At 67.4% G+C, this 85,277-nt stretch carries 80 protein-coding genes and 1 tRNA gene; 24 read left to right on the top strand and 57 right to left on the bottom strand.

Features of this window, described 5'->3' with window-relative positions:
* Positions 1-64: 64 nt before the first annotated feature.
* The 5 genes from LH400_RS14470 to LH400_RS14490 form a co-directional block, all read right to left on the bottom strand.
* Positions 65-141, bottom strand: a tRNA-Arg gene (locus LH400_RS14470).
* Between the two features lie 346 nt (positions 142-487).
* Positions 488-1,030, bottom strand: coding sequence for a winged helix DNA-binding protein (locus tag LH400_RS14475; protein ID WP_229153450.1), 543 nt, complete (start codon positions 1,028-1,030; stop codon positions 488-490).
* A 1-nt stretch (position 1,031) separates the two neighbouring features.
* On the bottom strand, positions 1,032-2,339 hold the full coding sequence (locus tag LH400_RS14480) for a TRAP transporter large permease (RefSeq protein ID WP_229153451.1): 1,308 nt from the start codon (positions 2,337-2,339) through the stop codon (positions 1,032-1,034).
* Complete coding sequence (locus LH400_RS14485; protein WP_229153452.1) at positions 2,339-2,875, bottom strand: TRAP transporter small permease; 537 nt, start codon at positions 2,873-2,875, stop codon at positions 2,339-2,341. Before LH400_RS14485 ends, LH400_RS14480 begins: the two co-directional genes overlap by 1 nt.
* Positions 2,876-3,222: 347 nt before the next feature.
* Positions 3,223-4,191, bottom strand: a complete 969-nt coding sequence (locus LH400_RS14490) for a TRAP transporter substrate-binding protein (protein WP_229153453.1) — start codon at positions 4,189-4,191, stop codon at positions 3,223-3,225.
* A gap of 128 nt (positions 4,192-4,319) precedes the next feature.
* Here LH400_RS14490 and LH400_RS14495 point away from each other — a divergent pair, with 128 nt between their 5' ends.
* Entirely contained in the window at positions 4,320-8,075 is a 3,756-nt protein-coding gene (locus LH400_RS14495; protein ID WP_229153454.1) for a hydantoinase B/oxoprolinase family protein, read from the top strand.
* Positions 8,076-8,510: 435 nt separating this feature from the next.
* Complete coding sequence (locus tag LH400_RS14500; protein ID WP_370638395.1) at positions 8,511-10,457, top strand: methyl-accepting chemotaxis protein; 1,947 nt, start codon at positions 8,511-8,513, stop codon at positions 10,455-10,457.
* 201 nt (positions 10,458-10,658) lie between these two features.
* Here the strand turns inward: LH400_RS14500 and LH400_RS14505 are convergent, their stop codons facing one another.
* On the bottom strand, positions 10,659-12,158 hold the full coding sequence (locus tag LH400_RS14505; protein WP_229153455.1) for a CoA-acylating methylmalonate-semialdehyde dehydrogenase: 1,500 nt from the start codon (positions 12,156-12,158) through the stop codon (positions 10,659-10,661).
* 126 nt (positions 12,159-12,284) lie between these two features.
* On the opposite strand from LH400_RS14505, the gene LH400_RS14510 reads away from it, so the two are divergent.
* On the top strand, positions 12,285-13,166 hold the full coding sequence (locus LH400_RS14510; RefSeq protein WP_229153456.1) for a LysR family transcriptional regulator: 882 nt from the start codon (positions 12,285-12,287) through the stop codon (positions 13,164-13,166).
* An 11-nt stretch (positions 13,167-13,177) separates the two neighbouring features.
* On the opposite strand, the gene LH400_RS14515 is transcribed toward LH400_RS14510, so the two are convergent.
* A complete protein-coding gene (locus LH400_RS14515) occupies positions 13,178-13,672 on the bottom strand; it encodes a PRC-barrel domain-containing protein (protein ID WP_229153457.1) in 495 nt (164 codons plus the stop codon).
* 293 nt (positions 13,673-13,965) lie between these two features.
* On the opposite strand from LH400_RS14515, the gene LH400_RS14520 reads away from it, so the two are divergent.
* A complete protein-coding gene (locus tag LH400_RS14520) occupies positions 13,966-14,379 on the top strand; it encodes a universal stress protein (protein ID WP_229153458.1) in 414 nt (137 codons plus the stop codon).
* Between the two features lie 30 nt (positions 14,380-14,409).
* On the opposite strand, the gene LH400_RS14525 is transcribed toward LH400_RS14520, so the two are convergent.
* Together LH400_RS14525 and cobT are read right to left on the bottom strand one after the other, a co-directional pair.
* Positions 14,410-15,306 (bottom strand): 2-dehydropantoate 2-reductase, encoded by an 897-nt coding sequence (locus LH400_RS14525; protein WP_229153459.1) that lies wholly within the window; start codon positions 15,304-15,306, stop codon positions 14,410-14,412.
* Between the two features lie 85 nt (positions 15,307-15,391).
* Entirely contained in the window at positions 15,392-16,408 is a 1,017-nt protein-coding gene (gene cobT, locus LH400_RS14530; protein ID WP_229153460.1) for a nicotinate-nucleotide--dimethylbenzimidazole phosphoribosyltransferase, read from the bottom strand.
* Positions 16,409-16,510: 102 nt separating this feature from the next.
* On the opposite strand from cobT, the gene cobS reads away from it, so the two are divergent.
* A complete protein-coding gene (cobS, locus tag LH400_RS14535; protein ID WP_229153461.1) occupies positions 16,511-17,281 on the top strand; it encodes an adenosylcobinamide-GDP ribazoletransferase in 771 nt (256 codons plus the stop codon).
* A 12-nt stretch (positions 17,282-17,293) separates the two neighbouring features.
* Here cobS and cbiB read toward each other — a convergent pair whose 3' ends face one another.
* Both cbiB and LH400_RS14545 read right to left on the bottom strand, forming a co-directional pair.
* The gene (gene cbiB, locus LH400_RS14540; protein WP_229153462.1) at positions 17,294-18,274 is read right to left on the bottom strand and encodes an adenosylcobinamide-phosphate synthase CbiB; all 981 of its coding nucleotides are present in this window, start codon (positions 18,272-18,274) and stop codon (positions 17,294-17,296) included.
* Positions 18,275-18,320: 46 nt separating this feature from the next.
* The gene (locus LH400_RS14545) at positions 18,321-19,628 is read right to left on the bottom strand and encodes a cobyrinic acid a,c-diamide synthase CobB (RefSeq protein ID WP_229153463.1); all 1,308 of its coding nucleotides are present in this window, start codon (positions 19,626-19,628) and stop codon (positions 18,321-18,323) included.
* 254 nt (positions 19,629-19,882) lie between these two features.
* Here LH400_RS14545 and LH400_RS14550 point away from each other — a divergent pair, with 254 nt between their 5' ends.
* Positions 19,883-21,007 (top strand): cobalt-precorrin-5B (C(1))-methyltransferase, encoded by a 1,125-nt coding sequence (locus LH400_RS14550; protein ID WP_229153464.1) that lies wholly within the window; start codon positions 19,883-19,885, stop codon positions 21,005-21,007.
* Positions 20,991-21,749: a cobalt-precorrin-6A reductase gene (locus LH400_RS14555; RefSeq protein WP_229153465.1), complete on the top strand. Its 759-nt coding sequence runs from the start codon at positions 20,991-20,993 to the stop codon at positions 21,747-21,749. Before LH400_RS14550 ends, LH400_RS14555 begins: the two co-directional genes overlap by 17 nt.
* Before the next feature lie 21 nt (positions 21,750-21,770).
* Here the strand turns inward: LH400_RS14555 and cobM are convergent, their stop codons facing one another.
* From cobM to LH400_RS14605, 10 genes are all read right to left on the bottom strand, one after another.
* On the bottom strand, positions 21,771-22,550 hold the full coding sequence (gene cobM / locus LH400_RS14560; RefSeq protein ID WP_229153466.1) for a precorrin-4 C(11)-methyltransferase: 780 nt from the start codon (positions 22,548-22,550) through the stop codon (positions 21,771-21,773).
* A gap of 21 nt (positions 22,551-22,571) precedes the next feature.
* Positions 22,572-22,934, bottom strand: a complete 363-nt coding sequence (locus LH400_RS14565) for an HVO_A0114 family putative DNA-binding protein (protein ID WP_229153467.1) — start codon at positions 22,932-22,934, stop codon at positions 22,572-22,574.
* Positions 22,927-23,217, bottom strand: coding sequence for a toxin-antitoxin system TumE family protein (locus LH400_RS14570; RefSeq protein ID WP_229153468.1), 291 nt, complete (start codon positions 23,215-23,217; stop codon positions 22,927-22,929). The genes LH400_RS14565 and LH400_RS14570 overlap by 8 nt, the downstream gene beginning before the upstream one ends.
* Complete coding sequence (cobJ, locus tag LH400_RS14575) at positions 23,214-25,007, bottom strand: precorrin-3B C(17)-methyltransferase (protein ID WP_229153469.1); 1,794 nt, start codon at positions 25,005-25,007, stop codon at positions 23,214-23,216. The genes LH400_RS14570 and cobJ overlap by 4 nt, the downstream gene beginning before the upstream one ends.
* A gap of 71 nt (positions 25,008-25,078) precedes the next feature.
* Positions 25,079-25,837, bottom strand: a complete 759-nt coding sequence (gene cobI / locus LH400_RS14580; protein ID WP_229153470.1) for a precorrin-2 C(20)-methyltransferase — start codon at positions 25,835-25,837, stop codon at positions 25,079-25,081.
* 2 nt (positions 25,838-25,839) lie between these two features.
* Entirely contained in the window at positions 25,840-27,117 is a 1,278-nt protein-coding gene (gene cbiE / locus LH400_RS14585; protein ID WP_229153471.1) for a precorrin-6y C5,15-methyltransferase (decarboxylating) subunit CbiE, read from the bottom strand.
* Between the two features lies 1 nt (position 27,118).
* On the bottom strand, positions 27,119-27,754 hold the full coding sequence (locus tag LH400_RS14590; protein WP_229154397.1) for a precorrin-8X methylmutase: 636 nt from the start codon (positions 27,752-27,754) through the stop codon (positions 27,119-27,121).
* A gap of 917 nt (positions 27,755-28,671) precedes the next feature.
* Positions 28,672-29,805, bottom strand: a complete 1,134-nt coding sequence (locus LH400_RS14595; protein WP_229153472.1) for a sirohydrochlorin chelatase — start codon at positions 29,803-29,805, stop codon at positions 28,672-28,674.
* Between the two features lie 279 nt (positions 29,806-30,084).
* On the bottom strand, positions 30,085-32,037 hold the full coding sequence (locus LH400_RS14600) for a putative bifunctional diguanylate cyclase/phosphodiesterase (RefSeq protein WP_229153473.1): 1,953 nt from the start codon (positions 32,035-32,037) through the stop codon (positions 30,085-30,087).
* Between the two features lie 169 nt (positions 32,038-32,206).
* Entirely contained in the window at positions 32,207-33,217 is a 1,011-nt protein-coding gene (locus LH400_RS14605) for a 1-aminocyclopropane-1-carboxylate deaminase (protein WP_229153474.1), read from the bottom strand.
* Between the two features lie 130 nt (positions 33,218-33,347).
* Between LH400_RS14605 and LH400_RS14610 the strand changes: the two genes are divergently transcribed.
* The 4 genes from LH400_RS14610 (at position 33,348) to LH400_RS14625 (ending at position 36,497) form a co-directional block, all read left to right on the top strand.
* On the top strand, positions 33,348-33,833 hold the full coding sequence (locus LH400_RS14610; RefSeq protein WP_229153475.1) for an Lrp/AsnC family transcriptional regulator: 486 nt from the start codon (positions 33,348-33,350) through the stop codon (positions 33,831-33,833).
* Positions 33,834-33,952: 119 nt separating this feature from the next.
* Positions 33,953-35,431: a cobyric acid synthase gene (locus LH400_RS14615; RefSeq protein WP_229153476.1), complete on the top strand. Its 1,479-nt coding sequence runs from the start codon at positions 33,953-33,955 to the stop codon at positions 35,429-35,431.
* Between the two features lie 5 nt (positions 35,432-35,436).
* A complete protein-coding gene (locus tag LH400_RS14620; protein WP_229153477.1) occupies positions 35,437-35,859 on the top strand; it encodes a RusA family crossover junction endodeoxyribonuclease in 423 nt (140 codons plus the stop codon).
* Entirely contained in the window at positions 35,856-36,497 is a 642-nt protein-coding gene (locus LH400_RS14625) for a hypothetical protein (RefSeq protein ID WP_229153478.1), read from the top strand. The genes LH400_RS14620 and LH400_RS14625 overlap by 4 nt, the downstream gene beginning before the upstream one ends.
* Positions 36,498-36,507: 10 nt before the next feature.
* Here the strand turns inward: LH400_RS14625 and LH400_RS14630 are convergent, their stop codons facing one another.
* The 14 genes from LH400_RS14630 to LH400_RS14690 all read right to left on the bottom strand — a co-directional run bounded on the left by LH400_RS14630 (position 36,508) and on the right by LH400_RS14690 (position 49,915).
* Positions 36,508-37,350 (bottom strand): SDR family NAD(P)-dependent oxidoreductase, encoded by an 843-nt coding sequence (locus tag LH400_RS14630; protein WP_229153479.1) that lies wholly within the window; start codon positions 37,348-37,350, stop codon positions 36,508-36,510.
* 54 nt (positions 37,351-37,404) lie between these two features.
* Complete coding sequence (locus LH400_RS14635) at positions 37,405-37,650, bottom strand: hypothetical protein (RefSeq protein ID WP_229153480.1); 246 nt, start codon at positions 37,648-37,650, stop codon at positions 37,405-37,407.
* Positions 37,647-38,450 carry a sulfotransferase domain-containing protein gene (locus tag LH400_RS14640; protein ID WP_229153481.1) on the bottom strand — a complete coding sequence of 268 codons (804 nt, stop codon included), beginning with the start codon at positions 38,448-38,450 and terminating at the stop codon, positions 37,647-37,649. Before LH400_RS14640 ends, LH400_RS14635 begins: the two co-directional genes overlap by 4 nt.
* A gap of 450 nt (positions 38,451-38,900) precedes the next feature.
* A complete protein-coding gene (locus LH400_RS14645) occupies positions 38,901-40,190 on the bottom strand; it encodes an NAD(P)/FAD-dependent oxidoreductase (protein ID WP_229153482.1) in 1,290 nt (429 codons plus the stop codon).
* Between the two features lie 5 nt (positions 40,191-40,195).
* Positions 40,196-40,360 (bottom strand): DUF3096 domain-containing protein, encoded by a 165-nt coding sequence (locus tag LH400_RS14650; protein ID WP_229153483.1) that lies wholly within the window; start codon positions 40,358-40,360, stop codon positions 40,196-40,198.
* Positions 40,361-40,409: 49 nt separating this feature from the next.
* On the bottom strand, positions 40,410-41,189 hold the full coding sequence (locus LH400_RS14655; RefSeq protein ID WP_229153484.1) for a 3-hydroxybutyrate dehydrogenase: 780 nt from the start codon (positions 41,187-41,189) through the stop codon (positions 40,410-40,412).
* Positions 41,190-41,392: 203 nt separating this feature from the next.
* Positions 41,393-41,515 carry an MFS transporter small subunit gene (locus LH400_RS26050; protein WP_255617461.1) on the bottom strand — a complete coding sequence of 41 codons (123 nt, stop codon included), beginning with the start codon at positions 41,513-41,515 and terminating at the stop codon, positions 41,393-41,395.
* 13 nt (positions 41,516-41,528) lie between these two features.
* The gene (locus LH400_RS14660) at positions 41,529-42,926 is read right to left on the bottom strand and encodes an L-lactate MFS transporter (RefSeq protein WP_229153485.1); all 1,398 of its coding nucleotides are present in this window, start codon (positions 42,924-42,926) and stop codon (positions 41,529-41,531) included.
* A gap of 206 nt (positions 42,927-43,132) precedes the next feature.
* Positions 43,133-44,329, bottom strand: coding sequence for an OpgC family protein (locus LH400_RS14665; protein WP_229153486.1), 1,197 nt, complete (start codon positions 44,327-44,329; stop codon positions 43,133-43,135).
* 17 nt (positions 44,330-44,346) lie between these two features.
* On the bottom strand, positions 44,347-46,143 hold the full coding sequence (gene mdoH, locus LH400_RS14670) for a glucans biosynthesis glucosyltransferase MdoH (RefSeq protein WP_229153487.1): 1,797 nt from the start codon (positions 46,141-46,143) through the stop codon (positions 44,347-44,349).
* Positions 46,144-46,203: 60 nt separating this feature from the next.
* Positions 46,204-46,527, bottom strand: coding sequence for a hypothetical protein (locus tag LH400_RS14675; RefSeq protein ID WP_229153488.1), 324 nt, complete (start codon positions 46,525-46,527; stop codon positions 46,204-46,206).
* The gene (locus tag LH400_RS14680) at positions 46,524-48,128 is read right to left on the bottom strand and encodes an OpgD/OpgG family glucan biosynthesis protein (RefSeq protein WP_229153489.1); all 1,605 of its coding nucleotides are present in this window, start codon (positions 48,126-48,128) and stop codon (positions 46,524-46,526) included. The genes LH400_RS14675 and LH400_RS14680 overlap by 4 nt, the downstream gene beginning before the upstream one ends.
* Positions 48,129-48,300: 172 nt before the next feature.
* The gene (locus LH400_RS14685; RefSeq protein ID WP_229153490.1) at positions 48,301-49,260 is read right to left on the bottom strand and encodes an aldose epimerase family protein; all 960 of its coding nucleotides are present in this window, start codon (positions 49,258-49,260) and stop codon (positions 48,301-48,303) included.
* Between the two features lie 172 nt (positions 49,261-49,432).
* Positions 49,433-49,915 (bottom strand): MarR family winged helix-turn-helix transcriptional regulator, encoded by a 483-nt coding sequence (locus LH400_RS14690; protein ID WP_229153491.1) that lies wholly within the window; start codon positions 49,913-49,915, stop codon positions 49,433-49,435.
* A gap of 251 nt (positions 49,916-50,166) precedes the next feature.
* Here LH400_RS14690 and LH400_RS14695 point away from each other — a divergent pair, with 251 nt between their 5' ends.
* Entirely contained in the window at positions 50,167-50,580 is a 414-nt protein-coding gene (locus LH400_RS14695; RefSeq protein WP_229153492.1) for a dihydrofolate reductase, read from the top strand.
* Positions 50,581-50,587: 7 nt separating this feature from the next.
* Here LH400_RS14695 and LH400_RS14700 read toward each other — a convergent pair whose 3' ends face one another.
* From LH400_RS14700 to pabB, 3 genes are read right to left on the bottom strand one after another with little or no spacing between them, the layout of a single operon-like run.
* The gene (locus tag LH400_RS14700; RefSeq protein WP_229153493.1) at positions 50,588-51,448 is read right to left on the bottom strand and encodes an aminotransferase class IV; all 861 of its coding nucleotides are present in this window, start codon (positions 51,446-51,448) and stop codon (positions 50,588-50,590) included.
* Positions 51,429-52,028, bottom strand: coding sequence for an anthranilate synthase component II (locus LH400_RS14705; RefSeq protein ID WP_229153494.1), 600 nt, complete (start codon positions 52,026-52,028; stop codon positions 51,429-51,431). Before LH400_RS14705 ends, LH400_RS14700 begins: the two co-directional genes overlap by 20 nt.
* Positions 52,025-53,464, bottom strand: a complete 1,440-nt coding sequence (gene pabB, locus LH400_RS14710) for an aminodeoxychorismate synthase component I (RefSeq protein WP_229153495.1) — start codon at positions 53,462-53,464, stop codon at positions 52,025-52,027. Before pabB ends, LH400_RS14705 begins: the two co-directional genes overlap by 4 nt.
* A gap of 221 nt (positions 53,465-53,685) precedes the next feature.
* Between pabB and LH400_RS14715 the strand changes: the two genes are divergently transcribed.
* The gene (locus LH400_RS14715; RefSeq protein WP_229153496.1) at positions 53,686-53,970 is read left to right on the top strand and encodes a hypothetical protein; all 285 of its coding nucleotides are present in this window, start codon (positions 53,686-53,688) and stop codon (positions 53,968-53,970) included.
* A gap of 30 nt (positions 53,971-54,000) precedes the next feature.
* Here LH400_RS14715 and LH400_RS14720 read toward each other — a convergent pair whose 3' ends face one another.
* The 4 genes from LH400_RS14720 to LH400_RS14735 are packed head-to-tail and all read right to left on the bottom strand — an operon-like array spanning position 54,001 to position 58,643.
* A complete protein-coding gene (locus tag LH400_RS14720; protein WP_229153497.1) occupies positions 54,001-54,711 on the bottom strand; it encodes an ABC transporter ATP-binding protein in 711 nt (236 codons plus the stop codon).
* On the bottom strand, positions 54,708-55,493 hold the full coding sequence (locus tag LH400_RS14725) for an ABC transporter ATP-binding protein (RefSeq protein WP_229153498.1): 786 nt from the start codon (positions 55,491-55,493) through the stop codon (positions 54,708-54,710). Before LH400_RS14725 ends, LH400_RS14720 begins: the two co-directional genes overlap by 4 nt.
* The gene (locus LH400_RS14730) at positions 55,490-57,388 is read right to left on the bottom strand and encodes an ABC transporter permease (RefSeq protein ID WP_229153499.1); all 1,899 of its coding nucleotides are present in this window, start codon (positions 57,386-57,388) and stop codon (positions 55,490-55,492) included. The genes LH400_RS14725 and LH400_RS14730 overlap by 4 nt, the downstream gene beginning before the upstream one ends.
* 34 nt (positions 57,389-57,422) lie before the next feature.
* A complete protein-coding gene (locus LH400_RS14735) occupies positions 57,423-58,643 on the bottom strand; it encodes an ABC transporter substrate-binding protein (protein WP_370638417.1) in 1,221 nt (406 codons plus the stop codon).
* Positions 58,644-58,911: 268 nt separating this feature from the next.
* On the opposite strand from LH400_RS14735, the gene LH400_RS14740 reads away from it, so the two are divergent.
* A complete protein-coding gene (locus LH400_RS14740) occupies positions 58,912-60,774 on the top strand; it encodes an SH3 domain-containing protein (RefSeq protein WP_229153500.1) in 1,863 nt (620 codons plus the stop codon).
* Positions 60,775-60,949: 175 nt separating this feature from the next.
* On the top strand, positions 60,950-61,855 hold the full coding sequence (locus LH400_RS14745) for a sugar kinase (protein ID WP_229153501.1): 906 nt from the start codon (positions 60,950-60,952) through the stop codon (positions 61,853-61,855).
* Positions 61,856-61,922: 67 nt separating this feature from the next.
* On the opposite strand, the gene leuC is transcribed toward LH400_RS14745, so the two are convergent.
* The 3 genes from leuC to LH400_RS14760 all read right to left on the bottom strand — a co-directional run bounded on the left by leuC (position 61,923) and on the right by LH400_RS14760 (position 64,147).
* The gene (leuC, locus tag LH400_RS14750; protein WP_229153502.1) at positions 61,923-63,371 is read right to left on the bottom strand and encodes a 3-isopropylmalate dehydratase large subunit; all 1,449 of its coding nucleotides are present in this window, start codon (positions 63,369-63,371) and stop codon (positions 61,923-61,925) included.
* Positions 63,372-63,478: 107 nt separating this feature from the next.
* The gene (locus LH400_RS14755; protein ID WP_229153503.1) at positions 63,479-63,742 is read right to left on the bottom strand and encodes a hypothetical protein; all 264 of its coding nucleotides are present in this window, start codon (positions 63,740-63,742) and stop codon (positions 63,479-63,481) included.
* 147 nt (positions 63,743-63,889) lie between these two features.
* Complete coding sequence (locus LH400_RS14760) at positions 63,890-64,147, bottom strand: LysR substrate-binding domain-containing protein (protein ID WP_229153504.1); 258 nt, start codon at positions 64,145-64,147, stop codon at positions 63,890-63,892.
* Positions 64,148-64,203: 56 nt separating this feature from the next.
* On the opposite strand from LH400_RS14760, the gene LH400_RS14765 reads away from it, so the two are divergent.
* On the top strand, positions 64,204-64,365 hold the full coding sequence (locus LH400_RS14765; RefSeq protein ID WP_229153505.1) for a hypothetical protein: 162 nt from the start codon (positions 64,204-64,206) through the stop codon (positions 64,363-64,365).
* A 359-nt stretch (positions 64,366-64,724) separates the two neighbouring features.
* Positions 64,725-65,732, top strand: coding sequence for an SDR family oxidoreductase (locus LH400_RS14770; RefSeq protein WP_370638396.1), 1,008 nt, complete (start codon positions 64,725-64,727; stop codon positions 65,730-65,732).
* A gap of 49 nt (positions 65,733-65,781) precedes the next feature.
* On the opposite strand, the gene hisH is transcribed toward LH400_RS14770, so the two are convergent.
* From hisH to hisB, 3 genes are read right to left on the bottom strand one after another with little or no spacing between them, the layout of a single operon-like run.
* Positions 65,782-66,435, bottom strand: a complete 654-nt coding sequence (gene hisH / locus LH400_RS14775; protein ID WP_229153506.1) for an imidazole glycerol phosphate synthase subunit HisH — start codon at positions 66,433-66,435, stop codon at positions 65,782-65,784.
* A gap of 3 nt (positions 66,436-66,438) precedes the next feature.
* Complete coding sequence (locus tag LH400_RS14780; protein WP_229153507.1) at positions 66,439-66,936, bottom strand: DUF2628 domain-containing protein; 498 nt, start codon at positions 66,934-66,936, stop codon at positions 66,439-66,441.
* A 31-nt stretch (positions 66,937-66,967) separates the two neighbouring features.
* Positions 66,968-67,576 (bottom strand): imidazoleglycerol-phosphate dehydratase HisB, encoded by a 609-nt coding sequence (gene hisB, locus LH400_RS14785; RefSeq protein ID WP_229153508.1) that lies wholly within the window; start codon positions 67,574-67,576, stop codon positions 66,968-66,970.
* Positions 67,577-67,888: 312 nt separating this feature from the next.
* On the opposite strand from hisB, the gene LH400_RS14790 reads away from it, so the two are divergent.
* Complete coding sequence (locus LH400_RS14790) at positions 67,889-68,674, top strand: Crp/Fnr family transcriptional regulator (RefSeq protein WP_229153509.1); 786 nt, start codon at positions 67,889-67,891, stop codon at positions 68,672-68,674.
* A gap of 24 nt (positions 68,675-68,698) precedes the next feature.
* Here the strand turns inward: LH400_RS14790 and LH400_RS14795 are convergent, their stop codons facing one another.
* The 8 genes from LH400_RS14795 to odc2 all read right to left on the bottom strand — a co-directional run bounded on the left by LH400_RS14795 (position 68,699) and on the right by odc2 (position 76,561).
* Positions 68,699-69,286 (bottom strand): DUF4142 domain-containing protein, encoded by a 588-nt coding sequence (locus LH400_RS14795; RefSeq protein WP_229153510.1) that lies wholly within the window; start codon positions 69,284-69,286, stop codon positions 68,699-68,701.
* A 252-nt stretch (positions 69,287-69,538) separates the two neighbouring features.
* Entirely contained in the window at positions 69,539-70,279 is a 741-nt protein-coding gene (locus LH400_RS14800) for an aspartate/glutamate racemase family protein (RefSeq protein ID WP_229153511.1), read from the bottom strand.
* Between the two features lie 13 nt (positions 70,280-70,292).
* Positions 70,293-71,186, bottom strand: a complete 894-nt coding sequence (locus tag LH400_RS14805) for an ABC transporter permease (protein WP_229153512.1) — start codon at positions 71,184-71,186, stop codon at positions 70,293-70,295.
* A gap of 3 nt (positions 71,187-71,189) precedes the next feature.
* A complete protein-coding gene (locus tag LH400_RS14810; protein WP_370638397.1) occupies positions 71,190-72,152 on the bottom strand; it encodes an ABC transporter permease in 963 nt (320 codons plus the stop codon).
* A gap of 4 nt (positions 72,153-72,156) precedes the next feature.
* The gene (locus LH400_RS14815; protein WP_229153513.1) at positions 72,157-73,449 is read right to left on the bottom strand and encodes an ABC transporter substrate-binding protein; all 1,293 of its coding nucleotides are present in this window, start codon (positions 73,447-73,449) and stop codon (positions 72,157-72,159) included.
* 46 nt (positions 73,450-73,495) lie between these two features.
* Positions 73,496-74,488 carry an ABC transporter ATP-binding protein gene (locus LH400_RS14820; protein WP_229153514.1) on the bottom strand — a complete coding sequence of 331 codons (993 nt, stop codon included), beginning with the start codon at positions 74,486-74,488 and terminating at the stop codon, positions 73,496-73,498.
* Positions 74,489-74,684: 196 nt separating this feature from the next.
* Positions 74,685-75,284: a GNAT family N-acetyltransferase gene (locus LH400_RS14825; protein WP_229153515.1), complete on the bottom strand. Its 600-nt coding sequence runs from the start codon at positions 75,282-75,284 to the stop codon at positions 74,685-74,687.
* 143 nt (positions 75,285-75,427) lie between these two features.
* Entirely contained in the window at positions 75,428-76,561 is a 1,134-nt protein-coding gene (gene odc2, locus LH400_RS14830; protein WP_229153516.1) for an ornithine/lysine decarboxylase, read from the bottom strand.
* Between the two features lie 544 nt (positions 76,562-77,105).
* Between odc2 and LH400_RS14835 the strand changes: the two genes are divergently transcribed.
* From LH400_RS14835 to LH400_RS14845, 3 genes are all read left to right on the top strand, one after another.
* Positions 77,106-78,047, top strand: a complete 942-nt coding sequence (locus LH400_RS14835; RefSeq protein WP_229153517.1) for a LysR family transcriptional regulator — start codon at positions 77,106-77,108, stop codon at positions 78,045-78,047.
* A 118-nt stretch (positions 78,048-78,165) separates the two neighbouring features.
* A complete protein-coding gene (locus LH400_RS14840) occupies positions 78,166-78,702 on the top strand; it encodes a L,D-transpeptidase (RefSeq protein WP_229153518.1) in 537 nt (178 codons plus the stop codon).
* A gap of 524 nt (positions 78,703-79,226) precedes the next feature.
* Positions 79,227-80,534 (top strand): ATP-binding protein, encoded by a 1,308-nt coding sequence (locus LH400_RS14845; RefSeq protein ID WP_229153519.1) that lies wholly within the window; start codon positions 79,227-79,229, stop codon positions 80,532-80,534.
* A 6-nt stretch (positions 80,535-80,540) separates the two neighbouring features.
* On the opposite strand, the gene LH400_RS14850 is transcribed toward LH400_RS14845, so the two are convergent.
* Positions 80,541-80,717, bottom strand: coding sequence for a hypothetical protein (locus tag LH400_RS14850; protein ID WP_229153520.1), 177 nt, complete (start codon positions 80,715-80,717; stop codon positions 80,541-80,543).
* Between the two features lie 736 nt (positions 80,718-81,453).
* Here LH400_RS14850 and rpsO point away from each other — a divergent pair.
* From rpsO to LH400_RS14865, 3 genes are all read left to right on the top strand, one after another.
* Positions 81,454-81,723, top strand: coding sequence for a 30S ribosomal protein S15 (gene rpsO / locus LH400_RS14855; RefSeq protein ID WP_229153521.1), 270 nt, complete (start codon positions 81,454-81,456; stop codon positions 81,721-81,723).
* A 474-nt stretch (positions 81,724-82,197) separates the two neighbouring features.
* Positions 82,198-84,339: a polyribonucleotide nucleotidyltransferase gene (gene pnp, locus LH400_RS14860; RefSeq protein ID WP_229154401.1), complete on the top strand. Its 2,142-nt coding sequence runs from the start codon at positions 82,198-82,200 to the stop codon at positions 84,337-84,339.
* 284 nt (positions 84,340-84,623) lie between these two features.
* Positions 84,624-85,190: a DUF2937 family protein gene (locus tag LH400_RS14865; RefSeq protein WP_229153522.1), complete on the top strand. Its 567-nt coding sequence runs from the start codon at positions 84,624-84,626 to the stop codon at positions 85,188-85,190.
* The last annotated feature ends 87 nt before the right edge of the window (positions 85,191-85,277 follow it).

Here is an 85,277-nt window from a genome sequence, read left to right on the forward strand (position 1 = left end):
AGATTGTCACCCATGTCTTAGGAACGTTCTGTTACCCATGTCTCCGGGGCGGACAGCCGGGTTTTGGCGCGCCCGAAAGGATTCGAACCTCTGACCCCCAGATTCGTAGTCTGGTGCTCTATCCAGCTGAGCTACGGGCGCGCTTGGGGCAGCGCCGGAGGCGCATCACCACTGGCGGGTAGGTAGCGGGTCGCGGCGCAGAATGCAAGCCGTCAGAACCGGCATTTTGCCAATGTCATTGTGACGAATTCGCATGACGATCGCACGACGCCGCCGGGATCGGTGTGTGAGGTGGTCCGGATTTGCGGCGAAGGACCGGAGTCCCCTGGCGCCACGGCGGCTGGGATTCCTGCAGGCGCAGCATCGAGGGGCTTTGACGAGCGGGCTTGCGCGTCCGCTCTGGGGGCGTCCGAGCCCGCGCGTTCCGCTGCCGTCATGCGCGGCGCGGAGGCCTTCACAAAGGGTGCATCCGGTAAGGCGTTCCGGTTCACAGGCTCGCCGCAGTGCGGGCGGCCTGGTCGTAATGGCCGGACAGGACCCTCAGGAGATGGGCGATCTTCGACATCGCCTCGGGCGAAATCCCGGTCTCGCTCGCGCCGGCGACGAGGATCTTCTCGCGCAGGTCCCGGTAGCGCCGGCAGGCGGCTTCGCCGGCATCGGTGATCGTCACCAGCCGCTCTTTGCCGGCCTTCTCGCGGGAGACGAGGCCCTTCGCCTCGAGCTTCTTGATCGCATAGGTCGCCAGATGCGTGTCCTCGATTCCGAGGACGAGGCAGATGTCGGCGAGCCGCTTGGCCTTGCCGCGATGGGTCACGGTGTGGAGGACGAGGATCTCCGTCGCCGTCAGGCCCGGCTGGCCGGCCGCCGTCATGCAGCGCTCCATCCAGCGCTCGAAGGCGTGGCCGGCGAGAATCATGCCGAATTCGACCTCCGACAGCGCCGGCATCGCCCCGTCGGCAAGATGGGCGGAGGAAACGATCGGGCCGATCGATTCGCCCGCCGTGTCGTCGCTCCGGTCGGATTGGGACATGTCAGCCTCCCGAGAACATGGTCCGCGGCAGAAACAGCGCGAGGTCGGGGAAGAGGGCAAGGAGCAGGACCATCAGCGCCAGCAGGCCGAAGAAGGGCGCCGTCGCCGCCGCGATCTGGAAGATGTCGCGCCCCGTCAGGCCCTGGATGACGAAGAGGTTGAATCCGACCGGCGGGGTGATCTGCGCCATCTCGACGACGATGACGAGGTAGATGCCGAACCAGACGAGGTCGAAGCCGGCCTGGTTGACCAGAGGCATGATCACCGAAGTGGTCAGCACCACCATGGAAATGCCGTCCAGGAAGCAGCCGAGCACCATGAAGAACAGGGTGAGGGCGAAGAGCAGCGCGTAGGGCGAAAGGCCGAGCGAGCCGATCCAGGTCGCGAGCTCGCGCGGCAGGCCGGTAAAGCCCATAGCCGTCGTGACGATCGCCGCGCCGGCGAGGATGAAGGCGATCATCGCGGAGACGCGGGTCGCCGCCATCAGGCCCTGGCTGAAATCGCTCCAGGAAAGCGCCCCTTGCGCCCTCGCGATGGCGAGCGCGATGACCACCCCGATCACCGCGGCCTCGGTCGGCGAGGCGATGCCGCCATAGATCGAGCCGATGACCCCGGCGATGAGGAGGACGGCGGGCAGGACGCGCTTCAGCGCCGACAGCTTGCTCTCCTTGGCGAGGACGTCGGCATTGTCCGGCATCAGCGAGGGTTTCAGCGTCGCGGCGAGGGCGACATAGCCCATGAAGAGAACGGCGAGGACGAGGCCCGGCAGGATGCCGGCGATGAACAGCCGCGCGATCGATTCCTCCACGGCGGCGCCGTAGACGATGAGGATGATCGAGGGCGGTATCAGGAGGCCCAGCGTTCCGGAGCCGGCGAGCGAGCCCATGGCGAGGCGCTCGTCATAGCCGCGGGCCTTCAGCTCGGGCAGCGAGATCTTGCCGATCGTCTGGGTGGTGGCGGCGGAGGAGCCGGAGATTGCGGCGAAGATCGCGCAGCCGACGATGTTGACATGGACGAGGCGTCCGGGAAGCCGGCGCATCAAGGGGGCAAGCCCGGCAAAGAGGTCGTCGGAGAGCTTGGACCGGAACAGGATCTCGCCCATCCAGATGAACATCGGCAGCGCGGTGAGGTCCCAGGAGGTCGAGGCCGACCAGAAGGAGGTCGCGAGGATCTGCGCGTCGGGCAGGGCCGGGCGGGCGAGCAGCGCGGCGAGCGCCGTCAGCGTCAGGGCGAGCGCCACCCAAAGACCGAGGGCAAGGGCGCCGAACAGGACGACGACGAGGAGGAGGGAAAGCTCGAAAACGCCCATCAGATCGCGCTCCCCGAGCCGCTAATCCGGTCCTGTCCGCTAAAGGCGAGGACCGCCTCGTCGATCAGCGCGATCGTCAGGATGAGAAGGCCGAGGGCGAGCACGGCCTGGGGCAAAGCCAGGGGGACGGCGACCATGCCGTAGGAGACGTCGCCATAGCTGAGGCTCTTCAGCGCCAGCGCGGCGAGCGCATAAGTCGCGAAGGCCGAGATCGCCGCGCTGCAGAGCGCCACGCCGCCGTCGACGATCCGCCGGGAACGCTCCGGAAGGCGCGTCGTCAGGAGGTCGACGCGGATGTGGACGTTCTTCGCCAGCGTGTCGGCCAGCGCCAGAAAGGTCGCCGCGGCGAGCAGGAAGCCCGAGATCTCGGCGAGCGAGGGTACGATGAAGCGGGTGGGGGACACGCCGAGAGCGACGAGGGCGAAGTCGAGGATGCGCGCCGCGATCTGCAGGGAGACGAGGACGAGGATCGCGACGAGGCAGAGCGCGGCGGCGCCGGCTGCGATCGTATAGAGCATGTCGAGAGCGCGTCGCATGGGGCGGGGCTAGGCCTCTGGGGTTAAGACGGTGGGGCCGCGCGCGGGCGTGCGGCAGTTCGGCGTGGAGCGGCCGCCGCGTTGAGGCGCTGCGCCCCGGGCGCTGCCGCGAGGTGGAGACCGCGGGCGCCGTGCCCCGATGCGCCCCTCTGTCCTGCCGGACATCTCCCCCACACTGGGGAGATCGATCTTGCGCAAACGCTTGCGCCATCTGGGCACGCCATGTTCGGCCTTCGGTCGGGGAACGAGGAGCCGCCCGCCGAGCTGCCGATCTCCCCCCTTGCGGGGGAGATGGGCGGCAGCCCAGAGGGGGTGCGCAGGCCTCCCCTTGCGGAGGTATATCCGCCCTACTTGCGATACGCGTCCAGCAGCGTCTCGCCGTCTTCGCCGGCCGACTGCTTCCAGGCTTCGGTCATCTTTTCGCCGATCTTCTGGAAGCCCTGCTTCAGCTCGGCCGACGGTTCGACCACCTCGATGCCGTTCTCCTTCAGGAGATCGGTGGTGCGCTGCGTCTCCTCCTTGGAGGCGTCCCAGCCGCGCTTTTCGGCGGCGGCCGCGGCATCCATGATCGCCGTCTGCGCGCCTTCGGGCAGGGCGTCGAAAGCCGACTGGTTGACGATCACCATGTTGCGGGGCAGCCAAGCGTTCAGTGGATAGTAATATTGGAGGAAGTCCCAGACCTTGGAATCGACGCCGGTGGACGGCGAGGTCATCATCACCGCGACGCGGCCGGTCGAAAAAGCGGTCGGGATGTCGGCCGCCTCGATCTGGGTGGGCACCATGCCGGCATCGCTGGCGAGCTGTTCGGTGGACTTGTTGTAGGCGCGGAAGCTCTTGCCCGACAGGTCCGGGATCGTCTCGACCTTCTCCTTGGTGTAGAGGCCCTGCGGCGGCCAGGGCACCGAGAAGAGAAGCTTCAGCCCGTCCTTTTCGAGCGCCTTCTCCATCAAGGGCTTCTGCGCCTGGTAGAGCTTGAAGGCCTCGTCGTAGCTCGTCGCCAGGAAGGGCACGGAGTCGACGCCGAAGATCGGGCTCTCGTTTTCGAGGCGCGAGACGAGGAGTTCGCCGATCGGCACGATGCCGTCGCGGACCGAGTTCTTGATGTCGGCATGCTTGATCAGCGACTGGTTGGGATGAAGCGTGATCTTCACCGCATCGCCGGCCTTGTCGTTCACCTGTGAGATGAATTGGGCGATGTTCTTTTCGTGGAAGTTCCCGTCCGGATAGGGCGTCGGCATATCCCAGGCGGTCTGGGCGAATGCCGCGCCGGGAAGGGCGAGAGCGGCAGCGAGGAAGGCGGTCGGCAGATGTTTCATCCGGGGTCTCCGTGCTCCTGTCGTAAGGGACGGGCAAAGACTTCCACGAAATTTGCATGAGGTCAAACACGCTGATAATCTGTCGATAAATTATCGACGTAGATGAAATTGTAGGCGGAGTGCCGACGATGCAGGCAGGCGAAGCGGGTCAGGCAAGGGATGCGGGCGGGACTGCCCGCCCGGGAAAATGGGATTTCTGGATCGACCGGGGCGGCACATTCACCGACATTATCGGCCGCGATCCGGACGGCGCGCTGCATCCGAAGAAGCTCCTGTCGGAAAATCCCGGCGTCTATGACGACGCCGCGCTCGAAGGCATCCGCCAGCTTCTCGGGCTTGAAACCGGGGCGGCGATCCCGTCCGCGCGGATCGGCACGGTGCGCATGGGCACGACGGTCGCCACCAACGCGCTTCTGGAGCGGAAGGGCGACCGCACGCTCCTCCTGATCACGCAGGGCTTCCGCGATGCGCTGCGGATCGCCTATCAGGCGCGCCCGGACATCTTCGCCAAAGAGATCGTCCTGCCCGAACAGCTCTATGAGCGCGTCGAGGAAGTGCCGGAGCGGGTGCTGGCCGACGGCACGGTGGAGCGCGATCTCGACGCGGCGGCGGCGCGCGCGGCGCTGCAGCGGGCGAAGGCGGACGGGATCGACGCGGTCGCCGTCGTCTTCATGCATTCCTGGCACTACCCCGAGCACGAGAAGGCCGTGCGGCGCCTGGCCGAAGAGGCCGGCTTCTCGCAGATCTCGGTCAGCCACGAGGTCTCGCCGCTGATCAAGATCGTGGGGCGCGGCGACACCACCGTCGTCGACGCCTACCTCACGCCGATCCTGTCGCGCTACGTCTCGCGCGTCGCCAAGGCGCTCGGTGCCGACATGAGCGACGGTTCGGCCCCCTCGCTGCAGTTCATGATGAGCTCCGGCGGGCTGACCGCGGCGGAGATGTTCCAGGGCAAGGACGCGATCCTGTCCGGCCCGGCCGGCGGCGTCGTCGGCATGGCCGAGACGGCCCGCGCGGCGAAGTTCGACAAGGTCATCGGCTTCGACATGGGCGGCACCTCGACGGACGTCACCCATTATGCCGGCGCCTATGAGCGGGCGCTGGATTCGGAGGTTGCGGGCGTCAGAATCCGCGCGCCGATGCTGCGGATCCACACGGTCGCGGCCGGCGGCGGTTCGATCCTCTCGCTCGACCAGGGCCGCTTCCAGGTCGGTCCGGGCTCGGCCGGCGCCAATCCCGGCCCCGCCGCCTATGGCAAGGGCGGCCCGCTGACGGTGACTGACGCAAACGTCATGGTCGGCAAGCTGAAGCCGGATCTCTTCCCGGCGGTGTTCGGGCCGAAGCAGGACGAGCCCCTGAACGCGGACGTCGTTGCCGAGAAGTTCGCGGCCCTCGCCGCGGCGATCGGCGACGGGCGCTCGCCCGAACAGGTTGCAGAGGGCTTCCTCACCATCGCCGTCGAGAACATGGCGAATGCGGTGAAGAAGATCTCGGTCCAGCGCGGCTACGACGTCTCGCGCTACCTCCTCAATTCCTTCGGTGGGGCGGGCGGCCAGCACGCCTGTCTCGTCGCCGACGCGCTGTCGATGGAGACAGTCCTCGTCCATCCGATGTCGGGGCTCCTGTCGGCCTATGGCATCGGCCTGTCCTCGCTGTTCGCCTCGCGCAGCCAGGCGCTGGTCGCGCCGCTGGAAGAGAGTGCCAAGGCCGAGATCGAGGCGCTCGCGGCCGAGCTGACGCAGGCGGTGACGGCGGAGCTGACGAAACAGGGCCTCGGCGCCGACGCGATCGGCCACACCGTCCTGTTGCAGCTGCGCTATGACGGGACCGACACGACGCTGCCCGTCGACTATGAGGGCGACCTTGCGGCGGCTCGGCAGCGATTCGAGGCGGCCCACCGCGCGCAGTTCGGCTTCGTCTACGAGAACCGGCCGATCGTCGTCGAGACCGTCTCGGTGGAAGCCGCCGAACGCCGCGCGGAGAGCGAGGCGGCCGCGGCAGGCGAAGCAGAGCGCTACGAACCGGAACCGGGAGAGACCGGCCGCTTCTTTTCCGGAGGAGAAATGCGCGAGGCCGCGATCTTCCGACGCGAGGCGCTGAAGGCGGGCGCCCGGATCAAGGGCCCGGCGCTGATCGTCGAACCCAACCAGACCGTGGTCGTCGAGCCCGGCTGGACGGCCGAGCTGACGGCGCGCGACGACATCCTCCTCACCCGCACCGAGAAGAAGCCGCGCCACGCCGCGCTCGGCACCGCCAAGGCGGGTTCGGCAAGCGCGGCAGGCGGCGAGGCGGCCGATGCCGGGGCCGACCCGGTCCTGCTGGAGGTCTTCAACAATCTCTTCATGTCGATCGCCGAACAGATGGGCGTGACGCTGCAGAACACGGCGTCCTCGGTGAACATCAAGGAGCGGCTCGATTTTTCCTGCGCCGTCTTCGACCATACCGGCGCCCTCGTCGCCAATGCGCCGCACATGCCGGTGCATCTCGGCTCGATGGACCGGTCCGTCGAGACCGTGATCGCGCTCAACGAGGGCAGGATCCGCCCCGGGGACGTCTTCGCGCTCAACGCTCCCTACAATGGCGGCACGCATCTGCCGGACATCACCGTGGTGACGCCGGTCTTCGAACAAGAGGCGGCGAGTGCCGGAGGCGCGAGGGGGAAGGCGGAAAATCCCCGCATCCTCTTCTACGTCGCCTCGCGCGGCCATCACGCCGATGTCGGCGGCATCGCGCCGGGCTCGATGACGCCGCGGGCGACGAAGGTCGACGAGGAGGGCGTGCTGATCGACAACCTGCAGCTCGTCGAGGGCGGCCTGTTCCAGGAGGAGGAGCTTCGCCGCGTCCTGACCGACCATCCCTATCCCGCCCGCAATCCCGAACAGAACATCGCCGACCTCAAGGCGCAGATCGCGGCGAACGAAAAGGGCGTGGCCGAGCTTCGCCGGATGGTCGAGACCTTCGGGCTCGCGACCGTCGAAGCCTATATGGGCTATGTCCAGGACAATGCGGCCGAGGCCGTGCGCCAGCTGATCGACGGCCTGGAGGATTGTACCTACGACTATCCGACCGATTCCGGCCAGGTGATCCGGGTGAAGATCACCGTCGACAAGGCGGCCCGCATGGCGACCGTCGACTTCACCGGCACGTCGGACTCCATGGCGAACAACTTCAATGCGCCGGAGCCGGTGACCCGTGCGGCGGTGCTCTACGCGTTCCGGGTGATGGTCGAAAAGCCGATCCCGATGAATGCGGGGTGCCTTCGGCCGGTGACGATCCTCGTGCCGGAAGGCTCGATGCTGAAGCCGCGCTATCCGGCCGCCGTCGTCGCCGGCAATGTCGAAACCTCGCAGCACGTCACCAACGCGCTCTTCGGCGCCTTCGGGGCACTGTCGAACTCGGAGGGGACGATGAACAACCTCACCTTCGGCGACGACCGCTACCAGTATTACGAGACGATCTGCTCGGGCTCCCCGGCGGGACGCATGAACGACGGCCGCAGCTTTGCCGGAACCGCCGGCGTCCATGTCCACATGACGAACAGCCGGCTGACCGATCCCGAGATCCTGGAGATGCGCTACCCTGTGGTGCTGGAGGACTTTCACATCCGGCGCGGTTCCGGCGGCGGTGGCGCGCGTCGCGGCGGCGACGGGACGAAGCGTACGATCCGCTTCCTCCAGGAGATGGACTGCGCGATCCTCTCATCGCATCGCACCCTGCCGCCGAAGGGGATCGCGGGCGGCGAGGACGGAGAGATGGGCGTCACCGAGGTGCGGCGGCTGGACGGTTCGCTGGAGCGGCTCGAAGGCTGCGATCAGACGGTTCTGAAGGCCGGCGAAGCGGTGATCGTCACCACCCCGACCCCGGGCGGCTTCGGCAGGGCCTGACGGGCCCGGCCGGCCGGCGACGCCTCTGTGATCCCGTCTTGGGGGTCCTATGGGGTCGGCGATGCGGGCTTCCATGGCTATGGCTTGCCTCGCCGGCCCTGACCGGCGGGCGCCGTGTCGCGTTGTGCGAAAATGCTGGGACGAATTCGTGCGGAGAACCTGCGTCGTGCGCCTCATGCGCGGCTCTACCAGCCTGCCGGCAAATAGCACGGCGTCGATAATATCAGCCTGCGATACCAAAAGTTAAGATTGCTCAGCCGCAGGTAGAAACGAAATATTCACCTGCGTTAATTCTACTGGCGGGGCAATCTGTCGCAGCCCGCGGCGGGTCGCACGAGGCGGCCGCTTGCGTGGCACGGCCTTCCATCTCTGGCCGGCGGTCCCTCCGTGGTGGACCGAGCGGCCATGGCATAGCGTGTCGAGGGGATCAAACGCGTGTTTCTGAAGACTTCACTTTCGGCCAAAGTCTCCGCGATGGTGGTCGCTTCGCTGGCGATCCTGACCGTCTTGTTCGGCATCGCCGGCATGGTCGTGCTCCAGGCGGACGGGCTCGATCGGGCGAACGAGCGCCAGGAAGCCAACATGCGCGTCGCATGGGACGTGCTCGAGCGCTACGGCGATCGCTTCCATCTCGAGAACGGGACCCTTTACGCCGGCTTCCAGCCGCTCAACGATTTCTTCACGCCGGTCGACCGGATCAAGCAGCTGGTCGGAGGCACCGCAACCGTCTTCATGGGCGACAAGCGCGTCTCGACCAATGTGATGAAGCCGGACGGCGGTCGCGCCGTCGGCACCGTGCTCGCCAAGGGCCCGGTCTACGATGCGGTCCTGAGGGACGGTAAGCCCTATCGCGGCGAGGCGGACATCCTCGGCACGTCGTATTTCACCGCCTACGACCCGATCAAGAACAGCAAGGGGGAGACGATCGGCGTCCTCTACGTCGGCATCCCGAAGGCGGAGTTCGTTTCCTCGATCACAACGCTGGAATACCAGCTCGCCGCCATCTCGATTGTCGCCGCGATCCTCATCGGGCTCGGCGCGCTTTGGCTGTCGCGGCGCATGTTCCGGCCGCTCGGCGAACTGCAGAAGACGATCGCGGAAGTCGCGGAGGGCAGGACCGATCGCGCCGTCGTCGGGCTCGGCCGCCACGACGAGATCGGCCAGATGGCGAATTCCGTGGAGAAACTGCGCCACGCGGTCATCGAGCAGCAGCGTCTGAAGGGGGATGCGGCGACCGCCCGCGAGGCCGAGGAGCTGCAGCGGATCGAGAACGAAAAGGCCTCGGAAGGCTATGTCCGGGCGCACGAGTTCTTCATGGCGGAGGTCACCAACGGCTTCAAGAAGCTGTCGGACGGCGACCTGACAGTTCGGCTGGGCCGGCCGTTCAGCCAGGATTACGAGGGCGTGCGCGCCCTGTTCAACGAAAGCGTCGCGGCGCTCGAAGACGCCATGGGTCATGTGCTGGGGACCATCGGCTCCATCCGCACCGGTCTTGCCGAGATCAACTCCGCTTCCAACGATCTCGCCCAGCGCACCGAGCAGCAGGCGGCGAGCCTGGAAGAGACGGTCGCCGCTCTCGGCGAGGTGACGCGGGCGGTGAACGAGACCGCGGACGGCGCCGCCGGAGCGCAGAAGGTCACCATGGTCGCGCGCCAGAAAGCCCAGCGGGGCGGCGATGTCGTCCGCCAGGCGGTCGAGGCGATGAGCCAGATCGAAGCCTCGTCGAACCAGATCAATCAGATTATCGGGGTGATCGACGAGATCGCCTTCCAGACCAACCTCCTGGCGCTCAACGCGGGCGTCGAGGCGGCACGCGCCGGCGAGGCGGGCAAGGGCTTCGCCGTCGTCGCCCAGGAAGTGCGCGGGCTCGCCCAGCGCTCGGCCGAAGCGGCCAAGGAGATCAAGGGCCTCATCTCCGCTTCGCGCGGGCAGGTGGAAACCGGCGTCGAACTCGTCACCGCGTCCGGCAAGTCGCTGGAGGAGATCGTTACGGAGGTCGCCTCGATGTCGGAGGTGATCGACAAGATCGCCGCCTCCGCTCGGGAGCAGGCGACGAGCCTCCGCGAAGTCTCGACCGCCGCCGATCAGATGGACAAGGTCACCCAGCAGAACGCGGCCATGGTCGAGGAGGCGACCGCCGCCAGCCAGACGCTCGCCACCGAGACCGACGAACTGGCCAATGCGATGAGCCGCTTCCGCACCGCGACCAAGACGGCGGATATCTCCGCGACCGGCAAGCCGGCGCGCAAGGCCGCCCCGGCCGCGCGCGCTCCGGCCAAGCCTGCCGCAAAGCCGGTGACGCAGATGCGTCAGGTCGGCCACGGCGGGGCGGCACCTGCGGCGTCTCACGAGGTCGCGGCCGACAATTGGGAAGAGTTCTGATCGTCTCACGCGCCTGACCGCCCAGACCGCCGGGAAAGCCGAAAGCTTGCCGGCGGTCTTCGCCCTGACGGGCGTGGCGCAAGGCGATCCGCGCCGCAGCCGGCGCCGTGATCACAGCTGGACAAAGCAAAGGGCCGCACGGTTTGGCGGCCCTTTTTCGTGAGCGGTCTTAATGTCCGGTCGCGGCTGAAGCCGCCGGTTCTACCGCATCGTCGGGATCGAGAACTCCGCGCCGTCCTTGATGCCGGACGGCCAGCGGCTCGTGACCGTCTTCGTCCTGGTGTAGAAGCGGAAGCCGTCGGCGCCGTGCTGGTTGAGGTCGCCGAAGCCCGACGCCTTCCAGCCGCCGAAGGTGTAATAGGCGAGCGGCACCGGGATCGGCACGTTGACGCCGACCATGCCGATGTTGATGCGGGACGCGAAGTCGCGCGCAGCGTCGCCGTCGCGGGTGAAGATCGCGACGCCGTTGCCGTATTCGTGGCTCATCGGCAGGTCGAGCGCATCCTCGTAGTCCTTGGCGCGGGCGACCGAGAGGACCGGACCGAAGATCTCGGTCTTGTGGATGTCCATGTCCTTCTTGACGTGGTCGAACAGGCAGGCGCCGACGAAGAAGCCGTCTTCATAGCCCTGCATCTTGAAGTTCCGCCCGTCGACGACGAGCTTGGCCCCTTCCTCGATGCCGCGGTCGACGAGGCCGAGAACGCGCTTCTGTGCCTCGCGGGTCACCAGCGGGCCGAAGTCGACGTCGTCACCGGCCGTATAGGGTCCGATCTTCAGCGCCTCGACCTTCGGGATCAGCTTCTCGACCAGGCGGTCCGCCGTCTCCTCGCCGACGGGAACCGCGACCGAGACCGCCATGCAGCGCTCGCCCGCCGCGCCGTAGCCGGCGCCGATCAGCGCATCGACCGCCTTGTCCATGTCGGCGTCGGGCATGATGATCATGTGGTTCTTGGCGCCGCCGAAGCACTGGACGCGCTTGCCGTTCGAACAGCCGCGGCCGTAGATGTACTTGGCGATCGCCGTCGAGCCGACGAAGCCGATCGCCTGGATGTCCGGATCGTCGAGGATCGCGTCGACCGCGCCCTTGTCTCCGTTGACGACGTTGAGGATCCCGGCGGGCAGGCCCGCTTCCATCATCAGCTCGGCGAGCATCAGCGGCACGGACGGGTCGCGCTCCGATGGCTTCAGGATGAAGGCGTTGCCGGCCGCGATCGCCGGGCAGAACTTCCACATCGGGATCATCGCCGGGAAGTTGAACGGCGTGATGCCGGCGACGACGCCGAGGGGCTGGCGGATCGAATAGATGTCGATGCCCGGCCCTGCGCCTTCCGAGAACTCGCCCTTCAGCATCTGCGGCGCGCCGATGCAGAACTCGGCGACCTCGAGCCCGCGCTGCACGTCGCCCTTGGCGTCCGGGAACGTCTTACCGTGCTCGCGGGAGAGAGCCTCGGCGAGCTTGTCCATGTCGCGGTTGAGGAGGTCGACGAACTTCATCATGACGCGGGCGCGGCGCTGGGGATTGGTCGCCGCCCAGGCCGGCTGGGCGTCCCGCGCGTTCTCGACGGCTGCGCGCAACTCCTCCGCGGAGGCGAGCGCCACCTTGGCCTGGACCTCGCCCGTTGCCGGATTGAACACGTCGGCCGTGCGTCCGCTGGTGCCGGCGACGTGCCTGCCGCCGATAAAGTGTCCGATGTCCTGCATGTCCATTCCTCCTCGATGATCGTGTGAGATCGTTGTGACGCGAATTGCCGCAGAATCCAACGGGTTGAAACGCGCATCCATTGTGCGAAAATTGAAGCCCCGTACTCTGGAGGCCGGCTCCTCGTCATGAATTGGGACGACGTCCGCATTTTTCTCGCGGTCGCCCGGGCCGGCCAGATCCTGGGCGCGGCGCGGCGGCTGGATCTGAACCACGCGACCGTCGGCCGGCGGCTGACGGCCCTCGAGACCGCACTCGGCACGCATCTCCTCTTCCGGCGTCCGGGCGGCTGCGAGCTGACGGCGACCGGCCGCGCCTTTCTCGACCACGCCGAGAGGATGGAGGCAGCGATGCTGGCGGCGAGGGCCGAGATCGGCGGCGCCGATGTACGCCTGTCCGGCACAGTCCGCGTCGGCGCGCCGGACGGCTTCGGCACGGTGTTCCTCGCCCCGCGCCTCTGGCGCCTTCAGGAGCGACACCCGGACCTCGTCGTGCAGCTCGTCCCGGTGCCGCGCGCCTTTTCCATCTCGCGGCGCGAGGCGGACATCGCCATCACGATCGAGCGGCCGGAGGCGGGACGCCTGGTCGCGGCCAAGCTCGTCGACTATGCGCTCGGCCTTTACGCCGCCCGGACCTATCTGGGTGAGCGGGGGCGCCCCGAAACCCTCGCCGATCTGAAGGCACACCGCCTCGTCGGGGCGGTGGAGGATCTCCTCTACAGCCCGCGCCTTGCCTATTTCGCCGATCTCACCGAGGAATGGCCCTCGGCCACGGAAATCTCCAGCGCCCTCGGCCAGACGGAGGCGGTGGCCGCCGGCGCCGGGATCGGCATCCTCCACCGCTTCATGGCCGACCGCCGCCCCGAACTCTCGCGCGTGCTGCCGCAGGAGACCGTGCGGCGGAGCTATTGGCTCGTGTTCCACGAGAGCGCCCGCGACATTCGCCGCATCGCGGCGGTCGCTGACTTCATCCGGGAGCTGGTGGAGGCCGAGCGCGCGGCGTTCGGTTGAGGGGGGCGGCCTCAGCCGTTGAAGTCCGGCATCTTCTCGATCTGCTCCTTGGTGAGCGTCGTCCGCAGCTTGCCGAGATCGAGCGTCACGTCCTGGAGCATCAGGATGACCGTCTTCTGGCCGACGCCGAGGAAGCCGCCGACCTCCACGGTCACCGCCTTCGGCTGGCCGGTCTGGTCGCCGAGGACGTTCGACACCTCGCCGAGGTCGGAGCCGTCGGCCCCGACGACGTCGAGTTCCTCGACCTGGTCCACCATCAGGTTGAGGCTCGGGACAGGCGCGTCATCCTTGCCGATCGGCACGAGGATCGAGGAGGCGCCGGTGGCGGTGTCGGCCGAAGCAGGATCCTTCGCCGGCGCGGTGGTCGAGCTGTCCGCGGGGGCGGGGGAGGCGTCGCCGTTAGAGGTCTGGGCTGGACTGTCCGTCACGATCCCCGGCTGCGCGTCCTGGGCAAGGGCGGGTCCGGCCAGAAGGGCGAGGACGACGGCGGGGAGGATGGGCTTCAAGACGGTTCTCCTTGTTGGGTGCCGGCCCGGCAGGAGGCTTGCGAGGCGCCCGTCGCCTGCGAGGCGGCGAGCGGCCATGCACGAGCCGATTGCGCAATGAACTAGGGTAGGACGGCGCCTCTGGAACTTCCGCTTCGGCATCAAGGTTCCCGGAGAGACGATTGGTCCGGCACGGGGTGCTGCAGACCTGAGGCTGTCGAGCCCGCATTCATGAACCCGGTTGACCGGGATCAACGACCGGCTGCGGCCAATCTGCCAGACTGTCGCCGAACTCCAGCCGAGAAAGGATGAGGATGTACGAGAGGATCATGGTGCCCGTCGACCTCGCCCATGCCGAAACGCTCGAGAAAGCGCTGAGGACCGTGGCGGATCTCGCGCGGATCTACGATGCCGAGGTCTGCTATGTCGGCGTCACGACGTCGAGCCCCGGTCCGGTCGCCCCTACGCCGGAAGCCTTTGCCGGCAAGCTGGCCGCGTTCGCCTCGGCCGAGGCCGAACGGCATGGATTGAAGGCGACCTCGAAGTCGATCCTGACGCACGACCCGTCGATCGATCTCAACCGCACGCTGGTGCACGCCGTCGAAGAGACCGGCGCGGATCTCGTGGTCATGGCCTCGCACCGGCCGGGCTTTCCGGATCATTTCTTCGCGGCCCATGCGAGCCATGTCGCCATGCATGCCGAGGTCAGCGTCTTCGTGGTGCGCTGAGCCGCGGCCCCTAGCGGTCGGAGTTGTTGGTCAGGATCGCCGTTCGGCCGAGCGGTCGAGCGCATCCACCAGGGCGAAGATCGCGCGGTTGAGCGGCACGTCGACGCCGTGGCGCTCGGCCGCGCGCACCACCGCGCCGGTCAGGTGCTCGTGTTCCAGCGACCGCCCCGAGAGCCGGTCGTAGAGCATGGACGAGCCGCTGCCGGGATTGACGCCCTCGTAGGACCGAAGGACGCGCTCGGCTTCCTCGTCGCCGAGCTTCGCCCCTTCGGCCCGGCCGGCGGCGATGGCCTCCCGCATCAGGCCGAGGGCGAGGGACCGGACGTTCGGCTCGGAGAAGACATCGATCCGGCGCATGGTGAGACAGGTGATCGGGTTGGCGACGATGTTCGACAGGAGCTTCCGCCAGGCGATCGTCAGGAAGTCGTCGGCCATCTCGATCGTCAGGTCGGCCCCGGCAAAGCACTGCGCTGCGGTCTCGCCGGTCGCGTCCCCTGGCAGCACCAGCTGGCTGTTGGAATGGTGGACGATGTGGCCGGGGGCCTTGCGCTCGGCGGCGATGTAGACGATCGCCGGGACGATGGTCGCGCCGTTGGCGAAGGGCTGGGTGCCCGTCACCTGTTCGATGCCGTTCTGGGCGACGAGGATCGTCGTGTCCGGCCCTGCCAGCCTCTCCAGCCAAGGCGCCGCGCTCTCGGTATCCTGTGCCTTGGTGGCGAGGACGATGAAATCGGCGGCGCCGACCTCCTCCGGCCGGCTGGCGATGGTCACGGGCACCGTCCTGGTCTCGCCGCCTGGCTCCCCGACGACCAGCCGCTCGAAGGGCGTTCTCACGCAGAGCGTCACGTCCTGCCCGGCATCATGGAGCATCGTCGCCAGATAGCCCCCGATCGCGCCGCCGCCGATCACCGCTGCCTTCATCGTCATACCTCGCAGAATTCGTCATGGGTGGGCGTTTGCCGGCCCGCGGACGAGACAATCGCCCGATCCGCCGAGCCGAGCGACCCGAAAATCAGCTCCGGTTCGACACCGCCGCCTGTTCGAAGGTCGCCATGCCGGTATGGCACTCCGCCGCGGCCTTGACGATGCCGGCCGCGAGCGCCGCCCCGGTGCCCTCGCCGAGACGCATGCCGAGCGCCAGCAGCGGTATCTTGGCCATTTCCTCCAGAGCGCGGATATGGCCGGGCTCGGCCGAGACATGGCCGAACAGGCAATGGTCGAGCGCGCGCCGGTCCATCGCATGGAGGACGGCCGCGGCCGCTGTCGTGACGAAGCCGTCGACGATCACCGGCACCTGCCGCATCCGGGCGGCGAGGATCGCGCCCGCCATCGCCGCGATCTCGCGCCCGCCGAGGCGGCGCAGGACCTCCAGCGGATCGCCGAGATGTCCCTCGTTCAGTGCCAGGGCCTTTTCGACGATCGCGGCCTTGTGCGCGACGCCGGCGGCATCATGGCCGGCGCCGGGCCCGACCCAGTCGGCACCGGTGCCGCCGAAGAGGCCTGCGAAAACGGCGGCTGCGACGGTTGTGTTGCCGATACCCATTTCGCCGATGCACAGGAGATCCGGCTCGCCGGCCAGAACCTCCATGCCGAAGGCCATGGTCGCCGCGCAGGTGCGCTCGTCCATCGCCGCCTCCTCACTGATGTCGCCGGTCGGCATTTCCAGTGCGAGGTCGAAGACCTTGAGGCCGAGATCGTAGGCCGCGCAGATCTGGTTGATCGCCGCGCCGCCGGCGGCGAAGTTCGAGACCATCTGCTGGGTGACCTCGGCCGGAAAGGGCGAAATCCCCTGTTTCGTCACGCCGTGATTGCCGGCGAAGACCGCGACCAGCGGCCGGCGCACCGCCGGCGCACGGCCCTGCCAGGCGGCGAGCCATTCGGAAATCTCCTCCAGCCGTCCGAGCGCGCCCGCGGGCTTGGTCAAAAGCGCCTCGCGCTCGCGCTTGGCCCGGACCGCCGCGGCATCGGGGCCGGGCATGCGCTTCACGAGGTCGCGGATGTCGTCGAAGGGCAGGCCGGTGATGGACATGGAGGATACTCCGAGGCTTTGGACTTTCGGTGGGCGCTCTGTATGGCGGAAGCGATGTCATGCGCCGGCTGGGCGAGTCGGGCAAGGGTTGGGAGTGGGCAGATGCGGACGATCCTGGGCGCGACGCTGAGAAGCCTCGCCTTCCTGACGCGCCTGCCTGCGCCGAAATGGGCCTTTTCCGGCACGCATTCCCTTGGCGCAGACGCCGTCGCCTTTCCCCTCGCCGGAGTGCTCGCGGCGCTGCCTGCGGCGCTCGTTCTGGTCCTCGCAAATGCCGCGGGGCTCTCGCCCCTCGTCCCCGCGCTCCTCGCGGTCGCGATCCTGATCGCGGTCACCGGTGCGCTGCACGAGGACGGGCTCGCCGATGTCGCCGACGGGCTCGGCGGCCATCATCCGCCGGAGCGCACGCTTCAGATCATGAAGGACAGCCGCATCGGCAGCTACGGCACGCTGGCGCTGATCCTGTCGGTGGGGCTGAGGGTCGGGCTCGTCGCGCACCTCCTCCTGTCCGGAGCGGAAGCGGCGGCACTCGCGCTTGTCGCCACCGCCGCCGCCAGCCGCGGCGCCATGGTCTGGCTCTGGTCGTCTCTGCCATCGGCCAATCCCGGCGGCGTCGCCGGCCGGGCCGGGCAGCCGGATCCGCGGACCGGCCTCCTCGCCCTCCTTCTCGGCCTCGCGGTCTTCCTTGTCCTCGCCATGGCGAGCTTCGGCCTGTGGAAACCTTTCGCCGGCCTTGGTCTCGGCGCGGTGGTGCTCCTCTGGTTCCGCGGCTTCGTCCGGCGGCGGCTGGGCGGCCAGACCGGGGACTGTCTCGGCGCCGCCCAGCAATTGACCGAGATCGCGGTGCTGATCGGCCTTGCGCTCGGCGGCTGAACCGCGCCGCGCTCAGGGCAGGGACAGCAGGATCAGCAGCGCGGTCAGGCCCATGACGAGCAGCGAGGTCCGGTCGAACAGGGCGATCGCCCGGCCGATGTCTTGCGGCGTCGCGGCCCGGCGGCCGTCGCGGTGGATCGGCGGCGCGTCGACGATCAGCGCGCCGTAGCGGCGCGGACCGCCCAGCGCGACGTCGATGGCGGCGGCGACCGCCGCTTCCGGCCAGCCGGCATTGGGCGAGCGGTGGCTCGGCGCGTCGCGGCGCACGATCTTCCAGACGAGGCCGATCGCTCGGAAATCGAAGCGGGAAAGCCCGTGGGCGACCGCGATCAGCAGCGCGGCGAGGCGCGAGGCGGGCCAGTTCACCCAATCGTCGAGCCGAGCCGCCGCAAAGCCGAAGGCGCGGTGGCGCTCGCTCATATGGCCGATCATCGAATCCGCGGTGTTGATCGTCTTGTAGGCGAGAAGTCCCGGCAGGCCGAGGAGGAGATACCACAGAAAGGGCGCGACGAAGCCGTCCGAGGCGTTCTCGGCGAGGCTCTCGATCGCCGCGCGGCAGACTCCGGCCTCGTCGAGCTGGTCCGGATCGCGCCCGACGATCATCGACACCGCGCGGCGCCCGGCGACGAGGCCGCCGTCTGCGAGGGCGGTCTCCACCGCGCGGACATGGTCGATCAGGCTCTTCTGGGCGAGGAAGATGGCGACGATCAGCGCCTCGACGCACCAGCCGAGCGGCCCGAGGGCGCGCGAGACGGCGGAGATCAGCCCGCCCGCGACGAGCGCCGCGGCGACGAGAAAGCCGATGGCGAGGAAGCCGTTGCGCCGGCGTCCCGCCTCGGGAATGTCCGGTCGGTTGAGGCCGCGGTCCAGGATGTCGATGAAGCGGCCGATCAGCACGATCGGATGCGTGGTGCGCCGCCACAGCCAGTCCGGGTCACCGACGAGGCGGTCGATCAGCGTGCCGGCGAGAAGGATCGCGAGGCGCAGGGTCATCGACGGTTCCGCCGGATGCTGCTGCGGGCGGCTCGGGCAAGGCCGGTCATGCATCCTCCCCGTCGATCACATGCAGGAAGGACCCGCAGACCCGGCCGTTGACGAGCCCGAATGTCCCGAGATCGGCGCCGCGGGCGTCCGTGGCGCGAAACAGCGGTTCGCCCGGCCCCTCGCGGAGGATCGAAGCGTAGTGGAACTCATGCGCCCGCAGTCGCCGGGGAAAGGGAGTCTCGGCCAGCGTTTCCAGCCGGCGATATCCGAGATGCAGCCTGCGCTTCTCAAAGCTCGTGCGAAGCGGCAGCAGGCCGAGCATGGCATGGGTTTCGCCTTCAGCATCCGCCAGCGTCTCGCCCAGTACCATGTAGCCGCCGCACTCGCCGTAGACCGCTGCGCCGCGCATCGCCGCGGCGTGCATGCCCGCCTTGAAGCGGCCGGCGGCGGCGATCTTGCCGCCATGCAGCTCGGGATAGCCGCCGGGAAGATAGACGGCGTCGACGCCCTCCGGCGGCGCCTCGTCGGCGAGCGGCGAGAAGACCGAGATCTCCGCGCCGCGCCGCCGCCAGCCCTCGACGAGATGCGGATAGGCGAAGGCGAAGGCCTCGTCGCGGGCCATCGCGATCCGCTGCCCGAGCGGCGGCAGCGGCATGTCGGAGAGCGAGGCGGCGCCGCCTTGTCCATCCCGTCCCTCCGCCAGGCGCGCAAGCGCGGCAAGGTCGGCACCGTCCGCCAGCCAGTCCGCGGCGCGCTCCAGGAACGCGTCGAGATCGTTATGCTCGCCAGCCTGGACGAGGCCGAGATGGCGCTCCGGCAGGACGAGCTCGGCCCGGCGCGGCAGGATGGCGAGGACGGGGATGCCGAGCGGGGCCAGCGCGTCCTTCAGGAGCCCTGCATGGCGCTCCGAGCCGACCCGGTTGAGGATCAGCCCGGCGAGCGGAACGTCGGGTCTGTGGGTCGCGAACCCCCGAACCAGCGCGGCGACCGAATGCGACTGCTTCGCGCAATCGACGACGAGCACGACGGAGAGGCCGAGCATCGCCGCAAGATCGGCGGCCGAGCCGCTGCCGTCCGCCGCGCCATCGAACAGGCCCATCATCGCCTCGACGACGAAGGCCTGCGCCTGCGCCCGCGCTTCCGCCGCGAGGCCGGCGAGAAGCTCCGGCCGCATCGCCCATGGGTCGAGATTGACGCAAGGGCTGCCGGACGCTGCGGCGTGGAAGGCCGGGTCGATGTAGTCCGGCCCCGCCTTGGCCGAGCGCACCGCGACGCCGCTTCGCCCGAGCGCGCGCAGGAGCGCCAGCGTGACCGTCGTCTTGCCGGCGCCGGAGGAAGGGGCTGCGATGAGGAGCCCGGTCATGGGGCCAGTCTCCAGCAGGCAAAGCGGTCCGGCCGCGTTCTTCTCCCCCGCGGAGAGAAGTGCCCAGCAGGGCGATGAGAGGACCTGGGCCGGCCATCAGGCCAGTGGCCGCTGCGCGTCACGCCCTCATCCGCATCGCTTGCCTTGCCACCTTCTCCTCGTCGAGGCGAACGAAGGCGCCTGCCTCGGCTTCGTCTCGGCAGGCCGGGAAAGGTCCCGATTTCTTCCACGGCGAACTCGGCTATAAGCCGGCCATGGGATTCAACCGCAGCGAGGACAGGGCCGACGGGCCGCGGGAGGACAGGCCGCTCCGGCGCGGCTGGACGACCGGCGCCTGCGCCACGGCCGCGACCAAGGCGGCGCTGACGGCGCTCCTGACCGGCGCCTTTCCCGATCCCGTCGCAATCAGGCTGCCGAAGGGCGAGACGCCGAGCTTCGCGCTCAATCGCCATGGGTTGAATGAGGACCGGGCCATGGCCGCGATCGTCAAGGATGCCGGCGACGATCCGGACGTCACCCATCTGGCCGAGATTGTCGCGGAGGTGCGCTTCGGTGGGCCGGGAACGGGTCTTCTGTTCGAGGCGGGCGAGGGCGTCGGCACCGTCACCCGCGCCGGGCTGCCGATCCCGCCCGGCGAGCCGGCGATCAATCCGGTGCCGCGGCAGATGATGCGCGCGGTGGTCGAGGCAATCTGCGCCGAACATGGCCGGCCGGCCGACATCACGGTCACCATCGGCGTTACCGGCGGCACGGCGCTCGCCGCCAAGACCTGGAACCCGCGGCTCGGCATCGTCGGCGGTCTGTCGATCCTCGGCACGACCGGTATCGTCCATCCCTTCTCCTGCTCGGCGTGGATCCATTCCATCCACCGCGGCATCGACGTCGCCCGTGCCGCCGGCCTCGCCCATGTCGTGGGATCGACCGGCTCGGCGAGCGAATCGGCCGCCCATGCGCTCTACCCCGATCTGCCCGAGATCTCCTATCTCGACATGGGCGACTTTGCCGGCGGATTGATGAAATATCTGCGAGCCCATCCGGTGGAGAGGCTCACCATCGCCGGCGGCTTCGCCAAGCTGACCAAGCTGGCGCAAGGCGCGATGGACCTTCATTCCGGCCGCAGCCAAGTGGATCTTTCCTTCCTTTCCGACCTCGTCCGGACGATCGCCCCGGAAGCCGGGAAACGTCTGGAGCCTCAGATCCTCGCCGCCAACACTGCCAAGGAGGTGCTCGACCTCTGCCGGGGCGAGGGCCTCGACCTTGCCGGTTGCGTCGCCGAGCAGGCGCGGGCGGCCGCGACGACGATCCTCCGCGGCGCGCCGGTCGCGGTGGAGATCGTCGTCACCGATCGAAATGGAGCCATTCTTGCCCGAGCCGGCTGAAGCGATCCTGATCCTCGGCGGCACCGCCGAGGCGAACGATCTCGCCCGGCGGCTGCGGGCGGCGCGGCCGGGGACGCGGATCGTCCTGTCGCTGGCGGGCCGAACTCGCGCGCCGGTCCTGCCCGAAAACGTCGAGGTCCGGATCGGCGGCTTCGGCGGCGCGGGCGGCCTCGCTTCCTTCCTCGCGGCAGAGAGAGTCGGTCGAATGATCGACGCGACCCACCCCTTCGCCGCCGGCATCAGCCGCAATGCAGCGGAGGCAGCGGATCGCGCCGGCGTCGCCCGCCTCGTCGTGATGCGTCCGCCCTGGGACGCGGCACCCGGCGACCGCTGGCACGTTGTGGATTGCCTCGCCGCGGCGCGCGATGCTTTGCCGGCAAAGTCGCGTGTCTTCCTGGCGCTCGGGCGCCAGCATCTTGCGCCCTTCCGCCACCTGTCCGACATCGCCTTCGTCACTCGCATGATCGAGCCGCCGGATCCGCCGCTGCCCTTTCCGGCGGAGATCCTGCTCGGCCGCCCGGAGCCGGATGTGGAGGCCGAGGCCGCGTTGCTTGCCCGCCTCGTCGTCACCCATCTCGTCTGCCGCAATTCCGGCGGCGCGGCCTCATACGCCAAGGTCGCAGCGGCCCGAAAGCTCGGCCTGCCGGTGATCATGATCGGCCGGCCGCCGGCACCGCCGGGGCCGCTCGTGGCGAGCGTGGGAGAGGCGCTGGCATATCTCGGCATCGATCCCTCCGGCTGATCGAACGGGCGGGACCGCTCGTCAGGACGCCGCCGCTTTGCGCTTCGGTCTGAGCACATGGACATGGGACGCATCGTAGAGGCGGGAATCGATGAAATCCGTCGCGCCGAGCGCCCGTCCGACGAAGATCAGCGCCGTGCGCGTCAGCTTGGCTGCGCGGATCTTCTGGTGGATGTCCGACAGCGTCCCCTTGATAAACGCCTCGTCCGGCCAGCCGACCCGGTAGGCGACGATCGCCGGACAGTCCGGGCCATAGGCCGGAAGCGGCGTCAGCTCGCGCTGGATATGGCCGATATTGCGGACCGACAGGTGGATCGCCAGCGTCGCACCGCTCTTGCCGAGCGTTGCGAGCTCCTCGCCCTCCGGCATCTTCGATGACTTCATCGCGGTGCGCGTGAGGATCACCGTCTGGCAGAGTTCCGGCACGGTGAGCTCGGTCTTCAGAGCGGCGGCGGCCGCGGCGAAGGCCGGCACGCCCGGCGTGATCTCGTAGGGAATGGCGAGCGCATCCAGCCGGCGCATCTGTTCGGCGATCGCGCCGTAGAGCGAGGGATCGCCCGAATGCACCCGCGCGACGTCCTCGCCTCGCTCATGCGCGGCCGCGATCTCCGCGACGATCTCGTCGAGCGTCATCGGCGCGGTGTCGAGGACCCGCGCGCCCTCGGGCGCCGCCTTCACGACCTCTTCCGGAACCAGCGAGCTGGCATAGAGGCAGACGGGGCAACGCTCGATCAGCCGCAGGCCCCGCACGGTAATGAGGTCGGGCGCGCCGGGGCCGGCGCCGATGAAATGGACGGTCATGATTTCCTGTGATGTGCGATGTCAGGCGGCGTTGGCGATCGAGACTTCGGCGGTGATCTTCGACCAGGGAACGAAGACGCGGCCCTCCTCGTCGGTCTCGATCAGGCCGAGCTGCTTCAGATTTTCCACGTCCTGCGCGACCGGCGCGGCCTCGCGGCCGACTAGACCCGGCAGGGCATCCGGCTGGATGGCTCCGCTCTCCTGCAGCGACCGCAACATGGCCCAGCGCTCCGGCGTCATGGTCCGCCAGAGGTTCTCGATCGAATGAAATATGATCTGCGGGGTGTTCGGCGTCATGTCGCCGGCATCGATGCGGCGCGCTGCTGCCATGATCTCGTCGTGAAAGGCCTCGTGCGTTCTGACGGCCAGAATGACTTCATCCATTGCCAGTCTCCCGTTTCACATCCGCGTCGAAGTCCGCCATCAGGCGATGAAGCGAGACGAAGAGATAAGGCTCCTCCCGGTCTCTGTAGTGCCGGTGATCGCCTTTGCCGGTTTCGTTATCATAGCCGATAATTCGCTCGCCGGGGCGCCCGAAGAACAGGGAATATTTCAGCCCGCGGCGACGTTCCGGCGTCGGTTCGGGAAGGAGCCAGATCTTTCCTTCGCTGATGAAGCCTTCCGGCCAGACCTCTTTCCAGGAAAGCAGCAGACGCGTGCGGGTCACCGTCGACCGGCCTCCTCGTCCACGGTACCGGGTGCCATACCCGTCCCCGCCTTCCCGGCATATCCCCGCGGCGTATAGGCCCAGTGCCTGCCGTCGCCGGTCGCAACGATCCGCGTTTCCGACGAGCCGACGATCACGACCGTCAGCATGTCGACGTCGTCCACCTGAAGCTCCGCCAGCGGCACGATCCGCACCGTCTCCCCTTCGCGGCCGAGATTGGTGGCGAGGATCACGGGCGTGTCAGTCGGCCGGTGCTTCAGAAGCTCGTCGCGGGCGAAGGCGAGCTGCGTGCGGCGCTTCTGCGAGACCGGATTGTAGAAGGCGATGACGAAGTCCGCCTCGGCGGCCGCCCTGACGCGCCGCTGGATGTCCTCCCAGGGCGTCAGGAGGTCAGACAGCGAGATCGTGCAGAAGTCGTGGCCAAGCGGCGCGCCGGCTCTCGCCGCGGCCGCCTGCAGTGCGGAGATACCCGGCGCGCATTGAATGGCGATGCGGCGTGCGGCGTTTGAGACGTTCCCCTTGTCGATCAGCTCGAAGACCAGCGTCGCCATCGCATAGATGCCGGCGTCGCCCGAACAGACGAGCGCGACGGTCCTGCCCTCGCCGGCAAGTTCCATCGCGTGGCGCACCCGCGCCTCCTCCTTGCCGAGAGCGAAGTCGTGCCGCGTCTTGCCCTCCGAGAGGGGGCCGAGGAGATCGAGATAGAGCGAATAGCCGACGAGATCGCTCGCCTCGGTGATCATCCGGCTCACCTCGGGTGAGCGCCATGCGTCCTGGCCGGGCCCGATGCCGACGACGAAGAGCGTGCCGCGCACGCGGCCGAAGGAGGTGGCATCGAGCGGCGCTGGGGCCTCGCCCAGCGCTGCGGTGATGCGGCGGCCCTTGCGCTTGGCGATCCGCAGGCGCCCGTCGGCGCCGACGGCCGCGAGCGCAGCACCTTCGGCGACGCCATGGCAGCCGATCTCGGCAAAGACGATGTCGGAGGGATTCGCGAGCCGCGGCGTCTCCGCCTCCAGCCGCTCCACCGGAAAGAACCGGGCGGGAACGCCGAACCGGTCGGCGACGGCGTGCACGGCCGCCTCGTCTGCCTTGATGTCGACGGAGACCACGGCGGCGAGCGACAACGGGCTGACACCGGCCTCGGCTAGCACAGACTTCGCCAGTTCGATCGCCGCTTCCGGCGGTGCATGACGCTCCGCGCCGATGCCGAGGACGAGCGTCTTCGGCCGGAAGAGAAGCTCGCCGCCGCGGGGCGCGCGCGCCTCGTCCGAGACCGCCAGCAGAATCGATCCGTCCGCGGCGAAGGGGATGCGTCCGGCCTGGAGCCAGGGCGCCGGCCCCGCGACGCGCGCGCTGGCTCCGGCGAGAAGATCGGCCGTCACGTCCTTGGCGTCCTCCGGGTTTTCCAGCACCCAGCCGGGCGGCGGTGCGTCCAGCGCAATGCCGAGGGCGAGATCGCCGGCGGTCGTCACGGCGGCGAATCCGTCGGTTACGCCCGCGACCGTTCGCGCCAGCGCGTTGGCGCCGTGATGGCCGCCGAGAAGCGGCACCACGGCCGAGCCGTCCTCGGCGACCGCCACGACCGGCGGCTCCGCGCGCTTGTCGGCGAGGAGCGGTGCGAGGATGCGGATCAAGGCGCCCGTCGCCATGACCGCGACGATCGGCCGTCCCTGACGGAAGAGTTCGCGCAGATGTGTTGCCGCGCTGTCGAAGGTGACGGCCGCGCCGGCGACGCGCTTGGCCGCACCATGAACCTCGCCTCGGATCGCCTGCGCGATGCCGCTGGCCATCGGCAGCGCCGTCTCGCCCAGAATGACGACGGCCGGCCGTCGGGCCGCGGAACGGGGATCCGCCGAGCCCATCAGACGGCCTCGCTTTCGACCCCGAAGACGAGCGCGGCGCCCGTTCGGCGCAGGATCGCCGGTTCGGTTCCGCGATAGCCGAGGATCATCGAGAAATAGGGGGCATCGCCGGTGACCTCGCGAAGCGGCACGACGCGCTCTTCGGGCAGCGAGATGCGTTCGCAATAGGTGCAGGCGCCTAAGAGGCCGAGCCGGCCGAGCAGCGCTCTGACCCGTTCGAGATGCCGGCCGAGCTTCATGATCGCGAAGGCCTCGCATGCGGCGATCTGCGCCTCGAGCGCTGCGTCGTCGAGCGGGCCGGGGATCACCGTCAGGACGTCGTTGCGGGCGCTGAGCGGACGCCTGGACGCGGCGGCCGCGGCCGTCACCGAGGCGACGCCCGGCACGATCTCGGTCGGGTAGCGGTCCGCCAGCCGTTCGAAGAGATACATGAAGGAGCCGTAGAAGAACGGATCGCCCTCGCAGAGGACGGCGACGTTTCGGCCTTCGTCCAGATGGCCGGCGATCCTCTCCGCCGCGCGGTCGTAGATTTCGGCGGCGGGGAAGCGCTCGATGCGCATCGGCACGGCAATCGCGATCTCTTCCTGGCTCGGCGAGAGATAGCCGGCGACGATCGACCGCGCGAAGCTCTCGCCGCCCTCAGGCGCCGGATAGGCCACCACCGGCGCCGCCTTCAGGAGCCGCAGCGCCTTCAGCGTCACGAGTTCCGGATCGCCCGGCCCGACGCCGAGCCCGACAAGCCTCCCGGTTGCCGTCATGCTCATCGTGCCTTGGTCAGGTGCCAGTGGAGAACCGGCATGGCCGGCTTGAAGCCGCGATAGGGTCCGACCTTTTCGGCCCGCTCCACCCCGATCCGCATCAGTTCGCCGCCGAGCCGGGCGTGCAGGTCGAGCAGGATCGCCTCCGATTCCAGCGTCACGGCATGGGCGACGATCCGTCCGCCGGGCTTGAGCGCATCAAAGGCGCCGTCGAAGACGCCGTCGGTGAGGCCGCCGCCGATGAAGACCGCATCCGGCGCGGGAAGGCCGGCATAGGCCGCCGGCGCCGCGCCTTCGAGCATTCGCAGGTCCGGCACGCCCAGCGTCGCGGCGTTCTCCGCGATCATTGCGAGGCGTTCCGGCTTGGGCTCGATGGCGATCGCGGCCATGCGCGGACCCGCGCGCAGCCATTCCACGGCGATCGAGCCGGAGCCCGCCCCGACGTCCCAGAGGAGCGCGCCGGGCAGGGGCTCCAGCGCCGCTATGGCAAGCGCGCGCAGCACCCGCTTGGTCATCTTGCCGTCGTGGACGAAGGCGTCGTCGGGAAGACCCGGCACCTGTGCGCGCGGCGTCGCGGCGCGGCCGGCGCTGCATTCGATCGCGACCGTGTTCAGCGATGCGCCGTCCTCGAGGTCGAAGCCGGCCGCCGTCGTCGTCAAAAGCCGCTCGCGCTCGCCGCCGAGATGTTCGCAGATTGTGATCCGGCTCGGTCCGTATCCTCTTGCGGTGAGGATCCGCGCGATCTCGCGCGGCGAGGTCTCGTCCTCGGACAGGATCAGGAGCCGCGCATCCGGCGCAAGATGGCGCGACAGGGCGTCGACCGGCCTGGCGTGGACCGTGAGGCAGGTGCAGTCGGCAAGCGGCCAGCGGAGCCGGCTCGCCGCGAGCGAGAAGGCGGACGGGGCCGGGATGACCCGCATCTCGTCCGCCGGCACATGGCGGGCGAGCGTCGCGCCGACGCCGAACCACATCGGATCGCCGGTGGCGAGCACGACGGTGGGAAAGCCCGTCCGCTCGAGCAGGCGGTCGAGGGAATCGGAGAAGGGCTTGTCCCAGAGGATCGTCTCGGCCGCCGTGTCGCCGAGCATGGATAGATGCCGCTCACCCCCGAAAATCGCCTCGGCCCGGTCGAGAGCCGCAAGCGCTTCGCCCGACAGGCTCGCAAGGCCGGCATCGCCGATGCCGACGACAGTGAGCCAGGGCCCGCCGGTTCGTGCGTCCGGCGCCTCGGCATCATCCGCCGTGCGCCCGCTCAGCCAAGGGCGAACCGGATCGGCCATGTCACTCGAGACCCTTGGCGAGGGCGTTGACCGCCGCCGCCGCGAGGGCGCTGCCGCCGCGGCGCCCGGAGAGGGTGACGAAGGGTATGCCGCGCGAATCGGCGGCGAGCGCGGCCTTGGCCTCGGCCGCGCCGACGAAGCCGACCGGCAGGCCGATGATCAGCGCCGGCTTCGGGGCGCCCTCGTCGAGGCGTTCCAGCAGCCGGAACAGTGCCGTCGGCGCATTGCCGATCGCAATCACCGCGCCCTCCATGAGGTCGGTCCACAGATCGACCTGGGCGGCCGAGCGCGTCGTCTCGTCGCGCTCGGCCAGCCGGCGCGTGCGCGGATCGGTCAGACGGCAGATGATCTTGTTCTGATGCGGCATGTTGGCCGAGATGATGCCGTGCGAGACCATTTCCGAATCGCACAGGATCGGCGCGCCGGACTGCAGCGCGGCACGGCCAGCCGCGACCGCGCCCTCCGAAACGACAAGGTCGGCGGTGATGTCGGTCATGCCGCAGGCGTGGATCATGCGGATGGCGAGATCCTGCGCGTCCTCCGCCACGCCCGACAGATCGGCCTCCTCGCGGATGATCCGGAAGCTTTCCGCATAGATCGCCGCGGGATCGCGCAGATAGCCCCGCGTCGGCGCCACGGCGATCGAGGGTTCCTCGAGGCTGTCGTCGACCACCAACTGGCCGAGGCCGGCAATCCAGCCTTCCTCGGACAAAACGGCGCGGCGTTCGTCTTCGGAGAGATCGTTCGGTTCGGCAAGCAGCATGTCCAGCCGGCCGTCGGCGTCGACGCGGGCGAACAGCTCGGCGAAGAACTCGACCTGCGCCTCGTCGAGACAGGACTTCTCGCCCTTCTCGATCGGCAGGAGGCCGGGATAGATCTCGGCGAGCACGATCGGCTGGGAGAGATCTTCGGCAAAGTGCGTCTGGAACGGCCAGACTGCGAGCTTGCCGGCAAATTCCGCGTCGCGGCGCAGATGTTCGAGCCGGGCGATGCCGGTGATCGCCTGGCTGCCGACCGAGCCGGTGAAGTTGAGTTTCCAGACCGGCTGCGCCCGCACCGTGCGGGATTCCGCCATGCGGTGCTCGGGCAGCGCGGTCGGATAGGGGTTGGGCTTGGCGACCGACAGGCCGGGGATCTCCTGGTGCATCGGGCGGCCCCAATACATTGGCGCGAAGGCGAGCCGTTCGCGGTTGAGCCGGCCCGGCACCTCGAAGCGGTTGGAGAAATTGTCGTCCCGGTCCTGCATCGCCTCGGCGAAATAGGCCCAGAGCGCCTGCCAGTCGGCCTCGCCGGTGATCGCGGCGGCAGCTCCCGCCGGATAGCCCATCGGGAAGTCGAAGCCGGCGATCACCCGCTTTTCCTCCGCGAGCGCGTCGCGGAAGAATTGCCGGAGTTTTGCCATGGCCGCCGAGCGCGTCGGCGGGTTGACCGTCTCGATCAGTCGGGCCTCGCGGCCGTTGCGTTCGGCGAAGGCGATCCAGATGGAATCCTTGCCGGTCGTCGGCGTGTTGGAAGCCGACCAGTCGACGATCGCGTAACGGTCGAACAATGCGGTCATCGGCGGCTCATCGATCGCGGGCCGAGCGGATGCCCGGCGTGGGGGTAGGGGTGGTGATGGTGGCCGTTGGCCCCGTGCGCGTGGCCGTGGCCATGCGCATGATCGTGATCATGCCCGCCGTCATGGTCATGATGATGTCCATCATGGTGATGGTGGTCATTGCCATGCGTATGGGCGTGCGAATGGCCGTCCTTAGCCGCGATGTCGGCCGCCCGGCAGGCGCCGGTGCAGACCGTGTCGCAGAGCGTGCAGTCGGCCGCCGAGCCGATCCCCTCGACATGGTGGTGATGGCTCTCCTGGGCGAGCCCGACCTCCGCCTCGAAGCCCAGCACCTGCTCGCGGTATTTGCACATCTGGCAGTTCATGTTGTTGGTGCCTTCGAGGATCTCGGCAAGCCGGTCGACGAAGGTCTCCACCACAAGATCGTGCGCGCCGAGATAGGGCGCCTTGAGGAATGTGATCTCCGGGTGGCGCTCGGCCACGAGGTCGGTCTGATCGTAGATGCGCCGCACCAGGACCCCGGTGAACAGGAAATAGGGAAAGACGACGATCCTCTTGTAGCCGAGACGGCTCGCATGTTCGAGGCCCGGCTCGACCAGCGGAAAGGTGACGCCGGAATAGGCGGTCTCGCCCCAGCCGAAGCCTAGCCCTTCCCAGAGCATGCGCATGACCTTGGCCACGTTGGAATTGGCGTCGGGGTCGGAGGCGCCCCGGCCGACGACGACCAGCATGGTGTCGTGCAGCGGCTCGCCGTCATGCCAGCCGGCGGAGCGGAGGCATTCCCGGATCCGCTCGCCGGCAGCGCGGATCATCTTCGGGTCGATGCCGAGCTCGCGCCCGTAGCGGATCTCGACGCCGTTCTTGGCCGCATAGGTGTTGAGGACGGACGGGATGTCGTTCTTGGCGTGGCCGGCGGCGAACAACATGCCCGGCAGCGCCTCGATCCGCGTGGCGCCCGAGGCGCGCAGCTGGTCGAGGCCGTCGCGGATGATCGGCTTGGCGAATTCGAGATAGCCGTATTCGGTGTACCAGTCGGGCAGCCGCGCGCGCAGCTTGTCCGCGAGGCCCGCGAATTCCGTCACCGCGCCGGCATCGCGGCTGCCGTGGCCGCAGAGCATCAAAGCCTTCATGAGATCGCCTCCGTCCTTCTGTCTCGACGCCGGAGGAGCCGCCGCCGGCGACAGGCCGGATGGCGAATCGATCCGACAGCTTCCGTCTAGGCCCCCTGCTTGGGTCGGCCGCACCGGAATCCGTTTCAGCCCGTCGGGCGGGCACCGTCAGTGAAGGGCAAGCGGTAGAGGGGATTTCCGGCGCGGTCAAATGGGCCGCAGCGGAAAGTCTCCCGGTCAGTCGCGGCGGCCGGTGCGCTCGAAGCAAAGCCGGGCCGCCGGCCGGGCCGGCCGCATGGCTCAAGCGGACGCGACCGACGGAAGGGCGGGCGCGCGGGCCGGTATCTCGGAATGAGCGCCATGCTCGGCGAACCAGGAGACGATGTCGTCGGCGGGGATCGGTCTGCCGAAATAATATCCCTGGAAATGCCGGAATCCGAGGCCGTGGAGAATGTGCAGCTGGTCCGCCTCCTCGACGCCTTCGACGATGCAGCTGAGATCGACCGAGGAACACAGCGCCAGGATCGAGCAGAGGAGATTGCGTCCCTGCACCGTTCCGCATTCGCCGACGAAGCTGCGATCGATCTTCACCTTGTTCACCGCCAGCCGGTTCAGATAGCTGAGGCTCGAATAGCCGGTACCGAAGTCGTCGAGCGCGATCTCGACGCCGAGCGCCCGAAGGAGGTCGATCGACTGCCGGGCGGCCTCGAAATCGGCCAGGACGGCGGTCTCGGTCAGCTCGATGATCAACCTCGAAGCATCGACCCCGCTCTTGCGCACCAGCGAGACGAGGATGAGCATCATCGCCGGCGTGACGTCGTGGGCGGACAGGTTGAAGGACAGCTTCACCCCCGCCGGAAGCCGCTCGACGAGCTTCAGCGCCTTCGCCAGAAGGAGCGGCGTAAGCTTCTGGATCAGCCCTGTGCGTTCGGCGACGCAGATGAAGATATCAGGCCGGACATTGCCGAGCGTCGGGCTCCGCCAGCGGGCGAGAGCTTCGACCGCGAAGGCCCGCCCCGTCCTGCCGTCGACGATCGGCTGCAGATGGATCTCCATCTCGCTTTCGAGGTCGGCCGTCCTGAGGGCCGCCTCGACGGCCCGGTCTGACTGGATCTCGGTCTCGTGGTCGATGGAGTAGAGCGTCGCGGTGCCGCGGGCGGCGAGCTTCGAGCGATAGAGCGCATAGTCGGCGTGGTCGAACAGCTGGTGCGCCGTCGCGCCGGCACCCGGAAACTCGGCAACGCCGCAGGACGCGCCGATGGATACCGACAGCCCGTCGATGTCGAAGGGCAGGGACAAGACGTCGCAGACGCGTTGGGCGAGGGCGAGGGCACCTTTGCCGTCGTCCTCGGCCAGCATGCCGAATTCGTCTCCCCCCAGTCTCGCCACGAGCACCGTCCCGTCGACGCAATCCCGCAGCCTGTCTCCGACCTTTTCGAGGAGCCGGTCGCCGACGAGATGGCCGTGCGTGTCGTTGATCGGCTTGAAGCGGTCGAGATCGAGGACGATGACGCAGAAGCCGTCGCCCCCGTGCTCGACGCGGCTCGCGAGCTCCGCCAGGAAGTGCCGTCGGTTCGGCAGGCCGACCAGGACGTCGGTATGGGCAAGCCGCAGGTTCTCCCGGCCCAGACGCTCGGTTTCGCCGCGCGAGGCGATCAGCTCGGCGAAGCTGCGAAAGCTGTTGAACACGACCTGGATCATCACGCATGTGACCAGGAACATGTTCATGCCGATCGCCACGAGCACGGAATTGCCGCTTGACAGATAGAAGGCGAGAGAGGGGACCGATACCACCAGCGTGACGGCAAGGGCCGCCTGCGGCAGATGCAGCAGGCAGAAGATGCAGCCGATGACCGTGACCGCGATGAACACCGCCACATGCGCATGCTCATAGGCGCCGCCATAGGAATTCAGCCCGAGCGACCAGGCGCAATAGCCGGCGGAGAGGACAGCCGCCAGGAGGATGGTGAGCTGCAGCTGCGCTCTTGCGCTCGCCACGCCCGTCGGCCGGTTGCGTCTGAGAACCCAGTCCACCAGCCGCCAGACGGAGACCGTGACGAGAACGAGCGGCACTCCGACTGTCATCCAGTCCGGGGCAAGACCATGATGGGTGTAGGCAACGGCGGCCGCATTGACGCAGAGGAGTGCATAGAGCAGCGGCACCTGCCGCTGCAGCTCCTTGTGCTGCTCCAAGATGACCTCTGCCGCAGCGTGCCTGAGGCACAGCCAGCCGACAACCTTCGAAATGGGCATCATATCGACCCTGAACTTCCACTTCCCCAAGGTATCGGAGAGAAGTGAACGTGAGGTGTCTTGAAGCGGCAGTCCCTCAGCGTGGCTCGGCCGCTCCGGGCCCGCCGGTCGCCTCCGCCCGACGGCGGCGCCCGCACCGAAGGATCAGGCGAACGGGGCCCGCTTCCCGCTAACCGTTGCGGAAGGCGTAGCCGTAGCCGCTGAGCGCGGGGGCTCCTCCGAGATGGGCGTAGAGGATCCGCGATCCGGCCGGGAAATAGTCCTTGCCGACGAGGTCGATCAGGCCCTGCATCGATTTGCCTTCATAGACCGGGTCGGTGATCATCCCTTCCAGCCGGGCGACGGTGCGGATCGCGTCCAGCGTCTCGCGTGAGGGAATGCCGTAGGCGGGGTAGGCGTAGTCGTTCACGATGACGACGTCTTCTTCGCCGATCCCGCTTCGGCCGATGAGCTCGGCGGTGTTCTGCGCGATCGAGAGAACCTGCGTCCGGGTCTGCTCCGGCGTGAACGAGGCGTCGATGCCGATCACCTTGTCGGCGCGACCGTCCGCCGCAAAGCCGACGACCATGCCGGCATGCGTCGATCCGGTCACGGTGCAGACGACGACATAGTCGAAGCTGAAGCCGAGTTGCTTCTCCTGGGCCCGGACCTCTTCCGCGAAGCCGACATAGCCGAGACCGCCGAACTTGTGGACAGAGGCACCGGCCGGGATGGCGTAGGGCTTGCCGCCGGCCGCGCGAACCTCTTCGATCGCCGCTTCCCAGCTTTGGCGGATGCCGATGTCGAAGCCGTCGTCGACCAGCCGGACATCGGCTCCCATGATGCGCGAGAGCTGGATGTTGCCGACCCGGTCATAGACCGCGTCCTCATGCGGGACCCAGGCCTCCTGGACGAGGCGGCACTTCATGCCGAGCTTGGCTGCCGTCGCTGCGACCATGCGCGTGTGGTTGGACTGCACGCCGCCGATCGAGACCAGCGTGTCGGCGCCCGAGGCAATCGCATCCGGCACGATATATTCGAGCTTGCGCAGCTTGTTGCCGCCAAAGGCCAGGCCGGAATTGCAGTCCTCGCGCTTGGCGAAGATTTCGACCTTGCCGCCGAGATGCTCCGAGAGGCGGGCAAGCGGCTCGATCGGCGTCGGGCCGAAGGTGAGGGGATAGCGTTCGAATTGTTCCAGCATGACGATCTCGAAAGGGGGGACGGGAGCCGCAGATTACCGCAGAAACCGCTGGAACGTCCTTCCGATTTTGCCCATGATTAGGTCCGATAAAATAGGGATTTCGGCGCAACACGAGCTGATCGGATAGAATATGGGCCCAATAGCGGAAGAAACTTCCGAAGCACTGGATCGAATCGACCGTAAGATCCTGCGCGCGCTGCAGGCGGACGGAAGCCGCTCCAATGCGGATCTCGCCAAGCTTGCCAATGTCAGCCCCGCGACCTGCCATCGCCGGACGCAGCGGCTGTTCGAGCGCGGCTTCGTCAAGGGTATTCGCGCCCGCATCGCGCCCGAGCTCGTCGGACGGGGAACCCTCGTGATCGTCGGCGTCGTCCTCGACCGCTCGACGCCGGAAAGCTTCGCGGCCTTCGAAGCGGCGGTGGCAGACATGCCGGTGGTGCTCGACTGTCATCTCGTGGCCGGCGACTTTGATTTCTTCCTGAAGATCCGCGTTCGCGACATCGCCGGATTCAACCGCCTGCATGGCGAGACGCTGATCGCGCTGCCGGGCGTGCGCCAGACCCGCACCTTCTTCGTGATGAAGGAAGTCGTCGAAGACGCGCCTCTGGATTTCTGATCCGGCGAAACGCCTGCCGGCGGGCGGCGTATCCGCGCGCGCCAGGGCTCCGGCGGCCAGATCATATCAGCCTACTGATCCCGCTGGACGTCGGGGGGGCGACGGGCGACAAGGGCGCGATGACCGAAACGCCCGCGATCATGCTGCAGGGAACCGGCTCCGATGTCGGCAAGACGGTGCTCGTCGCCGGGCTGTGCCGGCTGTTTGCCCGGCGCGGCCTTCGCGTGCGCCCGTTCAAGCCGCAGAACATGTCCAACAACGCCGCGGTGGCGCTCGAGCCCGAGACCGGCGGCTTCGGCGAGATCGGCCGCGGCCAGTGGCTGCAGGCGCTGGCGGCCCGAACTCCGGCGACCGTCGACATGAACCCGGTCCTCCTCAAGCCGCAATCGGAGACCGGCAGCCAGATCGTCCTGCGCGGCAAGGTCGTCGGGGAGGCGAAGGGGCGCGACTATCAGCGCTTGAAGGCGAGCTTCCTGGAATCGGTGCTTGCGAGTTTCGAGCGTCTCTCGGCCGAAGCGGACCTCGTCATCGTCGAGGGCGCGGGCTCGCCCGCCGAGATCAATCTGCGGACGGGCGACATCGCCAATATGGGCTTTGCAACCGCGGCGAAGGTGCCCGTCGTCCTCGTCGGCGACATCGATCGCGGCGGCGTCATCGCCTCGCTGGTCGGCACGCACGCGATCCTTCCGGAGGCGGACAGGGCGACGATAGCGGGCTTCCTGATCAACAAGTTCCGCGGTGACGTCCAGCTCTTCGACGACGGTCTCGCCGAGATCACGCGGTACACGGGCTGGCCGAGCCTCGGCGTGGTGCCGCACCTTGCCGCCGCCGCGAGGTTGCCGGCCGAGGACTCCGTCGCGCTGGAACGGCTGGCGCGGGAACCGGCGGGGCGGCTCACCGTGGCCGTGCCGGTGATCGGACGGATCGCCAATTTCGACGATCTCGACCCCCTGAGGGCCGAGCCGGGCGTCGACGTCGTGTTCGTCCGCCCGGGCGAGCGGCTGCCGGAAGAGGCCCGGCTCGTCGTCATGCCCGGGTCGAAGTCGACCATCGCTGACCTCGAAGCGTTCCGGCAGAACGGCTGGGACAACGATCTGCGGGCCCATGTCGCGCGCGGCGGCCATGTCGTGGGGCTTTGCGGCGGCTACCAGATGCTCGGCCGCATCGTCCGCGACCCCCTGGGGATCGAGGGCCCGGCGCGCGAGGCGGAGGGGCTCGGCCTCCTCGACGTCGAGACGGTGATGGAGCCGGAAAAGACGGTGCGGGCGTCATCCGCGACGACGCCCGAGGGCGAGGCGCTGGAGGGCTACGAAATCCATCTCGGCCGCACGAGCGGCCCCGATTGCGCCCGACCGGTCTGCCTGCTCGACGGCGTGCCCGACGGCGCGGCATCGCCGGACGGGCGGATCTCCGGCACCTATCTCCACGGCCTCTTCGGCGCCGACGGTTACCGCCAGAGCGTCCTCGCCCGCCTCGGCCTTGCCGGCGAGGCGACCTCCTACCGCGCAGGCGTCGAGACCGCGCTCGACGAGATCGCCGAGGCGCTGGAGCGGGTGGTGGATGCCGATGGTCTCTTGAGGATCGCTGGAGGGCGTTGACGAGGATGGAAATCGAGTTTCCCGTCGAGTTTCTGGTTTTCGGAACGCCGCTTTCCCATCAAGCGACCAATGCCAAGGCGAAGGACACGTGGAAGGAAGCCATCAGAGAGGCCAGCCGTTCAGCGCTGCCATCGCCGCACTTCGCAGACGAAGGGCCAATGGCCGTCACGATATTCTACTTCCCGTCCGGGAACGTCCATGGTGACGTCGACAATATCGTGAAGCTGATCCTCGACGCTTTGAGCCGGCATGTCTATCTTGACGACAGTCAGGTGGAGCGCGTCCTGGTGCAGCGTTTCTCAAACGGAGACCTGCCGATCGAACGGACGACCGCAGTCTTGCAGGCCGCAATTCTGGCTCCGCGACCCGTTTCCTATGTTCGTATCTCGAACCAGCCGCTGGAAGACGTACGATGGACCCCTTGGTGACGAAACGCGAAGTTCTCGATGGTGTGATCGCGCACCTCGAATCGGCAGGCTACGAGGTACTGCGGCAACCGTCGCGCAGCACTCTACCCCCTTTTCTAGCGGACACCCGGCCCGATGCGGTCGCGTATCGGGACGACGGCAATCTGGCCATCTACGTCATTCACCGCAACCAGTCAGCACGTCCGGATGTCGGAGCCTTGCAGAATGTCTTCAAGGACGCGCAGCGCTGGTCTGCGAAGATCCACTTCATCAACGCCGCCGATCTGCCGCCGGCGGTCGGCGTCGAGGAGAAGGCGAGCATCGAAGCTGCTGTCGAACAGATCGACCGGCTGATAACTGAACAACAGCCCGGCATTGCCCTGGTTCTCGGCTTCTCCGCGCTGGAGGCGCTCGCCAGGCGAAACCGCCCGCAGTTCGAGCGACCGCAGAACGCTGCGGCCGTGATCGAGACGCTGACCCAGGATGGGCGCATCATGCAGGACGAGGCGACGACGCTCCGGGAATTGCTGGATGCGCGAAATGCCTTTGCTCATGGCGGATTGAGCCTGACCGTCGACCCGGAAGACGTGTCTCGCTTGGCTGCAATCCTGAGGCGCTTGGTTCGAGAGGAAACGGTCGAGACGGCGGAGGTCGCCTGATCGCTGCGTCCTACCCCGCAGCCCAGGCCTTGAACTTGTCCGCCCAGTCCTTGTGCCAGCGCGACAGAGGCGGGCGGTTTTCGACGATGTCGCCGGCCGCCCAGGCGATGCGCTTCTCGTCCATCTCGCGCGTCACCTCGCCGTCCGGGCACAGGATGTAGAAGTCCTCGGTGCCGAGCTTTTCCAGCATGAAGTCCGCCGTCTGCTCGGGCGTCCAGGCGCCGTCCGGCTTTTCCGTCCGGCCCTTCTGCGTGAGCGGGGTGAAGACGAAGCCGGGGATCATCAGCCGTGCCTCGACCTTGCCGCCTTCGCGGTTCCTGAGGTCGTGCTGCAGCGCCTCGGCGAAGGCCTTCACGCCGGCCTTGGCGACGTTGTAGGCGGGATCGCCCGGCGGCGTGGTGATTCCCTGCTTGGAGCCGGTGATCACGATCAGCCCCGGCTCGCCGGACTGGACCATGCGCTCGCCGAAGACCTGCGCGACATGGATGACGCCGTGAAGATTGACCTTGAGAACGGCGTCCCAATTGGCGAGCGGGCCGAAGATCCCGCTGCCGGGCTGGATGCCTGCATTGTCGAAGAGGAGATGGACGGTGCCGAACCGGCCGAACAGGTTCTTCGCCAGAGCCTCGACGGCGGCGCGGTCGGAGACGTTGGTCTTCGACGTGATCACCGTGCCCTCGGGGCTCAGAAGGCTGACTTCGGCCTTGGCGGCGGCGAGACGGTCTTCGATCCGGTCGACCAGGACCACGGTCATCCCGGCCTCGGCGAAGCGCTTGGCGGCTGCGAGCCCGATGCCCGAGGCGCCGCCGGTGACGACGGCGACATGACCGACTGCGATGACGGGATGTGTCATGGCGAATGTCCCCCTCTGGTGGGTTCTTTCAGGCGGCGGAACTGCCGTGAGCGCCTAACATTGGCATGGAGATCCCCCCGGCAAGGGACTGCCCGCACGCATGCCCGGCGATCCCCGGCCCGGCGGCGTCTTCACGGCATCCGGCCACAGATCGCGGTTTGACGGGCGTGCGGTCTGCCGTTTTGGATCAGGGCGGCCTCTCTGTGGCAGGCCATGCAAGATGTGGTTGAAATAGTCGAACATCTTCAAGTGGCCGCCGTTGAAGCCGATGAAATGACGGATGAAGGTCATCGTCTTCATGATGCGGGGCCGATTTCGCACTCTGTATAGTCTGGATCGAGCCAGGCGGTCAGGTCGAGCCCGGTCAACTCCATGGTCTGCACCATGTCATCCCTGAACAGATCGGCGAGGTAGGCGGCATCCGCCGCGGCAAGGTCATTCGGCATCTGATTGTCGATCGGAGCGATATATTTCGAAGTCACATTCGAAAAAGGTTCTGCGCCGATGAATTGCGCAATTTTGTTCAGCGCAGACAAAGGATACTGCTTGAGAAAGTCCGAGGTAACGAACAGGGTCTGCTCGCGGCGGAAATTCTCCAGGAGCCGCGAGACCTGAGGATGATAAAATCCTCTTTCGACATAGTCGTGGATGCCGGGCAATTTCGGATTCGGCGCGATCCGGGCGCGCCCTTCGCGGATCGCCGCCGAGAACTGCAGCGTCTCCCGGCCGCGTGCCCGTTCCATCCGCCATTGCGAGTGAGCACGGAACGCAGGATGTCGCAGGACGCATATAATCTTCATATCAGGGTTATATGCGCGTATCCGTTCGACGGTCGGCGCCCAATACATATAGCTCGGCGTCGCTTCTCCGCGGAGGATCGGCTCCGATATCCAATCGAAATTGGCATGATACTCGGTGTAGTCCGGATCCGACCACAGCCGGCCCTCGTCGTCGAAGAAATGTAGTTCCTTTCTCGTCTGCGGCATTTGGACGGACGGGTTTCTTCTCAAATAGTGATCGAGTGCCGTGGTCCCACCCTTCTGGGTTCCCGCGATCAGGAAATCGACCCGGCGATCTCGTCTTCCGACACTACGCAGCATGTCGATCCAGATCGTCGCCGAAGGTCAGATAGAACGCGCTGACTTGCGGGGCCATGCGGCGCAACGCCCGCGCCGGAGGCTTGAGATCGACGAACGGATATCGGTTCTCGATCGTTTCGGCCCTGTTCGAGTGCGTCACAGGCACGACCCGACTGTGAATGCGCTCCAACTGACCGCATGAATGAAGTCGATCTGCCGCTCCCGAGACCTGCCCGCACCGGGACCTATCGGCTCGATCATGGCTACCGCATTCGGCATCTCGTTCAGGAGCGCACACAGCAGACTGGTGCCGCGGCGGGGAATGCCTGTCAGAATGGTCCTCGGCACCAGAATGATCCAATTTCCATGGGCAGCGCGTCTTAATCATGAAGCCGTAAGGTCGGCAAGAGGATCGACAAGCCGCCACCTCGCCGTCGCTTTCACTATCACCACCGCGCGTCTTGACGCCGCTCAGCCGTGCAGCTTCAGCGCCGGGCCGCGGGTCGGCGAGATCATGTCGGCGGCGATCGCGACGGAGCCGCGCAAGGGACCGAGCACCGCCCATTGGTGGCGCCGCTGCAGCCCGTTGTAGGCGGCGGTCGCAAAGCGCCCGTCGACCAGGATGTCGCCTTTGCGGAAAAGCCCGACCAGACCGACCGATCCGGCATTGGCGAGCGACAGGAGCCGGCCGCGGTCGTCGTAGACGAACGGGTCGAAGTCCTTCCCGGCGATCGCTTGGGGCAGCGCATCGGCGAGATAGTCGGCCTGCTGGCTGGCGCATTGTGCGGTCGGCGGCAATGGCTGGTCCGCATCCGCCGGCGTGAAGCTCGCGGCGTCGCCCATGGCGAAGATCTCCGCGTCCACCGTCGTGCGCAAATGGTCGTCGACGACGATGCGTGCCTTCTTGTCCATCTCGAAATCGGCAAGATCCTTCAGGACCGGATTGCCGACGAGCCCCGCAGCCCAGACCGCGATGTCGGCGGGCCAGCGATCGCCCTCGGCCGAGCGGACTTCCGCCGCGTTCACCTCGGCGATCTTGGCGCCGGTCACCACCGCGATGTCGAGCGCTTCGAGCCGCGAGGCGACGTTCCTGCGGAGTTCCTCGTCGGCCCCGGGCATCAGCACCGGCGCGGCCTCGAGAATTGTGAGGTTGAGCAGCCGCTTCTGTCCCTCGGCATGGCTCTTCTCGAAGAAGGCCTGTTCCGCCTGGCGCAGATGCGCGGCAAGCTCGGTACCGGTCGCGCCGGAGCCGATGATCACGACGTCAGTGGGCCGGCTCGTCTCGCGGGCGGTGATCATGGCGTCGATAAACCGCTCGCGAAAAGCGTCGGCGTCCCGGCGCTCGTCGAGGCGGATGGCATTTTCGGCAACGCCGTCTGTGCCGAAATCTGGCGTGACCCCACCCAGGGCGACGATGAGAACGTCGTAGCCGATGCGTCGTCCCCCGCCGTCCGGCGGGTTGGAGCCGCCGTCTGTCCGGCCCGGACGTTCGAGCAGAACGCTCTTGCCCGCCCGGTCGATCGCCTCGACGGCGCCCTGCTCGAAGTGGAAGCCGCGCATCTGGGCGAGCATGTAGAAGCTCATCTCGGACAGGCTCGAGTGCACCGTTCCGGCGGCGAATTCGTGCAGTCGCGGCTTCCACAGATGCGTGGAGACCCTGTCGACGAGCGTCGCCGTGCAGTCGTCCCGTTCGCCGAGGCGGCAGACGAGTTCGAGTCCGCCGGCGCCCCCTCCAAGCACCACGATCCGCGTCGGGGTCATGGCGCTCAGCCGCCTGCGGCGATGCGGTCGAAGAGGTGCGGGAACAGGCCCATGAGGCCGATGATGATCAGATAGACCGCGACGATCACCCGCAAGAGGCCGGGCACGACGAGAATGAGGACACCGGCGGCCAGAGCCACCAGCGGCTGAATGGCGATGTTCATATCCATGGCGAGAAACCCTCCAGTTGGCGAAAGCGGAGATAGCGCTCGCTCGGCGTCAGGCCATGTACCAGCCATGGCTCGGCACGATCGACTGGCCGGTGAGCGCGTTGGTCTCGAAGCTTGCCAGGAACAGCGCGACGTCGGCGACGTCCTGCATGGTGGTGAATTCCTTGTCGACAGTTTCGCCCAGCATCACCTGATTGACGACGTCCTCCTCGGAGATTCCGAGGCTTTCGGCCTGTTCGGGAATCTGCTTCTCGACCAGCGGCGTCTTGACGAAGCCCGGGCAGATCGTGTTCGAGCGCACCCCGTGCTTGGCGCCTTCCTTGGCCATCACGCGCGCAAGGCCCAGAATGCCATGCTTGGCCGCGACATAGGCCGATTTGAGCGCGGACGCCTCGTGGCTGTGGACCGAGCCCATGTAGATCAGCGAGCCGGACTTCTGCGGATACATGTACTTCACGCAGGCCTTGGTCAGAAGGAACGAGCCGTCGAGATGGATCGACACCAGCTTGCGGAAGGCCGCGTAGGGAAACTCCTCGATCGGATGGACGATCTGGATGCCGGCATTGGAGACCATGGTGTCGATCCGGCCGAAGCGCTCGGCGACCTGGTCGACGCCGCGATTGACGGCGGCCTCGTCGGTCACGTCCATCTCCACGGCCATCGCTTCGGCACCGGCCGCTTCGAGTTCCTTCGCCACCTTGCCGGCACCATCCATGTCGATGTCGCAGATCGCGATCTTGGCGCCGTTGCGGGCGAAGGTTGTGGCGATGGTCTTGCCGATGCCCGAGCTCGCACCGGTGACGACGGCGACATTGCCTTGAAGCTTCATGGTTGAGACCCCTGTCATTAGCTGCTGCAGCAAATGGATGGGGCGGTGCGATCAGCAAGGCTGAACGGGGTTCCTGACCGAAGTTTCATGGTGGCCGCGCAGACGTCCGGCGCGCGGCCGGCTGTCGAGACGAGGAAAAGCCAAAGGGGCGAACCGTCGCCGGCCCGCCCCCTGAAATCTTCGGCCTGTTGCCGCGCTCTGCCCTATTGGAACAGGGCCATCGCGTTCGACAGCGTCATGATCACGCCCCAGATGAGGGGAATGCCGACGAAGGCCCAGGCGAGCGCCAGGGATGCCGTGCTGGTGGTCGAAGTCTGTCCTGCCATGATCGGTTCTCCCTTACGCCCGGCTCGGAGCCGGCTCGGCTTCCATGTGGTGACGTTCGTCCACCGGCTTCATCATGAAGTTCAGGATGAGGCCGACGAACAAGAGGCCGGCCATGATGTACATGGTCACCGTATAGGCGTCGGCCTTCGGCACGCCGGCATCGATCTGATACTGGCGGATGTAGTTGACCAGCACAGGACCCACGATGCCCGCGGCCGACCAGGCGGTCAGCAGCCGGCCATGGATGGCGCCGACATAGTTGTTGCCGAAGACGTCCTTCAGATAGGCCGGGATGGTGGCGAAGCCGCCGCCATACATCGACAGGATGATGCCGTAGAAGAGGACGAAGAGGACGATCGAGCCCATCTGTCCGGTGGTCGGCACCAAAGCGTAGAGGACGATGCCGAGCAGGAAGAAGACCATGTAGGTGTTCTTGCGCCCGATATAGTCCGAGGTCGTCGCCCAGAAGAACCGGCCACCCATGTTGAACAGGGAGAGCAGGCCGACGAAGCCGGAGGCAGCCGCGGCGGTGATGAGGCCCGGGAACATCTCCTGGCTCATCAGCGAGGCCTGTCCCAGGACGCCGATGCCGGCGGTCACGTTCAGGAACAGGACGCCCCAGAGCAGCCAGAACTGCCTGGTCTTCAGCGCCTGGTCGACATGGACGTTGGCCGTCGTGATCAGTCCCTTGGACTGCTTCGGCGGGGTGTAGCCCTCCGGCAGCCAGCCCGGCGGCGGGACCCGCACGATCGTGGCGCCGACCATCATGTAGATGAAGTAGACGATGCCCAGCACGACGAAGGCGAAGGCGACGCCGCCGATGCCCATCAGATAGACCGACAGAGGCGAGGCGATGAAGGCGCCGCCGCCGAAGCCCATGATCGCCATGCCGGTCGCCATGCCCGGCCGATCCGGGAACCAGCTCATCAGCGTCTTCACCGGCGAGATGTAGCCGAGGCCGAGGCCGCAGCCGCCGAGCACGCCATAGCCGAAATAGACCAGCCAGAGCTGGTGCCAGGAGACGCCGAGCGCGGCAACCAGGAAACCGCCGCCGAACAGGAGCGCCGCGGTCGCCATCGTCATCCGCGGACCGACCTTTTCGACCCAGGCGCCGCCGAAGGCGGCCGCAAGGCCGAGGAAGAGGATGGCGATCGAGAAGATCCAGCCGAGCGTCGCGATCGACCAGTCATCGGCGCTGGGCACCCTCGTGCCGTCGGCGCCGGTGGTGGCCAGTAGAAGGCTCATCGGCTTGTTGAAGACCGAGAAGGCGTAGACCTCTCCGATACACAGATGCACACAGAGAGCGGCCGGCGGGACCATCCAGCGGTTGAATCCCGGCTTTGCGACCGTATGGCTGCGCGAAAGCCAGCTACCGCCCGAGCCCGATTCGGACACGGATGCTGTTGTCATGAAACACTTCCTCCCCAAACGATCCGACTCTTTAGTAAGGTCGGGAGAGAAACTAGAAAGTGAATTGCCGCCTCATGCAAGGCCTTTCGGTTGGGCCTGCCCGGGAGCGGCCTCCGACTTTAGCCGCAAGTCGTTGGGGACCAAACATTCGGCGCTTTTCATGCCCTTTGCGGCGAACCCGCGGGGTCGCCGCGCTGCGCGGAAGGTCATGCCGTCCGGGGGGTAACCGGGGCCGCTACGGGTATCGCCGGCGAGGCGGCGGTGACCGGGCGGACGGCGGCCGGTTCGGCAAGGCGCCTGTTATAGTCCGTCCACCAGTCGAGGAAGCGCGCGAGCGCGATCTGGACCGACAGGCCGCCGAGAATCAGGGCGCTGTCGAAGACCAGCGACGGCTCGCCGCCGAACTTGATGACCTGGCCGAACAGCGACAGGACGGTTCCCACGGCAAAGACCGGCAGCGAGTGGCGGCCGACCATCGCGAACAGGTTGTCGCGCGAGATGGTGGCGAACACCGAGGTCTTCGCGGGGTTGGAGAAGATGTAGAGGATCGCCACGAGATGCAGCAGGCGCGGCAGGCTGACATAGGTCTTGTCGAAGCCGGCGATCATGACCGGCAGGCCGAGGTCTCCCCACCAGGACCAGAGGCTGAAGCGGATCGTCAGGAAGGCGACGAAGGCGTAGGCGAGGGCGATACCCATCAGCCAGGGGCTGTAGCTGGTGGCTTCGCCGAACCTGATCCGCCTGAAGCCGCAGGTCAGCCCCAGGACGAAGATCAGCTGCCACGAGAACGGATTGAAGAACCATCCGCCAGGCAGCGGATAGGCCGGCATGTCGAGGCTGAAGAGCGCGGCGACGACCCACAGCAGGACGGAGGCGCCCAGCATCAGCCTGAGGTCAATGCGGGCGAGGACGAGGAAGCCCGGCAACATCAGGAGCAGCACGGAATACATCGGCAGGATGTTCACATAGCCGAACTGGTGGCCGAGCGTCGCAAGGCCGATCATCGTCTCGACCGGGCTCTGGACGAAGGACGAGAGCCCGATCGTCTGGAGAAGGTCGCCGCGGCCGAAGGCGAGCGCGCCCCAGGAGAAGATCCCGAGCGCCGCCATGCTCAAGGTGATCTGCACGAGATAGAGAACGCCGGCCCGGCGCCATGCGCGCACGGCGGCGACGAGCTTGCGGCCGGCCAGGAACGGCCTGCCATAGGCATAGGCCGAGGCAAAGCCCGCCAGGAAGACGAAGATCTCGGCCGCGTCGGAGAAGCCGAAGTTCCGGGAGGTGAAGTTTTCCCAGAGATTGCCGGGAATGTGGTTGATGAAGATCATCGCCAGGGCGATGCCACGCCAGAAGTCGACGCGGTGGTCTCGGCCCGTCACCGATGGGGATTTGATAGCAGTGGACATCGGCGACTTCTACGACCTCAAGCGGGATCCGGCAGAACCTCTGTCCCCCCAATCGCGGCTTTCTCAGGGCTGGCAGGAGGGTCGAGCGCGGCCAGGCGTCGGCGCCATATCGCGGCATCGCGGATGACCGGCTCGGGATCTGCCTCGAAGGGCGTTTCGAAGAGGCCGATGCGGCGCAGGAGGTCGCCGAGCTTCGGGTCGCCGCTCAGCGTGATCAGGAATGGCGCGGCGACGAGCGGAAGCGCGATCGGCAGGGTCCAGTAGATAAGGTCTTCGGCATAGCTGTAGGTGGCGAGGAGCACGATCGCGCCGGCGACGACCATCCACCAGCTTGCCCGGAAGGCGGCTCCCAGCGGCAGACTGCCGTCCTCGCGATCGGTGGAGGGCCAGCCGGCATCGGCGCCGATCAGGATCTCGGCCACGGCCTTGGACTGGAACATCATCATGATCGGCGCGAGGATCGAGGTGATGATCAGCTCCACGCTCGCCCCGGCGAAGACGCGACCGGCGCCGCCGAACTGCCTGCGGCGGGCCGAAAACGCGCTGCCGAAGGTGATCAGCGTCTTCGGCAGCAGCAGCAGGACGAAGATGCCGAACAGAAGCAGGAGTGCCTTGTTCGTCTCGGGCCGCGGAAACACCGGAAACAGCGAGTTGGCAGGGAAATAGTTCGGCTCCGGCGCAAGAACCGGGTCGAGGAGGCTGACGATCAGGAATAGCAGCCAGATCGGCGAGGCGACATAGGCCATGATGCCGGCGATCAGCGAGACCCGGCTCCACAGCTTCATTCCCGGCGCCCCAAGCAGCCGGCCGTGCTGCAGATTGCCCTGACACCAGCGGCGGTCGCGCTTGGCATATTCGACGATGTTCGAGGGGGCTTCCTCGTAGGACCCCTGCAGATCCGGATCGACGCGCACCTTGTACCCGGCGCGGGCAAGCAATGCGGCCTCGACATAGTCGTGGCTGAGGATATGGCCGCCAAAGGGGGGCCTGCCCTTCAGCGTCGGCAGCCCGCAGGAGGCGGCGAAGGCGCGCACGCGGATGATGGCATTGTGGCCCCAGAACGGCCCTTCGCGTCCCTGCAGCGCGGCGATCCCGCGGGAAAAGATCGGCGAGAAGAGGGCGGCCGAGAATTGCAGCGCCCGCCCGAAGGGCGTGCGGCGGCCGATGATCAGCGGCTGCGTCTGCAGGAGCGCGACCTCGGGGTCCGCGTCCATGCGTGCAACCATCTTCACCATCGTCGTCGGCCGCATCAGGCTGTCGGCGTCGAGGATGAGCATGTACTCGTAGGCGCCGCCGCTCGTGGTCACGAAGTCGGCGATATTGCCGGCCTTGCGGCCGACATTCTGCTCGCGATGGCGATAGTAGAGATGACCGGCCACGGCCATCTCGGAAAGAAGGAGGTCGTAGGCCCGCCGCTCCGCCTCGACATTCTCCGGCCGGGTGGAATCGCTGAGGATGTAGAAGTCGAACTGGCTGAGCTTGCCGATCTCGCGAATGCCGTCGATCATCGAGGCGACGCGCGCGAAGACCGCGTGGACGTCCTCATTGTAGACCGGCATGAGGACGGCGGTCCGATTGTCGCCGCGCCAGTTCTTATCGGCGCTCTTGGGGGTCGCTACAGGCGTGACGATGCCGGCCAACGCCGTATTGAACCCCCAGGCGAGCCAGAGGCAACACAGCATCAGCAGCGATATCTGGACGATGTGCAGATAGGTTACGCCGTTCACTGTCACGACGACAAAGAACAGCGATGCCGCGATCGCGGCGAGCACGACCGTCGCAAATGCAAACAGCAGCCGTCTGACCGCGATCACCCTTTGTCACACCTCCCGCCTTGCCGGATCCGCCGCATCGGAGCGGCGCCCGGATCTTCGTCAGCCGCGGTCCCAGGACACGCGGATCTCGGGGATCAGCATCGACCAGCGCTGCGGCTTACCGGTGATACGCTGCGTCGGCATCGAGAGATGCGCGACCGGTGCGGGGACCGGGATCGTCCGCATCAGGTCGAGCGCCGCCGGATCGGCATTCATCGCCGCCGCCAGAACGGCCTCGGCATCCTGTTGGGACTGCCGGCGCGTTTTGAGACGTACGCGAAGCGCGTCCAGAAGGACGTCATCGGAAAGATCGGGGCGCCCGATCAGGGCGCCGGCGTTCATCTGATCGCAGGGGGGAGTCAGGGTGTTGAGTTCGGTCGTCATACGGTGCCCGTCCACTGATAAAGCCAAGTTTCACTGACAATGCGCTGCAGCATCGAAAGTTTCACGCGCAGTTCAACGGCCTGTGAATCTTCTCGCTCGAGCTCCAGTGACAGGCGCCACCCATCGTCGGGAAGGCGCGAGACGGAGCTGTTTATGAGCCTTGCGTTCTGGGAAACGTCGATGAGGGGCTCGATGGTTGCATCGGCCGGCAGATTACTCATCGTTCCGCCCACGAAATCGATCGCAAAGCGCTTGGTCTTCGAACTTGTCGCCGCGTCCGCGGCATTGCCGCCGACCCCTACATAGGTGCCGGAAACCTTTGCCAGGAGGTCGGGCTCCTGCACCGACAGCCCCCAGCGCATGCGATAATTATGTTCGATGGTGTCGCCCGCAACCGGCTTCGTTTCCGGCACCCAGAACGCCACGATATTGTCGTTCGCTTCGGAGTCCGATGGAATCTCCACAAGCTGGACGATGCCCTTGCCCCAGTCGCCGATCGGCTCGATCACCAGCGAGGGACGCAGGTCGTAGCGCGCTTCCGTATCCTCGTAATGCGAAAACTGCCGATCGCGTTGCAGGAGTCCGAAGCCGCGCGGATTGGTTTCCTCGAAATAGGAGAGTGCCAGGGTTTCCGGGTTGCGTAGCGGGCGCCAGACGCGTTCGCCGCTGTCGCGATGGATGCAGAGCCCGTCGCTGTCGTGGACCTCGGGCCGGAAGTCGTTGTGGTCCGGCGGGTCGTTCTCGCCGAAGAAGTACATCGAGGTAAGGGGCGCGATCCCGAGGCGCGTCACCTCGCTGCGGAAGAACAGCCGGGTGCGCACGTCCATCACCGTCTGATGGCCGGGCGAGATGGTGAAGGCGTAGGCGCCGGTGAGGCTCGGGCTGTCCAGGGACGCCATGATCCGGATCACGTCGTCGCTCGGATCGGGCTGCTCGATGTAGAACGAGGTGAAGCGGGGAAACTCCTCGGTGTCGGCGGTCGCGGTATTGATGGCGAGGCCGCGCGCCGACAGGCCGTAGCGCGTGCCGGTTCCCAGCGCGCGGAAGTAGCTGGCGCCGAGGAAGGTCACCAGCTCGTCGAAATAGTCCGGCCGCTCCAGCGGCGCGTGGATGCGGAAGCCGGCGATGCCCGCGAGCTTCAGGCTCTGGAACTTGCTGGGATCGAGCGGCGGCCGGTACTCGAAGTCCGACGGGTCGAATTCGTGGACGTTGTAGACGCCGTTCTCGCCGATATAGATCGTCGTCGTGTCCTTGAAGACCCAGCCCGGATAGAAGGCCTGCAGGTGGAACTCCACCGGCTCGGCCCGCCACAGGGCGTGTTCGGGCCGGAAGCGGATCGCCCGATGCTCGTCATAGGACAGGTTCTGGATCGCCTCGGGAAGCGCCTCGGACGGTGCCGTATACGGGCTTGCCGCGAGCTGCTTCATCTGGGCCGAAAGAGCCTCGAAGTCGAATTTGGCGTCGGGCGAGCCGACGGCCGCGGGGGCTGCATCCTGGGCGGCTGCGATGCCGATCCCACGGGCGTCCAGGACGGCGGCGAGCGCGCTCGCCAGTCCTAGCTTGAGTGCAGTGCGGCGAGACGCAGAGCTGATATTTGTCACGGGGAGGAACTGTCAGTTTTGAGAGGGAGCCAGCGCTTAGATTATGCAAGAATGCGGCTTATAAATAGCGGGCGAGCCGGTTCACCCAAAAATTTCGGGCCTGCCGGCAGTTCCGCCCTGCCGTCCGACAGGCTCTTCGGGAGGGTGATACCGCATTGCGGTAACGAGTTGATTACAGCCTGGTGAAGCGATAGCGGCTGAGATGGCGGTAGCGCGCGCCCGGCCGCAGGACCGCCTGCGGGAAGGCCGGGCGGTTGGGCGCGTCCGGCCAGACCTGCGGCTCCAGCGCGAGACCGCCCAGCGTCTCGATCGGCTGGCCGTCGAGGCCGCGGAACGTGCCATCGAGCTTGGCGCCGTCATAGACCTGGAGGCCCGGCTCCGTGGTCGACAGTTCCATCGCGATGCCGCTTTTCTCGCTGGACAGCCGCGCCGCGGGGCGCGGCGCCTCGCTCCGCGCCTCGGCGAGGCAGAAATTGTGATCGAGCGGCCGGGGACGGTCGCCGAGCGAGCGGCCGGAGCGATAGTCGAACCCGGTGCCCTCGACGGAAACGATCCGTCCGTCCGGGAGCGTGCCCTCATCGATCGGCAGGTAGTGGTCCGCCGCGACGCCGAGGACATGGTCGGTGATCGGGCCGGACCCGTCGAGATTGAAGTAGAGATGGGAGCTGAGATTGACGACGGTCTCGCGGTCCGTCTCCGCCTCGTAGCCGATCGTCAGCGTATCGGCCGAAACGGCGAAGGTCGCGCGAACGCTCACCCGTCCCGGATAGCCCTCTTCGCCATCCTCGGAGACATAGGCCAGCGTGACGCTGTCCTCGCTGCGCTGCTCGACCGTGAACAGGCGCGTGGAGAAGCCGGTCGGGCCGCCATGCAGGTGGTTCGGCGGATCATTGACCGCGAGGGTCAGGTCCTCGCCGTCGATCGTCATGCGGCCGGCGGCGATGCGGTTGGCGAACCGGCCGACCGTCGCGCCGAAATAGTCCTTGTTGCGCGCCCCGTAGAGATCGGCGTTCGCAAGGCCGAGAACGACGGAATGGTCGAGGCCGGCCGGGCGCAGGGCGCGGATCGACGCGCCCATCGGCAGGATCTCGGCGGTGAGGCCGCTGCTCGCGATCAGGATTGTCTCGGACATGGTGCATGCTCCAGGGGCCGGACCGGAACGATGGTTCGGCGCAGCCCAAGCGGTTTCTATGCCGCTGCCGGGCGGAGTCAATCGACGCCTGAGGCCGTCACGACGGGAAGGTTAAGAGGGATCGACAGGGCAGGCCGGCAGCGAGTGCGGCCAGGGGAGGGAACAGGTCGCGTCAGCGCAGGCGGCGCAGCCGCTGGGTCAGGAGATCGCCCGCGCGCACCAGCGAGCGGTCCAGGATTTCCACTTCGTCGGACGACAGCGAATTGGTCAGGTCGACCTCCAGGCGTCGCCAGATCGCGCGCACCTGGGCCTGCGCCTGTTCGCCGACCGCGGTCAGCTGAACCATGGTCCGGCGAGCATCGCTGTTGCTGGCGGTGCGTTGCACGAGGCCCTTCTCGATCAGCCGGTCCAGCATCTTCGAGACCGTCGAGGGACGGACGGCAAGCGCGTCCGCAAGGGTCGAGACGTTGATCGGGTTGCGGGCGTCGAGCCGATCGAGCAGCTGGTCCTGGCCGGGATGCAGTCCGACCTCTGCGAGGAGGAGGGTGAGAAAGGCGCGAGTGGACTTCGCGATCGACAGCAGCGAGGGCACGATCATCGGCATCTCGGCGGCGGTCGCGGTTTGCTTCAGCTGGTCGATCGAATTCGTATCCATGGCTGGCTTATGACCTGTTCCCAATCCGGAATCTTTTAAGCAGTTTATGAATGCAACTGCCCGCGATTGGTTCGCATCGGCAGACGCAAAATCCGCTCCTAGGCAAGCCGGGAGGCGTTGCTGGGGAGCGCTCTGGGCGGCTCCGGGCGAGGGCCTGTTCGCCGCGCGTCCGCTTGCGGATTGGCGGCGCCGCTCCAGGCTTAATGGCGGGAAAAATTGGATCGACGATCCGAAGCCGGGGAAGGAAGCAGATGGCGGATATCAGGGTGATCTGCGCGATCGGACGCAGCGGGCAGTTGGGGCTGCATGGCGGCATGCCGTGGGAGGGTCGGCCGGAGCGCGCCTTCACCGAGGATGTCGAGCGCTTCTTCGATCTCACCCGCGGCCATGTGCTCGTCGCGGGTCCGAAGACGGTGGCGTCCTTCCCCGACTTTGCCTGCAAGGACCGGACGATCGTGGAGATCCGCTCATCCGACGATCCGCAAGAGGTGCTGTCGCGGTTCTCCGACCGGGTCGTCTATGTCGGCGGCGGGCCGGCGGTCTGGACCGCCTATGCGCGCTTCGTCCGGCACTGGGACGTCAACACGCTTCCCTATGACGGACCGGCCGACACCTGGTTCGACCCGAGCTGGCTCCTGGCCGGGGGAACCAGGAGAAAGCGCTGAGGCCCGATCATGCGCCGATGACGGCTCCAAGGCTCCTCGGGTCGACGCCGCACTCCGCTTCGATCGCCTCGCAAAGGCCCGCCATCAGCGCGCGGACCGGCTCTGGCGTCGGCCGCGTCTCCTGCCGCACCAGCCGCGCTGGGGCAGTCAGCCGCAGGCTGTTGGTGACGAGGATGGCGCCACTTTCGAGCTCCTGCGGCGAAAGCCCTTCCTCGCGCACGGCCAGTCCGAAGCTCTCCGCATTGGCGAGGATCCAGCCGCGGGTGATGCCGTCGAGGACGCCGTCGGCGCAAGGCGGCGTCGACAGGGTGTCGCCGCGAAGGACGAAGAAATTGCCGAGGGCGGTGCAGGCCGGCCGGCCGGCGGTGTTGAGGAACAGGGCCTCGTCCGCGCCCGCCGCCTTGGCCTCGATATTGGCGAGAACCGCGTCGAGATAGGCGAGCGTCTTCAGCCTTGCGGAGGGCGAGGTCTCGTTGCGCCGGATGGTGGCCGGATGAAGCGTCAGCGGCGCGAAGATCATCGCAGGAGCAAGCGGTGCCGACGAACCGAGGATCGTCGGCCGCGGCTGAGGCGGCAGCGTCAGGCCGCGTGGCCCCGGCCCGCGCGTGACCGTCAGCCGGATCGAGCCGGCCTCCTGGCGTTCGGCGAGGGCCGCCATCGCCGCTTCGAGATCGCTTCGCGACACCGGAATTGCCAGCGTCTCGCAGGCCGCGGCGAGACGATCGAGATGGGCGTCCCGCCGGAACACGCGGCCGCCGAGGACGAGCGCTGTGTCGAAGACGCCGTCGGCGATGAGCAGGCCACGATCGTTCGCCGCGATCGCGCCGTCCGGTTCGACGAAGCGGCCGTTAATCCAGACGTCGGTCATGCCAGCGCCTCGCAAGGTGGAGGAAGTTCCCGAACATCCTGTCCCCGGCTTCGGTGAGAACCGATTCCGGATGGAACTGGACGCCGTAGGTCGGGTGCTCGCGATGCGACAGCGCCATGATCTCGCCCTCGCCCGAGCGGGCGTCGACGCTGAGCGCCTCCAGCATAAGCGGCGTCTCCTCGACGATCAGGGAGTGATAGCGCCCGACCGCGGCTCCGTCCGCAAGACCGTTGAAGATCCCCCGGCCGGAATGGGTGATGGTCGAGGCGCGTCCATGCATCGGCTTCAGCGCGCGGGTCACCGTTCCGCCGAAGACTTCGCCGATCACCTGGTGGCCGAGGCAGACGCCGAGGATCGGAACGCGGCCGGACAGTTGCCGGACGAGGTCCAGCGAAATGCCGGCGTCCTTGGGTGCGCAGGGGCCGGGTGAGACCACGACGGCTTCGGGGGAAAGCGCTTCGACCTCTGCAAGCGTGGTCTCGTCGTTGCGCGCGACGCTCGTCTCGCAGCCGAGACGTTGAAGATAGCGCGCGACGTTGAAGACGAAGCTGTCGTAATTGTCGAGGACGAGGATCTTCATCGCGCCTCGCCCGCGCTGCCGCCCGCCTCGCCGGCGCCCGGCGCCTTGTCGGCCGCCGGCGCGTCGAAGGCGGCGAAGACCCGCGTCGCCTTGGTGAAGGTTTCCTCGTATTCGGCGGCGGGGTCGGAGAGGACGGTGATGCCGCCGCCGGCCGAGAAGCGGGCCGTTCCGCCCGAAAAGCTGACGGTGCGGATGGCGATGTTGAGGTCCATTGCGCCATCGAAGCCGAGATAGCCGATCGATCCGCAATAGGGACCGCGCGCCGTCTTCTCGATCTCGGTGATGATGTCCATCGCCCGGATCTTCGGCGCGCCGGTGATCGAGCCGCCGGGAAAGGCCGCGCCGATCAGGTCGCAGGCGGTCTTTCCCTCCCGCAGGCGGCCGGTCACCACCGATGTCAGATGATGGACGGCCGCATAGCTCTCGAGCCCGCACAGCACGGGAACCTCGACCGAATCCGGCTCGCACACCCGGGAGATGTCGTTCCTCAGCAGATCGACGATCATGACGTTCTCTGCCCGGTCCTTCTCCGAAGCGAGGAGTTCGGCCGCCAAGGCGTCGTCTTCCTGGCGATCGGCGGAGCGTTTGGCCGTGCCCTTGATCGGCCGGGCCTCGACCTTGCGGCCGGAAAGCCTGACGAAGCGCTCGGGCGAGGAGGAGGCGATCTGGCGATCGGGATAGTCGAGATAGGCGCCGAAGGGCGCGGCATTCGTCTGGCGCAGCCTCAGATAGAGCGCGAAGGGGTCGAAGCCCTCCGGGAGCCGTGCCGTGAAGGTCTGGGCGATGTTGGCCTGGAAGATGTCGCCGTCGAGGATGTATTCGCGCACCCGTTCGATCGCCGCACGGTAGTCGTGGGCGAAGAAGTTCGAGCGCCAGTCCAGGCCGGCGGGCGGCGGTGGCGCCGGCGTCTCGATCGCCACCGGCGTCCGCAGCGCCGCCTTGAACGCCGCGATCCGGGCCCGCGCGCGCTCCGCCCGGGCCTCGCCGGTCGCCGGATGGCCGGAGCCGACCAGGAAAGCGCGCCGCTGGACGAGGTCGAAGGAGAGGACCGTGTCGTAGAGGTTGAAGCCGAGAGTCGGCACGGCCGGGTCGAGGTCCGGCGGCTGGGCCAGCCGTTCCAGATGATGGGCGAAGTCGTAGGCGATGTAACCGGCCGCCCCGCCCTGGAACGGCGGCAGGCCGGGAAGCGTCTCGCAGCGGTAGCGGTCGAGGATTTCGGCGAGGGCCGCGAGCGGCGGTCCGGCAAGGCGCTGGCCGTCCAGCGTCGCCCCGTCGGCGTCGACGCGGAACTCGGCAAAGGGCGAGGCGGCGACGAAGGCGTAGCGGCCGAGCGTCTCATGCTGCATGGCGCTGTCGAGGAAGGCGAGGCCGCCGAGCGGCCGCAGCCGCGCCGCCGCGACGTCCGGTGCCAGAAAGGGAATCTCTTCGCTGAGCATGGGGGTCAGATGGGCAGAACGGGGCGGCGGCGTCAAACATTTCGCGCCTGGGCGAGGCCGCAGGCGGTCCTCGTCCCGCCGCAGCGCGTCATGCCGGTGGCGGACCAAGCAATCTCCACCAGCCGGCGACGCCCGATAAGCACACGCTCCGGTGAGCGGCCGTGGCGCCGGGCCGTCGGACCCTATCTTCCGCTGTCGAAGATCTCCGGAGTCCAAACCTCATGCGTCTTGCGCCCATCCTCCTCCTCGCCTCGGCCGCCGGTCTCGCCGGCTGTCAGGCCAATGCACCCTTTCCGAACGGCTCGCCCTTCGGCACCACCATATCGGCGAATCGCCATCCCCGCGGGTCCGAAGCCTATTGCCGGCAATATGCCAACCAGACCGCCGGCAACGCCTATGAAAACCAGGTCGACCGGTCCGAGGACGGCTTCGGCGTGCGCTTCCTGACGGAGAAGTCGGCGCAACGGCGGGGCGCGGAAGCCTATCGCCGCTGCCTCGGCCGCTGACGGCGGAGCGCACGACCGGCGGGATCGGGCTCAGGGCATCGCGCCGGGCTCGTCGCGGCGCTCCAGCGCCTCGAAACTGCCGGAAAAAATGATCCTGCCCCGTTCCAGGAGATGGGCGCGGTCGGCGATCATGCGGGCAAAGCGCCGGTTCTGCTCCGACAGGAGGATCGAGATGCCTTCCCGCCGCATGGCGGCGATCGCCGCAGCCATGTCGTCGACGATCTTCGGCGCCAGGCCCTCGGACGGCTCGTCCAGGAGGATCATGGACGGGTTGCCCATCAGCGTGCGGGCGATCGTCAGCATCTGCTGCTCGCCGCCGCTCATCGCGCCGCCCAGCCGGCCACGCATGTCCGCCAGATTGGGAAAGAGGTCGAAGAGCCGCTCCGGCGTCCATTGCGGCGTGCCGGGCCGGGCCGGTCGGCGCCCGACGGCAAGGTTTTCCTCCACCGTCAGCTCGGTGAAGATGCGCCGGTCTTCCGGCACGTAGCCGAGGCCGCGCCGGACGATCGTCTGGGTCGGAAGCGCCGAGATGTCGGCGCCGTCGAAGCGCAGGACTTCGCTTCGCGCGGAGGCGAGGCCGATGATCGCCCTCAGCGTCGTCGACTTGCCGGCGCCGTTGCGGCCGATGAGCGCGGCGACCTCGCCCTCCCGCACCGACAGGTCGACGCCGAAGAGCACCTGCGCCGGCCCGTAGAAGGCGTCGAGCCCGGCGACCTCCAGCTTCGGCGCGCCCTTCGTCATGGCGAGCCCTCGCCGGCTTCGGGGCCGGGCGAAAAGCCTTCGCCGAGATAGACGGCTCGCACCTGGGGATCGGCGGCGATCGTCTCGGGCGGGCCCTCGACGATCAGCCGGCCGCGATCCATCACCATGATCCGGTCCGCATGGCGGAAGACGACGTCCATGTCGTGCTCGGTGAAGAGGATGGCGATGTCGCGCTCACGGGCGATCTTCGCGGCGAGCGCCATCAGGCTGGTTCGCTCCTCCGGCGCCATGCCGGCCGTGGGCTCGTCCATCAGGAGCAGCTTCGGCTCGCCGACCAGCGCCATGGCGAGTTCCAGCCGCTTGACGTCGCCATAGGCAAGACTCGAAGCCGGCGCGTCCGCAAGCGCCGGGATGCCGGCCAGCGCAAGCAGCCGGTCCGCGTCGCCGCCGTCCGCATCCCTGCCGCCGCGCCAGACGGAGAAGAGCTGCCGCCGATGCGAGAGGAGCACGGTCTCGACGTTCTCGCGGACGGTCATCGAGCCGAACACGCTGGCGATCTGGAAGGTGCGGCCGACGCCGAGGCGGAAGATCGCGCGGGGCGACAGGCCGGCGGTATCGGCGCCGGCGATGACGACGCGCCCGCGATCGGGCGCGAGCTGGCCGTTGACGAGGTTGAAGGTCGTCGACTTGCCGGCGCCGTTCGGCCCGATCAGGGCGAGGATCTCGCCGGCTCGGAGCGAGAAGCTCACCTCGGACACCGCCTCGACGCCGCCGAAACGCTTGGCGAGGCTGTCTACGCTGAGGACCGGCGCCGCGATCATGACGGCTCGTCCGCATCCGCCGCGGCGCGCCCTGACCGGGCCGGGAGACGTCCGACGATAGTGCCCCGGCCCTCGGCGACGCGCTTGAGCGAGCCGACGATGCCGCGCGGAAAGGCGAGCACGAGCACGACGATCAGCCCGCCGAGGGCGAGGCGCGAGAGATCGGTGCGGCTCATCAGGCCGATCTCGGCCGCCGTGTAGCCGATCGCGCCGACGACCGAGCCCGACACCGTCCCGACGCCGCCGAGCAGCACCATGACGAGGCCATCCACCGATTGCGGGATGGCGAGGACGTCCGGAAAGACGCTGCCCTTCAGGAAGGCGAAGAGGCTGCCGCCGAGCCCGGCGAAGGCACCCGCGATCGCAAAGGCCGCGTGCTGCATGCGTTCGCGGCCGATGCCGACCGCTTCCGCCCGCTCCGGCGAATCGCGCAGCGCGCGCAGGCCGAAGCCGAAGGGCGCGAAGGTGAGGTGCCGGAGGATCGCGACGCAGATTGCGGCAAGGGCGAGGGTCAGCCAGTAGAAGGCGGCGGGGCCGGAGGCCCATTCGGCCGGCCAGACCCCGAGAATGCCGTTGTCGCCGCCCGTCACCGCCACCCATTGGAAGGCGACCGACCAGACGATCTGGGCGAAGGCGAGGGTGAGCATGGCGAAATAGACGCCGGACAGCCGCACCGCGAACCAGCCGAAGAGGATGGCTCCGAGGAGTGCCGCGAGCGGGCCGAGGAGGAGCGCCGCTTCCATCGGCGCCGAGAGCCATTCGACGGCCAGCGCCGCGCCATAGGCGCCGAGGCCGAAATAGGCCGCGTGTCCGAAGGATTCGAGCCCGCCCGTTGACATCAGGAACTGCAGGCTGACGGCGAAGATCACGGCGATCGCCATCTCCGCCCCGATGCTGAGACCGTAAGGCCCGAGGAAGAGCGGCATCACTGCCGCGAGGACGAGAAGGGCGAGGGCGGCGATGCGGAGCGGCGGCGACAGTGGCCGCCAGGGCCGCCCGGCCATGCCGGCTGACGCCCTCGCGGCGGGAATCGGCCGGCCGAACAGGCCGTAGGGCCGGAGGACGAGGACGACGGCCATGACCAGGAACATCAGCACGATCGAGATGCCGGGAAAGGCAAGTATGCCGAAGGCCTCGAGCTCGGAGACGATGACCGCGGCGAGAAACGCCCCGCCGATCGAGCCGAGACCGCCGATCACCACGACGACGAAGACCGAGACGATGATCTGCAGGTCCATCTGGTGGAAGACCGCCGTCTTGGGGATCTGAAGCGCGCCGCCGAGCGCGGCGAGGAAGATGCCGAGCGCGAAGACCGCCGTGAACAGCCATTTCTCGTCGACCCCGAGCGCCGCCACCATCTCGCGATCCTCCGTCGCGGCGCGGACCAGCGTTCCGAAATGCGTCCGGCGCATCAGGAGCCAGAGCCCGACAAGGACGAGCGGACCGAAGGCGATGAGGAAGAGGTCGTAGCTCGGGATCTTCTGCCCGAAGATCTGGACTGCGCCGGCAAGGCCGGGCGCGCGGGGGCCGAGAAGGTCCTGCGGCCCCCAGACGAGGACGACGATGTCCTCGACCATCAGCGTTACGCCGAAGGTCGCGAGCAGCTGGAAGAGCTGCGGCGATCGATAGATGCGGCGCAGGAGCAAGATCTCGACGAGGGCGCCGACGAGCGCCACGCCGAGTGCGGCAAGCAGGATGCCGGCCCAGAAGCCGAACGCGCCCTCGAACCGCGTCGTCAGCGTATAGGCAACGTAGGCGCCGAGCATGACGAAGGCGCCATGGGCGAAGTTGACGATGCGGGTGACGCCGAAGATCACCGACAGGCCGGATGCCGCCAGGAACAAAGCGGCGGCATTGGCAAGGCCGGTCAGGAACTGCGCGAGATAGAGCGTCACGGGCGACGGTCCGGATTCGAGCCGGCCGGGACGGTCAGTCGGCCTTGCGCAGCGTCTTCACCACGTCGTCCGGCGGCAAATAGTCGGCGCCGTCACGATAGGAGAAGTTCTCCATCACGCCCTTGCCGTCCGTCACCGTGGTCGTGCCGACATAGGTGCCGAGCGTCGCCTGGTGATCGATCTCGCGGATGGTGATCTCGCCGAAGGGCGTATCGACGGTGGCGCCTTCCGCCGCGGCGATCAGATCCTTGGCGTCGGTCGACTTGGCGCGCTCGAGGATCGCCGCGATCGCCTTGAAGGTCGCGTAGCCGACGACCGAGCCCATATAGGGGTGCTCGCCATACTTCGCCTCATAGGCCTTCAGGAAGGCGTCGTGGGCGGGCGTGTCGATGCCGTACCAGGGATAGCCGGTGACGATCCAGCCTTCGGGCGCCTCGGCGCCGATCGGCTCCAGATATTCCGGCTCGCCGGTCAGGAAGCTGACGACGGAGCGATCCTGAAACAGCCCCCGCGTCGTGCCTTCTCGCACGAGCTGGGTGAGGTCGGCGCCGAACTCGACATTGAGGATCGCCTCGGGGTTCGCGGCGTCGATCGCCTGGGCGACCGAGCCGGCGTCGATCTTGCCGAGCGGCGGCCACTGTTCGGCGACGAATTCGACGTCCGGCCGCTTCGCCTTCAGAGCCTCCTTGAAAGCTTGGACCGCCGACTGCCCGTATTCGTAGTTCGGCGCGATCGTCGCCCAGCGCTTGGCAGGCAGCTTCGCCGCCTCCTCGGCGAGCATGGCCGCCTGCATGGAGTTGGAGGGCCTCAGCCGGAAGGTGTAGGCGTTGCCCTCGCTCCAGGTGATCGCGTCGGTCAGCGGCTCGGCCGCAAGGTAGAAGACCTTCTTGTGGGCCGCATAGTCGGCGAGCGCCAGGCCGACATTGGAGAAATAGCCGCCGGCGATGAGCGCGACGCCCTCGCGCGAGACGAGTTCGTTCGCCGCCGTCACGGCATCGGCCGGCTTGCCGCCGTCGTCGCGCGAGATCACGTTCAGCGTGTCGCCCTTGATCCCGCCGGCGGCGTTGATCTCCTCGACGGCGAGCTGCCAGCCCTTGCGATAGGGTTCGGTGAAGGCCGGCAGGCGCGAATAGCTGTTGATCTCGCCGATCTTGATCTCGTCCGCCACGGCGGGTTTCGAAAGGCCGAGAGCGGCCGAAGCGGCAAGCCCCGCGGCGAGTGCCAGGGCAAGCGTGTTCATCGACCTGTTGTGCATGCGGATCACGGCGAAGTCCCCCGTATTCGTCAGCCGGTGGTGGCGGCCGTCGCTGCCGCGCCGGCGCCGTTAGGGGTCTATACGAATGCGCGCCGCCGACCAATGCTTGTTCGAGCCGGACCGGTCTTTGCGAGGTGCAAGGCATGGGCGACAACGACGGCTCGGCGTACGGCGAGCGCCGCCATGCGCGAAAGCCGGTTCCGATTGCCGTTGCGGCAGGTCTGCGCTACGAACGGCCGTGATCGATAGCCGCACCAGGGATCGTCCCATGCGCATCCTACGCCTTCTTGCCGTTATCCTGACGATCTTCGGCCTCTGCGGCCCGGTCCATGCCCAGGCTTACGCCCAGGACTGGCAGGCCTCCATCGAGCGCTGGCTCTACGGGCTCGAGAGCCGGACGGCGACGGCCGAATGCGTCGCCAAGCTGAACAGTCGGGCGATCACCTTTCTCGGCATCGCCGAGGACGAGCCGCGCATCAGCAGCGGACGGCGCCGCGACCTGAACAGCATGATCGCCGCGGCCATTCCCGACAAATATTCGCCCCGGATCGCCCAGGCCTATCGCGAAATGGTCGAGGGGATCCTGCCGCAGCGGGCGGCCTCGGTCGCGGCGGCGCAGGCGCTGAAGGATTTCTACGGCTCCGACATGTTCCTCACCGTCGAGCCGGAGCGGCGCCAGCCGGAGATCCTGAGGCTCTATCTGGGCCTCACCATCCTCGATCCGGCAAGCGGACGGATCTGCGCCACCGAGACCGGTCCGACGCTGACCCTCGACCTCAAGCGTCTCGGTGTCGCAGAACTCTCCGATCGGGCCTCGACGACGGAGTTCTACGATGTCGACGGGGCGCTGCGCGAGGCGACGGTGAAGGCGCTCTCGCGGCTCACCCAGCACCGGCTCCTCGACGATCCGTCGAAGCCTCTCGCCTATCGCGTGCGCTCGGCGGTCGACGCGCCGGGCTGCGAGCTCGCGGCCGAGATCAACGACACCTTCGACAGCGCCTATACCGAGCTCAGCGGCGGTCGCCATCAGCGCATCAACGAATCGATCGGCGCGACGTCCTGGCCGCTGCTCCTGCGGCTGCCGGAGGGCGCCGCGGCCAAGCCGCCGGTCGAAGGCGTCTATCTCGACATCACCGTCGCCCCCGCCTCGGGAGCCGACGCGGCGACGGACGAGGACGGCAAGGCCGACGCCCCGGCCGTCCTGAAGCTCGACGTCGCCGTCCAGCATTCGAACGGCACCAGCATCGGCCGCTACAGCTACCGCGTTGTGGTGCCGCGGGACGACGTGCGCAACTGCCTGCCGGCAGCCCGTGAGACCGCTGCGGCGAAGACCGGCCAGGCGCCGGACGCGGAGCCCGAAACGCCTGCGCCGAAGGCCGCCGGGGAAGCCTGCCGCACCGCCTTCGAGGCCGCCGCCGCCAATCCGGCGCCCTCCTCGCTCGCCGCCTTCGTCGCCGGCCATCCCGAATGCGGCGAGGCGGTTGTCGAGGCGACCCGCCGGCTCGACGCCGTCGCCGGCAAATGCCTCGACCAGAGCGAGATCGTCGCCGCCGTCTCGCTCGAAGGCGGCTCGGCCATGCTGAAGGCCTGCCTCGGCGACTTCTCGACCAGCCCGCGGCACGCGACGGTCCTGCAGGCGGCGCTGGGCCGGCTGGAGCAGCGCCGGCGCGAAGAGAACGCCGCGGCGGAGCGCAAGCGGAGCGAGGAGACCTACAAGCAGAAGCTCGCGGAGGCCGAGGCGCGGCTCACGGCCGAGCGCCGCCAGCGGGAAGAGGCCGAACGGCGCGCCGCCGAGCTCGCGAAGGCCCGCGAGGCCGAGGCCCGGCGGATCGAGTCCCGGCAGGCGCAATCTTATCAACGTCCGGCGCAACCGACCTATGACGAACCCGCTGCTCCCCCGCCATCCCGACCGAACCTGCCGCGCTGCGTCGTCGCCGATCCGACCGGCACGCCGCTCAATCTGAGATCCAGCCCGCGCGGGGCTAAGGTCGGCGAATTGCGCAATGGCGCGGTCGTCGTCATCACGGAGGAGGGGTCGGACAGCCAGGGCAAGGCCTGGGCGAGAGTGGCGCAGGACAGGAGCGGGCGGTCGCCGCTCGGCTGGGTGTTCCGGTCCTATATCCGCTGCTGAGCATCCGGGAGCGGCGGTCCGTGCGTCCGGGAGCGGCATGCTCTGCCGGCCTATGGCGCGTGCGGCGCCGGACGGACGGCTTGCTCCGTCCGGCGTCGAAGCGGGGAGAGAATCGGCCCCGCCTCGTGCTAACCATCGGCGAATCGTCTGACGCATCGCCGAGGAACCGCCTGTCATGAACCAGCCCCGCAGCAAGGAGATCGTCGCGATCGGCGAATGCATGGTGGAGCTCTCCTCGGCCGGCGAGGGGCTCTATCGCCGCGGCTTTGCCGGGGACACGTTCAACACCGCCTGGTATCTCGCCCGCAGCCTCCCGGCGGACTGGCACGCCTCCTATCTGACCGCGCTCGGCACCGATGCGATCTCGGACGAGATGCTCGCCTTCTTCGCCGCGGCCGGCATCGGCACGGGCGCGGTGCGCCGGCTGGAGCGGGCGATGCCCGGCCTCTACATGATCCATCTCGACAATGGCGAGCGCAGCTTCTCCTATTGGCGCGACAGTTCGGCGGCAAAGCAGCTCGCGGCGGACGAGGCGCATCTCGCCAAGGTCTTCGCCGAGGGCGACGCCTTCTACGTCTCCGGCATCACGCTGGCGATCCTGCCGGAGGACGACAGGGCGCGGCTGCTGACCCATCTCGCGGCGGCGCGCCGGGCCGGCCGCATGGTCGCCTTCGACCCGAACCTCAGACCGCGGCTCTGGCCGGACACGGACGCCATGTGCAGGGCCGTGGAAGCGGCGGCGGAGGTGGCGACGATCTGCCTGCCGAGCTTTGCCGACGAGGCCGCGGCCTTCGGCGATGCCTCACCCGACGAGACGGCCCGCCGCTACAAGCGGCTCGGCGTGCCGGAAATCGTGGTCAAGGACGCCGACGGCCCGGCGCTCCTGTCGCTCCCCGAAGAAGACCTCCGCGTCGCCGCCGAGCCGGGTATCGCCGTCGTCGATTCCACCGGCGCGGGCGACAGCTTCAACGCCGCCTATCTTTCCGCCCGCCTCGCCGGCGACGAGCCCGCTGCCGCCGCCGCCAAGGGCCACGCCCTCGCCGCGAAGGTCGTCTGCCACTACGGCGCACTGGTGGGGTAGCGGGCCACGCGATCACACTGTCCGCAGACTCGTGCGGTTGCTCCGCGAGGCCGGCGGGGCGGCCTGACTACTCGGCCGGCTCCATCGCCGCGACCTTGCCCCACTCCCGCACGTCCACGAACCGCCCGGCTATCGCCGCCGCCGCGGCCATGGCCGGGGAGACCAGATGCGTGCGGCCCTTGGAGCCCTGGCGGCCTTCGAAGTTGCGGTTCGAGGTGGAGGCGCAGCGCTCATAGGGGGCGAGGCGGTCGTCGTTCATGCCGAGGCACATCGAGCAGCCGGCCTCGCGCCAGTCGAAGCCGGCCGCCTTGAAGATCTTGTCAAGCCCTTCGGCTTCCGCCTGCGCCTTCACGAGGCCGGAGCCCGGCACGATCATCGCCGAGACGGTGTCCGCCACGCGCTTGCCCTCGACAATCTTCGCCACTTCGCGCAGGTCCTCGATGCGGCCGTTGGTGCAGGAGCCGATGAAGACGCGGTCGAGGGTGATGTCGGTCATCTTCGTGCCCGGCGTCAGGCCCATATATTCGAGCGCGCGCTGCTTCGACTTGCGCTTGTTCTCCTCGGGGATCGCCGCGGGATCGGGTACGACGCCCTCGATCGAGACGACGTCTTCCGGCGAGGAGCCCCAGGTAACGATCGGCGGCAGGTTCGCCGCGTCGAGGGTGACGACCTTGTCGTAATGCGCGCCCTCGTCGGAGACGAGCGATCGCCAATATTCGACCGCCATGTCGAAGGCCTCGCCCTGCGGGGCCCGCGGCTTGCCCTTGATATAGGCGAAGGTCGTCTCGTCCGGCGCGATCAGCCCGGCCCGCGCGCCGGCCTCGATCGACATGTTGCAGACCGTCATCCGGCCTTCCATCGAGAGCGACCGGATCGCCTCGCCGGCATATTCGATGACATAGCCGGTGCCGCCGGCCGTGCCGATCTCACCGATGATCGCGAGGATGATGTCCTTGCCGGTGACGCCGGCGGGGATCTTGCCGTTCACCTCGACCAGCATGTTCTTCGCCTTGCCCTGGATCAGGGTCTGTGTGGCGAGCACATGCTCCACCTCGGACGTCCCGATGCCGTGCGCGAGCGCCCCGAAGGCGCCATGCGTCGAGGTGTGGCTGTCGCCGCAGACGATGGTCATGCCGGGCAAGGTGAAGCCCTGTTCGGGTCCGATGATGTGGACGATGCCCTGGCGCCGGTCGGCCTCGTTGAAATATTCGATGCCGAAATCGGCCGCGTTTCGGGCCAGCGCCTCGACCTGAATGCGGCTCTCCTCGTTGGTGATGCCGTTGACGCGGTCCGGCGTGGTCGGGACGTTATGGTCGACGACGGCGAGCGTGCGGCCCGGCTGATGCACCTTGCGCCCGGCCAGCCGCAGGCCCTCGAAAGCCTGGGGGCTCGTCACCTCGTGGACGAGATGGCGGTCGATATAGAGAAGGCAGGTGCCGTCCTCCTGGGACTCGACCAGATGCTCATCCCAGATCTTGTCGTAGAGGGTGCGCGGTTTCGAAGCGGTGTCGGTCATGGTGATCGTCCTTGCCGGGCTGAGCGCGTGAAGACGGCGCGGCCGGCGTTCTCGAAGTGTCGGATGGGTCGCGAAGGCGAGAGGCGGAACGCGCCGCCTGCCATCCTCTACCGCCCGGCGGCGGCGATGAACCGATAGAAGAAGCGGCCGGGCAGGCGTGCGTGATCGGAGAGCTTCGCAAAGCTCTCGCTGGTGGGCAGCTTCGCCCGCGCCTTCACTCGCCGGATGCCGTTCATCGGCTGAAAATAGCAACTCGTCCTGGCGGTGACAATCGCGGCATCGGTTCGCCCTCGGTCGGGCGGCGGCCGTCGGGCCCCGGCGTCGATCGTGCGTTGCATTGGAGGTACAAATCCGACCACGCTGGCATCCATCTCCACGTGATGCCGACGCTGCCCTGCCTGCGATCGTGGAGGTGCTGAAGGCGAACGAGGTGGGGCGTGAGGACGGCGCAATGGCGGACGCCGAGCGATAGGCTTCGCGTGAGTTCGGAGGGCAGCTTCCCGCCGTCAGCTGCGGCCTTACAGGGAGCCGACAGGATCGTTGCCGAGGGGCTCTTCCCAATAGGGCGGCGTGCCGAATGCCTGGCGCAGCCAGTCGGTCAGCGCCAGAACCTTGGCCGACGGGCTCCGGTTGGACGGATAGCCGAGATGCTGCGTCGCGCCCTCGGCTTCCAGACCGACATCGACGCGGCGAAGCGAGCCATCGGCGAGCTGCCGGTACACGAAGAAGCTCGGCAGGAGAGCGATCCCGAGGCCGGCGACCGCCGCGTCCCGCATGTATCCTGTCCAGAGCCGACGGTTTGCCGTCTCCCCTACGGAACAGGAAGCCTGCCATGCTTATGAGAGCGGCGATCATCTCGCTGAATGCGCTCGTGGCCACATCCGCCGCTGCGCAACTGCAGTCCTTCCCGGAGGGTTTCCGCAGCCATGACATCGAGACCAACGGCGTGGTTCTTCATGTGCGCGTCGGCGGTTCGGGCCGTCGGTCGTCCTGATCCACGGCTATGGCGAAACCGGCGTCATGTGGGAGCCTCTCGCCGCCGACCTCGCGCGACCACATGGTGATCGCACCGGATCTGCACGGCATGGGACTTTCGGCGGTCGCGCCGGAGGGCCTTCGCTGCTCAAGTCTTCTCGCCAGGAGCCGACAACCCTCCAGCGAATGGCCGGGCGTGGTGCGGCCGACGCTGGTTCTTTCGCCGGCTGCAGGCATTTCGGGCCGCGCGGTCGAACACTTCGCCCTGCGGCTGGTTTCCTCTCGCAGAGCGAGCATGCGCCGGCCCAAGGGCTGGAGCAGGGCTCCAGTCCGGTCGCGCTTTCGGGACCGGGCGCCCAACCTTTCGAGAGAGGAAAGATGCCGATGTCCGAATTCGATCCCACCCGCCGCGCCATCGTCGCGGGAGCCGCACTGACGGGGGCCGCCGTCGCCACCCGCACCGCATTTGCCCAGGACAGCCAGCCCGGCGGCGGCAATGCCGCGATGACGGCGCAGGCTTCCGACTTTCCGGAGCCGCCCTATCCCGAGCAGCATCAGCCCTGGCCGGGCCTTGCCCAGAAGATGGCGCCGCGCCCCGATCACGGCGAGGAGACCTATCACGGCACCGGCCGGCTCACGGGTAAGCGGGCGCTGATCACCGGCGGCGACAGCGGCATCGGCCGCGCCGCGGCGATCGCCTTCGCCAAGGAGGGCGCCGACGTCGCGATCGCCTACCTGCCGCAGGAGGAGCCAGACGCAAAGGACGTCAAGACGGTGGTCGAGCGCGAGGGCCGCAAGTTTGCAGCCTTCCCCGGCGATCTGCGCGACAAGGGCTACACCACCTCGCTGCCCGCGAAGACCGTCGAGGAGCTGGGAGGGCTCGACATCCTGGTCAACAATGCCGGTTACCAGCAGTGGGTGTCGGGATTGGAGGATCTGTCGGACGAGCAGTTCGACCAGACGATGAAGACCAATCTCTACGCCATGTTCTGGCTGACCAAGGCCGCGCTGCCGCATCTGAATCCGGGCGCCTCGATCATCAATACCTCGAGCGAGGTCGCCGCGTCGCCGCCGCTCGGACTGATCGACTATTCGATGACGAAGGCGGCGATCCTGATGTTCACCAAGACCATGGCCAAGCAGCTCGGCTCGCGCGGCATAAGGGTGAACGCCGTGACGCCGGGGCCGATCTGGACGCCGCTGCAGATTTCGGGCGGACAGATCATGGAGAACATCGTTCATTTCGGCGCCAAGACCCCGGTCGGGCGCGCCGGCCAGCCGGTGGAGCTCGCGCCGCTCTATGTCGCGCTCGCCGACCCGGCTTTCAGCTATTCGACCGGCCAGGTCTTCGGCGCGACCGGCGGCGACCCGCAACCGGCTGGCTGACGACGAAGCGGCCTCTCCAGCTGCCGGCGGCGGCCGGAGGGGCCGGCCGCTACGGCCGCCACTTAAGAAAATTCGCGATCAGCCGCAGACCGAGCGTCTGGCTCTTTTCGGGGTGGAACTGCGTGCCGGCCTTGTTGCCCGAGGCGACGAGGGCGGTGACGGGGCCGCCATAGTCGGCGGTCGCGACGACGTCGTCCGGGTTGCGGGCGACGAGGTGATAGGAGTGGACGAAATAGGCGTGGAGCCCGTCCGGCCCGGTGGCGATGTCGTGGAGCAGGGGATGCTCGCGGACGACGTCGATCGTGTTCCAGCCGATCTGCGGGATCTTCAGCGCCGGGTCCGAGGGCACGATCTTTTCGACGTCCCCGGAAATCCAGCCGAGCCCCTCGGTGATCGTCTTTTCGAGCCCGCGTGAGGCCATCAGCTGCATGCCGACGCAGATGCCGAGGAAGGGCCGGCCGGCCTGTTCGACCGCCTCGCGCAGCGCCGCGGTCATGCCGGGGACGGCGTCGAGGCCGGCCCGGCAGTCGGCAAAGGCGCCGACGCCCGGCAGGACGATCCGGTCCGCCCGGCGCACGGTCTCCGGGTCATCGGTGAGGACGATGCCGGCGTCGCGGCCGCTTTCGCGGGCGGCGCGTTCGAAGGCCTTGACCGCCGAGCGCAGGTTTCCCGAGCCGTAGTCGATGATGGCGACGGTTTCCATGGGTCAGGCCGCTCCGCTGGTGCCGGCCGCGGCGGGGATCGGCGGCGGCGTGCTTCGCGCCTCTGCCTTCGGCCGCGCCCAGGGCAGGGCGCCGCTTTCGCCGATCGAGATCCCGGACCGTCCGGCCTCGCGCCCTTCGCTGTGATAATAGATCGTTTCGGCCTCTGCGCGACCTTCCGCCTGGAGGCTCGCGGCCTCGCGCCAGCCCTTCGCCCGCAGGCGGCGCGCCCTCAGCATCGGCCCTTCGAGAGCGACGATGCCGCTAAGGAGCACCGAGAGCACGACGGTAACGAGTCCGGAACCCGACATCTCGCCGATGAAGCCGATCGCCAGGAACAGCGCGACGACAGCGAGCGCCGAGAGCCACAGGCCGTAGCGCAGCAGCCAGACGAACGGGACGAGGAAGGCGGCGAGGGAGAACCGGTCGCGCACGAAGACCGCACGCTCGCTCGGCCCCTCCGTCTCCGGCGGCTCGAAGACGACGAAGCGCGAGAGGCTCACGCCGCGCCCCCTTCTGCCGGCGCCCGGCGCCTCATGCCAACATGCCCTTGGTCGAGGGCACGAGATCGGCCTGCCGCGGATCGATCGCGATCGCATCGCCGAGGACCCGCGCCAGCGCCTTGAAGCAGGTTTCGGCGATATGGTGGGAATTGGAGCCGTAGAGATTGGTCACATGCAGCGTCAGCCCGGCGTTCTGGGCGAGCGCCTGGAAGAATTCCTGCACGAGTTCGGTGTCGAAGCTGCCGATCTTGTGGCGGGAGAACTCGGCTCTGAAGACCAGGAACGGCCGGCCGGAGACGTCGACCGCCGCCCGGGTCAGGCACTCGTCCATGGCGAGATCGAGCGAGGCATAGCGGCGGATGCCGCGCCGCTCGCCGAGCGCCTGCCGGATCGCCTGGCCGAGCGCGATGCCGGTGTCCTCCACGGTATGGTGGTCGTCGATGTGGAGATCGCCCTTCACGGCAATCTCCATGTCGATCAGCGAGTGCCGCGACAGCTGGTCGAGCATGTGGTCGAAGAAGCCGACACCGGTCGCGATCGACGATCGGCCGGTGCCGTCGAGATCGACCCGCACCCGGATCTCGGTCTCCTTGGTCTTTCTCTCGACGACGGCGTCGCGCCGCCCGGCTGTCACGGCCATGCCTGAAAATCCTTGTCCGACTGCGTCCGATCTAGCACCGGCGCGGGCGCGCTGCCAACCGCCGCGCGGATGGCGCCGACCCCTTCAATGGAAGCCCCGGCGTCGCCGGACGCCAAGCCCGGCTCCGCCGGCTCGGCGCAGGGCCTCGACCCGCCTAGCGGCGACGGCAACGACAAGCGTTGGCTGTTCGCTTCCCGGCACCGGATTTTCCGCTCCTGAGTCTTCCGGAGTTGGCCTATGGGTCGATTGTCGCCCCGCGGTCGCGTCGCTGCTGAGCGACAGGGGGTTCGCATCGCAATATGGGGACGTCGAGTGACAGCAGACGAGCGGGCGCCGTTGGGCATTCTGGTTCGGCGCCTGGAACGGGCGAGCCGGCTGGACGAAGTCGAAGCGGAGGCGCTGCTCGCTCTTCCCCACACCGTGCGGGACGTCTCCTCCGGCGCCGTCATCGGGCATGTCGGAGAGCGGCCGGGCCATTGCTGCCTGATCGCCGAGGGCTTTCTCTGCCGCGACCAGTCGACGAGCGACGGGCGGCGGCAGATCCTGTCATTCTACATACCGGGCGACATCCCGGATCTGCAGACGCTGCACCTCAAGACACTCGACCACAATGTGGTGGCGCTGACGGATGCCCGGGTCATCTTCATCGCGCATGACGTCCTCACCGCCCTTTGCCGGGAGCGCCCGGTCATCGGCGAGGCGCTGTGGCGCGAGACGCTGATCGACGCCGCGATCACCCGGTCCTGGATCACCATGATCGGCCGGAACTCGGCGCGGGTCCGGGTCGCCCACCTGATCTGCGAACTGGCCCTGCGGCTCGACGTTGTCGACATGGCCGAGGCCATGGAATTCAAGATGCCCATCACCCAGCAGGAAGTGGGCGACGCGCTGGGGCTTTCCATCGTCTCGGTGAACCGCGCTTTGCAGGATCTGCGCTCGCAGAAGCTGATCTCGCTGAAACGGCGGGTCCTGACCGTCCACGACTGGGACCGGATGAAGCGGGTCGGTCAGTTCGACCCGCTCTATCTCCATCTCCATGGCGCGCCGCCGGGTTCGGGAATCGAGCAAGCTCCCCGGGGAGGATCCCCAGGGAGCTGACATGGCGCGGTCGCGGATGTGGGATCAGGAATTGTTCTGCAGCTTCTGAACCATCTGCTTGTGCTGCTTCAGCGTCGGCAGTGTCTTCGTCGCGAACTCCCGGATCGGGCCCTTCTCGCCATTCTTCGAATAGGCGGTGAACAGGGCGACCGCCTCGTCATGCGCCTTCGACTGCATCTGGATGTATTTGGCATCGAAGCTGTCGGAGGGCGCGGCCTGCAGATCGTTCAGCATCTGCTTGTGCCTGGCGTCCAGCCCGTTCGGCACGGCGACGTCCATCTTCGACTGCTTCACCGCGGCCTTGAGCTTGTCGCCTGCGGCCGAGTGGTCGTTGACCATCGTCTTGGCGAAGTCGTGGACTGCCTGGCTCTTCGACTTCTGCAAAGCGAGGTTGCTGGACTCGATCTCGAAGCTGTTGGAGACGGCGGCCATCGGAACGAAGTTCGCGGCCGTCTTGACGTTCTGCGGCGCCGGCTTCGGAGCGGCGTCGTTCTGCATCGCCGACGTGCCCACCGCCTTGCCGGTGGTGCCGTTGTTGCTGGACTGGGCGAGTGCGGGTGCGGCCACGGCGAGCGAAAGGGCCGCGGTCAGCGAAAGAAGCGTCCGTTTCATGTGATTTCTCCCAGGAGATTGAGGGCGCCGGCGTCAGGGGCCGGCCGTCGTGGGATCAATCGGGAGGCGCGGTTTTCGGTTCCGGTTCAGATGCTTAGGTCGGACCAGATTGCCGCAGCCAACTGTCGCGGACGCGGCCATGGCTGGACCGCTCGTCGGCGCCTTCCTTAGGCGGGGCTATGTCTTCGGGCAGCGCCGATGCCGCTGCGGCCAGCCGGCGCTCACGCGCCCCGGCGCGGGAGCCGGCGGAGGTCAGAAGGTGCGGGCGGGACCGATCGACAGGTCGAGGCCGCGGGGCTTGTCCGGCGGAAAGGCGTAGCCGCCCTTCTTGGACGTCCCGAGCCCCAGCGCCGCCAGCGCCTCGGCAAGCTTCGCCGCGGCGGAGACTCCCTCGATGACGGGCAATCCGTGACGCTCACTGAGCCTTGCGGCGAACTCGGCCATGCCGGCGCAGCCAAGGACGATCGCCTCGGCCCCGTCCTCACCGATCGCCCGCCCGATCTCCTCGGAGATCCTGGAATTCGCGGCTTCGGGATCGGCTTCCAGCGCCAGGACGGGGATCTCGCTCGCGCGCACGCTGCAGCACAGCGCCCAGAGGCCGTTCCGCTTCAGATTGTCTTCGAGGATCGGCACCGAGCAGGAGAGCGTCGTGACCACCGCGAAGCGGCGCGACAGAAGGCTCGCCACATGCGCGGCGGCTTCGCCGATGCCGACCACCGGCCGGCGGGCGATCGACCGCGCGGCGTCGAGGCCGGTGTCATCGAAGCAGGCGATCACATGGGCATCGGCGCCCTCGCGCTCGGCCTGCGCGATCGCTTCGAGGAGGCCGGGAACGGCGAGCGCGCCGTCGACATGCCCTTCGATCGAGGCCGGCCCGGAGGCGTTGGTGACCGCGAGGATTTCGGTGCCCGGCGAGACCACGCGGCGGGCCGCGGCGGCGGCCGTCTCGGTCATCGACCGCGTGGCGTTGGGATTGACGATGGAAAGGCGCATGCCGCTCGGCTCCTCAGGCGCCTTTCAGCGCGCGGCGCTGCCGGCGCTTCTGCATGACGAAGAACGTCGTCAGCGCCGTGGCGATGACCAGCAGCGAGATCCCTGTGGTCACCGTGCCGAGCGCGTAGATCATCGGGGTCGTCACCGTGGTCGTCAGCGCCTGCAACTGGATCGGCAGCGTATTGGCGGCGCCCATCGCCTGGCTCGAGCGCGCCAGCTCGTCCCAGGAGAGCGTGAAGCCGAACAGGGCGACGCCGGCGACCGACGGCGCGATGATCGGCAGGACGACGTGGCGGATCGTCTGCCAGGAGGTCGCGCCGAGGTCGCGCGCGGCCTCCTCGTAGGATTTGTTGAAGCGGTTGAAGACCGCGAACATGATCAGGAGGCCGAAGGGCAGGGTCCAGGAGAGATGTGCCCCGAGACCCGAGGTGAACAGCCCCGTCGCCGTCTGATAGTTCTCGTAGAGCCAGTCGACCTCGTAGGCGTCGGCGATCTCCATCACCGTGTCGTCGACGATGTGGAATTCGAGCGCGATGCCGAGCGAGACGATGATCGACGGCATGATCAGGCTGGCGATGGCGGTATAGAAGAGCAGGGCCGATCCGCGGAAGCGCCGGCGGAAGGCGAGCCCCGCCATAACCGAGAAGACGACGGTCAGCACCATCACCAGGAGGCCGAGCTTCACCGAGTTCCACAGGCCGATCGAGATGTCGACGAGGCCGGCGCCCCGGAAGAGCTCCTCGAACCAGTGGACCGAGACGCCGTTCATCGGAAAGGTCAGCCCGCCCTGCGGCCCCTGAAAGGACAGGATCAGGATGGTGATCACCGGTCCGTAGAGGAACAGGACGAACAGGGCGAAGATCGTCGCCAGGACATAGAAGGAGCGCGGGCGCTTTTCGGCGGTCATGCGCTAGAGCTCCTTGCGGATGTCGATCACCCGCGTCAGCGCGAAGATGATGCCGAGGGTGATGAGGAGGAGCACGACGGCGTTGGCCGCCGCGAGCGGGAACTGCAGATAGCTCGTCTGCACGTTGATCGCCTTGCCCACCGAGGCGATCTGCTGGCCGCCCATGACGCCGATGGTGATGAAGTCGCCCATCACGAGGGTGACGACGAAGATCGAGCCGATGGTGATGCCGGTCTTGGAAAGCGGGATGACGACGTTCCACAGGACCTGCGCGCCGCTCGCGCCCGCGTCCCGCGCCGCCTCGATCAGCGAGCGGTCGATGCGCATCATCGAGTTGAGGATCGGCACCAGCATGAAGGCCGTGAGCAAATGGACGAAGGCGAGCGTCACCGCGAAGTCGGAATAGAGCAGCCATTCGACCGGCTGGTCGACCAGGCCGGCATCGACCAGTATCTGGTTGATCAGCCCATTGCGTCCGAGCAGCGGGATCCAGGAGATCATCCGGATGACGTTGGAGGTCCAGAACGGGATGATGCAGAGGAGGGCGAGCACGATCTGCATCGTCGTCGTGCGCACATGGAAGGCAAGGAAATAGGCGATGGTGAAGCCGAGGACGAGCGTCACCAGCCAGACGATCAGGCAGAACTTGAAGGTCGACAGATAGGTCGCGAAGGTGGTGCAGAGCGAGGGAAGGCTCGTCAGGCAGCCATCGAAGACGCCGGTATAGTTGTCGAAGATGAAGGCCGGGGTGATCGAATAGGAATTGTACTTCCAGAAGCTGACGACGAGGACGACGACGAGCGGCAGCACGAAGAACAGGAAGAAGACCAGCGCCATCGGCGCGGCCTCCCAATAGGCGGCCGCGCCGGCGCCCGCACCCTTCCTGCGGGACGCCGGACGGCTCTTCGAAGCGTCGATGTCGCGGGGCGGCGTCGCCGCCCCGCTGGCCTCTATCGTTTGGGTCATGACGTCAGGCCGCGACGAACTCGTTCCACTTGGTGATGAGGTATTCGTTCTCGTCCATCACCGAATTCCAGCAGGCGATGCGGCTCATGCGAGTGACGTAGGAGCCGCCGTCGCGCACCGCGCCCGGCTCTTCGATGACGGTGCCGTCCGGCGCCTTGATCGGCTTCTCGGCCGGCTTGCCCTCGTACCAATAGGCCCATTCATAGGGCTCCATCTTCTCCTTGGCGGTTTCGAGGACGGCGGGATAGTAGCCCTGGCGCGAGAGATAGGCGCCGGCCCAGCCGGACAGGAACCAGTTGATGAAGTCGTAGGCCGCGTCGAGCTTCTTGTCCCGCAGCGTGCGCGGCAGGGCGAAGCCGGAGGCCCAGCCGCGATAGCCTTCCTCGAGCGCGAGATAGGTGCATTTGATGCCCTTGGAGCGCACGGCGGTGACCGCCGGCGACCACATCGACTGAATCACCACCTCGCCGGAGGCCATCAGGTTCACGGACTGGTTGAAATCGGTCCAGAAGGCGCGGAACTGCCCGTCCCGCTTGGCCTTGGTCAAGATCTCCATGGTCTTGTCGATCTCGGCCTTGGTCATGTTCCCCTTGTCCTTGTATTTGAACTGGCCGGACGATTCGATCGCCATGGCCGCGTCCATGATGCCGATCGAGGGGATGTTGATCAGCGCCGCCTTGCCCTTGAACTTCGGGTCGAGCAGGGCCGACCAGTTCTTCACCTCGCCGTCGATCAGGTCCGGCCGGTCGCCGAGGGAATCGGCGTTGTAGGTGGTGGGAATGAGCGTCATCCATTCGGTCGGCGCTTCGGCGAATTTCTTGGAGTGCTGACCGTCGAGGTAGAAATACTTCCACGGCGCCGAGCCCTGGCTGCCGACGTCCTTGCCCTCGATCGTGCCCTTGGTCAGGACCGGCGTGATCTTGTCCGCCAGTTTGATCTTATTGGCGTCCATGCCCATCAGATTGCCCGACGGGACAAGATTCGGCAGCGAGAAATACTCGCTGTCGACCAGATCGAAGGAGTTCGGCTGGGTGATGATGCGCTTGGCGACCTCGTCGGTGGTGACGGTGACGTACTGGATCTTGACGCCGGCTTCCTCCAGCGCCTTCTCGGCGATCGCGGGCGACTGGTTGGTCGCCGTCGACAGGTAGCGCAGGGTGACCGGCTCGGCGCCGATCGCCGGGGTCGGGAAGGCGGAAAGCTTGGAGACAAGGCCGGCGCCGGCAAGGCCCGCTGTGGCCTTGAGCATCGAGCGGCGGGAAAGGCCGGTGGTCTTGGTCTCATCGGGTTTTGCCATCAGGATCCTCCGTGTCGGCAAGGTTGAGGTTTGTCGCAGGCCGCCGTCAGGCGGCGAGCTCGTGCCGGTCGTCCGGCCCCCAGGCGATGGCGACCTCGTCGCCGACCCGAACGGGCAGGCGGTCGTAGTCGGCCTCCGGGAGCGTGGCGAGAAAGTCCGTGCCGTCGGCGCGCCGCATGGCGACGTTCACCGTCATGCCCTGATATTCGACGTCGGTGACGGTTGCGGTCTCGCCGGCCGTGCTGGCGTCGCTGCTGGAGAGCTTCAAGCGGTCGGCGCGCACCGCGAAGCTGCGCTCGCCGTCCGGCACGATGTTGTGGCCGCCCATGAACTGGGCGACGAAGCGGGTCCTGGGGAAGTTGAACACCTCGCGCGGGCTGCCGACCTGCTCGATCCGGCCGTCACTCATCACCACCACCATGTCGGCGAGCGCCATCGCCTCTTCCTGGCTGTGGGTGACGTGAACGAACGAAATGCCGAATTCGCGCTGATAGCGCTTCAGCTCCGCCCGCATGCGGATGCGCAGGAATGGATCGAGGGCCGAAAGCGGCTCGTCGAGAAGAAGGACGGTCGGGTTGGTGACGAGGGCCCGAGCCAGCGCCACGCGCTGCTGCTGGCCGCCCGAGAGCTGGCTCGGCAGCCGGTCGGCATAGCGTTCCATGTCGACGAGGCCGAGCATCTCCTTGACGCGGGAATGCCGCTCGGCCTTGGCCGTGCCGCTCATCTTCAGCGGAAAGCCGACATTGTCGGCGACGCTGAGATGCGGGAACAGCGCATAGTTCTGGAACATCATCGCGGTGCCGCGCTTGGCAGGCGGCAGGTCGTTGACGATGGTGTTGCCGATCATCAGGTCGCCGTCCGAGATGAATTCGTGACCGGCGATCATGCGCAGCGTCGAGGTCTTGCCGCAGCCCGACGGGCCGAGCAGGCAGCAATAGCTGCCCGCCGGGATCTTCAGCGAGATCCGGTCGACGGCGATCGTCTCGCCATAGGCCTTGGTTACGGCTGCAAGTTCCAGATCGGCTGCTCGTCTCGGCACGTGAAGACGCCCCCTTGATCGACTTCCCTGGGAGGAACGTCAGCAAATCGCATGCCAGTCGCGATGCGCGCTGTCGGGGCGGTTGGCCCCAAATTCGGCGCAGCGACTGCGCGCAAGCGAGCCGGATGCCTATTTATTAGGCATCCGGCCCGATGAAGGGCCGTCGCTGGAGACGAAAAGAGCCGAGGGCGGCGCTTCAGGCCGCGATGCGCAGCGGCGTGCGGAGGCGGGCGGTGCCTTCGAGCCGGCCGGTCGGGCGGATCCGGCCGGAAACGCCGTCGAGATGGCCCGCGGCGAACTCGAGCGCGAGCAGCCGGCGCGGCTCGAACGGGCCGGGCATGGCGAGGCGGGCGGTCTTTTCCGGCGAGAAGCCGAAGCGCTGATAATATTCGGGATCGCCCACGAGGATGATGGCGCCATGGCCGAGCCGGGCGGCCTCGGCGATCGCATGGCGCATCATCAGCCCGCCGAGGCCGGCGCCCTGCAGCGCGGGATCGACGGCCAGCGGGCCGAGGAGCAGCGCCGGCACGGCCGCGCCGTCGCGCCGGCCTGCGGAAATGTTCCACAGCCGCACGGTCGCGGCGAGCGCGCCGTCGGCGCCGGTGGCCGACAGGGCGAGCCCTTCGGCCGGCAGGCGGCCGCGGCGGATCGCTTCGGAGGACTTCCGGGTGCGCCCCGGACCCATGGCGAGATCGAGCAGGGCCTCGCGCTGCGCGATCTCGCAGGCGCGTTCGGACGCGATCCGGAACAGCGGTGCTGCGTCCGTGAAGGCGGCGGCATTCGGGAATGCGGACATGACGGACCCCTTCAAGAAGCTGAGGGGAGAAACTGGGCTCGCCGGAGATGCGGCGCGCGGGCGACAGACCCGGCGCCACGGCGCCGGGTCAGCTTCGGAGCGTCAGGCTCCGTCGTCGGTCGTGTCTGACGATCATGCGGTCCTCAGATCACGTAGGACTTCAGCGGCTCGAAGCCGTTGAAGGCGACGGAGGCATAGGTCGTCGTGTAGGCGCCGGTGCCTTCGATCAGGAGTTCGTCGCCGACGGTCAGCGAGATCGGCAGCGGGTAGGGCGCCTTTTCGTACATGACATCGGCCGAATCGCAGGTCGGGCCGGCGAGCACGCAGGGCTCGGTCCGCTCGCCGTCGCGATGGCTGACGATCGGATAGCGGATCGCCTCGTCCATCGTCTCGGCGAGGCCGCCGAATTTGCCGATGTCGAGATAGACCCAGCGATTCTCGTCCGAGGCCGACTTCTTCGACACCAGCACGACCTCGGTCTTGATCACGCCGGCATCGCCGACCATGCCGCGGCCGGGCTCGATGATCGTCTCCGGCAGGCGGTTGCCGAAGTGCTTGCGCAGCGAATCGAAGATCGCGCGGCCATAGGCCTGGGCGGTCGGCACGTCCTTGAGATAGCGGGTCGGAAAGCCGCCGCCCATGTTGACGAGCGTCAGCACGATGCCCTTCTCGGCCAGTGCCTCGAAGACGAACTTGGCGTCCGCGATCGCCGCGTCCCAGGCATTGGTGTCGGTCTGCTGCGAGCCGACATGGAAGGAGACGCCGGTCGCAACGAGGCCGAGCGAGCGCGCATGGGCGAGGACGTCGATCGCCATCGCCGGCACGCAGCCGAACTTGCGCGACAGCGGCCATTCGGCGCCCTCGCCATTGGTCAGGACGCGGCAGAAGACGCGGGCACCGGGCGCGGCGCGGGCGACCTTCTCGACCTCTTCCACGCAATCGACCGCGAACAGCGACACGCCGAGCTGGTGGGCCCTCGCGACGTCGCGCTCCTTCTTGATCGTGTTGCCGTAGGAGATGCGCTTGGCGGTGACGCCGGCATTCAGCGCCATCTCGATCTCGGCGACCGAGGCGCAGTCGAAGTTGGAGCCGAGCGCGGCGAGCAGCTTCAGGATCTCCGGCGCCGGGTTCGCCTTGACGGCATAGAAGATCGCGGAATCCGGGAGCGCCTTGCGGAAGGCGTTGAAATTGGTCTCGACGATGTCGAGGTCGACGACGAGGCAGGGGCCCTCGGGACGTCGCGTGGCGAGGAAGTCGAGGATGCGCTGAGTGGCCATGTGGCTCTCCCATGGACCCGGCCGAGAAGACCGGAAAATCGACGAGGAGCGACCGTTCGGGGCACCGAGGGCAACGCCAGGGCGCAGCCGCAGGGGTCCCTTCACGAGACGCGACGATGGCCGAAAACGAGGAGGCGCAAAACGCCGAACCGTCTTCGGGAATCAGTCTGCCATGGCTTGGTGGGCTTGGACCCGCCGCACTTCAGGCAATGATGGTGTGCCTCTTCAGTATTCCCGGCTTTGGAGACCAGGAGAGACCAGAAAGGCCCGGACCGTCGTTGCTTCAAGGCGTCCTCGATCTCGCGAAGCTCGCAAAACCGACTGGATGTGTTACGTCCAGGTACCGTCCCGGCAACCCTCGCATTTGAGGACCGGGGGACGCCCACAGGCACGTGCGACTTGGGGCAATCGCGATTTATGCGCCTTGGCCGTCATACACAAGAGCCAATTCGATCCCGCTGTTGATTTTTACGCCTTGCCGATAAAGGAAGGTCGGCGCCGTGGATCGGCGGCAACAGACACAAGGTTCAGGCAAGGGGCTCGGATGGACACGCTGACGCGCATGCGCGCCTTCATCTCGGTGGTCGAGAACGAGGGCTTCTCCTCGGCCGCGCGCAAGACCGGCCGCTCCAAGGCGCTGTTGTCGAAATATGTGCGCGAGCTGGAAGACGAGCTCGGCGTCCTCCTGATCAACCGCACCACCCGCCAGATCGCGCTCACCGCCGCGGGCGAAGTCTATGTCGGCAGGGCCTCCAGCATCCTGTCGGATCTGGAAAGCCTCAACGAAGAGGCGCGCGAGGCGACCGGCGAGGCCAAGGGCACGATCCGCGTCTCGGCCGCCCGCACCTTCGGCGACGCCGAGCTCGGCCTCAGCCTGGTCGACTTCGCCAAGGCCTATCCCGACATCGGCCTCGACATCCATCTCGACGACAATTTCGTCAATCTCGTCGAAGAGGGCTTCGACGTCGCGATCCGCATGACCCGGCTTGCCGATTCGGCGATGATCGCCCGCCGCCTCGCCTCGCTGAACTTCGCGATCGTCGCGAGCCCCGAGCTGATCGAGCGGCTCGGCCGGCCGACCCATCCGACGCAGGTCGCCAACTATCCGGCAGTGATCGATTCCAATTCGCGGCTGTTCTCCAATTGGGGCTTTCGCGATCCGGTCACAAACGAGACGATCAATGTCGCGGTCTCCGGCCAGTTCACCGCCAATTCGCCGGTGACGGTGCGCGCCGCCGCGCTTGCCGGCCTCGGCCTCGCGCTATCCCCGAGCTTCGTCGTGCGCGAGGATCTCGAAAAGGGCCGGCTCGTCACCGTCCTCGACGAGTATATGTCGAGCGAGGCCGGCATCTACGCGGTCTTCCCGCATCGCCGGCACCTGCCGGCGCGCGTCCGCGTCTTCGTCGACTTCCTGGCGGCCTGGTTCCGCAAATGCGACAGCCATCTCAATGGCGCCGGCAACGGCAACGGCAACGGCGCCGGCTGATTTCCCCGGCGGGGCTCTCGCTCCCGCCCTGCGGCTGCGGCCCTGCGGCAACGCTCGCAGGCTTGCCGTCCGGCTTCGTCTTTACGGGCCTGAAAGTTTGCGTCTCTATAGACGGGTCATGCGCAAACTCGCCCCCTTCCTCGCCCGGGCCGCCGCCGCGGCCACCATCGCCTGCCTCGCCCATGCGGAGCCGGCGCTCGCCAAGACGCAAGGCGAAAAGCCCCGCCCGGAAGTCGCGGTCGCCATCGACGCCGATCCCGGCACGATCGTCATCAAGACCTCGGAAAAGAAGCTCTATCTCCTCACCGGCGCCGGCAGGGCGCTGGTCTACGAGATCGCCGTCGGCCGGCCGGACGAGCAATGGTTCGGCAAGAGCTGGGTGTCGAAGAAGCGGCTGCATCCAACCTGGGTGCCGACCCCGTCGATGCGCGAGAAGAATCCCGGCCTGCCGCAATCGGTCGGGCCCGGCCCGAAGAACCCGCTCGGCCAGCGGGCGATGAATCTCGGCTGGACCGCCTACCGGATCCACGGCACCAATTCGCCGCGCTCGATCGGCCGCGCCGCCTCCTCGGGCTGCTTCCGCATGCGCAATGCCGACGTCCTCGACCTCTACGACCGCGTCAATATCGGCGCGCAGGTGATGGTCGAGCGCTGAGGCGCGCCGCCTCTGGCGGCACAAGCGTGGCGAGTGCGCGCACGAAAGCGGCCGGCGGCGCGTGGGCGCCCCGGCGTATCCCGCCATTTCCATCGCGGCCCGCCCCTCGAAGGGCACGGGACACGAAGCGCCGGAGGCAAGCCCTCCGAATGCTATTTGTATCGGCTCGCCTCCGGCGCTCCGCGCGGCGTTTGTTCGGGCGCGCATGAGCCTGGTTCAGGCCCTCTCAGGCGGCAAGCCGCTGATGGGGCCCCAGGCCGCTGCCGGCTCTTCGCGAGGGTCGCCCCCCGCTCAAGCGGACCGATCCGCACACGCCTCGTAGTGGGCGAGGGGCCGGCGGAGCCGCGAACCCGTCCGGGACGAAAAGGCCCTCCGGAAGGACCCCACGCCGCGGACGCCGCCCGCCTCCCCAAACGATCCCGGCGATCGTCCGTCCCGTCGGGGCGGCGGTGCGGGGAGTATGGGTGAGGGGTGCAGGGGTGGGGATAAGTTGACCGGTCGCAACGCATGGTTAGAGTCGGGGAATGTTCACACGTTCCGCTGATTCGTGTCCTGTTCTGGCTTACTCGCAAGACGAGTTTGGTGCTCTTCTCGGGCGTGTGCTGTCTCCCTCGCATCCACTGCAGTCGGAAGAATTTTTGCGCGGCAGGGCCGAGCAGTTGAGCGGCATCAAGAAGGCGCTCTACCAGCCCGGGCGTCACGTCCTGATCCACGGATTCCGGGGCGTCGGAAAGTCGTCCCTCGCGCAGACGGCGGCCTACAGCCTATCGACGCAGCGCGATCCGATTCTGGTCGGGTGCGACGACAAAAGCCGGTTCGGCTCCGTGATGAAGGACATCTTCGACGAGGCGGTTAACCGCGATCCGAACGTCGACAAGAAAGTGCGTGAGACGGCGTTTGGCTTTGCCAAGCTGCCCATCGCTGGCGGCGTCAAGAACACCACCGAAGAGCGGGCGATCGTCGCACCAACCGGTGTCAACGAAGCCGTTCGCCTGGTGCAGTTCCTGTGCGAGCACTACGCCAGCAACCCGGTCATCGTCATCGACGAATTCGACCAGATCACCAGCCGTGACGAGCAGGCGCTCTTCACCAACTTCATCAAGCAGATCTCGGACCGGCATGTGTCCGCCCGGTTCATTTTCTGTGGGATTGGCGAAAGCGTCGATGCGATCATGGCGGCTCACGGAAGTGCCGACCGCTATTTCCATACCGTTAGCCTGGGGCAGCTTCCCTACGAGGCGCGGTTCGAGATCGTGACGGATGCAGCACGTAGATGCGGCGTCCAGATAGACGAGACCAGCGTCGTGCGGATCGCCAGGATCAGCGACGGCTTCCCGCACTACGTCCACTTCATAACCGAAATGCTGTTCTGGCGGGTCTACGAGGCCGACAACGGCGGCGTCGTTACCGGCGACCTTTTCGAGCGGGCGATGTCCGATGCGGCCGAAGGCATGGAGATGCGTCTGCGTGGACCTTACGAGACGGCGACGCAGAAATACACCGACTACGCCGAGGTCCTGTGGGCTGCAGCAGACGGTCATGAACTGCGTCGCCGAAGCTCCGACATCTACGACTCGTACCAGCGTATCATGCGCGACCGCGACGGGTCGGCGCTGAACCGCGCCAAGTTCAACCAGCGCATCAACAGTCTGAAGAAGCCTGCATACGCCTCGATCCTTACGGGATCTCGGGCCGGTTGGTACGAATTTACGGAAAAGGTCGTGCGTGGCTATGTCCGCCTGCGCGCCGAACAGCAGAATGTCATCCTTGAGGTCGACCATCCGGCCGAAAGAAGCCGCGTCAATGGCTTCCTCGCGGCCGGTCTCAAGTAGCAGCGGTCAGTCTTCCAGCGGCTCGCCTTCCTCGTCGCTGCCTGTGACGTGTTCAAAACCCTCTTGCCACGTGTCGTATTTGTCGCTGTCCTTCGGATAAGGACAGTCCTTCTGCTTCTTGCCTTGCGCGGCGGCTAGCCGTCCTTCGTCGAAGCAGTGGTGGTCGTCCATAGTTATCGACATCACCGGTCTCCTGTCGCTGGTTGACCCTTAAATATGGCTCTCCGGCCTTTGTTTCGGTAGGCGAACATCTGCGAAGGCGCGGGGAAGGTTCTGAATCTTCGAGACCGCGATGTTCGACGTCTGTGCGAATGTCAGCGCAGGATCGTACTCTCACAGGTTCACGTGCCCAGCGAGAATGAATAGGTTTGGAGCCTTAGACTAGCCGGGCTGGAGCAGACGACGCCGAGACGTCGATTGAGCTGAGCGGCGAGTAGGTCAACTTCCTGGATAAGCTCAACCCCACATTCGAGAGCGCCATGTGGAGAGCTACGCGGCAGCGTAGCGCTTGCGGCCGGTTGACGGTCGACGGCCGAAGTGATTGGCCTGATCTCCCCTCCTTGTGGGGGAGATGCCCGGCAGGGCAGAGGGGGTAGCCTGCCGCTGCTTGGCAAGTCTTCTTCCAAACCACATGCTGATGCCGCGCGCGCCGCACCCCCCTCTGGATTGCCACTCATCTCCCCCACAAGGAGGGAGATCGATGCGTCGTCCGTCTGTGCGTCATCTTCACCGGCGGTCTCTCGGCCGACCCGCCGGGTCTCGGCACGAGCCCCCACCTAGCATTCCCCCGCCACATCGCTTATATCCCGCCCAGCGCCGACGGCTTCTCGCCGTGCGGGCGCTTTTTCGCGGCCCTGGCTGGACGACATCCCGGCTTCGGGCGACTCATCCTCAAAAAACCCGACAAGAAAGGGATCCGATGTCGATCACGCTCGAGCGTAAAGCCGAACTCATCAAGGAATATGCGACCAAGGAGGCCGATACCGGCTCGCCGGAGGTCCAGGTCGCGATCCTCACCGAACGGATCAACAACCTCACCGAGCACTTCAAGACCAACAAGAAGGACAACCACTCGCGTCGTGGCCTTCTGAAGATGGTCTCCCAGCGCCGCCGCCTGCTCGACTATCTGAAGGGCAAGGAAGAGGCGCGCTACACCACGCTGATCGGCCGTCTCGGCATCCGCCGCTGACGGGCATTTTCCGGCGGGCCGCTGGTTCGGCCCGCCGGTTTCGTTTTGCCGGGACCTTCAAGGGGCCAGGCGGGGCGACATGACGGCGGCCGGGCGCGCCGGTCCCGCGGGGGAAACCCGCCGGGATTTGCGACAAGGCCCGCCGCACTGTAAGGACTGATGGCGCGACCGCCGAGGCATCCGACGACAAGGGGATGCGCGGACGCGCCTTTAAAGGAAATGCCCGGCGCCTCGGGGTCTTCCCCCGCTGGCGCCGACCGCTCAAACGGTCATGGGGCAGGATTGCCGGATGCTTCCGGTTCGGCCGATCGCCGCGCGGCTTGTCGCGCGGCCCGGCCCGGGCGCCCCGATAGCGCCCCGGTGAAGCCTCCCGCCGTCTTGCCCATGACGCGTTTCGACAAGAGAAACGCGCCTTCGCTTTTCGCCCTCCCGACCGGGACGGCGCGACGGCGCCGAACGATAAGGCAAGATATGATGTTCAATACCCACAAGGTGGAAATCGACTGGGCCGGCCGCCCGCTGACGCTGGAGACCGGCAAGATCGCCCGTCAGGCCGACGGCGCCGTGCTCGCGACCTATGGCGAGACCGTGGTTCTCGCGACCGTCGTTTCCGAGAAGCAGCCGAAGGTCGGCTTCGACTTCTTCCCGCTGACGGTCAACTACCAGGAAAAGACGTTCGCGGCCGGCAAGATCCCCGGCGGCTTCTTCAAGCGCGAGGGGCGCCCGTCGGAAAAGGAGACGCTGACCTCGCGGCTCATCGACCGCCCGATCCGCCCGCTCTTCGCCGAAGGCTACAAGAACGACACCCAGGTCGTCCTCACCGTCCTGCAGCATGACCTCGAGAACGATCCCGACGTCGTCGCCATGGTCGCGGCCTCGGCCGCGCTGACGCTGTCCGGTGTTCCGTTCATGGGCCCGATCGGCGGCGCGCGCGTCGGCTATATCGGCGGCGAGTACAAGCTCAACCCGCATGTCGACGAGATGCCGGAGTCCAAGCTCGACCTCATCGTCGCCGGCACGCAGGACGCCGTCCTGATGGTCGAGTCGGAAGCCAACGAGCTCGACGAGGACGTCATGCTCGGCGCCGTCATGTTCGGCCATCGCGGCATGCAGCCGGTGATCGACGCGATCATCAAGCTCGCCGAGCACGCCGCGCAGGAGCCGCGCGAGCACAACGCGCCCGACCACTCGGCGCTGGAAGGCGAGATGCTGCAGATTGCCGAGAGCGACCTGCGCGAAGCCTACAAGATCACCGACAAGCAGCAGCGCTACGCCGCGGTCGACGCCGTCAAGAAGAAGGTCACCGGGCACTTCCTCCCCGAGGGCGCCGAGGAGAGCAAATACTCCAAGGAAGAGGTCGGCGCGGTCTTCAAGTCGCTGCAGGCCAAGATCGTCCGCTGGAACATCCTCGACACCGGCAGCCGCATCGACGGGCGCGACCTGAAGACGGTCCGCACCATCGTCGCCGAGGCCGGCATTCTGCCGCGCACCCACGGCTCGGCGCTGTTCACCCGCGGTGAGACGCAGGCGCTGGTCATCGCGACGCTTGGCACCGGCGAGGACGAGCAGTTCGTCGACGCGCTCACGGGGACCTACAAGGAGCGCTTCCTGCTCCACTACAACTTCCCGCCCTATTCGGTCGGCGAGACCGGCCGCATGGGCTCGCCCGGCCGCCGCGAGATCGGCCATGGCAAGCTCGCCTGGCGGGCGGTCCACCCGATGCTGCCGGCGCCGGAGACCTTCCCCTACACGCTGCGCGTCGTCTCGGAGATCACCGAGTCCAACGGCTCGTCCTCGATGGCGACGGTCTGCGGCACCTCGCTGGCGCTGATGGATGCGGGCGTGCCGCTGACCCGTCCGGTGGCCGGCATCGCCATGGGCCTGATCAAGGAGGACGAGCGCTTCGCGGTGCTCTCCGACATCCTCGGCGACGAGGATCATCTCGGCGACATGGACTTCAAGGTCGCCGGCACGGCCGAGGGCATCACCTCGCTGCAGATGGACATCAAGATCCAGGGCATCACCGAGGAGATCATGAAGATCGCTCTCGACCAGGCCAAGGGCGGCCGGATGCACATTCTCGGCGAGATGGGCAAGGCGCTGGGCGAGGCGCGCGCCGAACTCGGCGAGTTTGCTCCGCGCATCGAGGTGATCCAGATCCCGACCGACAAGATCCGCGACGTGATCGGCTCGGGCGGCAAGATCATCCGCGAGATCGTGGAAAAGACCGGCGCCAAGATCAACATCGAGGACGACGGCACGGTGAAGATCGCGTCGGCCTCCGGCAAGGAGATCGAGGCGGCCAAGAAGTGGATCCACTCGATCGTCGCCGAGCCGGAAGTCGGCGAGATCTACGAGGGCACGGTGGTCAAGACGGTGGAGTTCGGCGCTTTCGTCAACTTCTTCGGCTCGCGCGACGGCCTCGTCCACATCTCGCAGCTCGGCGAGGGCCGGGTCGCCAAGACCACCGACGTCGTCAAGGAAGGCGACAAGGTCTGGGTCAAGCTGATGGGCTTCGACGAGCGCGGCAAGGTTCGTCTCTCCATGAAGATCGTCGATCAGGCGACCGGCGAGGAGATCAAGAAGGGCGCCAAGGACGAGGAAGACGCGGCGTAAGCCAGCCTCTTCATCCGCTGAGATCGCGAAAGGCGCGCCGGGAAGACGGGCGCGCCTTTCTTTTTGGTTCGCATCCGCAGGCGTAAGGATCGCAAGGACCGCGTCCGGCGAGCCGAACCCACTTCTCCTTTCCGGTCGAACGCCGCATTCTGGCGGGCGAGCCGTCCTTTCGCATTCTGCGCCGGGGGCGGGCGGTGTAGCATTGCAGCCGGAACCGTGTGCGGACAGGAAGATTGCAGCTTCGCGGGGGGCGCGTTGCCGCCGATATTCCCGCGAGGCGCGGGATGTTTCAATCTGGGGAGGCCAGGCTGCTCGGTTTGTTCGTCAGGGTGTTCGCGGCGTTTGTGACCGGTTCGGTCTTCAGCCAGTCGGCCGAGTTCACGCAGCAATATGTGCAGCGGCTCGGCGGCGCCGCCGACGAACTCAGGATCGTCGTCGAGCGCTTCGAGGACAGCGCCCATCAGATGAAATTGTCGCCCGAGGCCGCGATCGAGCGGCTGCGCGAGAACTCCGACCGCCTGGCCGCAAGGCAAGGCGAGGACGCGGCGGCGACGCGGGCCCGCTATCGGGAGGTGGCGCGGCGCTACCGCCTCTTGGCCGCGACGGACCCGCTGTTTCGTCCACTGGTCATGATAACGGATCCCGACTGGACGCTGGTCGAGCGCACGAGCGACGACTACCGGCCGGCTCTGCCCGTGACGCCGGACGGCCTCTTCCTCGCTCTCGCGGGGTTCATTCTCGGCTGGGGAGCGGGCTCCGGGGCGCATGGCGCCGGGCGGATGGTCAAGAAGCGGCGGAAGGCCCGCAGGCGGACCGATAAAGCGGAGCCGGGCCAGACATCGCAAGCCTGACCTCCGACACGCGAAACAGGCGTTCGTCGCGGTGCGACGGCCGCCGGACGCGCATCCTCGCGCCTATCGCCCGGTGCTATCGGTGCG

The organism is Jiella soli (genome assembly GCF_020615385.1).
In the GTDB taxonomy this organism is placed as follows: domain Bacteria; phylum Pseudomonadota; class Alphaproteobacteria; order Rhizobiales; family Rhizobiaceae; genus VKMB-3413.

What these genes read in the sequence shown, in the direction of transcription:
- LH400_RS14605 (WP_229153474.1), bottom strand. Translation starts at nt 33,217, where the DNA reads ATGCTGGAACAATTCGAACGCTATCCCCTCACCTTCGGCCCGACGCCG.
- LH400_RS14800 (WP_229153511.1), bottom strand. Translation starts at nt 70,279, where the DNA reads ATGCGCCTTTCCATCGTCAATCCCAACGCCACGCGGTCGATGACCGAG.
- cobM (WP_229153466.1), bottom strand. Translation starts at nt 22,550, where the DNA reads ATGACCGTCCATTTCATCGGCGCCGGCCCCGGCGCGCCCGACCTCATT.
- LH400_RS14640 (WP_229153481.1), bottom strand. Translation starts at nt 38,450, where the DNA reads ATGCTGCGTAGTGTCGGAAGACGAGATCGCCGGGTCGATTTCCTGATC.
- odc2 (WP_229153516.1), bottom strand. Translation starts at nt 76,561, where the DNA reads ATGGCCACTCAGCGCATCCTCGACTTCCTCGCCACGCGACGTCCCGAG.
- LH400_RS14755 (WP_229153503.1), bottom strand. Translation starts at nt 63,742, where the DNA reads ATGGATGCCAGCGTGGTCGGATTTGTACCTCCAATGCAACGCACGATC.
- LH400_RS14825 (WP_229153515.1), bottom strand. Translation starts at nt 75,284, where the DNA reads ATGTCCGCATTCCCGAATGCCGCCGCCTTCACGGACGCAGCACCGCTG.
- LH400_RS14650 (WP_229153483.1), bottom strand. Translation starts at nt 40,360, where the DNA reads ATGGATATGAACATCGCCATTCAGCCGCTGGTGGCTCTGGCCGCCGGT.
- LH400_RS14850 (WP_229153520.1), bottom strand. Translation starts at nt 80,717, where the DNA reads ATGTCGATAACTATGGACGACCACCACTGCTTCGACGAAGGACGGCTA.
- cbiB (WP_229153462.1), bottom strand. Translation starts at nt 18,274, where the DNA reads ATGACCCTGCGCCTCGCGATCCTTCTCGCCGGCACGCTGATCGACCGC.
- LH400_RS14520 (WP_229153458.1), top strand. Translation starts at nt 13,966, where the DNA reads ATGTACGAGAGGATCATGGTGCCCGTCGACCTCGCCCATGCCGAAACG.
- cbiE (WP_229153471.1), bottom strand. Translation starts at nt 27,117, where the DNA reads ATGGCCGATCCGGTTCGCCCTTGGCTGAGCGGGCGCACGGCGGATGAT.
- LH400_RS14525 (WP_229153459.1), bottom strand. Translation starts at nt 15,306, where the DNA reads ATGACGATGAAGGCAGCGGTGATCGGCGGCGGCGCGATCGGGGGCTAT.
- LH400_RS14695 (WP_229153492.1), top strand. Translation starts at nt 50,167, where the DNA reads ATGGCGGATATCAGGGTGATCTGCGCGATCGGACGCAGCGGGCAGTTG.
- LH400_RS14495 (WP_229153454.1), top strand. Translation starts at nt 4,320, where the DNA reads ATGCAGGCAGGCGAAGCGGGTCAGGCAAGGGATGCGGGCGGGACTGCC.
- LH400_RS14845 (WP_229153519.1), top strand. Translation starts at nt 79,227, where the DNA reads ATGTTCACACGTTCCGCTGATTCGTGTCCTGTTCTGGCTTACTCGCAA.
- LH400_RS14705 (WP_229153494.1), bottom strand. Translation starts at nt 52,028, where the DNA reads ATGAAGATCCTCGTCCTCGACAATTACGACAGCTTCGTCTTCAACGTC.
- LH400_RS14840 (WP_229153518.1), top strand. Translation starts at nt 78,166, where the DNA reads ATGCGCAAACTCGCCCCCTTCCTCGCCCGGGCCGCCGCCGCGGCCACC.
- LH400_RS14700 (WP_229153493.1), bottom strand. Translation starts at nt 51,448, where the DNA reads ATGACCGACGTCTGGATTAACGGCCGCTTCGTCGAACCGGACGGCGCG.
- LH400_RS14760 (WP_229153504.1), bottom strand. Translation starts at nt 64,147, where the DNA reads ATGCGGGACGCGGCGGTCGCCGGCCTCGGGATCGCTCTCCTGCCGAGC.
- cobS (WP_229153461.1), top strand. Translation starts at nt 16,511, where the DNA reads ATGCGGACGATCCTGGGCGCGACGCTGAGAAGCCTCGCCTTCCTGACG.
- LH400_RS14805 (WP_229153512.1), bottom strand. Translation starts at nt 71,186, where the DNA reads ATGACCGCCGAAAAGCGCCCGCGCTCCTTCTATGTCCTGGCGACGATC.
- LH400_RS14810 (WP_370638397.1), bottom strand. Translation starts at nt 72,152, where the DNA reads ATGACCCAAACGATAGAGGCCAGCGGGGCGGCGACGCCGCCCCGCGAC.
- LH400_RS14600 (WP_229153473.1), bottom strand. Translation starts at nt 32,037, where the DNA reads ATGCCCATTTCGAAGGTTGTCGGCTGGCTGTGCCTCAGGCACGCTGCG.
- LH400_RS14685 (WP_229153490.1), bottom strand. Translation starts at nt 49,260, where the DNA reads ATGTCCGAGACAATCCTGATCGCGAGCAGCGGCCTCACCGCCGAGATC.
- LH400_RS14740 (WP_229153500.1), top strand. Translation starts at nt 58,912, where the DNA reads ATGCGCATCCTACGCCTTCTTGCCGTTATCCTGACGATCTTCGGCCTC.
- LH400_RS14595 (WP_229153472.1), bottom strand. Translation starts at nt 29,805, where the DNA reads ATGAAGGCTTTGATGCTCTGCGGCCACGGCAGCCGCGATGCCGGCGCG.
- LH400_RS14490 (WP_229153453.1), bottom strand. Translation starts at nt 4,191, where the DNA reads ATGAAACATCTGCCGACCGCCTTCCTCGCTGCCGCTCTCGCCCTTCCC.
- LH400_RS14770 (WP_370638396.1), top strand. Translation starts at nt 64,725, where the DNA reads ATGCCGATGTCCGAATTCGATCCCACCCGCCGCGCCATCGTCGCGGGA.
- LH400_RS14690 (WP_229153491.1), bottom strand. Translation starts at nt 49,915, where the DNA reads ATGGATACGAATTCGATCGACCAGCTGAAGCAAACCGCGACCGCCGCC.
- LH400_RS14675 (WP_229153488.1), bottom strand. Translation starts at nt 46,527, where the DNA reads ATGACGACCGAACTCAACACCCTGACTCCCCCCTGCGATCAGATGAAC.
- LH400_RS14610 (WP_229153475.1), top strand. Translation starts at nt 33,348, where the DNA reads ATGGGCCCAATAGCGGAAGAAACTTCCGAAGCACTGGATCGAATCGAC.
- pabB (WP_229153495.1), bottom strand. Translation starts at nt 53,464, where the DNA reads ATGCTCAGCGAAGAGATTCCCTTTCTGGCACCGGACGTCGCGGCGGCG.
- LH400_RS14835 (WP_229153517.1), top strand. Translation starts at nt 77,106, where the DNA reads ATGGACACGCTGACGCGCATGCGCGCCTTCATCTCGGTGGTCGAGAAC.
- LH400_RS14715 (WP_229153496.1), top strand. Translation starts at nt 53,686, where the DNA reads ATGCGTCTTGCGCCCATCCTCCTCCTCGCCTCGGCCGCCGGTCTCGCC.
- LH400_RS14615 (WP_229153476.1), top strand. Translation starts at nt 33,953, where the DNA reads ATGACCGAAACGCCCGCGATCATGCTGCAGGGAACCGGCTCCGATGTC.
- LH400_RS14795 (WP_229153510.1), bottom strand. Translation starts at nt 69,286, where the DNA reads ATGAAACGGACGCTTCTTTCGCTGACCGCGGCCCTTTCGCTCGCCGTG.
- LH400_RS14645 (WP_229153482.1), bottom strand. Translation starts at nt 40,190, where the DNA reads ATGACCCCGACGCGGATCGTGGTGCTTGGAGGGGGCGCCGGCGGACTC.
- LH400_RS14735 (WP_370638417.1), bottom strand. Translation starts at nt 58,643, where the DNA reads ATGCACAACAGGTCGATGAACACGCTTGCCCTGGCACTCGCCGCGGGG.
- LH400_RS14815 (WP_229153513.1), bottom strand. Translation starts at nt 73,449, where the DNA reads ATGGCAAAACCCGATGAGACCAAGACCACCGGCCTTTCCCGCCGCTCG.
- LH400_RS14475 (WP_229153450.1), bottom strand. Translation starts at nt 1,030, where the DNA reads ATGTCCCAATCCGACCGGAGCGACGACACGGCGGGCGAATCGATCGGC.
- rpsO (WP_229153521.1), top strand. Translation starts at nt 81,454, where the DNA reads ATGTCGATCACGCTCGAGCGTAAAGCCGAACTCATCAAGGAATATGCG.
- LH400_RS14660 (WP_229153485.1), bottom strand. Translation starts at nt 42,926, where the DNA reads ATGACAACAGCATCCGTGTCCGAATCGGGCTCGGGCGGTAGCTGGCTT.
- LH400_RS14725 (WP_229153498.1), bottom strand. Translation starts at nt 55,493, where the DNA reads ATGATCGCGGCGCCGGTCCTCAGCGTAGACAGCCTCGCCAAGCGTTTC.
- LH400_RS14665 (WP_229153486.1), bottom strand. Translation starts at nt 44,329, where the DNA reads ATGTCCACTGCTATCAAATCCCCATCGGTGACGGGCCGAGACCACCGC.
- LH400_RS14745 (WP_229153501.1), top strand. Translation starts at nt 60,950, where the DNA reads ATGAACCAGCCCCGCAGCAAGGAGATCGTCGCGATCGGCGAATGCATG.
- hisB (WP_229153508.1), bottom strand. Translation starts at nt 67,576, where the DNA reads ATGGCCGTGACAGCCGGGCGGCGCGACGCCGTCGTCGAGAGAAAGACC.
- LH400_RS14510 (WP_229153456.1), top strand. Translation starts at nt 12,285, where the DNA reads ATGAATTGGGACGACGTCCGCATTTTTCTCGCGGTCGCCCGGGCCGGC.
- leuC (WP_229153502.1), bottom strand. Translation starts at nt 63,371, where the DNA reads ATGACCGACACCGCTTCGAAACCGCGCACCCTCTACGACAAGATCTGG.
- LH400_RS26050 (WP_255617461.1), bottom strand. Translation starts at nt 41,515, where the DNA reads ATGGCAGGACAGACTTCGACCACCAGCACGGCATCCCTGGCGCTCGCC.
- LH400_RS14480 (WP_229153451.1), bottom strand. Translation starts at nt 2,339, where the DNA reads ATGGGCGTTTTCGAGCTTTCCCTCCTCCTCGTCGTCGTCCTGTTCGGC.
- pnp (WP_229154401.1), top strand. Translation starts at nt 82,198, where the DNA reads ATGTTCAATACCCACAAGGTGGAAATCGACTGGGCCGGCCGCCCGCTG.
- LH400_RS14630 (WP_229153479.1), bottom strand. Translation starts at nt 37,350, where the DNA reads ATGACACATCCCGTCATCGCAGTCGGTCATGTCGCCGTCGTCACCGGC.
- LH400_RS14485 (WP_229153452.1), bottom strand. Translation starts at nt 2,875, where the DNA reads ATGCGACGCGCTCTCGACATGCTCTATACGATCGCAGCCGGCGCCGCC.
- LH400_RS14635 (WP_229153480.1), bottom strand. Translation starts at nt 37,650, where the DNA reads ATGAAGACGATGACCTTCATCCGTCATTTCATCGGCTTCAACGGCGGC.
- LH400_RS14545 (WP_229153463.1), bottom strand. Translation starts at nt 19,628, where the DNA reads ATGACCGGGCTCCTCATCGCAGCCCCTTCCTCCGGCGCCGGCAAGACG.
- LH400_RS14765 (WP_229153505.1), top strand. Translation starts at nt 64,204, where the DNA reads ATGCTTATGAGAGCGGCGATCATCTCGCTGAATGCGCTCGTGGCCACA.
- LH400_RS14620 (WP_229153477.1), top strand. Translation starts at nt 35,437, where the DNA reads ATGGAAATCGAGTTTCCCGTCGAGTTTCTGGTTTTCGGAACGCCGCTT.
- hisH (WP_229153506.1), bottom strand. Translation starts at nt 66,435, where the DNA reads ATGGAAACCGTCGCCATCATCGACTACGGCTCGGGAAACCTGCGCTCG.
- LH400_RS14720 (WP_229153497.1), bottom strand. Translation starts at nt 54,711, where the DNA reads ATGACGAAGGGCGCGCCGAAGCTGGAGGTCGCCGGGCTCGACGCCTTC.
- LH400_RS14505 (WP_229153455.1), bottom strand. Translation starts at nt 12,158, where the DNA reads ATGCAGGACATCGGACACTTTATCGGCGGCAGGCACGTCGCCGGCACC.
- cobI (WP_229153470.1), bottom strand. Translation starts at nt 25,837, where the DNA reads ATGACGGCAACCGGGAGGCTTGTCGGGCTCGGCGTCGGGCCGGGCGAT.
- LH400_RS14550 (WP_229153464.1), top strand. Translation starts at nt 19,883, where the DNA reads ATGGGATTCAACCGCAGCGAGGACAGGGCCGACGGGCCGCGGGAGGAC.
- LH400_RS14565 (WP_229153467.1), bottom strand. Translation starts at nt 22,934, where the DNA reads ATGGATGAAGTCATTCTGGCCGTCAGAACGCACGAGGCCTTTCACGAC.
- cobJ (WP_229153469.1), bottom strand. Translation starts at nt 25,007, where the DNA reads ATGGCCAGCGGCATCGCGCAGGCGATCCGAGGCGAGGTTCATGGTGCG.
- cobT (WP_229153460.1), bottom strand. Translation starts at nt 16,408, where the DNA reads ATGTCCATCACCGGCCTGCCCTTCGACGACATCCGCGACCTCGTGAAG.
- LH400_RS14865 (WP_229153522.1), top strand. Translation starts at nt 84,624, where the DNA reads ATGTTTCAATCTGGGGAGGCCAGGCTGCTCGGTTTGTTCGTCAGGGTG.
- LH400_RS14655 (WP_229153484.1), bottom strand. Translation starts at nt 41,189, where the DNA reads ATGAAGCTTCAAGGCAATGTCGCCGTCGTCACCGGTGCGAGCTCGGGC.